Annotated in this window: 108 protein-coding genes and 1 tRNA gene (2 of these 109 running past the window's edge); 57 read left to right on the forward strand and 52 right to left on the reverse strand. The window is 68.7% G+C overall.

Translation table 11 applies throughout. The features are described 5' to 3' along the window. Positions 1-133, forward strand: the end of a protein-coding gene (locus PSS76_RS01845) for a gluconokinase (RefSeq protein ID WP_201791951.1). The gene continues 395 nt to the left of window position 1, outside the view; 133 of the gene's 528 nt are visible here — the last part of the coding sequence; the start codon falls outside the window, past its left edge; its stop codon occupies positions 131-133. Here PSS76_RS01845 and PSS76_RS01850 read toward each other — a convergent pair. Further along, a complete protein-coding gene (locus PSS76_RS01850; RefSeq protein ID WP_005516878.1) occupies positions 123-557 on the reverse strand; it encodes an Lrp/AsnC family transcriptional regulator in 435 nt (144 codons plus the stop codon). The genes PSS76_RS01845 and PSS76_RS01850 overlap by 11 nt on opposite strands. Before the next feature lie 79 nt (positions 558-636). Here PSS76_RS01850 and PSS76_RS01855 point away from each other — a divergent pair, with 79 nt between their 5' ends. From PSS76_RS01855 to scpC, 3 genes are all read left to right on the forward strand, one after another. Continuing rightward, a complete protein-coding gene (locus tag PSS76_RS01855) occupies positions 637-1,374 on the forward strand; it encodes an AzlC family ABC transporter permease (RefSeq protein ID WP_005516879.1) in 738 nt (245 codons plus the stop codon). After that, entirely contained in the window at positions 1,367-1,693 is a 327-nt protein-coding gene (locus tag PSS76_RS01860) for a branched-chain amino acid transport AzlD family protein (protein ID WP_005516881.1), read from the forward strand. Before PSS76_RS01855 ends, PSS76_RS01860 begins: the two co-directional genes overlap by 8 nt. 208 nt (positions 1,694-1,901) lie before the next feature. Further along, positions 1,902-3,422 carry a succinyl-CoA:acetate CoA-transferase ScpC gene (gene scpC, locus PSS76_RS01865; protein ID WP_236721726.1) on the forward strand — a complete coding sequence of 507 codons (1,521 nt, stop codon included), beginning with the start codon at positions 1,902-1,904 and terminating at the stop codon, positions 3,420-3,422. A 25-nt stretch (positions 3,423-3,447) separates the two neighbouring features. Here scpC and PSS76_RS01870 read toward each other — a convergent pair whose 3' ends face one another. Beyond that, complete coding sequence (locus PSS76_RS01870) at positions 3,448-4,017, reverse strand: TetR/AcrR family transcriptional regulator (RefSeq protein WP_005516884.1); 570 nt, start codon at positions 4,015-4,017, stop codon at positions 3,448-3,450. Positions 4,018-4,090: 73 nt separating this feature from the next. Between PSS76_RS01870 and PSS76_RS01875 the strand changes: the two genes are divergently transcribed. Then, the gene (locus PSS76_RS01875) at positions 4,091-4,657 is read left to right on the forward strand and encodes a dihydrofolate reductase family protein (protein ID WP_005516885.1); all 567 of its coding nucleotides are present in this window, start codon (positions 4,091-4,093) and stop codon (positions 4,655-4,657) included. Here the strand turns inward: PSS76_RS01875 and PSS76_RS01880 are convergent. The 5 genes from PSS76_RS01880 to PSS76_RS01900 are packed head-to-tail and all read right to left on the reverse strand — an operon-like array spanning position 4,632 to position 9,621. Beyond that, a complete protein-coding gene (locus tag PSS76_RS01880) occupies positions 4,632-5,300 on the reverse strand; it encodes an ABC transporter ATP-binding protein (RefSeq protein WP_064059435.1) in 669 nt (222 codons plus the stop codon). The genes PSS76_RS01875 and PSS76_RS01880 overlap by 26 nt on opposite strands. Beyond that, positions 5,297-6,223 carry an ABC transporter ATP-binding protein gene (locus PSS76_RS01885; RefSeq protein ID WP_064079306.1) on the reverse strand — a complete coding sequence of 309 codons (927 nt, stop codon included), beginning with the start codon at positions 6,221-6,223 and terminating at the stop codon, positions 5,297-5,299. The genes PSS76_RS01880 and PSS76_RS01885 overlap by 4 nt, the downstream gene beginning before the upstream one ends. Further along, positions 6,220-7,053: an ABC transporter permease gene (locus PSS76_RS01890; protein WP_013417560.1), complete on the reverse strand. Its 834-nt coding sequence runs from the start codon at positions 7,051-7,053 to the stop codon at positions 6,220-6,222. The genes PSS76_RS01885 and PSS76_RS01890 overlap by 4 nt, the downstream gene beginning before the upstream one ends. Next, positions 7,046-7,999, reverse strand: coding sequence for an ABC transporter permease (locus PSS76_RS01895; RefSeq protein ID WP_013417559.1), 954 nt, complete (start codon positions 7,997-7,999; stop codon positions 7,046-7,048). The genes PSS76_RS01890 and PSS76_RS01895 overlap by 8 nt, the downstream gene beginning before the upstream one ends. Before the next feature lie 17 nt (positions 8,000-8,016). Then, entirely contained in the window at positions 8,017-9,621 is a 1,605-nt protein-coding gene (locus PSS76_RS01900) for an ABC transporter substrate-binding protein (RefSeq protein WP_221278302.1), read from the reverse strand. Between the two features lie 343 nt (positions 9,622-9,964). Between PSS76_RS01900 and PSS76_RS01905 the strand changes: the two genes are divergently transcribed. The 6 genes from PSS76_RS01905 to PSS76_RS01930 all read left to right on the forward strand — a co-directional run bounded on the left by PSS76_RS01905 (position 9,965) and on the right by PSS76_RS01930 (position 15,556). Next, positions 9,965-10,270, forward strand: coding sequence for an urease subunit gamma (locus PSS76_RS01905; protein WP_022598468.1), 306 nt, complete (start codon positions 9,965-9,967; stop codon positions 10,268-10,270). Between the two features lie 4 nt (positions 10,271-10,274). Beyond that, complete coding sequence (locus PSS76_RS01910) at positions 10,275-11,021, forward strand: sirohydrochlorin chelatase (RefSeq protein WP_013417556.1); 747 nt, start codon at positions 10,275-10,277, stop codon at positions 11,019-11,021. A gap of 117 nt (positions 11,022-11,138) precedes the next feature. Continuing rightward, positions 11,139-13,310, forward strand: a complete 2,172-nt coding sequence (ureC, locus tag PSS76_RS01915; RefSeq protein WP_337455794.1) for an urease subunit alpha — start codon at positions 11,139-11,141, stop codon at positions 13,308-13,310. Between the two features lie 7 nt (positions 13,311-13,317). Beyond that, the gene (locus tag PSS76_RS01920) at positions 13,318-14,007 is read left to right on the forward strand and encodes an urease accessory protein UreF (protein ID WP_064059431.1); all 690 of its coding nucleotides are present in this window, start codon (positions 13,318-13,320) and stop codon (positions 14,005-14,007) included. 20 nt (positions 14,008-14,027) lie between these two features. Next, positions 14,028-14,642 carry an urease accessory protein UreG gene (ureG, locus tag PSS76_RS01925; RefSeq protein WP_005516895.1) on the forward strand — a complete coding sequence of 205 codons (615 nt, stop codon included), beginning with the start codon at positions 14,028-14,030 and terminating at the stop codon, positions 14,640-14,642. After that, entirely contained in the window at positions 14,639-15,556 is a 918-nt protein-coding gene (locus PSS76_RS01930; protein ID WP_084979765.1) for an urease accessory protein UreD, read from the forward strand. Before ureG ends, PSS76_RS01930 begins: the two co-directional genes overlap by 4 nt. Positions 15,557-15,591: 35 nt before the next feature. Here PSS76_RS01930 and PSS76_RS01935 read toward each other — a convergent pair whose 3' ends face one another. After that, on the reverse strand, positions 15,592-17,208 hold the full coding sequence (locus PSS76_RS01935; RefSeq protein WP_005516898.1) for an MFS transporter: 1,617 nt from the start codon (positions 17,206-17,208) through the stop codon (positions 15,592-15,594). A 45-nt stretch (positions 17,209-17,253) separates the two neighbouring features. Beyond that, positions 17,254-19,818 (reverse strand): LuxR C-terminal-related transcriptional regulator, encoded by a 2,565-nt coding sequence (locus tag PSS76_RS01940; protein WP_022598461.1) that lies wholly within the window; start codon positions 19,816-19,818, stop codon positions 17,254-17,256. Between the two features lie 223 nt (positions 19,819-20,041). Here PSS76_RS01940 and PSS76_RS01945 point away from each other — a divergent pair, with 223 nt between their 5' ends. Both PSS76_RS01945 and PSS76_RS01950 read left to right on the forward strand, forming a co-directional pair. After that, positions 20,042-21,019 carry a DUF2889 domain-containing protein gene (locus tag PSS76_RS01945; RefSeq protein WP_221296760.1) on the forward strand — a complete coding sequence of 326 codons (978 nt, stop codon included), beginning with the start codon at positions 20,042-20,044 and terminating at the stop codon, positions 21,017-21,019. A 132-nt stretch (positions 21,020-21,151) separates the two neighbouring features. Continuing rightward, complete coding sequence (locus tag PSS76_RS01950) at positions 21,152-21,463, forward strand: hypothetical protein (RefSeq protein ID WP_081206269.1); 312 nt, start codon at positions 21,152-21,154, stop codon at positions 21,461-21,463. A 56-nt stretch (positions 21,464-21,519) separates the two neighbouring features. On the opposite strand, the gene PSS76_RS01955 is transcribed toward PSS76_RS01950, so the two are convergent. Genes PSS76_RS01955 through PSS76_RS01965 form a run of 3 tightly spaced genes read right to left on the reverse strand, consistent with a single transcriptional unit; the run spans position 21,520 to position 26,152 of the window. Beyond that, entirely contained in the window at positions 21,520-23,106 is a 1,587-nt protein-coding gene (locus PSS76_RS01955) for an AMP-binding protein (protein ID WP_081183986.1), read from the reverse strand. Beyond that, complete coding sequence (locus PSS76_RS01960) at positions 23,103-24,275, reverse strand: CaiB/BaiF CoA transferase family protein (RefSeq protein ID WP_205317011.1); 1,173 nt, start codon at positions 24,273-24,275, stop codon at positions 23,103-23,105. Before PSS76_RS01960 ends, PSS76_RS01955 begins: the two co-directional genes overlap by 4 nt. Next, positions 24,272-26,152: a flavin-containing monooxygenase gene (locus PSS76_RS01965; protein ID WP_069855415.1), complete on the reverse strand. Its 1,881-nt coding sequence runs from the start codon at positions 26,150-26,152 to the stop codon at positions 24,272-24,274. Before PSS76_RS01965 ends, PSS76_RS01960 begins: the two co-directional genes overlap by 4 nt. Before the next feature lie 344 nt (positions 26,153-26,496). Between PSS76_RS01965 and PSS76_RS01970 the strand changes: the two genes are divergently transcribed. Together PSS76_RS01970 and PSS76_RS01975 are read left to right on the forward strand one after the other, a co-directional pair. Continuing rightward, a complete protein-coding gene (locus tag PSS76_RS01970) occupies positions 26,497-28,107 on the forward strand; it encodes a class I adenylate-forming enzyme family protein (RefSeq protein ID WP_084847079.1) in 1,611 nt (536 codons plus the stop codon). Next, the gene (locus PSS76_RS01975) at positions 28,094-28,747 is read left to right on the forward strand and encodes a TetR/AcrR family transcriptional regulator (RefSeq protein WP_005516912.1); all 654 of its coding nucleotides are present in this window, start codon (positions 28,094-28,096) and stop codon (positions 28,745-28,747) included. Before PSS76_RS01970 ends, PSS76_RS01975 begins: the two co-directional genes overlap by 14 nt. Positions 28,748-28,846: 99 nt before the next feature. Here the strand turns inward: PSS76_RS01975 and PSS76_RS01980 are convergent, their stop codons facing one another. From PSS76_RS01980 to PSS76_RS01990, 3 genes are all read right to left on the reverse strand, one after another. Further along, positions 28,847-30,016 carry an iron-containing alcohol dehydrogenase gene (locus PSS76_RS01980; protein ID WP_064059424.1) on the reverse strand — a complete coding sequence of 390 codons (1,170 nt, stop codon included), beginning with the start codon at positions 30,014-30,016 and terminating at the stop codon, positions 28,847-28,849. Between the two features lie 282 nt (positions 30,017-30,298). Continuing rightward, on the reverse strand, positions 30,299-31,741 hold the full coding sequence (locus PSS76_RS01985; RefSeq protein ID WP_306255702.1) for a sensor histidine kinase: 1,443 nt from the start codon (positions 31,739-31,741) through the stop codon (positions 30,299-30,301). Then, on the reverse strand, positions 31,738-32,430 hold the full coding sequence (locus tag PSS76_RS01990) for a response regulator (RefSeq protein ID WP_337455797.1): 693 nt from the start codon (positions 32,428-32,430) through the stop codon (positions 31,738-31,740). Before PSS76_RS01990 ends, PSS76_RS01985 begins: the two co-directional genes overlap by 4 nt. Positions 32,431-32,532: 102 nt before the next feature. Here PSS76_RS01990 and PSS76_RS01995 point away from each other — a divergent pair, with 102 nt between their 5' ends. Then, positions 32,533-33,432, forward strand: a complete 900-nt coding sequence (locus tag PSS76_RS01995; protein ID WP_069855608.1) for a D-alanyl-D-alanine carboxypeptidase family protein — start codon at positions 32,533-32,535, stop codon at positions 33,430-33,432. Between the two features lie 8 nt (positions 33,433-33,440). Here the strand turns inward: PSS76_RS01995 and PSS76_RS02000 are convergent, their stop codons facing one another. Next, positions 33,441-34,352: an alpha/beta fold hydrolase gene (locus tag PSS76_RS02000; RefSeq protein ID WP_013417542.1), complete on the reverse strand. Its 912-nt coding sequence runs from the start codon at positions 34,350-34,352 to the stop codon at positions 33,441-33,443. A gap of 199 nt (positions 34,353-34,551) precedes the next feature. Here PSS76_RS02000 and PSS76_RS02005 point away from each other — a divergent pair, with 199 nt between their 5' ends. Continuing rightward, complete coding sequence (locus PSS76_RS02005) at positions 34,552-35,706, forward strand: 3-ketosteroid-9-alpha-monooxygenase, oxygenase component (RefSeq protein ID WP_044991487.1); 1,155 nt, start codon at positions 34,552-34,554, stop codon at positions 35,704-35,706. Between the two features lie 62 nt (positions 35,707-35,768). After that, the gene (locus PSS76_RS02010) at positions 35,769-36,698 is read left to right on the forward strand and encodes an NADP-dependent oxidoreductase (protein ID WP_022598447.1); all 930 of its coding nucleotides are present in this window, start codon (positions 35,769-35,771) and stop codon (positions 36,696-36,698) included. A gap of 16 nt (positions 36,699-36,714) precedes the next feature. Here the strand turns inward: PSS76_RS02010 and PSS76_RS02015 are convergent, their stop codons facing one another. The 4 genes from PSS76_RS02015 to PSS76_RS02030 all read right to left on the reverse strand — a co-directional run bounded on the left by PSS76_RS02015 (position 36,715) and on the right by PSS76_RS02030 (position 40,970). Then, entirely contained in the window at positions 36,715-37,989 is a 1,275-nt protein-coding gene (locus PSS76_RS02015) for an LCP family glycopolymer transferase (RefSeq protein WP_216317373.1), read from the reverse strand. A gap of 64 nt (positions 37,990-38,053) precedes the next feature. Beyond that, entirely contained in the window at positions 38,054-38,746 is a 693-nt protein-coding gene (locus PSS76_RS02020) for a type 1 glutamine amidotransferase domain-containing protein (RefSeq protein WP_064076340.1), read from the reverse strand. Between the two features lie 42 nt (positions 38,747-38,788). Continuing rightward, positions 38,789-40,126 (reverse strand): MFS transporter, encoded by a 1,338-nt coding sequence (locus tag PSS76_RS02025; protein ID WP_221280530.1) that lies wholly within the window; start codon positions 40,124-40,126, stop codon positions 38,789-38,791. A gap of 52 nt (positions 40,127-40,178) precedes the next feature. Next, on the reverse strand, positions 40,179-40,970 hold the full coding sequence (locus PSS76_RS02030; RefSeq protein ID WP_013417536.1) for an SDR family NAD(P)-dependent oxidoreductase: 792 nt from the start codon (positions 40,968-40,970) through the stop codon (positions 40,179-40,181). Between the two features lie 720 nt (positions 40,971-41,690). On the opposite strand from PSS76_RS02030, the gene PSS76_RS02035 reads away from it, so the two are divergent. After that, positions 41,691-43,316: a ParB N-terminal domain-containing protein gene (locus PSS76_RS02035; protein ID WP_337455799.1), complete on the forward strand. Its 1,626-nt coding sequence runs from the start codon at positions 41,691-41,693 to the stop codon at positions 43,314-43,316. Here PSS76_RS02035 and PSS76_RS02040 read toward each other — a convergent pair. The 3 genes from PSS76_RS02040 to PSS76_RS02050 form a co-directional block, all read right to left on the reverse strand. Beyond that, positions 43,273-44,184 (reverse strand): DNA adenine methylase, encoded by a 912-nt coding sequence (locus PSS76_RS02040; RefSeq protein WP_337455800.1) that lies wholly within the window; start codon positions 44,182-44,184, stop codon positions 43,273-43,275. The genes PSS76_RS02035 and PSS76_RS02040 overlap by 44 nt on opposite strands. Before the next feature lie 359 nt (positions 44,185-44,543). Then, complete coding sequence (locus PSS76_RS02045) at positions 44,544-45,314, reverse strand: SDR family NAD(P)-dependent oxidoreductase (RefSeq protein ID WP_337456136.1); 771 nt, start codon at positions 45,312-45,314, stop codon at positions 44,544-44,546. A 32-nt stretch (positions 45,315-45,346) separates the two neighbouring features. Further along, positions 45,347-46,150, reverse strand: coding sequence for an enoyl-CoA hydratase/isomerase family protein (locus PSS76_RS02050; RefSeq protein WP_221278295.1), 804 nt, complete (start codon positions 46,148-46,150; stop codon positions 45,347-45,349). Positions 46,151-46,238: 88 nt separating this feature from the next. Between PSS76_RS02050 and PSS76_RS02055 the strand changes: the two genes are divergently transcribed. Both PSS76_RS02055 and PSS76_RS02060 read left to right on the forward strand, forming a co-directional pair. Further along, the gene (locus PSS76_RS02055; RefSeq protein WP_084924952.1) at positions 46,239-46,832 is read left to right on the forward strand and encodes a TetR/AcrR family transcriptional regulator; all 594 of its coding nucleotides are present in this window, start codon (positions 46,239-46,241) and stop codon (positions 46,830-46,832) included. A 90-nt stretch (positions 46,833-46,922) separates the two neighbouring features. Further along, positions 46,923-49,301 (forward strand): FdhF/YdeP family oxidoreductase, encoded by a 2,379-nt coding sequence (locus tag PSS76_RS02060; protein ID WP_013417532.1) that lies wholly within the window; start codon positions 46,923-46,925, stop codon positions 49,299-49,301. Here the strand turns inward: PSS76_RS02060 and PSS76_RS02065 are convergent. After that, positions 49,289-49,912 carry a TetR/AcrR family transcriptional regulator gene (locus PSS76_RS02065; RefSeq protein ID WP_236722586.1) on the reverse strand — a complete coding sequence of 208 codons (624 nt, stop codon included), beginning with the start codon at positions 49,910-49,912 and terminating at the stop codon, positions 49,289-49,291. The two genes, PSS76_RS02060 and PSS76_RS02065, sit on opposite strands and share 13 nt — an antisense overlap. Positions 49,913-49,973: 61 nt before the next feature. Here PSS76_RS02065 and PSS76_RS02070 point away from each other — a divergent pair, with 61 nt between their 5' ends. From PSS76_RS02070 to PSS76_RS02100, 7 genes are all read left to right on the forward strand, one after another. Then, a complete protein-coding gene (locus PSS76_RS02070; RefSeq protein ID WP_337455802.1) occupies positions 49,974-50,927 on the forward strand; it encodes an SDR family oxidoreductase in 954 nt (317 codons plus the stop codon). A gap of 245 nt (positions 50,928-51,172) precedes the next feature. Continuing rightward, positions 51,173-51,508, forward strand: coding sequence for an RNHCP domain-containing protein (locus PSS76_RS02075; RefSeq protein WP_242420802.1), 336 nt, complete (start codon positions 51,173-51,175; stop codon positions 51,506-51,508). Between the two features lie 20 nt (positions 51,509-51,528). Next, a complete protein-coding gene (locus PSS76_RS02080; RefSeq protein WP_175271663.1) occupies positions 51,529-51,921 on the forward strand; it encodes an RNHCP domain-containing protein in 393 nt (130 codons plus the stop codon). A 182-nt stretch (positions 51,922-52,103) separates the two neighbouring features. After that, complete coding sequence (locus tag PSS76_RS02085) at positions 52,104-52,760, forward strand: ABC transporter permease (protein WP_005516948.1); 657 nt, start codon at positions 52,104-52,106, stop codon at positions 52,758-52,760. Continuing rightward, positions 52,753-53,943 (forward strand): ABC transporter ATP-binding protein, encoded by a 1,191-nt coding sequence (locus PSS76_RS02090; RefSeq protein ID WP_242420801.1) that lies wholly within the window; start codon positions 52,753-52,755, stop codon positions 53,941-53,943. The genes PSS76_RS02085 and PSS76_RS02090 overlap by 8 nt, the downstream gene beginning before the upstream one ends. Beyond that, positions 53,940-54,701: an ABC transporter permease gene (locus PSS76_RS02095; RefSeq protein ID WP_005516951.1), complete on the forward strand. Its 762-nt coding sequence runs from the start codon at positions 53,940-53,942 to the stop codon at positions 54,699-54,701. Before PSS76_RS02090 ends, PSS76_RS02095 begins: the two co-directional genes overlap by 4 nt. A 1-nt stretch (position 54,702) precedes the next feature. After that, the gene (locus tag PSS76_RS02100; protein ID WP_216317370.1) at positions 54,703-55,689 is read left to right on the forward strand and encodes a glycine betaine ABC transporter substrate-binding protein; all 987 of its coding nucleotides are present in this window, start codon (positions 54,703-54,705) and stop codon (positions 55,687-55,689) included. 1 nt (position 55,690) lies between these two features. Here the strand turns inward: PSS76_RS02100 and PSS76_RS02105 are convergent, their stop codons facing one another. Further along, positions 55,691-56,449, reverse strand: coding sequence for an IclR family transcriptional regulator (locus PSS76_RS02105; protein ID WP_084979341.1), 759 nt, complete (start codon positions 56,447-56,449; stop codon positions 55,691-55,693). Then, a complete protein-coding gene (locus PSS76_RS02110) occupies positions 56,449-57,984 on the reverse strand; it encodes an APC family permease (protein WP_242420800.1) in 1,536 nt (511 codons plus the stop codon). The genes PSS76_RS02105 and PSS76_RS02110 overlap by 1 nt, the downstream gene beginning before the upstream one ends. Before the next feature lie 220 nt (positions 57,985-58,204). Here PSS76_RS02110 and PSS76_RS02115 point away from each other — a divergent pair, with 220 nt between their 5' ends. From PSS76_RS02115 to PSS76_RS02150, 8 genes are read left to right on the forward strand one after another with little or no spacing between them, the layout of a single operon-like run. Further along, complete coding sequence (locus tag PSS76_RS02115; RefSeq protein WP_005516957.1) at positions 58,205-58,789, forward strand: MauE/DoxX family redox-associated membrane protein; 585 nt, start codon at positions 58,205-58,207, stop codon at positions 58,787-58,789. A 29-nt stretch (positions 58,790-58,818) separates the two neighbouring features. Continuing rightward, complete coding sequence (locus PSS76_RS02120; RefSeq protein WP_013417526.1) at positions 58,819-59,433, forward strand: redoxin domain-containing protein; 615 nt, start codon at positions 58,819-58,821, stop codon at positions 59,431-59,433. Between the two features lie 27 nt (positions 59,434-59,460). Beyond that, positions 59,461-60,168, forward strand: a complete 708-nt coding sequence (locus PSS76_RS02125) for a methylamine dehydrogenase light chain (RefSeq protein WP_005516959.1) — start codon at positions 59,461-59,463, stop codon at positions 60,166-60,168. Beyond that, a complete protein-coding gene (locus PSS76_RS02130; RefSeq protein WP_242420799.1) occupies positions 60,165-61,496 on the forward strand; it encodes a hypothetical protein in 1,332 nt (443 codons plus the stop codon). Before PSS76_RS02125 ends, PSS76_RS02130 begins: the two co-directional genes overlap by 4 nt. Next, on the forward strand, positions 61,493-63,091 hold the full coding sequence (locus PSS76_RS02135; RefSeq protein WP_242420798.1) for a multicopper oxidase family protein: 1,599 nt from the start codon (positions 61,493-61,495) through the stop codon (positions 63,089-63,091). The genes PSS76_RS02130 and PSS76_RS02135 overlap by 4 nt, the downstream gene beginning before the upstream one ends. A gap of 11 nt (positions 63,092-63,102) precedes the next feature. Next, entirely contained in the window at positions 63,103-63,459 is a 357-nt protein-coding gene (locus tag PSS76_RS02140; RefSeq protein WP_216317366.1) for a cupredoxin domain-containing protein, read from the forward strand. Then, positions 63,456-63,782 carry a cupredoxin domain-containing protein gene (locus PSS76_RS02145; RefSeq protein WP_337455804.1) on the forward strand — a complete coding sequence of 109 codons (327 nt, stop codon included), beginning with the start codon at positions 63,456-63,458 and terminating at the stop codon, positions 63,780-63,782. Before PSS76_RS02140 ends, PSS76_RS02145 begins: the two co-directional genes overlap by 4 nt. Positions 63,783-63,820: 38 nt before the next feature. Next, positions 63,821-64,672, forward strand: coding sequence for a methylamine utilization protein (locus PSS76_RS02150; protein ID WP_084847759.1), 852 nt, complete (start codon positions 63,821-63,823; stop codon positions 64,670-64,672). Positions 64,673-64,718: 46 nt separating this feature from the next. On the opposite strand, the gene PSS76_RS02155 is transcribed toward PSS76_RS02150, so the two are convergent. Then, positions 64,719-65,573, reverse strand: a complete 855-nt coding sequence (locus PSS76_RS02155) for an LLM class flavin-dependent oxidoreductase (RefSeq protein WP_005516967.1) — start codon at positions 65,571-65,573, stop codon at positions 64,719-64,721. A gap of 122 nt (positions 65,574-65,695) precedes the next feature. On the opposite strand from PSS76_RS02155, the gene PSS76_RS02160 reads away from it, so the two are divergent. Then, positions 65,696-66,439 carry a Clp protease N-terminal domain-containing protein gene (locus PSS76_RS02160; RefSeq protein WP_037084821.1) on the forward strand — a complete coding sequence of 248 codons (744 nt, stop codon included), beginning with the start codon at positions 65,696-65,698 and terminating at the stop codon, positions 66,437-66,439. Between the two features lie 12 nt (positions 66,440-66,451). Here the strand turns inward: PSS76_RS02160 and PSS76_RS02165 are convergent, their stop codons facing one another. Further along, positions 66,452-67,570 (reverse strand): baeRF11 domain-containing protein, encoded by a 1,119-nt coding sequence (locus PSS76_RS02165; protein WP_005516969.1) that lies wholly within the window; start codon positions 67,568-67,570, stop codon positions 66,452-66,454. Positions 67,571-67,755: 185 nt separating this feature from the next. On the opposite strand from PSS76_RS02165, the gene PSS76_RS02170 reads away from it, so the two are divergent. Next, the gene (locus tag PSS76_RS02170) at positions 67,756-68,589 is read left to right on the forward strand and encodes a mycofactocin-coupled SDR family oxidoreductase (protein WP_005516971.1); all 834 of its coding nucleotides are present in this window, start codon (positions 67,756-67,758) and stop codon (positions 68,587-68,589) included. 21 nt (positions 68,590-68,610) lie between these two features. On the opposite strand, the gene PSS76_RS02175 is transcribed toward PSS76_RS02170, so the two are convergent. Then, positions 68,611-69,264, reverse strand: a complete 654-nt coding sequence (locus PSS76_RS02175; protein WP_064059405.1) for an alpha/beta hydrolase family protein — start codon at positions 69,262-69,264, stop codon at positions 68,611-68,613. Between the two features lie 24 nt (positions 69,265-69,288). Between PSS76_RS02175 and PSS76_RS02180 the strand changes: the two genes are divergently transcribed. After that, the gene (locus PSS76_RS02180; protein ID WP_022598419.1) at positions 69,289-70,770 is read left to right on the forward strand and encodes an SDR family oxidoreductase; all 1,482 of its coding nucleotides are present in this window, start codon (positions 69,289-69,291) and stop codon (positions 70,768-70,770) included. 109 nt (positions 70,771-70,879) lie between these two features. On the opposite strand, the gene PSS76_RS02185 is transcribed toward PSS76_RS02180, so the two are convergent. From PSS76_RS02185 to PSS76_RS02215, 7 genes are all read right to left on the reverse strand, one after another. Continuing rightward, on the reverse strand, positions 70,880-71,497 hold the full coding sequence (locus PSS76_RS02185) for a lipocalin family protein (RefSeq protein WP_337455805.1): 618 nt from the start codon (positions 71,495-71,497) through the stop codon (positions 70,880-70,882). 85 nt (positions 71,498-71,582) lie between these two features. Continuing rightward, positions 71,583-72,056, reverse strand: coding sequence for a 2-isopropylmalate synthase (locus PSS76_RS02190; protein WP_084979344.1), 474 nt, complete (start codon positions 72,054-72,056; stop codon positions 71,583-71,585). 176 nt (positions 72,057-72,232) lie between these two features. Then, entirely contained in the window at positions 72,233-73,519 is a 1,287-nt protein-coding gene (gene aztD, locus PSS76_RS02195; RefSeq protein WP_337455806.1) for a zinc metallochaperone AztD, read from the reverse strand. A 121-nt stretch (positions 73,520-73,640) separates the two neighbouring features. Further along, complete coding sequence (locus PSS76_RS02200) at positions 73,641-74,402, reverse strand: dienelactone hydrolase family protein (RefSeq protein WP_337455807.1); 762 nt, start codon at positions 74,400-74,402, stop codon at positions 73,641-73,643. Between the two features lie 148 nt (positions 74,403-74,550). Further along, positions 74,551-76,086, reverse strand: coding sequence for a flavin-containing monooxygenase (locus PSS76_RS02205; RefSeq protein WP_337455808.1), 1,536 nt, complete (start codon positions 76,084-76,086; stop codon positions 74,551-74,553). An 89-nt stretch (positions 76,087-76,175) separates the two neighbouring features. After that, entirely contained in the window at positions 76,176-77,183 is a 1,008-nt protein-coding gene (locus PSS76_RS02210; RefSeq protein ID WP_013417514.1) for an NAD(P)H-dependent glycerol-3-phosphate dehydrogenase, read from the reverse strand. A gap of 34 nt (positions 77,184-77,217) precedes the next feature. Beyond that, entirely contained in the window at positions 77,218-78,162 is a 945-nt protein-coding gene (locus PSS76_RS02215; protein ID WP_233285089.1) for an NAD-dependent epimerase/dehydratase family protein, read from the reverse strand. Between the two features lie 80 nt (positions 78,163-78,242). On the opposite strand from PSS76_RS02215, the gene PSS76_RS02220 reads away from it, so the two are divergent. Beyond that, a complete protein-coding gene (locus PSS76_RS02220) occupies positions 78,243-78,884 on the forward strand; it encodes a ScbR family autoregulator-binding transcription factor (RefSeq protein ID WP_013417512.1) in 642 nt (213 codons plus the stop codon). On the opposite strand, the gene PSS76_RS02225 is transcribed toward PSS76_RS02220, so the two are convergent. Continuing rightward, entirely contained in the window at positions 78,854-79,804 is a 951-nt protein-coding gene (locus tag PSS76_RS02225; RefSeq protein ID WP_044991483.1) for a ScbA/BarX family gamma-butyrolactone biosynthesis protein, read from the reverse strand. The two genes, PSS76_RS02220 and PSS76_RS02225, sit on opposite strands and share 31 nt — an antisense overlap. Before the next feature lie 131 nt (positions 79,805-79,935). Between PSS76_RS02225 and PSS76_RS02230 the strand changes: the two genes are divergently transcribed. Together PSS76_RS02230 and PSS76_RS02235 are read left to right on the forward strand one after the other, a co-directional pair. Next, positions 79,936-81,087 (forward strand): alkaline phosphatase family protein, encoded by a 1,152-nt coding sequence (locus PSS76_RS02230; protein ID WP_337455809.1) that lies wholly within the window; start codon positions 79,936-79,938, stop codon positions 81,085-81,087. An 84-nt stretch (positions 81,088-81,171) separates the two neighbouring features. Further along, positions 81,172-82,146 carry an alpha/beta hydrolase gene (locus tag PSS76_RS02235; RefSeq protein ID WP_081122294.1) on the forward strand — a complete coding sequence of 325 codons (975 nt, stop codon included), beginning with the start codon at positions 81,172-81,174 and terminating at the stop codon, positions 82,144-82,146. A 1-nt stretch (position 82,147) separates the two neighbouring features. Here PSS76_RS02235 and PSS76_RS02240 read toward each other — a convergent pair whose 3' ends face one another. From PSS76_RS02240 to PSS76_RS02255, 4 genes are all read right to left on the reverse strand, one after another. After that, on the reverse strand, positions 82,148-82,594 hold the full coding sequence (locus PSS76_RS02240; RefSeq protein ID WP_337455811.1) for an SRPBCC family protein: 447 nt from the start codon (positions 82,592-82,594) through the stop codon (positions 82,148-82,150). A 61-nt stretch (positions 82,595-82,655) separates the two neighbouring features. Then, positions 82,656-83,300 (reverse strand): LON peptidase substrate-binding domain-containing protein, encoded by a 645-nt coding sequence (locus PSS76_RS02245; protein ID WP_005517000.1) that lies wholly within the window; start codon positions 83,298-83,300, stop codon positions 82,656-82,658. A gap of 17 nt (positions 83,301-83,317) precedes the next feature. Then, positions 83,318-83,791 (reverse strand): DUF309 domain-containing protein, encoded by a 474-nt coding sequence (locus tag PSS76_RS02250; RefSeq protein ID WP_069855439.1) that lies wholly within the window; start codon positions 83,789-83,791, stop codon positions 83,318-83,320. A 248-nt stretch (positions 83,792-84,039) separates the two neighbouring features. Beyond that, a tRNA-Met gene (locus tag PSS76_RS02255) sits at positions 84,040-84,116 on the reverse strand. A gap of 164 nt (positions 84,117-84,280) precedes the next feature. Here PSS76_RS02255 and PSS76_RS02260 point away from each other — a divergent pair. After that, positions 84,281-85,093: a mycofactocin-coupled SDR family oxidoreductase gene (locus PSS76_RS02260; RefSeq protein WP_005517002.1), complete on the forward strand. Its 813-nt coding sequence runs from the start codon at positions 84,281-84,283 to the stop codon at positions 85,091-85,093. 68 nt (positions 85,094-85,161) lie between these two features. Here the strand turns inward: PSS76_RS02260 and hppD are convergent, their stop codons facing one another. Beyond that, entirely contained in the window at positions 85,162-86,337 is a 1,176-nt protein-coding gene (hppD, locus tag PSS76_RS02265) for a 4-hydroxyphenylpyruvate dioxygenase (protein ID WP_084969083.1), read from the reverse strand. Positions 86,338-86,637: 300 nt separating this feature from the next. Here hppD and PSS76_RS02270 point away from each other — a divergent pair, with 300 nt between their 5' ends. From PSS76_RS02270 to PSS76_RS02280, 3 genes are all read left to right on the forward strand, one after another. Beyond that, positions 86,638-88,098, forward strand: coding sequence for a wax ester/triacylglycerol synthase domain-containing protein (locus tag PSS76_RS02270; protein ID WP_084969069.1), 1,461 nt, complete (start codon positions 86,638-86,640; stop codon positions 88,096-88,098). 100 nt (positions 88,099-88,198) lie between these two features. Beyond that, on the forward strand, positions 88,199-89,050 hold the full coding sequence (locus PSS76_RS02275; protein ID WP_013417500.1) for a universal stress protein: 852 nt from the start codon (positions 88,199-88,201) through the stop codon (positions 89,048-89,050). Positions 89,051-89,057: 7 nt separating this feature from the next. Next, a complete protein-coding gene (locus PSS76_RS02280) occupies positions 89,058-89,540 on the forward strand; it encodes an Lrp/AsnC family transcriptional regulator (RefSeq protein ID WP_013417499.1) in 483 nt (160 codons plus the stop codon). Here PSS76_RS02280 and PSS76_RS02285 read toward each other — a convergent pair. Continuing rightward, positions 89,537-90,040: an SRPBCC family protein gene (locus tag PSS76_RS02285; RefSeq protein WP_084969068.1), complete on the reverse strand. Its 504-nt coding sequence runs from the start codon at positions 90,038-90,040 to the stop codon at positions 89,537-89,539. The genes PSS76_RS02280 and PSS76_RS02285 overlap by 4 nt on opposite strands. Before the next feature lie 34 nt (positions 90,041-90,074). Beyond that, positions 90,075-90,680: a hypothetical protein gene (locus PSS76_RS02290; RefSeq protein ID WP_064059394.1), complete on the reverse strand. Its 606-nt coding sequence runs from the start codon at positions 90,678-90,680 to the stop codon at positions 90,075-90,077. Positions 90,681-90,737: 57 nt separating this feature from the next. Between PSS76_RS02290 and PSS76_RS02295 the strand changes: the two genes are divergently transcribed. The 7 genes from PSS76_RS02295 to PSS76_RS02325 are packed head-to-tail and all read left to right on the forward strand — an operon-like array spanning position 90,738 to position 94,882. Then, positions 90,738-91,241 carry a methylated-DNA--[protein]-cysteine S-methyltransferase gene (locus PSS76_RS02295; RefSeq protein WP_013417496.1) on the forward strand — a complete coding sequence of 168 codons (504 nt, stop codon included), beginning with the start codon at positions 90,738-90,740 and terminating at the stop codon, positions 91,239-91,241. A gap of 46 nt (positions 91,242-91,287) precedes the next feature. Then, entirely contained in the window at positions 91,288-91,794 is a 507-nt protein-coding gene (locus tag PSS76_RS02300; protein ID WP_084969067.1) for an RNA polymerase sigma factor, read from the forward strand. Further along, the gene (locus PSS76_RS02305; RefSeq protein WP_064059391.1) at positions 91,791-92,378 is read left to right on the forward strand and encodes a methylated-DNA--[protein]-cysteine S-methyltransferase; all 588 of its coding nucleotides are present in this window, start codon (positions 91,791-91,793) and stop codon (positions 92,376-92,378) included. The genes PSS76_RS02300 and PSS76_RS02305 overlap by 4 nt, the downstream gene beginning before the upstream one ends. After that, a complete protein-coding gene (locus tag PSS76_RS02310) occupies positions 92,375-93,088 on the forward strand; it encodes a 2OG-Fe(II) oxygenase (protein ID WP_013417493.1) in 714 nt (237 codons plus the stop codon). Before PSS76_RS02305 ends, PSS76_RS02310 begins: the two co-directional genes overlap by 4 nt. A gap of 7 nt (positions 93,089-93,095) precedes the next feature. Beyond that, entirely contained in the window at positions 93,096-93,359 is a 264-nt protein-coding gene (locus PSS76_RS02315; RefSeq protein ID WP_013417492.1) for an Ada metal-binding domain-containing protein, read from the forward strand. After that, positions 93,360-94,025, forward strand: a complete 666-nt coding sequence (locus tag PSS76_RS02320) for an alpha-ketoglutarate-dependent dioxygenase AlkB family protein (protein WP_013417491.1) — start codon at positions 93,360-93,362, stop codon at positions 94,023-94,025. Continuing rightward, the gene (locus PSS76_RS02325) at positions 94,022-94,882 is read left to right on the forward strand and encodes a DNA-3-methyladenine glycosylase family protein (RefSeq protein ID WP_084969065.1); all 861 of its coding nucleotides are present in this window, start codon (positions 94,022-94,024) and stop codon (positions 94,880-94,882) included. The genes PSS76_RS02320 and PSS76_RS02325 overlap by 4 nt, the downstream gene beginning before the upstream one ends. Before the next feature lie 14 nt (positions 94,883-94,896). On the opposite strand, the gene PSS76_RS02330 is transcribed toward PSS76_RS02325, so the two are convergent. The 5 genes from PSS76_RS02330 to PSS76_RS02350 all read right to left on the reverse strand — a co-directional run bounded on the left by PSS76_RS02330 (position 94,897) and on the right by PSS76_RS02350 (position 102,538). After that, positions 94,897-96,294: an outer membrane protein assembly factor BamB family protein gene (locus PSS76_RS02330; RefSeq protein ID WP_337455812.1), complete on the reverse strand. Its 1,398-nt coding sequence runs from the start codon at positions 96,292-96,294 to the stop codon at positions 94,897-94,899. Then, positions 96,291-97,670 (reverse strand): hypothetical protein, encoded by a 1,380-nt coding sequence (locus PSS76_RS02335; RefSeq protein WP_084969063.1) that lies wholly within the window; start codon positions 97,668-97,670, stop codon positions 96,291-96,293. Before PSS76_RS02335 ends, PSS76_RS02330 begins: the two co-directional genes overlap by 4 nt. A 68-nt stretch (positions 97,671-97,738) precedes the next feature. Then, complete coding sequence (locus tag PSS76_RS02340; RefSeq protein ID WP_337455814.1) at positions 97,739-99,253, reverse strand: catalase; 1,515 nt, start codon at positions 99,251-99,253, stop codon at positions 97,739-97,741. Positions 99,254-99,448: 195 nt separating this feature from the next. Then, positions 99,449-101,674 carry an MMPL family transporter gene (locus PSS76_RS02345; protein ID WP_005517026.1) on the reverse strand — a complete coding sequence of 742 codons (2,226 nt, stop codon included), beginning with the start codon at positions 101,672-101,674 and terminating at the stop codon, positions 99,449-99,451. Positions 101,675-101,794: 120 nt separating this feature from the next. Next, positions 101,795-102,538 carry an SDR family NAD(P)-dependent oxidoreductase gene (locus PSS76_RS02350; RefSeq protein ID WP_013417485.1) on the reverse strand — a complete coding sequence of 248 codons (744 nt, stop codon included), beginning with the start codon at positions 102,536-102,538 and terminating at the stop codon, positions 101,795-101,797. A 137-nt stretch (positions 102,539-102,675) separates the two neighbouring features. On the opposite strand from PSS76_RS02350, the gene PSS76_RS02355 reads away from it, so the two are divergent. Next, positions 102,676-103,944 (forward strand): hemolysin family protein, encoded by a 1,269-nt coding sequence (locus PSS76_RS02355; RefSeq protein WP_013417484.1) that lies wholly within the window; start codon positions 102,676-102,678, stop codon positions 103,942-103,944. Positions 103,945-104,067: 123 nt separating this feature from the next. On the opposite strand, the gene PSS76_RS02360 is transcribed toward PSS76_RS02355, so the two are convergent. Continuing rightward, positions 104,068-105,603, reverse strand: coding sequence for a bifunctional 3'-5' exonuclease/DNA polymerase (locus PSS76_RS02360; protein WP_175271978.1), 1,536 nt, complete (start codon positions 105,601-105,603; stop codon positions 104,068-104,070). A 186-nt stretch (positions 105,604-105,789) separates the two neighbouring features. Here PSS76_RS02360 and PSS76_RS02365 point away from each other — a divergent pair, with 186 nt between their 5' ends. Then, a complete protein-coding gene (locus tag PSS76_RS02365) occupies positions 105,790-106,743 on the forward strand; it encodes a DUF808 domain-containing protein (RefSeq protein ID WP_081184074.1) in 954 nt (317 codons plus the stop codon). Positions 106,744-106,750: 7 nt separating this feature from the next. Here PSS76_RS02365 and PSS76_RS02370 read toward each other — a convergent pair whose 3' ends face one another. Together PSS76_RS02370 and PSS76_RS02375 are read right to left on the reverse strand one after the other, a co-directional pair. After that, positions 106,751-107,608 carry an alpha/beta fold hydrolase gene (locus tag PSS76_RS02370; RefSeq protein WP_238772178.1) on the reverse strand — a complete coding sequence of 286 codons (858 nt, stop codon included), beginning with the start codon at positions 107,606-107,608 and terminating at the stop codon, positions 106,751-106,753. Between the two features lie 102 nt (positions 107,609-107,710). After that, positions 107,711-109,681 (reverse strand): acyl-CoA dehydrogenase family protein, encoded by a 1,971-nt coding sequence (locus tag PSS76_RS02375; RefSeq protein WP_081206031.1) that lies wholly within the window; start codon positions 109,679-109,681, stop codon positions 107,711-107,713. A 117-nt stretch (positions 109,682-109,798) separates the two neighbouring features. Between PSS76_RS02375 and PSS76_RS02380 the strand changes: the two genes are divergently transcribed. Then, on the forward strand, positions 109,799-110,737 hold the full coding sequence (locus tag PSS76_RS02380; RefSeq protein WP_013417479.1) for a LysR substrate-binding domain-containing protein: 939 nt from the start codon (positions 109,799-109,801) through the stop codon (positions 110,735-110,737). 254 nt (positions 110,738-110,991) lie between these two features. Beyond that, on the forward strand, positions 110,992-112,240 hold the 5' portion of the coding sequence (locus PSS76_RS02385; RefSeq protein ID WP_005517038.1) for an MFS transporter. The gene runs 77 nt beyond the window's last position; the window shows 1,249 of its 1,326 coding nt (coding positions 1-1,249); it begins with the start codon at positions 110,992-110,994; the stop codon falls past the right edge of the window.

Below are 112,240 nucleotides of genomic sequence, written 5' to 3' on the forward strand. Positions count from 1 at the left end.
GCTGGCGTCCCAGTTGGCGGCGCTCGAACCGCTCGGTCCCGGTGAAGTCGGTGCTTCCGTCGATGCCGGGCTGGACCTCGACGAGGTCGTCGCCGCGGCAGTGGAGGTCGTGCAGCGGGCGGCTAGCCCTTGAGCTTCTTCATCGTCAGGTGCGACTCGATCTTCGAGATCGCGGGCTGCTCCATCAGCTTGGTTCGCAGGAATACCTCGAACGCGTTGAGGTCGGCGACGGCGACGCGGATGAAGTAGTCGGGGAGCCCGATCATGCGGCGGAACTCCACGACCTCGTCGAACGCGCCCACCTGGGACTCGAACGCCTCGACGGTCTTGCGGTCCTGCGAAACGATCTCGGCGTTGACGATCACCTCGCAGCCGCGTCCGACGGCGTCCGGGTCGACCACCGCCTGATAGCCGACGATGACGCCGTCGGCCTCGAGCCGCCGGACCCGGCGCAGGCACGGCGACGGCGTGAGGCCGACCCGCTCAGCTAGTTCGGCGTTCGTCAGGCGTCCGTTCGAGCGCAACTCGCGCAATATTGCGCGATCCAGATCATCCACAGCAGAATATTGCGCCGACGGATCCCCAGAGGCAATATCTCGCAATCAACTGCTTCGTCGAGGGCACTATTATTGCCCTGTGACCAGCGCGTTTACCGATCAGGGCCCAGGCGTCTCGTCCGGCGACTCGCGCCGGTCGGACCTGCGGGCAGCCGCCCGTGACACCGTGTCCGTGGGGTTCGGGCTGTTCCCCCTCGGTCTGGCGTTCGGCCTGCTCCTGGTGCAGTCGGGCTTCCACTGGTGGTGGGCGCCGATCTTCTCGTTGACCATCTATGCGGGTTCGCTCGAGTTCCTCGCGATCGGTCTCGTGCTCGCCGTGACACCGCTCGCGTCGATCGCGATGACGACGCTGCTCGTCAACTTCAGGCACGTCTTCTATGCGTTGTCCTTTCCCCTGCACCGCGTGCGGGGAAAGGCGGCGCGCCTGTACAGCATGTACGCGCTGACCGACGAGGCGTACGCCGTGGCCGCGACCAAGGATCCCCGCTCGTTGAGCAGCCGCCGGGTGATCCTCATCCAGGTGTTCTGTCAGCTCTACTGGGTGCTGGGCGGCGTGGCCGGCGCCCTCGTCGGCAGTGCCCTGCCGATGCAGCTCGACGGCCTGGACTTTGCGCTCACCGCGCTGTTCGTGGTGCTGGCGGTGGACGCGTTCCGGGCCCGCCGGGACGTGCCGGCCCCCGTCCTGGCGCTGCTCAGCGCACTCGTCGCGCTCGTCGTCGCGCGCGACCAGATGCTCGTGGTCGCGATGAGCCTGTTCGTCGTCGCGCTGCTCGCCCGGTTCCTGTGGCAGCGCCGCCGGGGGGCCGTCGATGCCTGACGTCTCCTACCTGCTCGCCGCCCTGGCCGTGATCATGGGCGTGACGTTCTTGTTGCGCGCGGTGCCGTTCGCGGTGATCGCCCCGCTGCGCTCGTCCGCGCTCGTCCACTATCTCGGCGCGCACATGCCGGTGGGCATCATGCTGATCCTCGCGATCTACACGCTTCGGGGCGTGTCCTTCGCGCCCGCGTCGCTCGTGCCGGCTGCGGCGGCGCTGGCGGTGACGATCGCTCTGCACCTGTGGCGATCGCACGCGTTGCTCAGCATCGTCGGCGGCACCGCGACTTACATGGTTCTTGCGAACTGGGTGTTCGGTTGAGCTGGTGAACGCTGTTCGTCGCGGCATTCTGCACGCTCGTCGCACGAAATGGCCGGATCGGCGACCCTCGACACGCGACCAGGGGCCGAAACCGCATGTCAGGAGCATTTCGGGAGTTCGTGGCCGGCATTTCACCGGCGTGTCGAGAGTTAGCCTTGTCACTGTGACGTCGCATGTGGATGAATCCGGATCGCAGCCGACCCCGGCCCTGGGCTCGACGCGAATCCGCAGCTCGGTGTTCCGGAACAAGGTGACTTCGGCCGCGCAGGCCGTCGAGTTCATCCACCCGCACGACACCGTCGCGATCAGTGGTTTCGCGAGCGCCGGCACGCCGAAGGCGATCATCCCGGCCCTGGCCGACCGCATCCACGCCGTCCGGGGCGCCGGATCGAACTTCACCATCAACCTCCTGACGGGGGCATCGGTGTCCGCGGGCACCGAACGTCTCCTCGCCGAGGTCGACGGGATCTCGTTGCGCATGCCGTACCAGTCCGAGCCCACCGCGCGCCGCAGCATCAACACGGGGCGGATGGACTACGTCGACATCCACCTGTCGCACGTCGCGCAGCAGGTGTGGGAGGGCTACTACGGCAATGTTGACGTGGCCGTCGTCGAGGTCGCCGGTGTCACCGAGAACGGTGAGCTGATCCCGTCCGCGTCGATCGGCAACAACAAGACGTGGCTCGACGTCGCCGACAAGGTCATCCTCGAGGTCAACTCGTGGGTCCCGGAGGCGATGTCCGGCATCCACGACGTCTACTACGGCACCGCACTGCCCCCGTACCGCAAGCCGATCCAGATCACTGCGGTCGAGGACCGCATCGGTCAGCCCACGCTGAGGGTGGATCCGAACAAGGTCGTCGCGGTCGTCGAGACCGACGCGCGCGACAGCGCCAGCCCGCTCACCCCGCCCGACGAGATCAGCCAGGCCATCGCCGCGCACGTGCTCGACTTCTTCGAGTACGAGGTGTCGAAGGGGCGCCTGCCCGCAGACGGTCTCCTGCCGCTGCAGTCGGGCATCGGCAACGTCGCGAACGCGGTGCTGCAAGGCCTCGACGCCGGTCCGCACAAGGGTCTCACCTGCTTCTCCGAGGTGATCCAGGACGGCATGCTGCACCTCATCAAGCACGGCACGGTGCGGTACGCGTCGGCCACGTCGCTGGCGCTGTCGGAGGCCGGCATCGACGAACTGGTCTCGAACATCGACTTCTACCGCAAGCACATCGTGTTGCGCCCCCAGGAGATCAGCAACCATCCCGAGATCGTCCGGCGCCTCGGGATCATCGCGATGAACGGCATGCTCGAGGCCGACATCTACGGCAACGTGAACTCGACGCACGTGATGGGCACCCGGATCATGAACGGGATCGGCGGCTCCGGCGACTTCGCCCGCAACGGCTACCTGTCGATGTTCCTGAGTCCGTCGACGGCCAAGGGCGGCGCGATCTCGTCGATCGTGCCGATGGTCCCGCACGTCGATCACACCGAGCACGACGTCCAGGTGCTCGTCACCGAGCAGGGGCTGGCGGATCTGCGGGGGCTCTCGCCCCGCAAGCGCTCCCGCGTGGTGATCGACAAGTGTGCCCACCCGGACTTCCGGGGGATGCTGCTGGATTACGTCGATCGCGCCGAGCACTCCCCGTCGTCCGGCCACACCCCGCACCTGCTCGGTGAGGCACTCTCGTTCCACCAGCGCTTCGAGGAGACCGGGACGATGCGTCGGAACTGACTGCGCTGCAGATGGTTCCGCGCGGCTACGACGGGAGCAGCCCGGCCACGAATGCGTCGACGATCTCGTCGGTGGAGGTGTCGGGCGCGAGCGGTGTCGTCAACCGGTCGAGGAGGAGTCCGTCGACGGCGTAGTGGAACAGCGCGACCTCGTGGGCGCCGCCGGGTAGCCCCGCAGCGGTGTTGAAGGCCACGTCCGCCTCGAAAGCCGTTCGGCTCCAGTCGGACATCATCGCGGCCACGTCGGGGTTGCGGGCGCTCTCGAGCCGGAGCTCGAACAGGGCGAGCGTCACCTCGCGATTCTCGGTGAGACGCCGGACGATGTCGCGCACGTAGTCGGCGAACAGTTCGCGACTCGGTTCCCGCGAGGACAGCGCGGCCAGCACCGTCTCGTCCGGCGTCAGTCGTTCGCCGATCCTCTCCACCAGGCCCGCGACCAGTGCGTCCCGGCTGCGGAAGTAGTTCGACGTCGTGCCCAGCGGGACTTCGGCTGCACGGTCGACTGCCCGGTGGGTGAGCCCCCGGGCGCCCTGGCCGGCCAGCACTGCCAGTCCTGCGTCGGCGAGGACCTGCCGCCGCTCATCGTTGCGAACCATACCGAGATGCTAGCCGAACCACTACATGTGTTGTACATTTCCATTCACAACAGATGTAGTGATTGGAGTGGGAATGCGTGAACTCGTGTACTACGTCGCCGTCAGTCTCGACGGCTACATCGCCGGCCCCGACGGGCAGTTCGATGCGTTCGACCTCGAGGGCGACCACATGGCCGACCTGACGCGCTTCGCCGACGCGCTGCCCACCGACGGCGCCGCCCACCTCGGCATCGAGCAACCACGCACCGGGTTCGACACCGTTCTGATGGGGTGGAACACCTACGCGGTGGGCCTGCCGGCGATGGTGAGCCCGTACCGGCATCTGCGCCAGATCGTGTTCTCGCGCAACAACTCTGCCGAGGCCGAGAGTCTCGTCGTGACGGACGCCGACCCGGTCGAACTCGTGCGGGAGCTCAAGGGGCAGCCCGGCGCCGACATCTGGCTGTGCGGCGGCGGCGTACTCGCCTCCCTGCTCGTGGACGAGATCGACCGTTTGGTCGTCAAGCGTCATCCGGTGCTGTTCGGCAACGGCATCCCGATGTTCGCGCCCGGAACGTACCGCCCCGGCCGGTTCGACGCGGTCGACACCCGCTCGTTCGAATCCGGGGTGGCGGTCACGGAGTACGCGCGGCGGCGGTGACGGGCAGCTCGACGACATCGTCGGCCCACGCGCCCAACAGTTCGTGGTCGTGGCTGACGGCGAGGACGCCCAGACCGGCGCGCGTCTCCTCCCGCAGCACGGCGACGACGGCCGCGGTGGTCGCCGGATCGAGCATCGCGGTCATCTCGTCGCAGATCAGGTAACGCGGACGCTGCACCAGAGCCCTTGCAAGGCAAGCGCGTTGCAGTTGACCGTCGCTCACCTGATGCGGACGGCGGGTCAGCAGGTCGGCCGTGAGCCCCACCCGTGCGGCCGCGGCGTGCACGACGTCCGAGCGTTCGCGCCGCGGCACCCGGGCGATCAGTAGCGGTTCGGTGACGATCCGTTCGAGCGTCAACCGCGGCGACGTCGACTGGCGCGGCGACTGGAACAGCATCGCGATCGCCCGCCGCGTGTCCGGCGGAGCCGCGGCGCCGCCGGACACGACGACGCCGTCCACGCTCACCCGGCCCGACCAGGGCCGATGCAGCAGTGCGCACACCCGGGCCAGAGTCGTCTTCCCTGCGCCCGAAGGCCCGGTGAGCCCGATGGTGCGGCCGCGCGGAATCTCGATCCCGACGTCGTCGAGGACGGGGATGTCCGGTCGGTGCCCGGCCCGCAGATGCTCGGCGATGAGGCTCACGATCCACCTCCGACGCGGGTGCGGACCACGCGTGCGCCGCTCCGGACGAGCTGGGTCCGGCCGCCCGAGAAGGCGGTGCCCGGGCGACGCAGATGGTAGACGCAGTCGTCGGGCAGGTCGGTCAGTTCGGGCGGCGTGCCCGGCATGGGGCGCAACCCGTTGCCGGGGAGGGCGGCCATCAGGTCCTTGGTGTAGTCGTGCCAGGGATCGTCGAGAACGTCGGCGGCTGGACCGGATTCGAGTATCCGTCCGGCATACATCACCGACACGGCGTCGGCGTGGCGCCGGGCGGCCGCGATGTCGTGCGTGATCAGCAGAACGGAGGCTCCGGCGTCGGCGCACCCGTCGAGCAGTGTGAGAATCCGCTCGGTGAGGTCGGGATCGAGGCTCGACGTCGGCTCGTCCGCGACGATCACCGCCGGCTCGCCGGCGAGTGCGAACGCGATCGCGGCCCGCTGGGCCATTCCGCCGGACAACTCGTGCGGGTACAGCGTTCGGCACTCGGGATCGAGCCCGGACCGGGCGAGGAGTTCGTCCACACCGTAACGACTTCCGAGATGGCGTAGCGTTTCGTCGAGCTGCGCTCCGACGGTGCGGACGGGCGTCAGGTACGCGGCCGCGGACTGCGGGACGAGGGCGATCCGGCGCCCACGCACGCTCTGCAGGAGCCGTTCCGGGGCACCCACGATCTCGATGTCGTCGCTTGCGGAGGCCAGCCGGACGGAACCGGACACACGGGCGTTCGACGGCAGTAGTCCGCACGCCGCGGACGCGACGATCGACTTGCCGCAACCGGATTCGCCGACGAGGGCGTGCACGCGCCCGGCCTCGAGTGTCAGGTCGACGTCGGTGGCGGCGTGCACCACACCCGATCCGACCGGGATCCGGACGGTGAGCGCGTCGATGGTGAGGGCGGCGGTCATCGGGGGGTCCTCTCCAGGGTCGGTGGGTTGATCCGGTCGCGCAGCGCGGCTCCGATGCCGGCGACGGCCAGGGTCGCGGCGACCAACAGCAGCGACGGGAACAGCAGGGTCCACCACCCGCCGAGCAGGAGCGTCGAACGTGCCTCCTGCAGCAGTGTTCCCAGCGAAGGCTGGTGTGGCGGCAGGCCGAGCCCGAGGAACGACAGCGTGGTCTCGTGCCAGATGGCATGGGGGAGGAGCAGCACGACGGCGATGAGGGCCTGGCCGGCGGCGGCCGGGGCGAGGTGGTGCCGCATCACGTGCCACCGTCCGGCGCCGGCGAGGTGTGCGGCGTCGATGTACTCGCGGCCGCGGACTCCGAGGACTTCGGAGCGGGCGATGCGGGCCACCTGCGTCCAGTGCGTCAGCGCGATGGACGCGATGATCGCCGGAAGGCTGCCCCGGAACAGCGCCACGATGACGATCCCCAGCAACAGGTGTGGGAGCGCGTTGACGCCGTCGACCGCCCGCATCACGATCCGATCGGTCCAGCCGCCGAAAGCTGCGGCAGCCACACCGATCCCGACGCCCAGTACGGTGGAGGCGGCCGCGCACACCGCGGCGATGAACAGTGACACCCGCAGGCCGGCCGCCACCCGGACGAACAGGTCGCGACCCGCGTTGTCGGTGCCGAACCAGTGGTCGGTAGTGGGCGCCAGTCGGGCATCGGCGAAGTTCGTGAGCCGGTCGTCCACACCTGCGAGCCACGGCACCAGCAGCGCGTACGCGACGATCGCGGCCAGCACGACGGCGGACACCAGCAGTCGGCGATCCGGGCGGGCCCTACCCATCGGCGGTCACCCGCGGATCGAGCAGTGCCAGCGTGACGTCGGCGAGCAGCGACCCGATCAGCACGATGAGCGTCGTGCCGACGGTGAGCGCCGCGAGAAGCGGGAAGTCGAGTTCACGCGCGGAGGTGACGACGGCGCCGGCGATCCCGGGCCACGAGAACACCTCCTCGACGATCGCGGCGCCGACGATGATCTCCGGCAGCCGCAGACCGATCACCGACACGAACGGGCCCAGCGACACCGGGACGACGTGCCGCAGCAGGATCGTCCGTTCGGGGATGCCGCGGGCCCGGGCGCCGCGGACGGCGTCCGACCCGATGGCGTCGCGCACCGACTGCCGCACCGACATCGCCAGCCACGGCACCTGCGAGACCGCCAGCACGGTCACCGGCAGCACGAGGTGCTCGGACACCTGGCCGAACGTCGGGTCCGTTCCGGCGTCGGTGAGACCGGCGACGGGCAGCCATCCCAGCGAGAGCGCGAACACCGCGACCGCGCCGAGGGAGAGCACGAACGGCGGGGTGGCCTGCACGACCGGGGCGAGCGGCGTCACCAGCCGGTCCACCGGGCCGCCCGGGCGCGCGCCGGACCACACGCCGAGCACGAACGACGCCACGATCGCCAGGCCGAGCCCGAGGCAGGTGAGCAGCAGGGTCCACGGCAGCCGCTCGCCGATCACCGTCGCAACCGGCTGCCCGAAGCTGCGGGAGACTCCGAGGTCGCCGGACAGCAGCCCGCGCACCCAGTGCCCGTACGTAGCCCACCACGGATCGTGCAGGCCGAGTTCGTCGGCGAGGCGGGCGCGGTCGGCGTCGCTGGTGGTCGTGTAGCGGTCGCCGAGATAGCCGGCCAGAGGGTCGAACGGCGAGCGGGACGCCAGCGCGAACAGCGCCGCCGACACCACGACGAGCAGTGGCACCGCGAAGGCGGCCCGGCGCAATGCCATCCGGGCGGGTGTCGGGGTCACGGGCGGGTCCACTCCCGCAGGTTCCACCACGGTCCCCAGCCGACGCCGTGGCTGTGCGGCTCGAGGATCGGCGCCGATCCGGTCCAGTCGCTGTCGCGCACCACGTAGGTGTGATCGAGGAACACCAGCATCACGTAACCGGGATCGGCGACGTACGCGGTCTGCACCGCGCGGTAGTCGACGGCGCGCGCGGCCGCGTCGACGCTGCGGCGGGCGTCGTCGAGGGCACGGTCGATCCGCGAATTCACGTAGTTCGAGGCGTTGTCGTAGCCGCTGCCGACACCGGGCCGCGCGTACGACGAGTGCAGCGTCGAGTACAGCTGGGTGTCCGGGTCGTACGGAAGGTCGCCCCCGCCGAGCAGCCCGGCCTTGGCGGTGAGCTGGTCGGGGAAGACGCTGCGGTCCACGGCCTCGACGTTCACCCGCACCCCGATCTTCGATGCGTCGGAGGCGAACGCCTGCGACAGGTCCCGGCGCAGCGTGTCCTGCGGGAAGTACATGACGGTGAACTCGGCGCGGGCCCCGTCCCTGACGCGCACCCCGTCGGGGCCCGGCACCCAGCCTGCGTCGGACAGGATCTGCTCCGCCCGGACGCGGTCGAACGGGAATACGGCACTCGGCTCGTAGGCGTCGCCGTACACCTCCGGCACCGGGGTGGACGCGGCCCGTCCGTGCCCGGCGAGGATGCTCTCGACCATCGCCTCCCGGTCCACCGCGAGGTTGAGTGCCGTGCGCATCGCCGGATCGGCGGTGACCGGGTTGTCGGCGGGCAGCGTCACGCCGCGCCAGTCCGCGGACGTGTTGGCGACCACCTCGTACCCGTCGCGGTCGGCGAACGTGTTCGCCAGGAGCGGCGGAAGGTTGGCGCCGTCGAGTTCGCCGGACGCCATCCGCTGGGCACGGGCATTGTCGTCCGGCACGTACACCACGGTGAGCCTCTTCACCTGCGGGGCACCGTCCCAGTAGTCCTCGTTGGCCGCGTACACGGCCTGGTCGGCCCGCAACGACACCAGTTGGTAGGGGCCCGTGCCCACCGGTGCGCTGTTGAGCGGCGACTGCTCGGCCAGGCCGCCGGTCAGCCGTTCGGACGGTGCGATCCCGAGCAGCAGCTTGGTGGGCCACGGCGAGTACGGATAGGCGAGCCGGAACTCCACGGTGTCGGGGCCGGTGGCCTGCACCGACTCGAGCATGTCGTACGACGTGGCCAGCGGCGACGCCGACGCGGGATCGAGAATCGCGCGGTAGGTGGCGACGACATCCTCGGGTCCGAACGTCGTGCCGTCCGTGAATCGGACGCCGTCGCGGATCCGGACGGTCCACACCTTCGCGTCGGCGTCGGGAACCGGCATCTCGGCTGCGAGCGCGGGCTCGAGCGCCGGGATACCGGAGTCCCGGCCCCCGGAAAGCCGGACCAAGCCGTCGTACACCTTGGCCTCGCCCGCCTCGCCGAAGCCGGCGACGGGGTTGTAGTTGCCCAGCTCGTAGCCGTCGGCGAGGACGAGTGCGGTGCCGCCGTCGGCCCGAGGCGAGGCCGGCGCGGTGCATCCGATTAGGGCAATCGGTACGAGTGAGAAAAGAGAAAGAGCTGGAACGAGTTTCATGATCCTCCCGAGGGTGGACGTGGAGAAGGGGGAACGAGACCGACATATGTGCGGCTGTTCAGATGAGAAGGTAGCAGTGCCGCGCAAGTCGGATCGTCGAATTCGACTCGGTACGGCCACATTCCGAACGCAGGGTGGTGACGGGTACCCCTCTCGGCAGGCTCTTCCCTCGGAACGGGCCGAGCTTGATAGCTCGGCGCGAGTCTGTAAGATGTTGGGCACCGCCAGATTCCAGGAATGAAGCTGCTGCACGCGCTCGCGACGGATCGTTCCGCTCGCTCCCCCTGGTTCGCGGCACCCACCAACGAGACATCCCTCGGGATGAGAACGGACAGTGCTCGCCATGAACCTCAGTCCGCGCGAAATGGACAAGCTGTACATCCACGTCGTTGCCGATCTCGCGCGTCGTCGTCGTGACCGGGGGCTGCAACTCAATCACGGCGAGGCTGTCGCGCTCATCAGCGAGGCGGTCGTGGAGGGTGCTCGTGACGGCAGGACCGTCGCGGAGTGCATGCAGCTGGGTCGACAGGTGCTGACCAGCAGCGATGTCATGCCCGGCGTGCGTGAGATGACCCAGCTCGTGCAGGTGGAGGCCACCTTCGTCGACGGCACCAAGTTGGTGTCGTGTCACGACCCGATCGGTGGATGAGCACGTGGCCGCCGTGAACGTGATCCTCGTGTGCGGACACGAGTGTCCCGACCCCGCCTACCTGCAAACCGTCTCGCCCGACTGGACTGTCGTCGCAGGTGGCCGCGCCCTCACCGCCGCGATCGACACCGCGCGGGCGGCGTCCACCGACCCGGTATGTGTCGTGCCGATGACCCTGGGACGGGACTCCGGTCTGGTGGCCGACGCAGCCCGAGCCTCGAGTTGGGCACGCAGGGAATCGAATTCGCCTCCCCTCGTGCTGTCGTCCCCGCTGGGGACGGCAGACCACCTGGTCGGCTGGTTGCGCGGCCGGGCCGCGGCCGCGTCGTCGGACGCGCTGTTGGTCGTCGCACCGACCGGCTCCCCGTTCGAGGACGCCGAGCTGTTCCGAATCGCCCGGCTGGTGCGGCAATTCGGTCCCTCGGCGCTGGTGGAGGTGGCTCTGTCGGGCGGGGACCCCGACCTCGACGACGGTATCGACCGATGTCGTCGACTGGGTGCCCGGCAGATCGCCGTCCTGCCGGCGTGGCTCGGCTCGGGGCCGGCGCTTCCGTCCGGGGTCGCCGACGGCGGCCCACTACTGACCGGCGCGGCGTTGCGCGAGCTTGTCGAGGCCCGGGTGGCCGATGCCCTGCATGATCTGGCGCACGGGCACGACGGAATCGCAGACGGACTGAGCGCAGAGCACGGGCACGGCTTCGCCCACAGCCACGGTCCCGGCGGAAGCCACGGCCACGGTCACGGCCACTAGACAGACAGACAGATACCACCGAACACCTCTGACCGACTCCCGGGTATCCGGGAGTCGGCTTCTTCGTTCGTTTTTCGCAGCGGCGGGTAGAACCCGCAGGAAAGGACACGACACCACATGACGGAGGGAGCGAAGTACCTGTACGCCGACGAACCGGTGCCCCTCAATGTCGGGCGCCGGCGAGTTGTGGTCACCGTGTCGAACATCGGCGACCGCGCGGTGCAGGTGGGCTCGCACTACCACTTCTTCGAGGTCAACCGCGCACTTCGGTTCGACCGGGCGGCGGCGTACGGGATGCACCTGGACATCGCGTCGGGTACGGCGGTCCGGTTCGAACCGGGAGACACCCGCACCGTCACGCTGTGCGAGTTCGGCGGCACCCGTGAGCTCGCTGGGTTCGCCGGGCTGGTCCACGACGGTGGTGACCACGTAGCGCCGCTCGACGACCCGGACATCCGTTCCGGAGCGTTCCGGCGTGCGGTCGAGCGTGGATTCCTCTCCGCCGCCGACGATTCGGACGGCGACTGCGCGGCGGACCGCCGCGAGCCCGAGCCGGCCGTTCTGCCGCGACGCACGTATGTCGACCTGTTCGGCCCGTCCGTCGGCGACCGGTTCACGCTCGCAGACACGAACCTCGTGGTCGAGGTCGAACGCGACTGCAACGCCGGTGCCTTCGGTGACGAGGCCGTGTACGGCGGTGGTAAAGCCGTCCGCGACGGCATGGCGCAGGACCCCGCCGCGACCGCCGCGTCCGGGGCTCTCGACCTGGTGATCACCAACGTGGTGGTGCTCGACGGGGTGCTCGGGGTCGTCAAGGGCGACCTCGGTGTGCGCGCCGGGCGCATCGTCGGTATCGGCAAGGCAGGCAACCCGCGTACGCAGGACGGGGTGAGCCCGGGACTGGTGATCGGTCCCGGCACCGAGGTGATCTCGGGCGAGCACCTGGTGGCGACCGCCGGCGCCGTCGACACCCACGTCCACTTCCTGGCGCCACAGCAGGTGGAGGAGGCGCTCACCAACGGCGTCACCACGATGATCGGCGGTGGCACCGGTCCTGCCGACGGCAGCAAGGGCACCACCTGCACACCGGGCCCGTGGCACATCGGCCGGATGTTGCAGGCCGTCGAGGAGCTGCCGGTGAACGTCGGATTGCTGGGGAAGGCGACGTCGTTGCCGGAGGCGATGGCCGAGCAGGTCGCAGCAGGACTGTGCGGGATCAAGATCCACGAGGACTGGGGCGCCACGCCCGCGACGATCGATGCCGCGCTGCGGATCGCCGACGACATGGACGTGCAGGTGGCGATCCACGCCGACACCCTCAACGAGTCGGGATTCTACGAGGACACGCTCGCTGCGATCGACGGCCGGACCATCCACACCTTCCACACCGAGGGCGCGGGCGGCGGCCACGCCCCGGACATCCTGCGCATCGCCGGTGAGCCGAACGTGCTTCCGGCGTCGACCAATCCGACACTGCCGTACACCGTGAACTCGGTCGACGAACTGTTGGACATGGTGATGGTGTGCCACCACCTGCGGCACGACATCCCCGAGGACGTCTCGTTCGCGGATTCGCGGGTGCGGGCGGAGACGATCGCAGCGGAGACGGTGCTCCACGACGACGGCGTCATCTCGATCTTCTCGTCCGATTCGCAGGCGATGGGCCGGGTGGGCGAGACGTGGACGCGCGCGATCCAGACCGCCCATCACTGCAAGGATCAGCGGGGTTCGCTGCCCGAGGACACCGCGCCGGACGGTTCGTCGCGCAACGACAACAACCGGATCCTGCGGTACGTCGCGAAGACCACGATCAATCCGGCGCTCGCGGCGGGTGTGGCCGACCACGTGGGTTCCCTCGAGCCCGGCAAGCTGGCCGACATCGTGCTGTGGCCGGTCCATTCGTTCGGCGCCAAGCCGAGTCTCGTGCTCAAGGGCGGCCTGATCTGCTGGTCGGTCATGGGCGACCCCAACGGCTCGATCTCGACGCCGCAGCCGGTGCGGTACCGCCCGATGTACGGTGCGCTGGGTGCGGCGATGCGCGCGACCCGGCTGACGTTCGTATCGCAGGCGGCGCTCGACGCCGGTGTGCCCGAGAGGTTGGGTCTGCAGAGCCCGGTGGTCGCGGTGCGCGGCTGCCGTTCGGTCGGCAAGAAGGACATGGTGCGCAACACGGGGACGCCGCACATCACCGTCGATCCGGACACCTACCACGTCCGCGCAGACGGTGAGACTGTCACGATCGCTCCGGCGCAACGCCTTCCGCTCACCCAACTGTTCTACATCGTGTGAGGCCGGCATGACCGACGTGGCGGCTCTGCTCGTGACACTGCAACTCACCGATTCGGCGTTCCCCGCCGGGTTCTACACGCTCTCGCACGGCCTCGAGGGCTACGCGCAGACGGGGTCGGTGACGCCGGCGACGCTTCCGGACCTGCTGGCGGATCTGTTGCGGCATTCGGTCGGTCCCGCCGACGCGACGGCACTGGCGCTCGCGCACAACGCTGTTCGGGACGGGGATCGTGAGGCGCTGCACCGAGTGGACCGACGCCTGCACGCCACCAAGCTCAACCGCGAGTTGCGGCGCGCCTGTACCCGGACCGGCCACCAGATGCTCGCGGTCGCGCGCGAGACGTTCGGCCGTCCCGAGATCGAGCGGTTCGGCGAGGACGTCGCCGCGAAGCGTTCCCCCGGCACACAGCCGGTGGTCACCGGGGTGGTCGCGGCGGCGTGCGGGGTGGATGTCGCGCAGGCGGTGGCCGGTGATCTGTTCGCGTTCTCCGCCAGCCTGGTGGGTGCCGCGCTGCGGCTGCGGCTAACCGATCACATTCGAGCGCAACGAATCCTCGCCGACGCCGCCCCGGTGATCGGGGAGGTCACCGCGGCCGCGCTGCGCCGCGACCTGAACGACCTCGGCGGGTGCACTCCCGTCGCCGACGTGATGTCGGCGGGACACGAGCGGGCCGACGCCCGCCTGTTCGTCAGCTGACACCAGAGGAAGGAGAAGACATGACCGACGTTCTGCGGGTCGGGATCGGTGGCCCGGTGGGCTCGGGCAAGACCGCACTGATCGAGGCGCTCGTCCCGGTGCTGACTGCACGGGGGCGCCGTCCGGCAGTGATCACCAACGACATCTACACACAGGAGGACGCCGAGCACGTCCGACGCACGCTCGACGGGATCCTCGATCCGGCACGCGTCGTGGGCGTGGAGACGGGAGCGTGTCCGCACACCGCCGTGCGGGACGACCCGACGATGAACCTCGCCGCGGGCGCCGAACTGCTGGAACAGTTTCCGGACGTCGACACACTCCTCTACGAGTCCGGCGGCGACAATCTGACACTGACGTTCAGTCCGGTGCTGGTCGATCTGTTCCTGTTCGTGCTCGACACCGCCGAGGGGGAGAAGATGCCACGCAAGCGGGGGCCGGGCATCACCGAGTCGGATCTGTTGGTGATCAACAAGATCGACATCGCGCAGTACGTCCGCACCGACGTGGACGTCATGGAGTCCGACGCGTACCGGGTCCGCGACGGTCGTCCGGTGCAGTTGACGAACTGCCTGACCGGACAGGGGCTCGATGCCATCGCGGACTTCCTCGACACGTTCAGGAAGCAACCGTGACCGGGGACGGGAACGGCGACGTCCCGGAGATCGTGGCCGGTTACGCGGGAACCCCCGAGACGCTGCCTGCCGGCAGCCCCGGCAAGGACGGCGTCCTCGAGCTCGGATTCGTCCGAATCGGTGGCCGGACCGAGCTGTCGCAGCACCGGCAGCAGCCGCCACTGCAGATCATGCGGCCCTTGTACGTCGACCCGAAACGTCCCGACCTGCCGGTGGTGTATTTGATGTCGACCGGCGGCGGGCTGGTCCAGGGCGATCGTATGAGGCTCGACATCGACTGCGGCCCGGACACGTCCGTGCATCTGACGACGCAGGCCTCGACGAAGGTGCAGCGGATGGACACCGACTACGCGACGCAGACGGTGACGTTGCGGGCGGGTGCCGGCGCCTTCGTCGAGTATCTTCCCGAACCGCTGATCCCGTTCGGTGGGGCGCGCCTGCACCAGCGCACCACGGTGACCGTCGATCCGTCCGCCACCGTGATCCTCGGGGAGACGGTGCTCGCCGGACGCCTGGCCCGGGACGAGAAGCACGAGTACGACGTGTTCGCGTCGGATCTCGAGGTCGTCCGACCCGACGGCGTGCTACTGGCGGTCGACACGATCCGGCTGCAGCCGTCGGACGGCGGCGTCACCGGGCCTGCGGTGTTCGGCGACCACGACGTGATGGGCACGCTGTACGTGGTCACTCCGCTCGCGCACGCCCGTGCCCTCGCCGACGTGTTGCACGATGCGATCGAGGGCCCGACGGACGGCATCGAGGCGGGCGTGAGCATCCTCCCGGAGGACTGCGGGGTGTGGCTCCGGGTGCTCGGCACCGAGACCGAGGCCGTGGCCGCAGTGGTCCGCCAGGCCTGGGACGCGGCCCGGCGCCTGCTGATCGGGGTTCCGGCGCCGCACATTCGCCGAACCTGACGGGCAGGACGGGCGACGGGACGGGACACGAGGGTTCAGGGCTGACCGCCGTCGTCGCCGACCGACGTCCGGGGGATGCGTCCGCTGGCGAAGAGCGCCGCTACCGTCAGCAGCGCCGCGACCCAGAGTGCGGCCTGCAATGCCTGCAGGCGGGCGTCGGTGTTGGCCGACACCACCGCGTCCGCGACCGTCCGATCCACTCCGGCGGCATCGAGAGCCCCGGACAGTTGGGTGTCGCTGAGGAACGGGACGCCGCTGGCGAGTTCCGTGGTGGCCTGTTCCTGGACGGTGTCGGGTACGCGGGGGTCGTCCTGGATTCCGGCGACGATCGAGGCGCTCAATGTCGCGATCAGCACGGAACCGATGAGCGCGGTGCCGAGCGAAGCGCCGAGGTTGGTCGCGGTGTTCTGCAGGCCGCCCACCTCGGCGCTGCGCGCGTCGGGCACCGCGGAGACGGTGACCGCGCCGAGTTGGGACGCGAGCGCGCCGAGCCCGAGACCCATCAGCAGCATCGGGACCGCGACGATCCCGGCGTTGGCGCCGGGGTCCATGCCCGCGGCCAGGATCCCGATGCCGACGGTCATCGACGCGAGCCCCGCCCGCACGACGCGGCGCGGATTCGCGCGCGGCCACACCCGCGGTATCCCGACCGCGGTCAGGAGCAGCGCGACCGACAGCGGGAGCAGGCGCACGCCCGTCTGTAGCGCGGTCAGTTCGAGGACGACCGACAGGAACAGTGGGACGGTGAAGAACACGCCGGCCTGAATCATGAACTGTGCGAAGAACATCGTCAGTCCGCCGGACAGTTGCCGGTTGGCGAGCAGCCGGGTGTCGAGCAACGGTTCGCCACCGCGGTGCGTCAGGCGCGCCTCCCAGCGGGTGAAGGCGTAGATCACCAGCAGGCCCGCCAGCACGAGCCAGCCGACCGGGGACAGGCCCAGCAGTTCGGGACCGCCGGGTCGGCTGCGCAGCCATCCCCATTCGCCGGCCCGCAGCACGCCGTACACGACCAGGCCCAGGCCCGCGACGGACAGCAGCGAGCCGACCAGGTCGAGCCGGGCTCGCGCCGGCGGGGCGTCCTCGATCCGGCGCAGCACCGGCAGGATCAGGATCACGAGGACGACTTCACCGGCGAACACGTACCGCCACGACGCGAACGTGGTGACCGCGCCGCCTATCAGCGGACCGGCGGCCACCGCGACGGCGCCCGAGGCGGCGATCAGTCCGTAGGCGCTCGAACGCTTCTCGGGCGGGAAGTTGGCCGCGACGAGGGCGACGATCGCGGGCATGATGAGGGCGGCACCGAGACCCTCGAGCACCGACCACCCCAGCAGGAGCACGCCCAGGTTCGGGGCCAGGGCGGTGGTCAGCGAGCCCGCACCGTAGACGACGAGACCGATGCCGAACGCCCGCCGACGACCGATGATGCTGCCGATCTTCCCGCCGGTGATCATCAGTGTCGCCATCACGAGCGTGTACAGCGTGATCGCCGTCTGGATCCCGGTGATCGTGGTGCCGAGGTCCGACGCGACCATCGCCATCGACACGTTCATCACCGAACTGTCGAGTGTCATCAGGAACTGTCCTGCCGACAGTGTCGCCAGGATCAGCGTCGCCCGGGATCCGGTCGGACGCCCGATGGTGTCAGGCATACCCGATTGAATCAGGGCCGGGGCACGCCGCGCGGCGGATCGGCCTCAGTCGATCAGGCCGGTCCGATACGCGATCTCGAGGGCCTCGTCGCGCGAGTGCGCGTCGATCTTCCGGTACAGCGTCCGCAACTGGCTCTTGACCGTGTTGGTCGACACGAAGAGCGTGCGGGCGATCTCGAGTGTCGACAGGCCGCGCGCGAGTTCGGCGAGGACCGCACGCTCACGTTCGGTGAGTTCCACGTGGTGGACGGCCGCGGGGTACACCTCGCGGGCGTCGGTCGCGAGCAGCGCGGCCACGGCCTTCGACGGGGTCCGTGCCGCCGCATCCAGGTCGGCGAGCAGCGCCCGGGGGACCGTCGCGAGCATTCCGAGCAGTCCGGTCCGGTCCGCGATCGCCGTCGCTTGCGCCCACGACCGGGCGGCCGCGGCGTGCTCGCCCAGCGCGTGGTGGGCAGCGGTCTCGATCAGCAGGGCGTCGAGCTGGCTGCGGGTGAACGGATAGCTGAACCAGTCGCATTTGCGGCACAGTGCGAGCGCGGTCGCCGGCTTGCCGGTGAGCAGGTGAGCGCGCGCGGCGGGGATCAGCAGGATCGGCTCGGTGAGTTCGCGTTCGGCGAGCATAGACAGGGCGCGGTTGCCCTCGCCGAGGGCCAGGCGGAGTTCGATCTCGAGCGCCGACGTCAGCGACGCGACCTTCGATCCCGGGCGGAGCCTCGCGGCGTGGGACGCGATCGCGCGCTGCAGGACGGCCATACCGGCGTACGCCTGTCCGGTCGCGAGGGCGTGCCGGCAGTGGGCCAAAGTGACGAAAGGCCACAGCTCCTCGCGTTCGGACGCCTCGCCCAGTTCGTCGAGCCAGTGATCGGCGGCCGCGATGTCGAGGCGGTCGAGTGCCACCAGGGTGCGGGCCACGAGTCCGCCCACCTTGACCATCGGCTCGAGCCAGCCGTCGGGATCGGGATGTGCGTTCTCGAGCTCGATCCATTCCTCGGCGCGCCGCGGTTCGCCGGTCACGGCCCAGTTCATCGCGGAGTTGCCCGCCGCGTTGCGGGCCACGAAGTCGACTCCCTGCGCCAACGCGCCACGGTGTGCGAGCCGCAGCTCCACCGCCGATTCCGCGAATGCCCCGGCGAGTTCGTACGTGATTCCCCACTGGAGGCGCATCACCGGCAACTGGTCGGCGATGTCGTCCGGGCGGGTGTCGAGCGCGCCGCGGACCAGATGGGTGAGCCGGCGGGTCATTTCCGCGGCGCGTTCGTGCTCACCGCCGAGGCGGAGCATCAGGGTCTGGACGCAGCCCACGCTGAGGGCGTCGCGCGCCTTCTCGGTGGTGCCGAGTTGCTCGAGCGCTGCGGGCCGGCTGGGCAGCGCGTCGGCGGGGATGGTCGGCTGGGCGCCCAGGAGGATGAACAGGTCGCGTCCGGCCTTGATGGCGGGGTGGGCGTCGAGGTGTTCTTCCGGCAGGCCGCTCAGCGTCGACCGCAGTAGTCCGAAGTGGCTGTCGATCAGTCTCACCCAGTGATCGGAGATCAGATCGAGCACGAAGTCCCAGTCCTTCGCCTCGACCGCGTACCCGAGTCCCGACGCGATGTTCCCGCGCTGCACCTCGTGGCGCGCCAGGACCGTGAGTCTCTCGTCGCGGTCGATGCCCACCTGCGCCTGTGCCGCGAGCAGGCAGTCGCGGACGGCCGGCGCGAACTCCCAGGCGTCCTCGACCGTTGTCTCGCAATGGTTGACGATTCCGGCGGATTCGAGAATCTCGAGCCGTCGCACGGTGTCGTCGGCGCCGGTCAGCAGCCGAGCGATCTCCTCCGTGATGACGCGCGCGGTGGCGACGGTGATGACGAAGTCGCGGCTTTCGTCAATCGAAGGATGTTCGAGCACAGTCGATTGCACGTATCGGGCGATCGTGCTGTCGAGGCGGTGCGCGAGGAGTTCCCGGCGTTCCGGGGAGTCGGGGAGATTCTTCGTGACGACGACCGCGATGCGCATCAGGGCCGGCAGTCCTCCGGTCCGAGTGCGGATGTAGTCCAGTTCGCCCGGCTCGAGCGATATTTCGGCGTGAGCGAACAGCTCCTCCGCGTCCTCGCGGGTGTAGAGCAGGTCGCGCGCCAGGATCAGCTCGTGCGTGGGCTCCATGACGACGGGGTCCCCGAACAGCGATCTGTCGCACGCGGTGGCGACGATGTTGACGTTGTGGCACCGGTCGAGAAGATGCAGGATCTCGTCCTCGATACGGACGTCGTGCACCAGATCGATACGAACGAGTACGAGCAGTACCGGCGCTCCGCAGTGGGCGAGATACTCCCGGACCTGCTCTGCTGCCGACGTGTTGTCCGGCGACGGATCGGTCTCTCCCGCAATGATGCCCGCCGCACGGATTCGCTCGATCGCGGACCGCCAGAACTCCTCCGACGTGGTGGTCTCCGCAGGGGCGGAAATCCACAGCACTGCACGATATTCCGATCTGGCGGACTCGAGCCACGACACGAGGAGGTTGATCTTGCCGAAGCCCCGCGGCGCGCGGATCACCGTGATCGGCGAGTTCCGGTCCAGGCGCGCGAGAAGTCGCTTCCGGGCCGGAGCCCATGCCGAACTGCGGCTCGGCATCGGACCTGTAATGCCGTTCTGCCGGCGCTCTCTCATTGGAAACCACCCCCCGGCTCCGGTTCGCACGATTCCCGCGACGCGGCGGGCTTCGAGACTTCTCTCCACAAACCTCTTCCGCACGATCATTGCAAATTGCGCCACACCGGACATTGGCTACCCTCTACTTCCACCCGATGAGACCTGCACTTGATCGCCGCGTACGTCATGGGGCACGGTCGATCCCATGACCGAGACCGCTCCGGATCCCGCACTGCACGGTGCCGTGCGGGCGCCCCGTGCCGATGTGCCGGTCGCTCGATCGAATTCGGTAAGGCTGGTCACTCGTCTCGACCTGTCGCGGCCGGACGGTGCCGGAGGCATGCTCCGATTGAGCGGGCGGGCGTGGGAGTTCGAGATCGACGCGCGCGCCGTGGAGTCGGTGCGGGACGCGGCCGACCTCGAGGCAGTCGTGGACTATCACGACGGTCGCACCCTCACCCGCATCCGCACGTCGCCCGCTGTGCCGGAACTCGCAACTCTCGTCGGGGCGTCGGCGATCGCAGGGTTCCGGGGGCGGGTCGACGCCGCGGTCGCGGATGGTGCCGCCGACGTGCGTGCACCGCTGGCCCAGTTGCTCGACGACGTGCCACTGGGCACGTTGATCTCGGGTCACGCCGTGTCGGCCGAACGCGCGCTGGATCCACACGCTGCCGTGGGTGGCACCGGCTACGTTCCGGTGGGCGACCAGTGCGCGGGCTACGTCGACGGCGGCGCGCTCATCACCACGATCGCCGTGCGCGGGCACAGTCCGGTCGCGGACGGACCCGTCGCACCGCCCCTCGACGACGCCTTCGGGCGCACACCGCCCGCCCTGGGGATCCACGCGATGCGACGTCGTCGCAGGATCGACCGGTGGACCGAGAACGGCGAGCTGCGTTTCGACGCGATGTTCCGAGACACCTACGTCCGCGCCGACGGGGTCGAGACGGTGATCCACGAGTACGAACTCACGGCGGCCGTCGACGCCGCGACGGGCGTCGTCCGGGAGGCGACGGCGACGCCTCGGGTGTTGCCGTGGCTCGATTGTCCGGGCGCCGTGGCCAGCGCCGGACGACTGGTCGGGACCGCGATCACGGACGTCGAGGCGGACGTGCGCCGCGGCTTCCGTGGACCGCACACGTGCACGCACCTCAACGACCTGCTGCGCAGCATCACGCGCTGATCCGGGGAATTCGCCCGATATCCGACATCGGCGCGGCGGACACGGGATGATGCCGGTGCCGGCGGGCGTGCGGCGGCGCAGTGCCCGCCGCGTCCCGCCGCATCACATCCGACCGTTGGACGAGGAGTGCCCGTGGGGATCGGTAGACGAGCTTCGGTCGTGGGACGGTTCGCGGCGCCTGCGTGCGCCCTCGCGGCGATGGCGGCCCTCGCGGCACCGGCATGGGGCGCGCCCGCCGACACACCGGCGACGCCACCGACGGATGTGTCGACGTCCGAGCCGCAGGACTGCACCGCGACCGGATCGGCGTCGTCGGCGTCGCTGGACACCGGACTCGGTTCGGAGTGGTCGGCGCCCGTCTCCTCCGCGACGTTCGGGCTGTCCTGCAGCGGATCGGCCGTGCTGCTCGACCTCGGGTCGCTCGCGGCGTTCGTGGGCAGCTGACGCCGCCAGGTCTGTCGAGACCGCACGCGCGGGCCCGAGTCACGTCCAGCGGTGGGTCAGGACGTGGTCGCACGCAGGTTTCGGCGCAGGATCTTGCCGGAGGCCGACTTCGGGACGATCTCGATGAACTCCACCTGCCGCACCTTCTTGTGCGGCGAGACACGTCGAGCGACGAAGTCGATCACCGCCTCCTCGGTGAGCGCGGCACCCGGCTGGCGAACGACGAACGCCTTGGGCACCTCCTCGCCGTCGGCGTCGAGGACCCCGACGACGGCCGCGTCGGCGATCTGCGGGTGGGTCAGCAGGAGTGCCTCGAGTTCGGCGGGTGGCACCTGGTAGCCCTTGTACTTGATCAGTTCCTTCAAGCGGTCGACGATCGTGACGTTGCCGGCTGCGTCGACGGTCGCGATGTCTCCGGTGTGCAGGTAGCCGTCCGCGTCGAGCGCGTCGGCGGTGGCCTGCGGGTTGCCGAGGTAGCCGAGCATGACGTTGGGTCCCTTGCACCACAGTTCGCCGGGTTCGGAGTTGCCCTCTCCGATGGGGTAGTCGACTTCCTCCCCGGTGTTCGGGTCGACGAGCTTGCACTCCATGCCGGCGAGTGTCGGTCCCACCGAGTCGAGCGGAACGTCGTCCCCGTCGAACGGGATCACGTGGCTGACCGGGCTCATCTCGGACATGCCGTAACCCTGGCGGACCTTGCAGTGGAGCCGGGCGCTCACCGCCTCGCCGAGCGCCCGGTCCAGCGGCGCCGCGCCGGAGAACACGGTGTGCACGCTGGAGAGGTCGAACTCTTCCACGAGCGGATGTTTCGCCAGTGCCACGGCGACCGGCGGGGCGACGAACACGTAGGTGCAGCGCTGCTCCGCGACGATTCGCAAGAACTCCGGTAGCTCGAACTTGGGCATCGTCACCAGTGACGCCCGGTTGTACAGGGCGGCGTTGAGCAGCACGGTCATTCCGTAGATGTGGAAGAACGGCAGAACCGCGAGAATCCGGTCGTTCGGGGTGATCTCGATCGGCGCCTCGATCTGGAGCACGTTGGCCACGAGGTTGCGGTGGGTGAGCATTACGCCCTTGGGTCGGCCGGTGGTCCCCGAGGAATACGGCAACACCGCCAGATGCGTGGCGGGGTCGAACGACACGTCGGGAGCGGGCACGTCCTCGGCGAGCAGGTCGCTCAGGGATGGGTGTCCCGGCGCACCGTCGATCACGACCAGACGATCGGCGGGAAGGCCGACGGCGGCGGCTGCCTCCGTTGCCTGAGGAAGCAGCGCCGAGACCGTGAACAGCCACTGCGCCTTCGAGTCCGCGAGCTGTCCGCGGATGTCCGCCGCGGTGTAGAGCGCGTTGACAGTCGTGGCGGTGGCACCGGCCCGGAGGATGCCGTGGAACACGGCCGCGAAGTCGGGCGAGTTCGGTGAGAGGAGGGCGACGACGTCACCGACCCCCACGCCACGGGCCGCGAGGGCGCCGGCCACGGCGTCGATCCGCCCGATCAAGGTCCGGTAGTCGGTGACGGTCCCGGACGCGCCGTCGATCAGAGCCGGACGATCGAGGTCGGTATCCGCGATGGAACCGAACAGGACGTCGTGGACGCTCCGGTTCGGGATCGGGACTGCGGGATAGGGGCTGCGAAAGCTCATGATGCTCCTGTCGATTCGTTGTCCGGTGAGTTCGAACGCATGCCGTGCCCATCCCATCGAGCCAGTGCCACATCCAGATCCTCGGTGCGCGGCGGCGGCGCCGCACCGCGCGTCGAGCCCAGCCGTGGGGCAGGCGCCGGCATCATGAAGCCGGCGGTGTCGGTGAATGCCGCGCGGTGGGTTGCGTGGCTGTGAAGGGTGGCCTCCTGCAGTGAAAGTACCGGTGTGACACAGGCGTTCGCTCCTTCGAAGGCCGCCGTCCAGTCGCTGCGCGCCCGAGAGGCGAAGATCCCGTCGAACCGTTCCGCCAGCTCGTTCCAGTTCGAGCGGTCCCACCGGTCGGGTAGTGCGGCCGGGTCGAGTCCGAGGCCGCGCACGAATCGGTCGTAGTACACATCCTCGAGGGCGCCCACGGCCATGAACCCGTGGTCGGCGCACTCGTAGGCGCGGTAGAAGGGCGCCGATCCGTCGAGGAGATTGGTGCCTCGGTCGGGCGACCAACGGCCGGCATGCTGCCACGATCGGACGAGCGCGGTCACCGAGCTGGCGCCGTCGATCATGGCCGCATCCACCACCTGGCCCCGGCCGGTCCGGGTTCTCTCCCACAGAGCGGCGAGGATGCCGACGAGCAGGAACATCGATCCCCCACCGAAGTTCGCGACGTAGTTCAGTGGCGGCGACGGTGGCCCGGTCGCGGGGCCGAGCGGTTCGAGCGCGCCCGACAGCGCAAGATAATTCACGTCGTGGCCGGCCTCCCGGGCCAGCGGGCCCTCCTGCCCCCAGCCCGTCATCCGGCCGTAGACCAGTCCCGGATTGTCCTGCAGGCAGACGTCCGGGCCGAGGCCCAGCTTCTCCATCGTGCCGGGCCGGGAACCCTCCATCAGGACGTCGGCGCTGCCGATCAGGCTGCGCACTCGGCGCCGGCCGCGGTCGCTGGTGAGGTCCGCGGTGACCACGGTCCGTCCCCGGAGCATCCCCGCATCGGCGTCGTCGATCCCGTCGTCGGAGGCTTTCGACGACGGCCGGACGACGCGCACGATGTCGGCGCCCAGGTCCGCCAACATCAGCCCCGCGTGCAGTAGCGGACCGATGGCCTCCATCTCGACCACCCGGACCCCCGCCAGCGGCCCGTCGTGGCCGTGCGCGGCCGTCCTCTGCGGCATCGTCATCCCTGCCCGGCCGGGGCCGGAACCGCTGCGGCACGGGCGGGTTCGGTTCGGAAGTCCGCAGGGTCGACCTTGTTGGTCATTGCCCAGTAGTCGTTGATACGCCAGGGCAGTACCGATACGACGCGGCCGTCCGGATTGCGGTACCAGTTCTCCATCGCGGGGTGTGTCCACACCATGCGTGCGTGCCGACGATCGACTGCCTCGTTGTAGCGATCGTTCACCTCGGTCCGGCACTCGAGTGCACCGAGCCCCTCCGACCGCATCAGCGCGAGAGCGTCCATGATGTAACGGATCTGGCATTCCAGGATCGTGATGAAGCTCCCTCCGTGGCCGAGGCCGGTGTTCGGCCCGGTCATGATGAAGAAGTTGGGGAAGTCCGGGACGGTGATGCCGAGATAGGCGCGGGCGTCGTGCTCACCCCAGATCTCCTTGGTGGACCGACCCGAGCGACCGACGATCTCCATCGGGTGGAGAACACGCACGCTGTGGAAGCCCGTCGCCATCACGATGACGTCCAGCTCGTGCTCGACGCCGTTCGAATCGATCAGGCCGGAGGGGGTCACGGCGTCGACACCGAACGGAACGAGGGTGACGTCGGGTTTGCGCAGCATCGCGAACCAGCCGTTGTCCAGCAGCATCCGCTTGCCGAAGGGGGGATAGTCCGGCAGGGAGGCCGCGATCAGATCGGTGCGGTCACCCAGCTGATCGCGTAGGTAGCGCTCGTAGAACTTGCGATGACCGTGGTTGGTCGCGTTGATCGAGGCGTTCGGCTCGGGCCAGTCCGGATCCACCTGGAGGGACGGGTACACCTTGTCGTTGAAGATCCACGACAGACGTGCCCGATACCACTCGCGATAGCCGGGCACGTGGTCCATGAGCCAGTGCACGTCCTCGGGGATGGTCGCGAAGTAGTCGTCGTTCGGCGCGATCCACTGCGGCGAACGCTGGAAGATCGTCAGCGATCCGACACGGTCCGCAATGGCCGGCCCGATCTGCATGGCACTGGCGCCCGACCCGACGATGCCCACCTTCTTACCCAGCAGCGCCTCCGGATCGTCGAGCTCGCTGGGCCACTCCGCGGAGTGGAAGAGACGCCCACCGAAACTCTCCATCCCCGGCAGGTTGGGGACCTTCGGACGGTTGAGCAGGCCGACAGCGCTGATCAGGATCGGCGCCTCCCAGAGCTCCGAGCTCTCGTCGGGCCGGCGCACCGTGACGCGCCAGCACTGTCGCGACTCGTCGAACTCGGCACGCGTCACCTCGTGCCGGAAACGGACATGCCGCCGGATGTCGTGCGCCGCGGCGAAGTCCTCGAGATAGTTCTGCACCTCGTCACGCTTGCCGAAGTGGGTCGACCAGTTGTGCGGGAACGACGAGATCGAGTAGAGGTGGCTCGGTGTGTCGACCCCGGCACCCGGGTAGCGGTTCTCCCACCACGAACCGCCCACCTCGTCGTTCTTCTCCACGATCACGTGGGGGATTCCGGCGCGGGTCAGCTCGACCGAGGCGAGCATCCCCGCGATGCCCGCTCCGATCACGATCGCGTGCAGGCGGTCGTCCGGCGTGCTCGTAACGGGTTCCGGCCGTGGACCGTTGACAATCTCCGCCATCATGGGCGCGAAATCCGACGGCACCGTCTCACCGCAGGTGAGGTCGAGAATCCGTTCGACCTCCGCGTCGTCCAACCGTCGCCGCGGGGGCCGGCCCAGCGCCCACCAATGTTCGACGGCGTCCACCAGTGCACTCCGGATCTCGGACTGGACGTCGTCGGGAAGCCCTCCCGTCGCGTTGTCGTCCATGCCTCGGCTGCGGGTGGGTCGGTAACGGGGGCCCGTCCAGCGCTCGTCGGCGGTCAACTCCAGCAACACCGCGAGCATGGTCGGAACGTTTCCCTGTCGCACCGCCGAACGGAGGCGGTCGGGGTCAGTGAAGTTAGCCATGCGACGGAGGCTAACACGAGTTAGTTTGTTCGCAAACCTTGAAGGTCGAACCGTTCACTACCTCCGCAATCAAGGCTTGACCACGGGCGACGCCGATGCGAGTATGAGCCACATCATACTAACGATGGTAAGTCTTGGAAGTGAGGAACCATGGACCTGTCGGTACGTGTCGAAGCGTGGGCGACCGATCTGCGGCGGTGGCCGAGACTGTGCCGTGAGGCCGGCGCGGGGCGGCCCCGGACTGTCCCTGCTGCTGCCGGTGTCGACGTCTGCGAGGCAGCATGAACACCGTGAGCGCAATGGCCGAAGGTCGAACCCTCACGCAGATCCAGGCATCACCTCTGGGTCGGGCGACCCTGGGCGACCAGCTCCGCCGCCACGCGCAGAGCCGGCCGTCCAAGACTGCGATCGTGTCGTACCGTTCCGACGGTCGACGCACGGTGACCACCTACGCGGCGCTCGACAGGGGGGCCAACCGAGCCGCCCACATGTTCCTCGGGCTGGGGGTCTCCCGCGGTGACCGCGTTGCGGTGATGGCCCGCAACCGGGTGGAGTCGGTGATCGCCTACTACGGTGCCCTCAAGATCGGGGCGGCGTACTCCGGGATCAATGTCCTCTTCGGGCCCGGCGAAGTGTCCCAGCAGCTCGCGCATCTCGAGCCCGCGGCCGTCGTCGTGGCCGCCGAGTTCCTGCCGGTCGTCGAAGAGGCGCTGGCGGGCCTGACGACTCGTCCCGAAGTCGTGGTCCTCGACGGCGGACGCGACACCGGTGGCCACCGTTTCGAGCACCTCCTCGAGTCCTCGCCGGCCACCGAGCCGGATTGCGACGTGGACGAGCACGACCTCGCCATGATCGTGTACACCAGCGGCACCGAGGCGGCGCCGAAGGGCGTCATGCTGCCCCACCGCAATTACCTGGTCTCGACTGCGCCCGCCTACACATGGGGGCTCAGGTGCCTGGACGACGACGTCTGGCTGTACGTTATGCCGTTCCACACGATCGCCGGGATCGGTTCCCTGACATCGCTTCTGCTCCTCGGTGCGACCCTGGTGCTTCCGGCGAGCCTCGCGCCGGCCGACGCGTTGCAGATGATCGAGACGGAGCAGATCACGGTGCTGGCACAGACGCCGACGTTCTTCATCTCGCTCGCGGAACACCCACGGTTCGGTCCCGAAACCGTGGGCACCATCCAACGCTGCCTGACCTACGGAGGCCAGGTGTCACCGCGGACGGTGGATGCCTGGCACGACGCGGCACCCGCGTCGGTGTGGGGCACCTACTGGGGTCAGTCCGAGCTGACGCAGCTGGGTTCCGTCGGCTGGTTCAAGCGGCTCGAGGACATTCCCGATCAGGATCCGACCTGGATCGGCAAGCCGGTCGGACACCTCGAGGTCAAGGTGGTCGATGCCGACGGGAACGAGGCCGAGAGCGGCGAACTACTCTGCCGCACACCGTCGGTGATGCTGGGCTACTACAAGGATCCCGAGAAGACGGCCGCGGTGCTCGACGGCGGGTGGGTCCGCACGGGCGACATCGTGCGCCGCGACGCCGACGGCAACATGTTCTTCCTCGATCGCAGCAAGGATATGATCAAGACGGGCGGCTACAACGTATCCTCCCAGGAGGTCGAGCGCGTACTGCAGACGCATCCCGGGGTGGCGCGGGCCGCCGTCGTGGGACTTCCGGATCCCTACTGGTCCGAGGCGGTCACGGGCTTCGTCGTCGCAGTCGACGGCAGCGACCTCTCCGTCCAGGAGCTCCGAGATCACTGCAAGACCGAGCTCGCCGGTTATAAGGTCCCCAAGGCGATCATGATCGTGGACGAGCTGCCCACGGACGCCCAAGGCAAGCTGCTCAAGAGAGAACTGCGCCGGATGTATGCAAAGGAATGAAACGCTGAACACCGAACCCGACGGCAGTGCGACGCCCGCATCCGGTCGATCCGGACTCGTGGGTCTTCCCAGTCGACGCGACGCCATCCTGGCCGCCGCGGCCGAGTACTTCGCCGAGCAGGGGTATCACTCCGCCGGGATGCGGGGCATCGCCGATTCGGTGGGGATCAAGGGTGCGAGCCTGTACAACCACTTCACCTCGAAAGAGGAGATCCTCTATGCGATCGCGCTCAAGATGACCCAGGTCCCTGTCGAGGAACATCTCCTGGTCCTCGAAGAGTCCGGAACGCCGGCCGAGCGGCTCACGGCGCTGATCGATGTCCATCTGCGGCACCTGGCGGTCAACCGGGTCGAGCACCTGGTGAGCCTGCGAGAGCTGTCTGCGCTCACCGAGGAGCACCGCGAACGGGTGCTCGAGTACCGCAAGTACTACCAGCGACGTGTGCGTGACGTGATCGCCGCCGGGGTTCGCGCCGGGGAGTTCGACAACGACGACCCGGCCCGCGCGGCCGTTGCCGTGCTGGACCTCATGAACGGGGTGAGCTGGTGGCTCCGGGACGATCACGACATCGACGCGCTGGTGACCACCTACGTGGATTACATCGTCGGCGGAATCCTGCGCCACCGCCCCGGACAGTAGAGAGGTCGGGCCGGTCGGCGGCCCCGGTCCATGTCCTCCGAAGCAGTCGGTCTCCCTTCGCATCGCGCGGAGGGAGACCGACTGCATTCACGTCTCGGATCAGAGTGCTCGCCGTAGAAGGGGGACCAGGGCGTCCGGATCCGCGATGGGGTTCGGGTTGGTCCCGCACCAGATGTCCTTGAACGTGTACGTCGCCAGACTGTGGAGATCGTTCTCGGTCAACCCCACCTCACCCAACGACCGCGGCATGCCGAGTTGCCGGATGAGCGTGTCCGCCAACTCGTGTGCGGGCGTCTGCGGCGCGCCCAGCGAGGCGCTGATCAGCGCTTGGCGATGCTCGTTGACCTCACGGTTGTACTCGAGCGCGAAAGGCGCCATGACGCACGAGGTGTAGCCGTGGGGCACGTCGAACGAACCACCGAGGGCGTGCCCGACGGCATGGCTCACACCCATGTCCAGTCCCGCGACGATCGCGACCATCGACGACCACGCACCGACCTGGCACATCTGGCGGGCCTCCACGTCGTCGGCGTCCTCCTTCACTCGGACGAGTCCTTCGGAGAGCAGCCGGATGGCATTCATCGCCATTCCGTCGTAGTACCCGTTCGACTCGAGGGAGCCGAGCGTCTCGAAGGCGTGATCGAGCGCGCGCACCCCGGTCGAGAGCCACAGCCATTCCGGCGTGTGCCGTGCGAGCGCCGGATCGAGGATCACGGCCTTCGGGGTCATCGCCGGATGCAGATACCCCTCCTTGACATTGCTCTTCTCGTCCGTCGACCCGGCCAGTGCGTTGAACTCGCCACCGGCGAGGGTCGTGGGTGCCACCACCACCGGAATCCTCGGCGCCGTGAAGCTGGGAGCCGTCACCGAGGTGTCCGGATTGACCTGCAGGTGATAGGCGTCCATCTGGGAGACCTCGCGAACGCCGTGTTCCAGAGTCACGGCCAGGATCTTCGCCAGGTCCGTCGCCGACCCGCCGCCCACGCACAACAGCATGTCGGGGTCGACCTCGGAGGCGGCCAGGGTCGCGGCGATGACGTCCTCGCGTGGCACGTGGGGCCGAACCGCGTCGAACAGTCCCACGAACCGAGCGCCCAGTGCCTCTCTCACGCGGGCGATCTCGTCGGTCTGCGAGTTGAGTGTGCCGCTGCACACGACGAACACACGCTTCGCGCCCAGCAGATCCGCTTCCTGGGCGGCGGCCTCGGCCACCGGGGTCCCGATGCGGACTCTCTCCATGGGCGTCAGGGAGACGAGCGATGACTGCACGGCAATACCATCCTTCTTCTTTTCGACCCGCCGACGACGCAGGCTAACGGCCGTTACCCTAACCCACATTTGTGGCGTGCACCACACCCTGTTTCTCCAACCGGGTGGAGAGCTGCGAGCGGTCCGGGATGCGGGTCTCCCCGTATCGAGTCTTCCTGCAGATTTACCCGGAATCGAGACCGGTGGGACGGTCCGACGACGAGTGGTTGGCCAAGCGGGACGCCTACGGCGAGGCGGCGGTGCGAACGTTTGCGGCGAGAAAACTAACCACGGTGTGTCTGCCTATTCGGTGTCCGTGCGCTCCCCGACCCGGCACGCAGGTCGTTCCAGCGCCTGCCGCCCGTTCCCCCGGGGCAGCCGCACCGTGAACGTGTTTCCCGTGGAACCCGATGTCACGGAGATGGTTCCGCCGTGCAGCGTCACGTTCTCCTCGGCGAGGGCGAGGCCGATCCCGCTGCCGTCGGTGCGGCCGCGGGATTCGTCGGCCTTGTAGAAGCGTTCGAACAGGTGCGCCCGAACCTCCGCGGGGATCGGAGCGCCGTGGTCGGTCACGGTGATCACCGCGTCGTCGCCGTCGGTGCGCACCGCCACCGTCACCGGCGGCCGACCGTGCGCGAAGGCGTTCGCCACGAGGTTCCCGACGACGATGTCGATGCGGCGCCGGTCCACTCGGCACGGGACGGCTCCGTCCGCCCCGAGCCGGGCGCGCGATCCGAAACCACGGGTGGCCAACGACTCCCGCACGACCTCGACGAGGTCGTGCGGTTCGAGGACGAGATCGGCCCGTCCGTTGTCGAACCGGGAGATCTCGATGACGTCCTCGGTGAGGCGGGACAGCCGCTCGGTGCCCCGACTGACGATGCGGGCCGCACGCGCGGTGTCCGGCGCCATCGAGTCGGCGTCCTCTTCGAGGACCTCGGCGACCGCGACCAGCGCAGCGAGCGGCGTGCGGAGCTCGTGGAAGACGTCGGCGACGAAACGTCGCGCGTCGGCCTCCTTCGCAGCGAGATCGGCAACGGTGCGGTCGAGTTCGGCCGCGGACCGGTTGAAAGTCGCGACCAGCTCGGACAGTTCGTGGCTGGCGCCGGCGGTGAGTTCCTGGCGGGGACGTCCCGGGACGAGCGCCGCAGCGGCGGCGTTGAGTCGACGCAGCGGCAGCACGAGTCGGCGCGCGGTCCACAGCCCGGTCAACGCGGCGAGCGCCGAGACGACGATCGCGACCGCCGCCGCACGGCGTTCGAGTGAATCGATCTGCGCCTGGGCCTCGCCCAGGCCGAACACGGCGGCGACGAACGTCGGCCGGCCCAGGGGCAACTCGGGATCCCCGACGCGGCCACCGACGTAGAACAGTGGTGCGCCGTCGTTGTCGACGCGCTGGAACACCGGTAGCTCCGACTGCTCGAGGCGGGCCAGTAGTTCCGCTGGTGGGGAAGGGACGCCGAGGGGCCACGTGTCGGTGCGGACGGTGCCGGACCAGGCCACGCTCCCGTCCCCGAGGCCGCTGAACTCGGACAGCTCTCGTCGGGTCGGACGCTCTCCGATCCAGGGCACCGCGGAGTCGAGGGTGTCGGCGAAGCTGTTCAGGATCTGGTCCTGCGCGGTCGAGAAGATGTTGGCACGCGCCTGCAGGTACACCGCGGCGGAGGTCGCTACCGCCGCGACCAGCGCGATCACCGCGACGAGCGCCGTGAGCCGGGCCTGAAGCCCTGGGCGCCGAATCCTCATGCGACGGGACCGAACCGGTAGCCGAATCCGCGCACCGTCTGCACGTAGCGGGGATTCGACGGTTCCTTCTCGATCTTCGCGCGCAGTCGCTGCACACAGGCGTCGACCAGACGCGAGCCGCCGAGGTGGTCGAAGCCCCACACCTTCTCGAGCAGTTGCTCGCGGGAGAGCACCTGGCCGGGGCGCTCCGACAGCGCCAGCAGCAGTTGCCATTCGGTGCGGGTGAGTTCGGGCCGCCGAGCGCCCTCGGTGAGGGTCAGGGCGTCGCGATCGATCACGAGGTCGTCGTGCACCTCGCGGCCGTCCACGGTGGGCGCGGTCGGGGTTCGGCGCAGCACCGCCTTGATACGAGCGTCGAGGATCCGCGGTTGCACCGGCTTGACGACGTAGTCGTCGGCGCCGGTCTCGAGTCCCGAGACGACGTCGACGTCCTCACCGCGTGCGGTGAGCATGATGACGGGGACACCGCTGCGGGCCCGGATCCGCCGGCACACCTCGAACCCGTCGACGCCCGGCAGCATCACGTCCAGCACGACGATGTCGGGCGCGCCGTCGGCGAGCGCCGCCAGTCCGGCCTCCCCGCTGGCCGCCACCGTCACCACGTGTCCGTAGCGGTGCAGCGCGAGGCTCAGCGCGTCGCGCAGGTTGTCGTCGTCCTCGATCAGCAACACCGCAGTCATGACGCCCATCCTCCCGACCCCGGGCCCCGGGACAATCGTCGCCACACCTTGTAGCAGAACGGTGACGAAACACCCGCAGGATCCGGAAACTCGGCGGCGACGGTGGACGCCATGCACATCCTTCGTAGAGGTATCGCCCTCCCGATCGCGGTCGTGATCCTGCTGGTGGGCGCCGCGCTGTGGTTCGTCGACGTGATGTCGCGACCGGGATCCGGCGGGCCTGTCGGCCTGGCGCGGCCCGGCGCCGCGACCGCGTACACCTTCGTGGACGACGCGGTCGCGGAGATGCGTGTCGGAGGGGCGCGGCAATCGCGGCCGCGGCCCACCGCGAGCACCGCGAAGGTCATCACGGCGCTGGCCGTGCTGGAGAGGAAGCCGCTCGCGCCGGGCGAGGACGGGCCGACGCTGACCATGACCGAGGCCGACGCCGATCTCTACCGCGACTACGCCGACCGGGGCGGCTCGGCGGTCGCGGTGGGAGCCGGACAGCAGTTGTCGGAGTACGAGATGCTCGTCGGCATGCTGTTGCCGTCGGCGAACAACCTGGCCGACACCCTCGCGGTGTGGGCATTCGGATCGCTCGCCGAATACCGGACGGCGGCAACGCAGCTGGTCCGTTCGCTCGGCATGACGTCGACGACGGTGGGTACCGACGCGAGCGGCTTCTCCTCGTCGACGACCAGCACCGTGCAGGACCTGACCCTGCTCGCGGCGGCGGCCGTGCGAAATCCGGTGATCGCCGAGATCGTCGCGCGCGACCACGCGACGCTGTCGGGGGTGGGGGTGGTCTTCAACACCAACTCGCTGCTCGGCCGTCCGGGAGTGGTGGGCCTCAAGACCGGTACGACCGACGAGGCGGGCGGGGTGTTCCTGTTCGCCGCGCGGGTCGGCGCCGCCGGCCGTCTCGTGGTGGGGGCGGTGCAGGGCGAGGGCCGGTCGGCCCACGACGCCGTCACCCGGGCGTCCCGCCTGCTCGACGAGATCGAGGAGGACACCGCCACCGAGGGCTGACCGGACCCTCAGTGGCTGACGGGTGCGCCGAATCCTCTCTGTGCGAGCCAGTCCAGGACGGTGTCGGCGACGTCCGGCCAACCGTGGTCGACGGTGAGGGAGTGACCGCGGTCCGCCAGCACGATGTAGTCGTTGTCGGTGGGGGCCTTGCGGTAGCGGTGGTGGGCGGACCGGCTGACCGATTCCGGGACGGCGTGGTCCTGACCACCACCGAGGATGAGCAGCGGTCCACGCCGTGCGGTCGTGTCGACGTGTGCGGGAGAACCGGGTAGCAGGTTCGCGAACGCCGCCTGGAACAGCGGCCGGCCGGGGGACGGGATGGTCCAGTGGTCGTAGATTTCGTCGGATTCGCTGCGGTCGATGGCATTTCCGAAGCTGTACGCGAAGGCGTCGGGCGTCAGTGTCACGGTGCGTTTGGCGTTCGCCGGGTTGCCCAGTACGGAGAACGTCGACCGTAGTTGCGCGAGCGGCAGTACCTTCACGCCCTGGATCTGGGCGGGGTCGATCGCCACGGCGGCCGCGGCGACGTCGGCGGCCAGCAGTTTCTGCGCGACGAGGCCGCCGAACGAGTGGCCGACGACGATGGGTTTGCGGCCCAACGGTGCGATGGCCTCGGCGAAATGTGCGGTGACCTCGTCGATCCCGTAGCCGGCCTGGTCGTCGGCGTGTTCGCGGGTGTCGGTGATGCTCGGCGCCTCCCCGGGCCACGTGGGTGCCAGGGTGCTGAATCCGGCGGCGCCGAATCTCGTTCGCCACGGGTCCCACGAGGAGGCGGCGAGCCAGAGTCCGTGGATGAACATGACCGGCGGGGCGTCGACGGCGAGGTGCGGTGTGTCCGGCGTGTCGGGCATGGTCTCGGGTCCTTCCAGATCGTGGAATGTGTCCCCAGTGCTGGCTATCACGATGCTCGGCCGCACCACTCGCGGAAGTCGTTATCGCCGTTTCGGTATGGACTTTGGTCACCAATCGAGGACAAACAGTTCGATTCGGTCCCGTTCAGTGAGATTCGTGCGACTCTCGACTGACACGTGTTTCAGTGTGAAGCAGGACACATCATCAAACAGATGATTGATACCGGTAGTCGAGCGTTTTTCACTGAAAGGGACTTGGGGAGCGGTCATGACGACGATGGATACGGAGAACGAAGAAGTCCGGATGATCGATGCCGGCGAGGCCCCGGAGCGTTTCGCGCGCGGGTGGCACTGCGTCGGTCTGACGCGCGACCTGCGTGACGGCAAGCCGCATCCGATCCACGCCTTCGGCACCAAGCTGGTGGTGTTCGCGGACAGCGAGGGCGATCTGAAGGTTCTCGACGCGTACTGCCGGCACATGGGTGGCGACCTGAGTCAGGGCGAGATCAAGGGCGACTCGGTGGCGTGTCCGTTCCACGACTGGCGCTGGAACGGCAAGGGCCGCTGCACCGACATCCCCTACGCCCGCCGCGTGCCGCCGCTCGCCAAGACCCGCGCGTGGACCACGATGGAGAAGGACGGACTGCTGTTCGTCTGGCACGACCCCGAGGGCAACCAGCCGCCGGCCGAGGTCACCATCCCGGAGATGACCGCCCCCGGTGAGGAGTGGACCGACTGGGTGTGGAAGCAGATCACCATCGACACCAACTGCCGCGAGATCATCGACAACGTCGTCGACATGGCGCACTTCTTCTACGTGCACTACGGCTTCCCGATCAAGTTCAAGAACATCTTCGAGGGCCACATCGCCACCCAGTACTACGAGGGCGTCGGACGCGAGGACATGGCCCGGCCCACCAAGGACGGACAGGCGGCCTCCACGGGCAACAGCTCGGTCGCGGCGTACTACGGCCCGTCCTTCATGATCGACGAGTTGACCTACCACTACCCGGATTTCGACATCGACTCGATCCTGATCAACTGCCACTACCCGATCTCGCCGAACAAGTTCGTCCTCATGTACGGCATCAAGGTCAAGCAGACCGACGACATCCGCGGGGAGAAGGCACAGGAGCTGGCGACGGCGATGGCGTCGTACATCACGATCGGGTTCGAGCAGGACGTCGCGATCTGGAAGAACAAGACCCGCATCGAGAACCCGCTGCTGTGCGAGGAAGACGGCCCCGTCTACCAGCTCCGCCGCTGGTACGAGCAGTTCTACGTCGACGTCGCCGACATCAGCCCGGACATGACCAACCGTTTCGAGTTCGAGATGGACACCACCAAGCCCGTCGCGGCGTGGCGGCGCGAGGTCGCCGAGAACATGGAGCGCCGGGCGGCCGAGCTCGCTGCTTCGAACTGACGCCGACGGACGACCCGCGGGGTTCGCCGGAATAAGCCGACGCGCCTCGCGGTTGCCCGGTCATGGCCAGAACGGTGGTCGCAACCGCGTACGGGGGCCCCGAGGTCCTCGAGGTGATCGACGCGGACATCCCGCCCCCGGGGCAGGGCCAGGTCGTCGTCGCGATGCGGGCTGTCGGGGTCAATCCGCTGGACTACAAGCTCTACAGCGGTGCCTTCGGTACCGATCCCGCCCGCTTGCCGATCCGCCCGGGCATGGAGGGGGCCGGCATCGTCGAACAGACCGGTGCCGGCGCCGACACCGTCCGGGTGGGCGACGAGGTGATCGTGCGCACCGATGAGGGCGCCTACGCCGATCGGGTACTGCTTCCGGTGGACGACGTCCTGCCGAAACCCGAATCGCTGACATGGGAGGGCGCAGCCTGCCTGCTGTCGTCGGGCGCGACGGCGTACGAGGCCCTCGCGGTCGCAGACGTGGGCGAGGGGGACACCGTCGTCATCCACGGCGCGGCCGGCGGTGTCGGTGAACTGGCCGTCCAACTGGCCGTGATGCGAGGCGCCGTGGCGATAGGCGTCGCCTGGCCCGTTCATCACGATTTCCTGCGCACTCTCGGCGCCGTCCCGGTCTCGCCGGGGCCCGGCCTGGTCGCGCGGATCCACGAGGTCGCACCGGACGGGGTCGACGCGGTCGTGGACACCGTCGGTACCGACGAGGTGGTCGACGATTCGCTTGCGCTGGGCGTGGAGAGGGATCGGTTCGTCAGTCTCGTCGCGTTCGGCCGGGCGGTCCGCGACGGCTTCCGCACGGTCGACGGGATCAGTGAGGAGAGTGCGCGGATCCGCCGCGAGGCGCGTCCGCTGCTCGTGGACATGGCCGGGCACGGCGGGCTGGACGTGGTCGTCGGCACCCGGTTCCCGTTGGCCGAGGCCGCGGCGGCGCACCGAGCGCTGCAGGAACCGCACGCCCGGGGCAAGTTCGTGCTGCTGCCGTAGCGGGGACGGCAGCAGATCAGTCGACGCACGGGATACCTCTGCTGTCGTCCGCCGCCACGGGCTCTTCAGGTGGTGGAGCTTCGAGCGGAGTGCTGGTGTCCTCGGTGGTCGTCGTGGTGCTGTGCGACCCGGACCGGGTGGTCCGGGAAGACGTGGGCGACGGACCGGTCGTGGTCGTGGGCGTGGTCGTGGTGGGGCTCTCGCCCGCGAACAAGCCGGCCACCTCGGAGCGCAGGCGGTTGGGGTCCACGATGTTCACGGCCTGACCGTCGACGGTCCGGTACCCCTCGATCGGCAGGGTGTGGAAGTCGAGTTCGCCCCGGGTGAGGTTGCGCGCACGCAGGGCGAACGACACCGGATCGAGGTCGTCGTCGACCACGACGTCGCTCTTGACCGTGTCGAACAGCCCGCGCATCTTGGGGACACTGCCGAACATGCCACCGACGTCGAGGTTGCGGAGGACGGCGGTGAGGAACGCCTGCTGCCGGCGGGTGCGGTCGAGGTCGCCGTTGGCGAGCCCGTGTCGTTGCCGCACGAACGACAGCGCCTGCGACGGATCGAGCATCTGCCTGCCGGCGGGGAAGTTCGCGCCCGAGTACGGGTCGTCGACCGGTGCGTTGAGGCACACCTCGAGCGGGCCGAGCGCCTCGGCGATGTCGTAGAAGCCCACGAGGTTGACCTCGGCGAAGTGGTCGATGGGGACGCGCAGCAACTTCTGCACGGTCTCGATCGTGGACCGTCGCCCGGCGTCGCGGGATCGCTGTTCGCGTTCGGCGGGGTCGGTCACGCCCTGCTCCTCAAGGTCGGCGTCGGCGTCCGCCTTCGCCATCCCGTACGCCTCCTTGATCTTGTGCTTGCCGTACCCGGGGACGTCCACGTAGTCGTCGCGAGGGATCGCGGCCGCGGTGGCTCGGCTGCCGTCTCCCGGGACATGCAGCAGGATGAGCGTGTTGGTGTTGTAGCCACCTGCGTCGCTGTCCCCGGCATGCAGTTCGTCGGTGACGAACTCGGCCGGTAGATCGTTGCCGTGCATGTCCTTTCGGCTGTCGAGGCCGATGAGCAGAATGTTCGAGTCGCCATGTCGGGAATTGCGGTCGCCGCCGGTCAGGACGTCGAGGGCGCCCGACCGGAGGATTCCGCTCGTCAACTCGTGGTGCGCCGCCCATCCGAGTCCGGTCACCACCAGGACGGCGGTCGCCGCGGTGGCCGCCGCGATGCGCAGGGCGGTGACCGTCCTGCGTCGGCGGCGTGGACCCGCGGCGTCGATCGTGTCGTCCTGATCGGAGCGCACTGCCCCAACATAGCCGGGCCCAGCGCACCGACACCCGGCGAATCGGGTCACATGTGGGTGACGCTCAGCCGAGTTGCTTCACAACCGCTTCGGCCACGGGCCGTGCGCTCGCCGGATTCTGCCCCGTCACCAGGCGCCCGTCCTCCACGACGTGCGGCGCGAAGGGCTCGGCCGCGAAGGAGTACACCGCGCCCCGCTCCTCCAACCTCGCCTGGAGACTGAACGGCACCGCATCGGCACGGTGCGCGAATTCTTCCTCCGGCCAAGAGAATCCGGTGACATTGCGGCCGGCGATCAGGTAGTCGCCGTTCGAGAGGGTCGCACCGAGGAGGCCGGCCGGGCCGTGGCACACGGCCGAGACGACCTTGCCCGTCTCGTGGAATTCCCGCAGCAGTCGCGAGAGGTGCGGGTCGTCCGGGAAGTCGAACATCACGCCGTGCCCGCCCGTGAGGTAGATGGCGTCGTAGTCGTCGGCGGCCACGTCTGCGATGGAGACGGTGGTGTCCAGTAGGTCCATGAATGCCCGGTCTGCATAACGTTTTCCGGTTCCCAGCTCCTCCAGGACCTCCTGGGTGAGGCTCTCCGGATCGAGTGGGACCGGGCCGCCGGCGATGCTCGCGATGGTCGCGGTGCCACCCGCTTCGTGCAGGTAGTCCCAGAAATGCGTCAACTCTCCCAACCACAGTCCGGTGCGGTAGCCGACGCTCTCGTACTCGCCGACGCTCGTGACGACGATCAGTACCCGCTTGCCGCTCATGTGAACTCCTCGGGTGTTCGGCGGTTTCGCTCCGCTCCCACGTTACGAGGCGACGGTGTTCCTCACCATCTCCCGCTCGTCACGGTCCGATGATGTCGTGATCGCGAGTGCCATCACGGCCGCGACCGCGCACAGGCCGCCCGCGACGAAGAACGCCGCGTCGTAGCCGCCGAGCCGGTCCCGGACGACGCCGGCCAGGAACGCGACGAGCCCGGCGCCGATCTGGTGCGACGCGAGCACCCACCCGAAGACGATGGGGCCGTCGGCGCCGAAGTGCTTGCGGCACAGTGCGACGGTCGGCGGCACGGTCGCCACCCAATCGAGCCCGTAGAAGATGATGAACGCGATCATCGGCGGGTGCACCGTCTCCGCGAAGAGGATGGGCAGCACCATGAGCGACAGGCCGCGCAGCAGGTAGTAGATCCCGAGGAGCTTGCGGGAGTCGAACCGATCGGTGAACCAGCCCGACGCGATGGTGCCCACCAGGTCGAAGATGCCGATCACGGCAAGCAGGCCGGCGGCTGCCGTGACGGGCATGCCGTGATCGTGGGCGGCGGGGACGAAGTGCGTGCCGACCAGTCCGTTGGTGCTGGCACCGCAGATGGCGAAGGTTCCCGCCAGGAGCCAGAACACCCGGGTCCGTGCCGCCGAGCGCAGGACGCCGAGCGCGCGCCCGACCGCACCTCCGGACGCCGACGGCGGCTGTGGCCGGACGTAGTCGGCCGGCGCTCCCAGCGGCGGCACACCGACCTCCTCCGGACGGTCCCGGAGGAACACCAGTACCAACGGCACCACCGCGAGTGCGGCGACGGCGACGGTGAGCGAGACCGTCCGCCAGTCGTAGCGTTCGGACAGGGCCGCCAGCGCCGGCAGGAACACGAGCTGGCCGGCGGCACCGCCCGCGGTGAGAATGCCGGTGACCAGGCCGCGGCGGGCGACGAACCAACGGTCGACCACCGTCGCGACGAAGGCGAGCGCCATCGACCCGGTCCCCAGACCCACCAGGACTCCCCACAGCAGGATCAACTGCCACGTCGTGGTCATGAAGACCGTCAGGCCGCTGCCCAGCGCGACCAGCGTCAGCGCTGCCGCCACGACTCGCCGCATGCCGAAGCGTTCCATCAGCGCTGCGGCGAACGGTGCGGTCAGTCCGTACAGCACGAGGTTCACCGAGACCGCCGCGGAGATGCTCGCGCGGGACCAGCCGAAGTCGTCGTGCAGCGGGTCGATCAGGATCGACGGCGCCGCCCGGAAGCTGGCGGCTCCGACGAGGGCGAGGAAGGCCACGACCGCGACGAACCAGGCCGGGTGGATGCGAGGTACACGCCCGCCGGGGATGGAAATCGTGGTGGAGCGGGGCGGGGCGATCTCGGAACTCACGGCGTACATTGTGGCCGCCGCGGCCCGGACCGCCCCGCTCGCCCCGGAGTGCTCAGTTCGGCATGAGCGCCGGCGGCGTACCCGGCAGGCCCGGGTAGTACGTGCCGGCCGACCAACCGCCGTCCACCGCGAGTTCGGCGCCCGAGATGTACGACGCCTCGTCGCTCGCGACGAAGAGGGTGGCCCGCGCGATGTCCTCGGACTCGCCGATTCGTTGCAGCGGCACACCCACGTACTTGCTCTGCAGATCGTCGCCGACCAGACCGCCCGGATTGCCGAGCGTGGTGTCCACGCCGCCGGGGTGCACCGAGCACACGCGGATGCCCGCCGGACCCAACTCGTAGGCCAGCGCCTTGGTGAGTCCGCGCACGGCCCACTTGCTCGCGGTGTACGCGGCCAGGCCGTTGACGCCGCGCAGCCCGTCCACCGAGGAGATGTTGACGATGACGCCGCGGCCCGCCTTCTTCATGGTCGGCACGACAGCCTTGGCGCCCAGCAGGTTTCCGAGGACGTTGATGTCGAGCAGGCGTTCGGTCCGCGCGACGTCGAGGTCCTCGATCGGCGCCCAGTGCATTACTCCGGCATTGTTCACCAGGATGTCGAGGCCGCCGAAACGGTCGACGGCCACTGCGACGGCCGACTCCCACGAGGATTCGTCGCTCACGTCCAGCGGCGTGAAGATCGCTGCGTCGCCGAGTTCGGCGGCGAGTGCACGCCCCTTCTCCTCGAGCACGTCACCGAGCACCACGCGCGCGCCCTCGTGGACGAACAAGCGCGCGGTGGCGGCGCCCATGCCCTGCGCCGCGCCGGTGACGATCGCGACCTTGCCTTCGAGCCGTGCCATGTGTCCTCCGAAATCCGTTGCGCGCCGGTCGGTCCGGCCTGCCACGGACCATGGCGTGATCGCCCGGTGAAGAAAAGGGTGTTTCTCACTCAGTGGTACGGGTCACATTCGAATGCTCGGGTGGGACAATGCTCGGGTGGGACTCAGTGCACGACGGATCCGCCGTCGGCGATGATCACCTGACCGCGGATGTAGCGATGGGTTCTTTCCCGTCGACATTTGGTCGGCTGACGACGTGCCTCATGACTGCTCCACGAAGCGTGCCCCAGGATCGCGCCAGCGTTCTTCGAGTGGATTTGCTTCGAAACGAACACGAGTCGCAAGAGTTTCCCTGCCTGACATGCAGCAGTGCTGGGTCCTGTGGCGCTCGTCTTTGGCTGGGGTCCTTTCGCCATCACCAAGCTTTTGATGGACGATGCTCGGCTCCCGCGAGATCACCAAAAGCCCATCAACTCTGCCTCACGGTCTGCCGAATGTTTGCTCGAACTGCGTCCTGGTGGGCGTGGCCCTGGACCTGCTCGCGGCAATCGAACGCCTTGATCCGCAGCCCTTGGCTGAGGCTCCGATCGAGTGCCTACCGGGATTAGATCCAGCGAATGATCGCGAGGGCAGAGGCAAGACGCCGGGGTCGGTTCTGGGCTCGGACGCACGGCGCTAAGCTCTCATTTCGGTTATGCAGAGGGGACTGGCCTCTGGCCGGTGCGAGGGGAGGGGTATCTGATGGCGTACAACCCGATGCCGATCAAGGAAGTCAAGGTAGCTGATCTGGTCCTCGACGTGGACAACTACCGATTCCCGATCAAACAACTCAGCGAGAGCGCGGCGATGAACTACTTGTTCGCTGAGCACGACGTACCGAAGGTCGCGAGCCTGATTCTGCGCGATGGGTACGTCGACAACGAGATCCCAATGGTTACGCCAGATAGTGAGCGTTACGTCATTCTTGAGGGCAACCGGCGTCTTTCGGCTCTACGAGCCCTGCTCGATCCGAGCCTCGTTCCCGCTCATCAGGCCGAAATTGAACGCCTGCTCAAGCGATTCTCCATCGAAGCTGCGGACCTTCCCGAAGTAATTCGAGTGATGGTCTTCCCTGACAGGGACTCTGCCGCACCCGTCCTCGCTCGACTGCACACTGGTGACGCAAAGAAGGGCTGGAGCCTCGATGAGCAGGCCAAGTTTGTCTTCGCGCAGCTAACCGACGGCATGACTGTCGGCGACCTGAAGAACCAGCTGCCTGGAATTAAAGAGCCAGTCCGGCTGATCCGGATGGGGCGGATGCGCGAACTGCTCATGACGACCAAGTTCGCTGAGCAAGCGATCGGCGAATACGCGAGCAGCCCCCGACTGAAGATGTCCTCATTCGAATACGCATACCGCAACTCCGACATCCAGTCGGCGATCGGGATTGCCTTCGATGATCAGGGTAACCTCGTGTCCCGGCCATCGACCCCATCTCACCTCGTCGCTCTTGAGCGCCTGCTGCAGGGCTTCAAAGCTGGCAAGTTGAATACTCGTCGCGGGCTCAAACCTGAGACCGAAGAATTTGAGAGTCTGTTGGCTGAACTACGCGCACCACTCGCGTCTGTGGTGTCAGGCGACCAGGACGACGCGTTCGTGGTCCCTGAAGGTCGTTCGGGGCGGAGTGAGGCTGAGGTCCCTGAAGGTCGTTCGGGGCGGAGTGAGGCTGAGGTCCCTGAAGGTCGTTCGGGGCGGAGTGAGGCTGAGGTCCCTGAAGGTCGTTCGGGGCGGAGTGAGGCTGAGGCAGCGAAGCAGCAGCCTGATCGTGATAATCGGCAGGAGACTGCGGATACCGAACAGCCAATAGTCGATCCTCGACACATCGATAGTGAATCGCGCAATCAACTTCCGGCGTTCCCCAGTCGCGGCCCGAATAACCCTGAAACTAAAGCTACCTTGGACTTCTCTGGCTTCGACGAAGAAAGCCTGCCTGTTCCGCTCAAGCATCGAGTACGAGAGTTGAGAAGGATCAGGGTCTACGACTTCCCCGCTGCGGCCGCGATGCTAATGCGGTCGGTGTTGGAGGCCGCGATCAAGGAGCATTATGGCATCAAATACGGGCCGGAGGTATCTGGCACATTGGGCAAGGTAATGGAGAAGGTCACCTCTGATTACGCGTCCAACGGCACTCTCTCACACGCCATTTCAACCATCAACCATACGAAGAAGGGTGCCAGCACGAAGCCTGGGACCGGTGAATGGTTCAATCTTGTCGCGCACAGCGTGAACATAGACGCGGATGGTACCCAGGTCCATCAGGCATGGCGCGTGGTCCTCCCTTTGGTCAGGTTCCTGCTGCAGCCGTCTGCGAAGGGCCCAACTTTGTAAGAGCATCGGCGACATGCCTTGATGCGATCATCAGCTCGGCTGCCCTACCGGGGTGCCGGGCCGAATAGTTGAGCTCATAGCGACACCGAAATTTTGTCGCATAGAGCCGCTCGATCAGCGGCGACGTGTCATACGTCATCAGCCAGTGCGCGCGCTTGACACCGTTGACGATCTTGGCGAGTGCCGTGTGATCGCGGTGGTCAAATGCGTTGAGGTACAGCTGTGAACCAGCTTGAACATACGGCGGATCGATGTACATGAATGCGTGGGGGTCATTTGCATGTCTGACGATCACCTCACGCCCGTCCAAATCGCTGACCGTGATTCTGTCGGCCAACTCGCCTATGGCGCGGAGGCGCAGAGCGAGCGTCTCGCGATTGAATCTTGCATCAATCTTGTAGTTCCCCCTCTGCGCGAGGCCACCAATGACGCCACCCCTGAGTACCCCCGATCGATTCGTGCGGTTGAGGTAGAAGAAGGCGAATCCGAGCGTGAGTGGATCAGATTCGTCCGCGGCGCGGTAGATATCGCGCTGTCGGAGCCACTCAGGGATCGACAGCGGGATAGATTCCACGAGGTCCACGAACGCGTCGTTATCGTTCACAACGCTGCTCCAGAAGGCGTGCACGGCAGCGTCGAAGTCATTAATAACGAGGCGGTCAATGATTCCTTGACGTAACAGTGCAATGCCGGCTCCAGCTCCACCAGCGTACGGTTCTACATACTTGGCGCCCTGTATACCCAGCTCCGCAATGACGTCCGCGAACAACCCAGCTAGCGCCGCTTTGCCACCTGGGTAACGGAGGGGAGAAAGGGTACCGTACCGCCGAGAAGCTACGATGTTTATCCCGTCCGTCAACTCGGGCACCCCCTGCTCCCAAGCGTTTTCGCTGCAACTCGGCGTCTGGATTTGGACACGTTCCGGATCCTACAGCCATGCCGGTCCGCGACGACTTGGGCACGCAGCTGTGATGATCACATAGCGTATCCCGACCTCGAACGCGCGGCGAAGGGTGGGTTGCTGCCATTTGCAATTTCGACCGGTGATGCTTCAGCCCTATCCGCACCTCCTTCGCGCGTGGTTGCGCAAGGTCCAGCACCGCAGAGAGGCTAGCTAGCGCGCCGTTTGAAGTCTCTAAATCATGAATGTCTCTTCAGGAGGACCCGAACCCACTTTTCGTCGCGAAACCCGGGGGCGCGTAGTCTCTCGGCGACTCATGTAGTCGGTCAGTGCACGACGGACCCGCCGTCGGCGATGATCACCTGGCCGGTGATGTAGCTGCCGGCGTCGGACGTCAGCAGTAGTGCGGGACCGACCATCTCGTCAGGTTCGGCGATGCGCTTCTGCAGGGACATCTCCCGCATCGCCTCGATCGCCTCGGGCGGGTTGTTGCGGACCATGTCGGTGTCGACCGAGCCCGGTGCGAGCGCGTTGACGCGGATGCCGCGCGGCGCGAATTCGGCGGCCATCGAGCGGGTGAACGACAGCAGTGCGCTCTTGCCCGCCGCGTACATCGCGACTCGGGGAGAGAACATGAATGCGCCGACGGAGACGACATTGAGCACGGCAGCGTGCGCGCTGGCCTCGAGATGCGGCAGGGCGGCCTGGGTGAGGAAGACCGGTCCGCGCAGGTTCACGTCGTACGACTTGGACCACGCGTCCGCGGTGAATCGGCCCAGCGGCTGTGTCAAGGGATTCGCGGCGGCGTTCACGAGGATGTCGATGCCGCCGAACTCTCCAACGGCCCGGTCGACGAGTGTCGTCAGATCGTCGAGCTCACCGAGATGGGTCGGCACACCGATCGCGTTGCCACCCAGATTTCGCAGGTGCTGCTCGATCTTGGCGCACGCCTCGGGTTTGCGGCTGGCCACGACGACGTTCGCGCCCGCGGACACGTACGCCTCTGCGAGTGCGAGGCCGATGCCGCGGGTGCCGCCGGTGACGACCGCGGTGCGGCCGGTGAGATCGAACAGGGTGCCGAGCTTCTCACGGTTCACGATCGAGGGTTCCTTTCCGAGGGACATGCGGGTCAGTGGACCCAGGACGGTGCCCGGCGCTCCGCGAACGCCGTGACGGCCTCGGCGAACTCGCCGCCGGTGCCGGCCAGGATCTGGGTGCGGTTCTCGAGCGCGATGGCCGCGTCCACGCTGGCGGCGGATGCGTTGGCGACGAGAACCTGCTTCGTCATCGCCAATGCGAACGGGCTGTGGGTGCACAGGGTGGCCGCGAGTTCGGTTGCGGTGTCCAGTAGTTCGCCGTCTCCGGCCACGCGGGTGACGAAGCCGATCCGCTCCGCCTCGGTGGCATCGAACTCGCGACCGGTGGTGATCAGTTCGGCGGCGCGGCCGCCGCCGACGATCCGGGGAAGTGTGTAGCTGATCCCGATGTCGCAGCCCGAGATCCCGATCTTGACGAACTGCACGCCGAATCGGGCCGATGTGGACGCGATCCGTATGTCGCACGCCGCCGCCAGCGCGAGTCCGCCACCGAACGCGGGTCCGTTTATCGCGGCGATCACGGTCTGCGGGAGTCGTTGGATCCGCGGGACCAGCGAGGCGATGTACTCCTGTGTGCGCATTCCGGCCGCCGGTCCGGTGAGGCCGGCGGCGGTCGGTGCCGTGCGGACCGGATCCTTGAGGTCGAGACCGGCACAGAAGCCGCGGCCGGCGCCGGTGAGGACCACGACGCGGCACGAGTTGTCTCGCTCGAACGCGGCCAGGGCGTCGTGGAGTTCCTCGACCAGGGCGAAGCTCAGCGCGTTGAGACGCTCCGGCCGGTCGAGCGTGAGGATCGCGACGTCCGGTGCGGGCCGTGCGATGTCGATCAAAGTCATTCGGGCTCCGCTTCGTTCGAATCGTCCGGCTATCAGGCTTACACCATGTAAGGTAAATACGCAGCACTTTCACGAGGAAGGGTGCGAAGTGACTCAGGACGGTCCCGGCAGGGGGCGGCGGCGCGACCCCGTGCGGCATCGCGCGGTGCTCGACGCCGCGGCGCAGGTGCTGGTCGAGGACGGCTACGAGGCGCTCACCCTTGCTGCGGTGGCGCGGCGGGCGGGTGTCGGACGTCCACTGCTCTACCAATGGTGGGGAACGAAGGGCGCGCTGGTGCAGGAGGTGCTGTTCCGGCGCGAACCGGTGTCGGCGCGGGCCGTCACTCCCGGCGCGTCCTTCGAGGAGACCTTCACGGCGATGGTTCACGACATGGTGTCGCTGCAACTGCTGCCCGAGTACCGGCGAGGGATGCCGGGACTGATCGCAGACATGGTGGCAGACCCCGCCCTCCAGGATCAGGCCGAACGCCGGTTCATCGGGCCCGTGCGGGCGCGCTACGTCGAGGTCTTCGACCGAGCGGCCCGATCCGGCGAGATCGGACCGAACGTGGACGGCGCCCTCGTGCTGGACACGCTGCGCGGTGCGCTCACCACGCTGACCTCGGCCCGGCCGGACTGGGAAGCGGACGATTTCGTCGACTATCTCGTGCGACTGGTGCTGGACGGGATCCGCACCGGCTGACGGCTTCACGAGGAGACCTTCGCGGTATCGCGCCCGGCGTGCCGAAGTGTCCTACGGTGGACCGGAGGCCGACAGCGAGCGGAGGTCGACATGCGCAGGCGCGACAAGGAAGAACGCCCGGACTACGACGAATCCCACCTGAGGGTCGGGAAGCCGAAGACGAAGGCCGCCGGTGTTCCCGCCGTTGCGGTCTCCATGAAGCGGTCGCTGGAGAACATGGGCATCGTCCGCACCGGTGAGACGCTGCTCGAGTTGAACAAGGTCGGCGGCTACGACTGCATGAGCTGCGCGTGGCCCGACCCCGAACCCGGACACCGGCACCCGGCGGAGTTCTGCGAGAACGGCGCCAAGGCCGTCGCGAACGAGGCGACCCTGCGCAGGGTGACGCCCGAGTTCTTCGCGCGTCACTCGATCGCCGAACTCGCCTCGCGCAGTGAGTACTGGCTCAACGAGCAGGGGCGGATCACGCACCCGATGATCAAGCGGCCAGGGGCGACGCACTACGAACCGATCGACTGGTCCGACGCGTATGCGCTGATCGGACGCGAGCTGCAGTCCCTCGACCCCGACGAGGCGATCTTCTACACATCCGGCCGTGCCTCGAACGAGGCTGCCTTCGCCTATCAACTGTTCGTCCGGGCGTACGGCACCAACAACCTGCCGGACTGCTCGAACATGTGCCACGAGTCGACGTCGATCGCGCTCGCCGAATCGATCGGAATAGGCAAGGCCAGCGTGGTCTTCGAGGACATCCACGAGGCCGATCTGATCGTGCTGCAGGGGCACAATCCCGGAACCAACCACCCGCGGATGCTCACGCACCTCGAGGAGGCGAAGAAGCGCGGCGCGAAGATCCTGTCGATCAACCCGCTCAAGGAGGCGGGCCTGCTGCACTTCCAGAACCCACAGACCCCGAGTGGGGTGATCGGCCGGGGGACGGATCTCTCCGACTACCACCTGCAGATCAAGCTCGGTGGCGATCTCGCCCTGATGCAGGCGATCGGTTCGCTACTCGTCGAGTGGGACGCGCTCGACCACGAGTTCATCGAGGCGTACACGCACGGCTTCGAGGCGTGGCGCGATCATGTCAGGGCGGTGGACTGGGACGCGGTCACGGCGTCCACCGGGCTGTCCCGGGCGGAGATCACGGGGGCGGCGCAGATGCTGCGCGAGTCGAAGGCCACGGTCTTCTGCTGGGCGATGGGGCTGACCCAGCACCGCAACGCGGTCGCGATCATCAAGGAGGTCTGCAACGTCGCGTTCGCGCAGGGCAACATCGGCAGGCCCGGAGCGGGGCTGCTGCCACTGCGCGGCCATTCCAACGTTCAGGGCGACCGGACCATGGGGATCTGGGAACGCCCGCCGCAGAGCTTCCTCGATGCGCTCCAGCTGGAGTTCGGTTTCGATCCGCCCCGCGAGTACGGCTACGACACCGTCGATTCGATCCGCGCGATGCGGGACGGCAAGGCCAAGTTCTTCATGGGGCTCGGTGGCAACTTCGTCGAAGCGGCCCCGGACACCCGCGTCACCGCGGGCGCGATGCGCAACACCCGGATGTCGGTGCAGATCTCGACCAAGCTCAACCGGTCACACCTCGTCACCGGCGAGACCGCACTCATACTCCCGACGCTGGGGCGCACCGAGAAGGACGTCCAGGCGAGCGGGGAACAGTTCATCTCGGTCGAGGACTCGGTGTGCGCCGTGCACGCGTCGCGTGGCCCGCTCGATCCGGCGAGTCCGCACCTGCAGTCGGAGACGGCCATCGTCACGCAGATCGCGCACGCGACTCTCGGTGACCGTTACGGCCTCGATTGGCTGGGCATGCGGGACGACTACGCGAAGATCCGGCTCCACATCTCGAAGGTGGTTCCGGGGTGCGAGGGCTACGAGGTGAACGTGCGTCGTCCGGGCGGATTCATCCTCCCGCATCCGCCGCGTGACTCGAGGACGTTCGAAACCCCTTCGGGGAAGGCCGAGTTCGACGTCGCTCCGATCGAGGTGATGCAGGTGCCGCCGCGGCACCTGATCCTGCAGACGCTGCGCAGCCACGACCAGTTCAACACCACCATCTACGGCCTGAGCGATCGCTATCGGGGTATCGAGGGCGGGCGCCGCGTGATCTTCATGCACCGCGACGACATCGCCGCTCTCGGCTACGACGACGGCGATCGGGTGGACCTGCTGACGGAATGGAAAGGCGACGACTGTGCTCGGTACGCGCCGAGTTTCCGGATCGTCGAGTACGACATTCCGCGAGGCACGGCGGCGGCCTACTATCCCGAGACCAATCCGCTCGTCCCGCTGGATTCGACTGCGCTGAAGAGTAATTGCCCCACGTCCAAATCGATCATCGTGCGACTGGAGCGGGCGGGCACCGTGCGGGAGGCGCACCTCGACGCGCGTACGCAACACGACATCGGCTGGGACTGGTCGCACAAGAGCGAGCCGCAGCCGCGTTACCTCTCCTGAGTGTGCGCGGGCGGTAGTCCGGCGGCGACCGCCACGGTGTCGAGTACCCACGCCTCGTATCGCTCCGGCGTCCAACCGCTCTCGCGCACGAGGTGCGTATAGGTCTCGGGACTCAGCAGCGCCAGTGCGACGTCCGTGGCGGCGTGGGGGTCCACGCCAGGCGACTTCGCGGCGAGGGCGTCCATCAGGTACCGCTGAACGGTGCGACGCTGCTCGAGATTCGTCTGCCACAACTCCGCGACCTCGGAGTCGGCCGACGCTCCGGCCCGCACCGCGAGCAGCACGTCGGCGGCGCGTTCCAGGATCAGGCGGGCGTGGTGGATCTGGATCCGCAGCTGATCGCGCGGATCAGGGGCCGCGACGGCGTCGGCGACCCAGCCCCGGTCGAGAGTCGCGACCGGCGCGTCGTCGCCGGCGATGGTGACGTCGAGCAGGGACGACAGCACGCTGCGCTTGTTGCCGAACACGAAGTACACGCTCTGCGACGACACGCATGCGCGGGCGGCGATCTGCTTGATCGTGGTGGCCGCGTACCCGGTGGTCGTGAACAGGGCGCACGCCGCGTCGAGGATCTTCGCGCGTGCCGGTCGCTGTCCGTTGGAGGTTGCCACGCCCAAACCCTAGCTCTAGAGTTGTGCTCTAGAGCAGAACTCTAGTGGTGGAGGTGGCGGGATGAGGGCACTGGTCCTGGGCGGTTACGGTGCGGTCGGCGCGCCGCTCGTACGGCACCTGCGGGCGGCGGGTATCGAGCCTTCGGTGGCCGGACGCGACGCGGCCCGCGCCGATGTCCTGCTGGACCTCGCCGACACCGGTGCGCTCGAGGCGGCGGCGCGAGCGGTGGACGTGGTGGTGAACGCATCCGGGCGCGAGAACGCCGACGTCGCGCGGGCCGCGGTGCGGGCGGGCGCGGTGTTCGTCGACATCACTGCCACCACGTCGTACTCGCGGGAACTGGAGCGGATCGAAGGTCCGGTCCTGCTCGGTGTCGGTCTGGCGCCGGGGCTCACCGGGTTGCTCGCCTCCGAGGTCGCCGCCACGGGAGCCGGTCCGGTCGAGATCCTCGTCGGGATCGGGGCGGGCGAGCGCCACGGCGCGGCGGCGGCTGAGTGGACGTACCGCCTGCTGGGGGAGCGGTTCGACGACCCGGACGGCTCACCGGTCCGCAACTTCACACGTCCGCAGTCGATTTCGTTGCCGCCCGCAGTCTCCTCGGAGTACCGCGCCTTCCCTGCCGTCCGCGCGGACTTCGCGGATCAGCACGTGCTCACCGCCGGTCTCGGGGTCCCGGTCCGTACCTATCTGCGGATGGACTCGCGGATCGCGACCCTGGGGCTGGCGACGCTGACGTGGGTTCCGGCACTACGGTCCTTGGCACCGACCCGGATGTGGGGTTCCGACCGGTGGATCGCCCTGGCGCGGAACGCGGACGGTGCTTCGCGGTGGGCGACCGGGCGCGGCCAGTCGGAGGGGACCGCCGCGATCACGGCGTGGGCGGTCGCGCGGCTGGCGGAGCGTCCGATCGCCCGGCCGACGTGGTTGCACGACAATGCGACCCTCGCCGAGCTCCGGTCGTCGTCCGCGGCGGATGCGATCGAGTTCGGTGCGGTCGACGGCGCCACTCGGTAATTCGATTGCGCGGTGCGTGCGCCCGTCCTAGGGTTTCGCGAATCCGGCACGTCGGCCGGTCCCTACCCGTATGGAAGTGGTGAATTATGCCCCGGACAGCCGCCGAGCTCCTTCGCGATCCCGCGAACCGCTCCGGCCGGTGATCCGAACCAGACATCGGATCCCCTGTCCGGTGTGATCCTTCCGCGGGGTCGACGACGCTCGGCAACCTTTGCCGCCCAGTCGATCTCACAGAGGAGTTTCCCGTGTCCCACAGCGGCACGCCGATTTCACGCCTGTCCACCTTCACGTGTGTCCGTTGCGGGCTCACCGTGTGCGTCACCACGCCGGACGCCGTCCCGCGTACGCACTGCCCGAACTGCCTCGCCGGCAGGCACGGAGGGTGCGACGCACGAACCCATCCGATCGCGGTCGCCGTGCAACGCGACGGCGACTGGATGCTGATCCATCGATGCACCGGTTGCGATCGTCTCGAGGCCGGTCCGGTGGCCTCGGACGACAACCAGCTGCTGTTGATCCGCATCTCGGTGAAACCGTTGGCGCAACCACCGTTTCCGCTCGAACACCTCGCGCACCTCTGACGCGGCGTGAGGTGATTCGCGTGTCACGCAGGAACGGCAGAACCGAACGTCCGCAGCGCGCCAAACCCGTCCACCGGGACGGCCCGGCACGCCGCGGGACATCCTTCCGCTGCCTGGGCTGCGGATTGGACGTCCCGATGTGGGCGCCCGGCACGGCGCACCGCAACCACTGTCCGACGTGTTTGTGCAGTAGGCACGTCGACCGCACCGTCCCCGGCGACCGTGCGTCGTCGTGTGGCGGCCGGATGGACCCGATCTCCATCTCGGTGCGCGGCGGCGGTGAATGGCTCATCGTCCACCGATGCGGTGCGTGCGGTGCGATGGGTGTGAACCGCACGGCCGGTGACGACAACCCGCTCGCCCTCGTGCGGATCGCGGTGCGTCCGCTCTCGCATCTCGATCGCGTCCGGTAGCCGGTTCTCGGCTCGGAACCGAAGGGTCGGCCCGGACCCGCTCGGGCGATTGCCGTGCGGAAACCGCAATTCCGGGGCAGGGTTGACAGCAAGCGCAGTGCCGCGCGGCCCGAGGAAGGCCCGTCTGCAGTGAGTGGACGGGCCTTTTTCGGGCTTTGTCGCGGCTGAAGGGAGGTTCTGGAGTGGATTTCCAGACCCTGTGGGATTTCGTGTCCGAGCGGCGTCAACAGCTGCTCACGGACTCGTATCTCCATGTCAGCGCGGTCGTCCAGTCGGTGGTGATCGCGGGTGTGATCGCCGTCCTCGTCGGGATCGCCGTCTACCGCAGTCCGATCGGGTCGGCGGTCGCGACGGGTCTGGCCAGCACCGTGCTGACCTTGCCGTCGTTCGCCCTGTTGGGCCTGCTCATCCCCATCCTGGGCCTGGGCGTAGCGCCGACCGTGACCGCCCTGGTCCTGTACGGCCTGCTGCCGATCATCCGGAACACGATCATCGGTCTGGCCTCGGTGGATCCGGCGATCACGGACGCGGCCCGCGGCGTAGGCATGAACCGGCTCCGGGTGCTCACCCGCATCGAGATGCCGTTGGCGTGGCCGTCGATCCTCGCCGGGATCCGGGTCAGTACGCAGATGCTCATGGGCATCCTCGCGATCGCGGCCTACGCGAAAGGCCCGGGCCTGGGCAATCTCATCTTCTCGGGCCTGTCCCGCGTCGGCAGTCCCACCGCCGTACCGCAGGCGCTCACCGGCACCGTTCTCATCGTCATCCTGGCGCTCGTCCTCGATGGACTGCTCGTCCTGCTCGGGCGCCTCACCACCTCGAGGGGGCTTCGTGACTGACCTTCTACCCGCCGAAGAACGAACCGGCAGTGGCGTCGAAATCGTGCTCGACGACGTCGTCAAGCAGTACGCGGGCCAGGACGACCCGGCCGTCGATCATGTGTCGATGACCATTCCCGCCGGTGAGACGGTCGTGTTCGTCGGACCGTCCGGATGCGGCAAGACCACCACCATGCGGATGATCAACCGGCTCATCGAGCCGACGTCGGGCACGATCACCATCGCCGGCCGCGACACCCACTCGATCGACCCCGACCGGCTGCGCCGGGGCATCGGCTACTCGATCCAACAGGCCGGTCTGTTCCCGCACCTCACGGTCGCGAAGAACGTCGCCACGGTGCCCGGGCTGGTCGGGTGGGACAAGAAGCGCACCGCCGAGCGTGTCGACGAGATGCTCGATCTGGTGGGACTGGACCCGGACACGTACCGCGAGCGCTACCCGCGGCAGTTGTCGGGCGGGCAGCAGCAGCGCGTCGGCGTGGCCCGCGCACTCGCCGCGGATCCGCCGGTGCTGCTGATGGACGAGCCGTTCGGTGCGGTCGACCCCATCACGCGCGGACTGCTGCAGGACGAGTTGATGCGACTGCAGTCCGATCTGGGCAAGACCATCGTCTTCGTCACCCACGACTTCAACGAGGCCGTCAAACTCGGCGACCGGATCGCCGTGCTGGGCAGCCAGTCGCACGTGATGCAGTACGACACCCCGGAGGCGATCCTCGCCAACCCGGCCAACGACATGGTCGCCGGGTTCATCGGCGCCGACGCGTCGCTCAAGCAGCTGACGCTCGCCCGGGTTCGCGACATCGAACTGAGCCAGTGCCCCACCGCGTACCGGAACGGATCGGTGGCCGAACTGCGCCGGGAGCTGGCCGAGCAGGACGCGCCGTGGGGCCTGATCCTCGACCCGCGCGATCGCCCGCTGCGGTGGGTCTCGCCCGAGCAACTCGCGACGGCGGGTTCGCTCGAGGACGTCGGCAACCCGGTGGGCGAGAACGTGTCGCTCACCTCCACGTTGCAGGACGCCCTGGAAGCACTGCTGGTGCAGGCGAGCGCGTCGGCCGCCGTCACCGGCCGGCGGGGCGAGTACGCGGGCATCGTGACGATCGACACGCTCGTCCACGCACTGCAGGAGGTACGCGAGGAACACGCCGACGACCACGTCACCGGGGAACTGTCCGAATGACCACCGCCACCGAACAGCAGGCGACCGCGCGCGCCGAACGCATGCGGCTGCTGGTGCAGCCGGTGCTGGTGCTGATCCTGGTAGGCGGCGTGCTGGGCTGGGCGTTCAGCCGGGACCTCAATGCCACGCAGAAGGCGAGCATCAACGTCGCCAACATCGCGACGCTCACGTGGCAGCACGTACTGATCACCGTGGTGGTGGTACTCATCGTGCTGGCGCTCGCGGTGCCGCTGGGTACGTTGCTCACCCGGCCGGGCTTCACGCGGCTGGCGCCGATCTTCGTGGGCATCGCGAACATCGGTGCGGCCGCGCCGGCGATCGGCCTGCTGGTGTTGTTCTACCTCGCGACCCGGACCACGGGATTCTGGATCGGGGTGCTGCCGATCGCGTTCTACTCGCTGCTCCCGGTGCTGCGGAACACGATCCTCGGCTACCAGTCGGTCGATCCGACGCTCGTCGACGCCGGACGAGGACAGGGCATGTCGGCGCTGACGGTGCTGCGCCGCGTCGAGTTTCCGCTCGCGGTGCCGTACATCCTGGCGGGCCTGCGCACGTCGCTCGTCCTCGCGGTCGGCACCGCGACGCTGTGCTTCCTGGTGAGCGCGGGCGGTCTCGGCATCCTCATCGACACCGGATACAAGTTGCGCGACAACGTGACCCTCGTGGTGGGCGCGGTGTTGGCGGTGGCGCTCGCGTTGCTGGTCGACTGGCTGGGCGCGCTCGCCGAGACGTACCTCGGCCCGAAGGGACTGCGCTGACATGAAGGTGATGCGACGAGTCCTGGTCGGCACCGCGGTGGTGCTGGCGACCACGCTGCTGGCGTCGTGCGGCCTCGAATCGGGTGGTGCCCTCCCACTGAAGGTCGGTCCCGGCAGCATCGCGCCCGTCCCCGAGCTCGACGGTGCGCGGATCACGGTCGGCTCCAAGGACTTCACCGAGCAGGTGATCCTCGGCTACATCATCGAGTTCGCACTGTCCGCGGCCGGTGCCGACGTCCGCGACCTGACGAACATCCAGGGCTCCAACAGCACTCGCGACGCGCAATTGGCGGGACAGATCGATGTCAGCTACGAGTACACCGGCACGGGCTGGATCAACTACCTCGGGCACGAAGAGCCGATTCCCGACTCACGAGCACAGTTCGAAGCCGTCCGGGACGAGGATCTCGAGCGCAACGGGATGGTGTGGACGGATCCGGCGCCGATGAACAACACGTACGCGCTCGCCACCAGTCGGGCCACCGCGGAGCGCACCGGGGTGCGGACGTTGTCCGACTACGCAGCCCTGGTGGAGCGGGATCCGGCCGCGGCGACGACGTGCGTCGAGACCGAGTTCAACGTCCGCCAGGACGGCTTTCCCGGCATGGCGGCCGCGTACGGATTCGACCCGGCGCGAGCCGATCGGCGGATCCTGCAGACCGGCATCATCTACCAGGCGACCGCGGACGGCAGCCAGTGCAAGTTCGGCGAGGTGTTCACCACCGACGGCCGGATCGCGGCCCTCGATCTCGTGGTGCTCGAGGACGACCGTCAGTTCTTCCCGAAGTACAACCCGGCGTTGACGATGCGCGAGGACTTCGCCGAGCGGTACCCGGAGGTCGCGGAGGTGATGGCACCCATCTCGGCGGTGCTCACGGACGACGTGATCAGCGAACTCAACAAGCAGGTGGACGTCGAAGGCGAGGACCCCGCGACGGTGGCCAGGCAGTGGCTCGTCGACCAGGGTTTCGTGACAGCGGAGGGCTGAATCACACCATCCCGGTGAGTCCTTCGGCGCCGTCGGCGAGGAACCGGATCAGCTCTCGGTCGGGCTGGACGCGTCCGTCGGCGCCGTGCAGATACAGCCCGCCGACGACGTGATCCGCCCGATCGCGCAGCGGAACCGCGAGTGCGGCCCGGCCGATCCGGGACTCCTGGCACTCGTGAGCGAACCCGTCCAGCACCACCGCCCGCAGGTGCCGGGTCAGCTCGTCGAGGTCGCAGATCGTGAATTCCGTCAGCCGGCGCAGGTCCGGCTCGGGGTGCACGTCCGGGAGATACGCGAGCATCAGCTTGCCGAGGGCGTTGGCGTGCAGGTGCCTCGACAGCATGCCGACGGCCGCGATCTCGTGGTCGGGGTCGCGGTCGACGATGCGCAGCCGGCCGCCCGCGAACGACGCGACGTGGATCGCGAACCGCGTGCGCGACCGTAGTTCCTCCACGGCCTCGTGCAGTGACGGCAGTGTGCCGGTGTCGGCGGCGGCCCGCGCGAGCTCCGCGGTGCGGCGTCCCAGCGCGAAGCCGGACAGGTCCGGCACCCGCACGAGGAAGCCCTCGGCGACGAGCAGATTCAGCATCCGGTAGGCGGTGGCCGGAGGTACACCCGCGAAGCGCGCGATCTCCTTGGCCGTCGTCCCCGGGCCCAGATGCGCCACCGCCTCGAGCATCCCGAGTGCCCGCTGCACGGCCTGCGGTTGTTGCCCGCTGAAGTGCGTGCCCTCGGTGCGGACCTGGGTGCGTGACGGCATCACCGTTCGCCGTCCCGGGCCTGTCGCACGCCGTGTCCGGCGGTCGCGACGATGCGCCGTCGGCCGTCCTCGTCCACGACGAGAACCCCTGCGCCCGGCAGGATGTCGGCTGTCTCGACCGAGTCGAACGCGCCCACCGTGGCGAGACTGTCGGGCCGGGACCGGCGCAACAACTCGTGCCACAACACCCCGGACGACCCGACCAGCGTGAGCGTTGCGGGCACCATCCACGCGTCGTGCACGGTGCCGTCGACGGCGAGGCACGCGAGCAGGCCGGCGCCGAGTACCGTGACGAACACGGCGGCCGCACGGGTCGTTGCGGTGTGCTCGCCGATGCGGCGCAGGAAGCGCAGCGACGCGAAGGCGACGAGCGTGTACGCCGTCACCAGGCCGACCTCGACGACGCCGTCGAACACCGCCGAATCGGCCCGCGCCCACAGCGCGTAGACCGCCGCGCCGGTCAGACTTGCGGAGGAGAAGAGCGCGACCGCGACGTGCGGCGTGCGGAACCGCCGATGTACGCGCGAGAGTGCCGGCGGGAGTACGCGTTCGACGCCCATCGAGTACAGCAGCCGCGATCCGGCCTGCGCGCAGCCGAGGGTGGACGCGAACCACGAGCACGTCATGCCCGCCTTCACCGCGAGCACGACCCCCCACGAGGCACCGGATGCGGTGCCGTCGAAGTAGGCGCCGACGATCACCGAGCCGTGCCCGAGGAGCGACGCGGTGGCGGCGAACACGAAGAGGATCCCGACGAGGACGGGGGAGACGAGGACGGTGCGGGTGACGGTGACGAGGGGGCGTTTGGCTTCCGGGCCGAAGAACGCGGCGCTCTCGAAGCCGGCCATGGACAGCACGGTGAGCATCGCGAGGAAGGGGAGCAGGCTCACGGGCGTCGGCGGCAGATGAGCGCCGGCCGGGGCCGTGCCGGTGGGCGTGCCGATCATGATCGCCACGATCAGGACCAGTGAGAGGCTCTCGACCACCAGGATCGCCCGGGTCGCGAACCGCACACCCCGCACCGCGATCGCGCCGACCACCGCCGCCAACACGGCGATGGTGAGCACCCACGGTGCGGGCCCGTCCAGCCGCAGCCCGAGCAGATCCGCGATGTCGAGCAGACTCCCGGCGGCCTGCGACATGACGGAGATCGAGATGCCGAGGTAGCCGACGACCAGAGCGGTGCCGGTAGCGAGCGCCGCCCGCGCGCCGAGGCCCTGGAACACGAAGCTGTACAGCGATCCGGCGGCCGCGAGGCGGCGGGTGAACTGGGTGATGCACACGGCGACCAGCGCGACCGCCGCCGTCGTCGCGCCGATCACGAGCACGCCCCCGACGCCGGGCCGGTACGCGGTGATCCACAACGCGATGAACACCATCCCGGTGGCGGGCGCGATGGTCGACAACGACTGGCCGATCAGGTCGACCAACGTGAGCCGTCGCCGGCCGAGGGCACGCAACGGTGAATACACCTGCTCCGGTGGGCTTTCCGCCTCCTGTGCACGGGCAATCGCTGCCCGGAGTGCAGCTGTCACGACTCTCGTCCCGTCTGTACGCCCGGTGGTACAGACGCAAGCTAACCCCGGTGTGTTTCGGCCCGGTTACCTTTGCGAACAATGTGCGATTCGCAAGTGGGAATCGCCTTCTCGCCGGCCCCACTCGTGATGCGACGGAACGTTTCGTCACCGTCGCAACGGCGACTTCCGGGACGGCAACGATGGGTCCACACCGTTGGAGAAGGAGGTGGATCCACGCATGCTGTGGACGATGATCGCGGCAGCCGTCGGGGGTGTGCTGCTGCTCGCCGGAGTGCCGAAGGTGCGAGATCGGGAGGGCCTGCTGCGGGTGGTCCGCGGCTACCGGATCCTGCCGGCGTCACTGGAGCGACTGGTCGCGGCGACGCTGCCGTCGGTGGAGATCGCGCTCGGCGTGGCCCTGATCGCGGGCTTCGCCCCGCGGATCGCGGCGGCGGTCGCTACGGTGCTGTTCACCGGCTTCTGTGTCGGGCTCACCGTCAACCTGCTGCGAGGACGCCGCGAACTCGATTGCGGCTGTTTCGCGTTCGGGAACGAGGGCGAGGCGCCGCGGATCGGCTGGTTCCACGCGGTGCGGGCGGCCACGCTGGCCGTCGTCGCCGGGGCGCTCGCGGCCACGACGTCGACGGCCCCGACACCGGCCGAGCACGTGCTGGCGGTCGCCGGCGTGCTCGTGGTGCTGGCCGCAATCGTCGCGGCCGTGCAACTGCGCTCGGTGGTCCACCTCGGACGCCGGCCCGTCGACGCGCACCTGAGCAAGGCATCCATCGAATTGCGTGTCGCATCGGCGATCTCGCGCTACTGACCGACGTTCCCTCACGACAAGGATCGACAATGAACACTTTCCTCCTCATCGCCGTCGTGGTCCTGGCGGTCGCCGTCGCGGTGCTGTTCCTCATGGTGCTGGCGCTCGCCCGCGAGATCGGCCGTGTGCAGGTCCGGCTCGGCCCACTGGGCGCCCGGATGATGGACACCGGCCCCAAGGTGGAACAGGTCGCGCCGTCGTTCCGCGGCCTCACCGACCACCTGGGACGCACCGTCGGCGTCGGCGGGCACCGGGACAAGCCGCAGCTGCTGCTGTTCACCGCGCCCACCTGTTCCACGTGCAAGAGCCTGCTGCCCGGGCTGCGGGCGATGGCGAAGGCCGAGAGGGACCTGGAGATCGTCATCGTCTCCGACGGGACCCCGGAGGAGCACGCGCAGTTCCTGGCCGGCTCTGGGATCGGCAGCGAACTCAGCTACGTCGACGGCCGTGACGTCGGTATCGCCTACCAGGTCGGGACCACGCCGTACGGCGTCATCCTCGACGAGCACGGCAAGATCCGGTCGAAGGGACTGTGCAACCACATGGCGCAGGTCGAAAGTCTGCTCAACGCACTCGAATCCGGTACCCCGTCACTCCAGCACCTGCACGAGCAGGCGAAGACCAACCTCGCCGCGCACGTCTGAAACCCCCATCGAGAACGGAGAGAACACATGTCCGACAAACCGATACACGACGGTCCGGAGATGTACGAGAACCGGTATCCCGTCGACGAGGACACCGTGAGGGAGCAGGCCGCGTGGATGGCCGGATCCGGCGGAACCCTCGCCAGCCGTGCCGGGCGCCGGATGTCCGAGCGTGTGTCGCGCCGGTCGATGATCAGCCGGATCGGCAAATGGACGATGGGCGTTTCCGGTGTGGCGCTGATCAGTTCGCTGCCGGTTACCAGGAGCGCGTTCGCGCAGGAGGCCGCACCGCCGCCCGCGCCGACGCCCGACAAGGACCCACTCGTACCGGTGTACGACGGCAAGGACCCTGCCGAGTGCGAGTACTGGCGCTGGTGCAACATGGACGGCACGTCGTGTGCCGCGTGCAACGGCGGCGGCGTCACGACGTGTGCGCCGGGCAGCAAGCCGGGCGCCGAGTTCTGGGTGGGGTGCTGCACCAACCCCGACACCGGCAAGACGTACCTCATCGCGTACTACGACTGCTGCGGTGCGCCTTCGTGTTCCAATGCCTTCTGCGGCGAGCCGGACATGCAGGCGATCATGTACAACCCGGTCTCCGGCAGCTACGACCAGGAGATCATCTGGTGCGTGTCGGACGAATCCCAATCGTACACGTGCACGATGGCGCCGATCATCGGCGAGGACTGCCAGACCCGTCCCGCCGCCCGTCCCAAGGTCGGAGCCGGCTCATGACCGATGCCTCACGCCGCCTCGTCCGTGGTGCCGCGGCTGCCGTCCCCGTCGCGCTCGTCCTCTCGCTCGCCGCGTGCTCGTCCGACGCGGCCGGTAACGAGTCGGAGTCCTCGCAGGCCACAGCAGGCGAGGTCACCTACCCGAGTGTCCCGTTCACCGCGCCCGGCGCGGGCATCTCGTTGGGACACGACGACCAGGCGATCGGTTCCACCATCCCCGAACCGCTGCACGTCGGCGAGGTCCAGCCGGCCAAGGCGAACGAACTCCTCGCCGTAGCCGGGGGATTCGGCAAACTCGAGCTGGGTGTCAACGTGATCGATCCCGCGACGGGCGTCGCCGCGAGCCGCATCGTGGTGGGTCCCGGAATCTGGGACCCGGTGATCCACGGCTTCGTCGGCGAGAAGACGAGCGACCCGGCAGTGCTCGCCGCCGAGGTGTGGCGTCCGCGGGGGTCCCGCGGGGCGGCCGACTTCACCGTGAGCACCTATTCCGGCAACCTGCTCGAGCCGTCGGAGGCGATGCTGCCCGACTACGCCCGCGTCCACTCGCGGCCCGGTTCGAGTGCGGTGACGTCGGACGGCAAGTACTTCGTCACGTGGGACGACGGGCTCTACGGTGTCCGCGTCGTCGACCTCGCCGCGAAGAAGGAGAGCGGCGCGTTGCAGATCATCGGGTGCGGGCCGTTCACGTGGCTCGACGGACACGAGCTCTACAGCGTGTGCGAGGAGAGCCGCGAGCTGATCCGGATCTCCATCGACGACGCGGGCGTCCCCACCGAGACCGCGCGCACCAAGGTGTTGCCCGACGACTTCGTCAGCGCCCGCGAGGTCACGTGGGCGGCGGACGCGAAGAAGGCGCTGCTCGTCGGCGGCAACGGTGACGTGTACGTGTTCGATTTCGCGAACGGTCTGCCGTCGTCGACGGTGGCTCCGATCGGCAATGCCGGTCAAGAGGGCGGCCGCTTCGCGGGGAACGCGATCGACAACACCGGCAGTCGCATCGCGATCGAGTACACCGACACCGAGATCCATCCGCACTCGGCGCGCGGCGGCGACGTCGTGAAGATCGAACTGCACGACGCCACCACGTTCGCGCCGGTCAAGACACTCGACCTGCCTGCGCTTGGGCTGACCGGGATCGACAGCATGGCGTACGTGGTGGACGGCCGCACGCTCTACGTGCTCGGGGACGGTCCCGAGGTGGACGGTGAGACCGAGAAGACGATCGTCGGCATCGAGTCCGCCACCGGCAACAAGGTCAGCACCGCGAAGGTGACCGGAACCGTCGAGGACATCGGTACGCTCCTCACTCCCCAGGTGCTCCGATGATTCGGCCCGACCGCGGCCCGGTGCTCGACCGCCGCCGATTCTTGCGGCTGAGTTCGCTCGGCGTCGGCGCGGTCGGGCTCGCGGCACTCGGATCGGCCACCGCGGGTTGTAGTTCCGGAACGTCGGATGCGCAGGCGTCGTCGGGCAACCTCGACTACATCCTGCCCACCGATCCGGAAGTCGCACAGGCCGAAGCGGCCCGCGCGGCGAGCGGGGCGACGGCGTCGTTCGCGCTCGCGGCCGCGGTCGGCGCGGTCGATCTCGGTGGCCGCGTGGTGGACACGTGGACGTACGGCGGCAACGCGGTGGCCCCCGAACTGCGGCTCGGCAAGGGCGACCGGGTTCGGGTGTCGGTCGCCAACGGCCTACCCGCGGATACCACGCTGCACTGGCACGGCATACGGATCCGCAACGACATGGACGGTGCGGCACCGGTGACCCAGCCGGCGATCGGAGCGAACGGAGGCACGTTCGAGTACGACTTCGTCGCGCCCGATCCCGGCACCTACTGGTACCACTCGCACAGCGGCCTGCAGGCCGACCGGGGCCTCTTCGGCGCGATGATCGTCGAGGATCCGGACGACAGTACCGGCGCCGATGCGGACGCCGTTCTGGTGCTGGACGACTGGATCGACGGCCTGGGAACCACGCCGGACGCGGTGCTGATGGCACTCAACCCGGCGATCGCCGGCGGGCACGCGGGGCACGGTGGCGGTGCGTCCGCGCCGACGGCTCACTCCGAGGGCGAGATGGGAGTGGCGCAGCAGTTGGTGGCGCAGGGCCACGGCGATTCGACGGCACTGGGCGGTATGACCCAGCACATCGCCTACCCGATGCACCTGATCAACGGGCGCCCGCCGAACGATCCGGCGGCGATCGAGGCGCCGGTGGGGCAGCGGCTGAGAATGCGCATCATCAACGCCGCGGCAGAGACTCCGTACCGATTCGCGGTGGCGGGTCACGAACTGACCGTCGTGGCCGTCGACGGCTTCGACGTCCGGCCGGCCGTCGCGGACACCGTGATCGTCGGCATGGCGCAGCGCATCGACGTGCTGGTCACCGTCCGGTCCGGGGTGTGGCCGGTGGTGGCGAAGGTCGAGGGGCGCGACGGCTACGCATCGACGGTGCTGCGCACACCCGACGCTGTTCCGCTGTCGAATCCCGATGTGGGCGGCGTGGTCCCGGAACTCTCGGGTCGGCTGGTGCTCGAGAGCGAGCTGCGTCCCGTCGACGCGGCGCGTCTGGAGGACCGCACCCCGGACCGGGACTACCGCGTCGAACTCATCCAGGCCGGCGACCGCTACGTGTGGGGCATGGCGGGCGCCGACGCGGGCAAGCTCGTCATGAAACAGGGTGAGCGGGTGCGCATCACGATGACGAACTCGTCGTCGATGTGGCATCCGATGCACACGCACGGGCACACCTTCGCCGTCCCCGCCTACGGGGGGCTGCGCCGGGACACCGTCAACGTGCTGCCCGGCACGGAGCTGGCGATCGAGTTCGACGCCGACAATCCGGGCGAGTGGATGTTCCACTGCCACAACGCCTACCACTTCGAGGCCGGAATGACCGCGAACCTGCGGTACATCCGGTGAGAGGACCGATCATGAAGAGAATCGTCGCACTCGCCGCGGGCCTGATCACGACGGCTGCGCTGGTCACCGGTTGCAGCACTGGGGAGGCCGACGCGGGCGGCAGTGCACCCGCCGCGGTGATCGAGGTGAAGAACATGGCCTACACACCGGCCCAGGTCACCATCGAGAAGGGACAGACCGTGCAGTGGAAGTTCGACGACGCGGGCCTGCCGCACGACGTCGCGGGTGAGGGGGCGCTGCAGGACAAGTTGAAGAGCGAACTGATGACCACCGGCACGTACGAGTACACCTTCGACGACGCGGGCACCTTCGACTATCACTGCACGCCGCACCCGATGATGGTCGGCACCGTCGTCGTGACGGAATGAACCGGCGGTGGTTCGCCGCGCCCGCCGTGCTGCTCTCGCTGGCCGCGGGATGCGCGGACGCGTCGGCCGCCGACCCGGACGCCGTCGTGGTGGTGCGCAATGTCCACTTCGGGCCGATGGACGTCACCGTGCCGGTCGGGGGCACGGTGCAGTGGCGGTTCGAGGACGGCGGCCTGCTCCACCACGTCGGCTCCGACGGAGTGTTCGACAGCGGCATCACGAGCGAAGGGAGCTACGAACACACCTTCGACGCCCCGGGCGTCTACGAGTACCACTGCTCGGTCCATCGCTACATGACCGGCACCGTCACCGTGACCGGCTGACGGACACAGCAATTCGTTCACATGGAAGAGGGATTTCGATGACGGAAACACTCACGCGCGAGTCGCTCGCGCACGCCCCCATCGCGACCGACGTCCCGGAGATCCGGCCCACGCTGCAGAAGGCGGTGTCGATGCCGGCCCGTGCCGCGCTCGTCGCCGGTGCCGCGGTGCTCGGCGCCGGTGTCGGTGCACTCGTCGCCCCGGCGGCGGGCTCGGCCCTGATCGCGTCGGTGGTGGGGGCGGGTGCGCTCACCGCGCTCGCCGCCAACTGGTCGACGTGCGGCATGTCGGTCGCGGGCGTCGTCGCGGCGCCGAAGCAGCCGGGACGCGAGGGCTCGTCGACGCCCGTGCGCCGGCTCGGCTGGCACGCGCTGGGCTCGATCGCCACGGGTGCACCCACCGGCGCCCTGCTCGGTGCGTTGGGCGCCGTCGTGGCGGGCGCGGTCCCGATCGCGTGGGCCGTAGGGGTCTGGGCGGTGCTGGCATTGGCGTACGGCCTGCACGAGATGGGCCTGGTGACACTGCCCGCGCCGATGCGGCGGCGACAGCTGCCCCGGCACCTGCGTCGGTCGATGGCGCCGTGGAAGGTTTCGCTGCTGTTCGGCGCGATGATCGGTCCCGGCTTCGTGATCTTCATCCGGTCCAGCGCCTACTACCTGCTGGCGCTCGGCGTGATCGCGGCCGGATCGCCGGCCCTGGGTGCCGCGCTGTTCACGCTCGTCAGTCTCGGGCGTTGCATGCCGAGCCTGCTCGCGATCGTGCACACCCGCCGCGGGGGATCCATGCCCGGATTCCTCTCCGCGATGTGTGTGGTCGACCGCCGGGTCCAGGTGGTCACGGGCGCGGCCCTCGTAGCGCTCGCGGCCTTCGCCGGGGTGGCGCTCATCTGACGCCTCGGCGCCTCGGGGCGCGGGTCCGGATCCGGGGCCCGCGTCCTCAGCGCCGGGCCGCGACGTCGTCGCGTACCCGCGGGAACACGTCCTGCGCGAGGTAGGTCAGCTGTTCTTCGCTCGCGGCGCCGCCGAGAACGAACGTGTCGATGCCGTGGTCGAGAGCGAGGGCCGTCAACCGCCGTGGCAGTTCGTCGCGGGGAATCTCCTCGCCGACGTTGAGAATCCGCCGGATCTGCGCGGGATCGCGGCCGGCGGCGGTGGCCGCAGCGTCGATCGCCGCACTGGCCGAGGCTATTCCGTCGTCGTCGATGTAACCGAGCGAAGGCAGCCAGCCGTCGCCGATCTCACCGATCAGACGCAGCATCCGCGGCTTGTAGCCGCCGATCCAGATCCCGATGGGGTGCAGGGGCACGGGCCCGGGATGGACTCCGTCCACGGAGTAGAAGTCGCCGTCGAAGCGGATCGCCCGCTCTCCGCTCCACATGAGCCGGATGATCGACACCGCTTCCTCCAGAGCGCGCACCGACTCGCCGGGCGTCCGCCGAGGCCCGCCCATCGCGGCGATCGCATCCCAGAACGCCCCGGCACCCAGGCCCAGTTCGACGCGGCCACCGGTGAGGAGGTCGAGGCTGGCGGCCGCCTGCGCCAGCACGGCGGGTGGGCGCAGCGGCAGACTCGCGACGTCCGGGAACACTGCGAGGTTCTCGGTGCGGGCCGCGATGACGGACAACAGCGTCCAGGCGTCGAGGAAGCGGCGCTGGTACGGGTGATCCTGGATGCCGACGAGATCGAATCCGGCTCGGTCGAGAACTACCGCAGTGTCGAGAAGGCCCTGCGCGGCATCCGCGTCGGGCACGAGGAAGTAACCGAATCGGATGTCGTTGCCGTAGTCGGGCATTGCGGGCTCCTTCGTCGACGACGATCGGTCTTCTCACGATAGGTGCCGGGCGGCGTCTCGGGTACCGAACTGATCGACAACCCAGGGTTGACGACATGGGTTCGTCAACCTACGGTTGTCGTATGACAGATCCCACGCGTATGTCGAATCCCGTGCGCCTCGACGACCTCATCGAGGCGATCAAGAAGGTGCACTCCGACGCCCTCGAACAGTTGACGGACGCGGTCCTCGCCGCGGAACACCTCGACGAAGTGGCCGATCACCTCATCGGCCACTTCGTGGACCAGGCCCGGCGCTCCGGCGCCTCCTGGACCGACATCGGTCGCAGCATGGGCGTCACCAAGCAGGCAGCCCAGAAACGTTTCGTGCCAAAAGGTCCCGAGGAGCCGTCCGATCTCGATGCGAGCCAGGGCTTCAGTCGATTCACCCCGCGCGCCCGCAACGTCGTGATGGCGGCACAGAACGAGGCGCGGGCGGCGGGCAACGACCAGATCACCCCCGAGCACGTGGTGCTCGGGCTCCTCTCGGAACCCGAATCGCTTGCGGTGAAGGCGCTCGCCGCGCAGGACATCGACGCGGAGGCGGTTCGCGCGGCCGCCACGGCGGTGCTGCCCGCACGCGCCGACGAGGTGCCCGACCTGATTCCCTTCGACGCCGGAGCACGCAAGGCGCTCGAGCTCACGTTCCGGGAGGCGCTCCGGCTGGGGCACAACTACATCGGCACCGAACACATCCTGCTCGCGCTGCTCGAGCTCGAGGACCGGGCGGGCGTGCTCGCGGAGCTGGGCGTCGAGAAGGCGGCCGTCGACAGCTACGTCGAGGCGGTGCTGGCCACGATCCTCGAGTCTCGACAGCAGGAGACGTAGTTCGCGCGGGGGTTATTCGGCGAACCGCAGGATCGCCGCGGCCGGAACCTCGTCGGGCACGTCGCCGGACCGCACCGCGAGCACCTTCGCGCCGGTGAGCAGGGCCCGGCGGGCGATCTCGTCGACCACGCCGTACTCGTGGTTGCCGTTGAGCTCGGCGAGGTCGACGGTGCCGGTGTCCGGATCCACCGTGCCGGGCACGACGCCCTCGATGTCGACGAACAGTGTCTCGACCCGCCCGAACGTCGCCGACCGCGCGACGTCGGAGATCTCCACCTGTGCCCGGCCCTTGGACCGCAGGTCGTCGAACTGCTTGCGGATGGTCGCCAGTTGCTGGGCGTAGTAGCCGTCGAGGACTGCCCGGGTGGCCTGCGATATCTGCTCGTCGCTCATTTCCTCCGGATTGCCGTGGATGCCGTCGTCGAGCAGCTTGTGATAGTTGTTCACGGACCGGTAGATCGACGCGGTCGGTTCGGCGGCGGCGAGCACCAGCGGGATGTCCCGCCCGGTCAGCACGCTGCGCAGTTCGTGATCGATGGCGCGGGCATACTCCCGAACCCGGAGTTTGCGGCCTTCGTCGCCCTGCACCCGGCCGTTCACCCGTCCCGGCGGGGTCCGTCCGAGTGACCGTACGCCCGCGTAGCTCGCAGCGTCCTTGGGGAGCCCGGGGACGTCGACCGTCGTCGGCGGCTGATCGGCCGTGACCTCGATCAACCGGACCGACCCCTCGGCGAGGGCCAGCACGTAGGCGGTCTGAGGGAACGTCACCGTCCGCAGCAGCGGCTTGATGTAGAAGCGGTCGCTGACGATGCAGCACGCACCGAGTCGGTTCGGCAACCGGTAGCGGCGGAGTCGGTCCGCCGTCGCGAGAACGACGAGCGTGCGCGCCTGGTAGCGCCAGAACGCCTCGTCCTCGATCAGGTCGTCGAACGCTTGCTCGAATGCCAGTCGCTCCTTGTGATCCTCGATCTGTTCGAGCGCGGACTTGACCTGATTGGTGAATTCGAGCCGGCTCTTGCCCGGATCGTGGATGTCGTCCTCGGTGGGCGTGTAGATCGAGATGCAGGTGCGACCCTCCACCTCGGCGAGCCGGCGAACCTCGGCGTGACTCGGAATATCGCTGTAGAGCATTCCTCGACCTCCCGATAGTTGGTCGCCTTCAGCGTACCCAGGACCGCGACGTCCCGGCAGGGGTTTGGCTCCGGTCTCGGCGCCGAGGGCCGGCGGCCGCGTTTTGCCCGTTGTGTGGAAGAAGGTCTGGACCGCACCGGCATCGGCCCGGTAATGATTTGGGGCAGTTGATGCTTGGAGGAGATATGGGACAGCTCGAAGGTCGGGTCGCGTTCGTCACCGGTGCCGCCCGCGGGCAGGGACGCGCACATGCCCTCGCGCTCGCCGACGAGGGCGCGGACGTGTTCGGCATCGACATCTGCGCCGATGTCACGACCGTGCCGTACCCGCTGGCGACGGTCGACGAACTCGACGAGACCCGTCGCCTGGTCGAGACCCACGGCGTCCGGTGTCGCACCGCCGTCGTGGACGTGCGCGACGGGGCGGCGGTGGATGCCGCGGTCGCGGCCGCCGCAGCCGAATTCGGCAGGATCGACATCTGCGTCGCGAACGCCGGGGTGTGCGCGTTCGCGAAGACGTGGGACCTCACCGACGAGATGTGGGACGCGGTGGTGGACACCAACCTGTCCGGGGTGTTCAAGACGCTGCGGGCCGTGACGCCGCACATGATCGAACAGGGGTACGGACGTATCGTCGCGACGTCGTCGATGGGCGGACACACCGGCATCCCGAACCTGTCGCACTACGTCGCGGCGAAGTGGGGTGTGATCGGCCTGGTGAAGACGTTGGCGCTCGAGCTCGCCCGCCACGGCATCACGGTCAACGCGGTGTGCCCGGGATCGGTGGACACCCCGATGGTGCACAACGAGGCGTTCTACGGGCTGTTCGCTCCGGACGTCGAGCACCCCACCCGGGAGACCGTGGAGTCGCGCTATGCCTCGATCACGCCGATGCGGGTGCCGTGGGTGGCACCGGAGGACATCGCGCACGCGGTGCTGTACCTGGTCTCGGAGCAGGCGCGGTACGTCACCGGGACCTCGCTCGACGTCAGCGCCGGCAGTTCGGCACTGATGCCCTGACGGCTTCCCCGACCCGGGCGGTCAGCCGATGTCGAACAGGTCCACGGCAGCGGCGACCGTCCGCGCGACGACGTCCGCGCGCTCGGGGTCGAGCCCGTGCCGCCCGCCCTCGACGAGCAGCAGGAGATGCGGGGCAGGAATGAGTTCGAGCGCCGCCTGCATCTCGTCGGGGGTGCCGAACGGGTCCCGGTCGCCGTGTACGAACAGCGACGGATTACGCAGATCCGGTAGGTGTTCGGTGCGCTGCTTCTCCGGTTTACCGGGCGAGTGCAGCGGATACGACAGCAGCACAAGCCCGTCCGCGACGTCGGGGCGCTCGGCGGCGAGCATCGTCGACTGGCGTCCGCCGTACGAGTGCCCGGACAGGATCAATGGACCGTCGGCGAGGTCGCGGATCGCGTCGGCCGCGGCGACGATGCCCTCGCGGTCCTCTCCGGCCCGGGACTGGTTCGGCGGGCCCGACGCCCGACGCCGGCGGAACGGCAGGTTGTAGCGCAGTACCAGGAAGCCCCGTTCGGCGAAGCCGATGGCCATGGCCTGCAAGAGTTTTGCGTCGAGGTCGCCGCCCGCGCCGTGCGCGAGGACGAGTTTGCCGACCGCGTCGCCGGCCGGACGGTGCAGGTATCCGTACACGTCGTCGGTGTCGAGGAGGACCGTTTCGTCGAGCGCACTCATGACTGTCGAGGCTACCGTGGAGTGATGTCGCGACTGCGCGTGCTCGTCACCGGGGCCACCGGCTACATCGGTGGGCGCCTGGCTCCCCGTCTGCTCGCCGCCGGACACGATGTTCGGGTGCTGGCGCGTTCTCCCGAGAAGTTGCGGGACATCCCGTGGGCGAAACAGGTGGAGATCGTGCGCGGCGATCTCGCGGACCCCGAGTCGCTGGCCGCCGCGACCGCCGACATGGACGTCGTGTACTTCCTGGTGCACGCCATGGGCGGCTCCGAGGAGTTCGTGGAAGCGGAGCGGCGCGGCGCGTCCAACATGGCGGCGGCCGCGAAGGCGAGCGGCGTCGGACGCATCGTCTACCTGGGTGGATTGCACCCGGAGGACACCGACCTCTCGCCGCACATGCGCTCCCGCGCGCAGGTGGGCCGGATACTCATGGAGTCGGGGGTTCCGACGATGGTGCTGCAGGCCGGCGTCGTCATCGGTTCCGGGTCGGCCTCGTTCGAGATGATCCGGCACCTGACGAACCGGCTACCGGTGATGACGACCCCGAAGTGGGTGAACAACCGGATCCAGCCGATCGCGGTGCGCGACGTCCTGTACTACCTGGTTGCTGCGGCCACGGCACCGCTGCCGCGCAGCCGGACGTTCGACATCGGTGGCCCCGACGTCCTCACGTACGGCGACATGATGAAGGTGTATGCGGAGGAGGCGGGTCTGCGGCGGCGTCGGGTGCTGGTGCTGCCGGTACTGACACCGCGCCTGGCGGGTCTGTGGATCGGACTGGTGACACCCATCCCCAGCTCGCTGGGCCGCGCGCTCATCGAATCGCTGCACAACGACGCCGTCGTCACCGACCGCGACATCGACGACGTCATCCCACCGCCCGAGGAGGGGCTGACGCCGTACCGCCGAGCGGTGCAACTGGCGCTGCGCCGTATCAAGAACGGCGAGGTGGAGACCAATTGGGCCAACGCGTCGCCGGTGGGGGCGCCGTCGGATCCGTTGCCGTCCGATCCCGACTGGGCGGGAGAGGTGGTCTTCACCGATGTCCGCAGCGCCGAGTGCGACGCGGATGCCGACACGTTGTGGCGGGTGCTCGAGAGCATCGGCGGTGAGAACGGTTGGTACTCCTTCCCTCTCGCGTGGGTGATCCGAGGTTGGCTCGACCGGCTGGTGGGCGGCGTCGGACTCACCCGTGGGCGGCGCGACGCGCGACATCTCAACACCGGTGACCCGCTGGACTTCTGGCGGGTGGAGGAGATCGACCGCGGCCACCTGCTGCGGCTGCGGGCCGAAATGCGTACCCCGGGTGGCGCTTGGCTCGAATGGCGGGTGGAGCCGGAGGGGCCGCACCGGTCCCGGCTCGAGCAGCGGGCGATCTTCTTTCCGAAAGGCATTGCGGGCAGGGCCTACTGGTACTCGATCCTGCCGTTCCACGGAATCATCTTCAAGGGCATGCTCGCGAACATCACCGGCGCCGCGGTACGTGAGGCCGCGGCGACCGAATAGGGACTGAGCCACTAAGCCGGAGCGCCCACTCTCAGCCCCGATCCGCGGAATCCCGCATGTAAGAGAAGAGAGTGGGCACTCAGGCCGATGGCGCGAGCCGGGCGAACTGTCAAACCGTGCAGAGCGGGGCGATGTCGGACCGCCCGCCCGTGGTGGGCGAGGTGAGCACCAGGCACGAGTTGTAGCCGCGCGACTCGACGACGCTGCGGATCTGCTGCCAGCCCTCGGCGCTCACCGCGGGCGTGCGCGAGAGCACGAAACCGGAGACGCGCAACGGGTCGCCGACGAATGCCCACGAGTAGTCGTCGGCCAGGTACGTGACGACGTAGTTGGTGGGTCCGTCGGGGGAGTTCTGGAACGGTACCGACGGGAAGCTCACGTGCAGTTGGGCATTGGTGACCGGGTCGTTGACGCGGGCGTTGCCGACGATGCCGTTGGTCCCGCCGTTCCACGTGGTGCACGTGTTGTTCACGCTGACGTTCGACGCGTCGAGCACGCCGTAGGTGGCGCGGGTGTCACGGGCGCAATCCAGGTTGAACGGCTGCGGGACAGCCGCCAGCTGGTACCACGTGCCGGCGTAGCGGGCGACGTCCAGCGACGGGATCGGGGCGAGCGGCTGCCACAGATCGGCGGAACCGGTGGGCTGGGCCGCGGCGGGCGCGGCGGTGGCGACTGCCGCGGCGGCGACAGCGAACAGTCCGGCGGTGAGCTTCCTGGTGGCAGACATGGTGGTCCTTCCGGTTGTGACAGGAGCGGTCACTCGGTATTCGGTGCCGCCCCTGTCGATGGATGGGTCCGGAAGATCAATTTTCTCAGCGATGCAGCAGATTGGCGGCCGCGATGATCGCCTCCCGCGCCGAGGCGTTGCAGTCCTCGGCGATGGCCATCGCCCAGCGGCGCTCGCCGTCGTGCTCGGCGAGGATGAACGTCGCCGTGCCCTCCGACGTGCGCTGCTGGTGGAACGACAGGATCTCGAGCTGGAAACCGGCGTCGAACAGCATCGACGTCAGTGCCGCGATGGGTCCGGTGGCGGTCGCCGAGGCGGACGAGATGCGGTCGCCCAGCCCGAGGGTGGCGGTGAACGTGTGCCGACCGGCGCCGAGGTGCTCCGACGTCCAGCTGCCCAGGCGGACCGGGCCGCCGGTGGGGCTGAAGCGCTGGGCGAACTCGGTCCAGCTCAGACCCTGGGCCTGGGCGCGCAGGTCACGCGGCAGGTGGGTGCCGAAACGCTGGAAGAACGGATCGTTCGAGAACGTGGTGGTGGCGAAAGCCTGTGAGGTGCGCATTTTCGGGGGTCTTCCTGAAGTGAAGGAAGGACCGACAGGTGGATAGCTCAACGACCCGCAGCGAGGGGTCGGTCCGAATCAGACCCCGCTACGGCGGTGAACTACTACCTGGATGCGCTGCATGACCGAGGAGTCTAAGCGCGACTCCCGGGAACACGCAACCCTCCGGGTGAACCTCAGCCGCGCACACCGGTGATCTCGTCGGGGGTGTGCGGAAGCTCGGCAGTAGTGGTGACCTGGCCCTTCTCGTAGTCGACAGCGAGGATCCGGTTGGTGGCCGGATCGGTCACGTACGCGGTGAAACCCTGCACGAACAGCGCAGGCCGGGCCGTCTGCCACTCCGTCGGCTCGGTCCACGGGTCGAGTACCGGGATCGTGCGGATCGTGGCACCGGAGTTCGGGTCCAGTACGTGCAGCGCGCCGTCGGTGCCCAGGACCAGGGCCTCACCGAACGCGCCGCGTCCGAGAGACCGGAACGTGTAGCTGGTGCCGAGGTCCACCAGGCGCAGCTCGCCGGTGACGGTGTTCGTCAGCGACACCCGTGTCGGACGCTCCGGGTCGGCGTCCGGGTCGGATTTGTAGTCGCCGAGCACCACGGCGGACTCCTCCGAGCCGGCCTGGTTGCCGATCCGCCCGTACGGGTCGGGACTGGTGACCTTGGTGATCGCGCCGTCACGGTAGATCAGCAGACCGTCCTGGCAGCCGAACACCACGGTCTCGTCGGCGGCGACGGCCTCGCCGTGCACGCCCGGGCACTCCTCGCTGCGGGCGATCTCGGTGCGGGCGGCGTCGTAGACGACGATGCCGGTGCGGGTCTTCGCGTCGCCGAGCGTGGTGACGAGTCCACCGTCGGCCAGTTCCACGGCGACGCCGTGGTGCGCGACCGGGGTGGTGAACGTCGTGGTCTGTGGCTTGCCGTCGGCGAGGGTGCTCGGGTCGAACGAGTCGACGCGTCCGGTGCCGTCGTCGAACAGGACGGTGCGGCCCGCGTGCCGCACGACGTGGCCGGGCTTGTCCGCGTCGAACGTGACGGCGGTGAGGGCGGGCGCGGCGGTGTAGTGGTGCGCGTGGTCGCCGTGCGCCTCCGACCAAGCTCCGGTGTCGAGCACACGGAAGCCGTCCTCGGTGGAGACGATCACGTGCCGCTCGTCGCCGGCCGGGTTGAGCCGGTTGAACCCCGCCAGCTCGGTTTCGCCCACCAGCGCGAGCGATTCGGCATCGAGTACGAGGATGCCGCCGTCGTAGGTGACGGCCAGTCGAGGTGTCGCGGAGCGAGCCTGCGCGGGTTTGGCGGTGGTGGACTCGGGGCCCACGGCCGCTGCGGCGGTCGCGGTGGTGGTGCCGTCGTCGGTCGCGGTGGTGGTGCCGTCGTCGGTACCCGAGCAGCCCGCCAGCAGGGCCGCGCACGTCGCGACGGACGCGGCGAGGGTGAGGCGTCGGGAGGTGGGGTCGGTGCGAATCATGCCGCAAGGTCTATCGCGTAATGAAAATCATTGTCAAAGGAGAAGATGTGCATTCGTGCATGCAACGGCGTGTGCGGTGGCGGTATCGGCGCCCGGTGGATGGACGCCGATACCGCCTCGGTCAGTCCGGAACCTCGCCGGTGGTTCGGCCGAGGTGGCGGCCGAAGAAGCGGGCCGAACTGTCGCGCTCGTGCTCGGGCACCTGGAAGTACCGGCCGGGGTGGGCGTGCAGGGTCTTCTCGGTGGAGGCGAACGCGTCGAACAGTGCGAGCCCGGACGCGCGGTCGATCTCGTCGTCGTCCCACGGAATCCGGTACTCGACCGGCGCGGTGATCCGTCGGGCCACCTCGACCAGGGCATCGTTCACGAACACCGCACCAATGCTGAGTGCGGCGATCCGGCGGTCGGCTGCCGCGAGCAACAGTCCTGTCGTGACGCCCAACGTCATTCCGCCGTAGCCGATCTGCGCGTCGGCACCGATCTCGGGCAGCGCCTGCAGCGCGTCCAACGTCGCCTGCCATTCGGGTACCGCGCGCTCCGCCACCGACATGTTGTGCTCGACGACGATCGGGGCGAGGGGTTCGCCCGCCGCCCGGGCCCGATGGATCGCGTCCACCCGCCGTTGATCCTCGGCGCTTCGCGGGCGGTCGCCGTGCCCGGGTGCGTCGATGGCGGCGACGGTGAACCCGTGGGCGGCGACGCTGTGCAGTGCGCCGGCCACCAGTCCCGGCGCCCGCTTGTGCATGCCGCCGGAATGACCCGACAGCAGCAGTGGCCCGCCGCCGGCCCCGGATCGGGGCGACCAGAGCACGCCGGTGATCTCGTCCAGTGTGAAAGTGCGTTCGACGACACCGTTCGACGATGTCTCGGAAGTGAAGTGCATGGTGTGGCCTTTCGGGAGTGCCTTGAATTTCGGCGCTCCCGGCGACACCTACGTCAATCGCCCGACCGTGCACACTAGTGGGAGCACCCACATGTTCGTTGCGTACATGGGTCTCACCTCCTGGTGTGAAGTCACGGTCGCGCACACGCTAGCAACGGGCGTCGGAGCGCGTCCAACCGTTTTTCGGCGTCGTCAGGCCGCGAGGCGATTCGGCACGGAGCAGCTGGTAGTCGGCGGGATCGACGACGCGGGTGCGCCGCCGGTAGTCCCAGGACGTCCCCGGCCACAGCGCGTGATTGGACCCGCGGGCGTCGAGGTACCAGCTGGCGCAGCCACCGGTGCTCCACACGCCGCGCGAGAGCCGTTCCCGCAGAGACGAATCGAACGCGTCCTGGGCGGCGGCGCGGACCTCGACGGTGCCCGCGCCACTCTCCTCGGCCAGGCGCATCGCGTCGAGTGCGTGCGCGATCTGCGCCTCGATCATCACGATCACCGAGTTGTGGCCCAGGCCGGTGTTGGGCCCGGACAGGAAGAACGCGTTGGGCATCCCGGACATCGTGACGCCCAGGTGGGTGCGGACGCCGTCCTGCTGCCAGCGTTCGAGCAGGCTGACGCCGCCGCGGCCGACCAGGTTCATGCGGTTCAGCGCGCCGGCGACGCGGAACCCGGTGGCGTACACGATGACGTCGACGTCGTGGCGGGTGCCGTCGGCGGTCTCGATGCCGCTCGGGTGGATCGCGGTGATCGGGTCGGTGACGAGGGTGGTGTTCGGGCGGGCCAGCGTGGGATAGAAGTCGTTGGAGCGCAGTATCCGCTTGCAGCCGATGCGGTAGTCGGGGGTGAGGGCGTCGCGCAGCACCGCGTTGTGCACCTGCTTGCGCAGGTGTGCGAGGGCGCGGTTCTGGGTGCGCTCGAGTAGTCGGGGACGGCCGAGGCCGACACCGAGCGCCTCGCCGCCCCAGTAGGTGGCCGCGCGAAACAGATTGCGCGCCAGCGTGCTCCGTCGGCTCGCCGCGACCGCCGTACGGAACCTCCGGCGCGGCAGGATCCAGGCCGGGGTGCGTTGGAAGACGGTGAGTTCGGCCGCCCGTTCGGCGAGGTGCGGCGCCAGCTGGATCCCGCTGGCGCCGGTGCCGATCAGCGCCACCCGCTTGCCGGTGAGGTCGACGTCGTCGCGCCACGCCGCCGAGTGCATGCTCGCGCCCGCGAACGTCTCGGCGCCGGGAATGCGTGGGATGCGCGGCACGTTGAGAGCGCCCGACGCGACCACCAGGTACTGTGCCACGAACTCACGTCCGCTCTTGTCGAAAACATGCCAGCGGCAGTCGGTCTCGTCCCACTGCGCCCCGGCGACCTCGGTACCGAACTGCAGACGGTCGCGCAGTCCGTGGCGCTCGGTCAGCTCAATGAGGTAGTCCAGGATCTCCGGTTGCCCGGCGTGCGACGACGTCCAATCCGTCTTGGGGGCAAACGAATACGAGTACAGCACCGACGGGATGTCGCACTCGCAGCCCGGGTAGGTGTTCTGCCGCCACGTGCCGCCCACGGCGTCGGCCTGCTCCAGGATCAGGAAGTCGCGTCGGCCGCGGCGCGTGAGTTGCAGGGCCATGCCGAGTCCGGCGAATCCCGCGCCCACGATCAGCACCCGGGTGTGACGAACCGACTCCGACACGCTGCTTCCCATCCGTGAGGTCTCCGCGCAGCGCCTCCCTCACCGCCTGACGTCAGCAGTGTGCAACTTGAACAGTGTTCAAGACAAATCGGTCGAGCGGGTCAGGCCACCTCGTCCTCGCCGCCCGGCTGGACTTTCCGCAGGCCACGGTAGGCGTCCTCGGGGGTCTTGCGTCCGGCGACGACGGCCTCCACCTCGGCGGCGATCGGCATCTCGACGTGGTAGTCGCGGGCCAGTTCCATCACCGTCGGCGCGGTCTTGACGCCCTCCGCCACCTGCCCCAGCTTCTCCACGGCCTCGTCGACGGTGAGCCCGCGGGCGATGGCTTCGCCGACACGCCGGTTGCGCGACGCCGGGCTCATGCACGTGGCGATGAGATCGCCGACGCCGGTGAGTCCGGCGAAGGTGCGCGGGTTGGCGCCCATCGCCTCCCCGAGTCGGGTCATCTCGGCGAGCCCGCGGGCCAGAACCATCGCGCGGGTGTTGTCGCCGACGCCCAGACCGTCGGCCATGCCCGACGCGATCGCCACGATGTTCTTCAGGACGCCGCCCAGCTCGCAGCCGAGGACGTCGGTGTTGCGGTAGACGCGAAACACCTTGGAGGCGAACAACGGTTGCAGCGCCGTGGCGACGTCCTCGTCCTGTGTGGCGACCACCGACGCGGCGGCCAGCCCGTCGGCGATCTCGCGGGCGATGTTGGGGCCGGCGAGGAGCCCGACGGGGTGACCGGGCAGGCACTCGGAGATCACCTCGGTGGGCCGCTGCCGGGTACCCGGTTCGAGGCCTTTCGCGAGCGAGAGCACCGGCACCCACGCGCGCACCTCGTTGGAGATCAGGTTCAGCGTGCTGCGGATCGCGTGCGACGGCACCCCCACCACCAGCACGTCGGCCTCGTTCGCGGCCTCGAGAATGTCGGACGTCGCCCGCAGGCTCTCCGGCAGCTCGTGCTCGCCGAGGTAACGCGAATTGCGGTGTTCGGTGTTGATCTCGTCGGCCGTCTCGGGGTTACGCGACCACAGCAACGTGGGCGTGTTGTGGGCCGCGAGTTTGGCGACCGTGGTGCCCCAGGATCCGGAGCCGAGAACGACGACGCGGACGGGTCGGGCCATCAGTGATCACCTCGTACTGGGACGTTCCGGGGACTCATGGCTTCAGGTTGGCACTGCGGGTGGTGTCGCGTGGGCGAATCGGCAACTCCGAGGTGGCCCGAAGGGTGGGTCGCTCGCAACGCCGCCGCAGTTTCGTCCCGTCGATCGTGTGGTCGCGCCCGACGAGGTCGACGTGCCGATCGGTGAGGCCTGCCGCACCGGCGCCGGCGAGCGCCGCCGGGAACGAACAATTGGTGGTGGGTAGGCCGTCGGTGGCCGTGCGAGTCGCAATGTCGAACACCGACATCGGTTCCGGTGACGCGGCATGGAACAGTGCGCCCCGGTCGGCGTCCGAACTGGTGAGAGCGAGACGGGCGATCAGTTCGCCGAGTTCGTCGACGGAGATGACCGAGAGGAGTGCGGCGCCGTCGTCGATCCAGGCCCCCATGCGGGCGAGAATGTGTCGAAGCCCCGGAAGGAACCAGCGATCACCCTCGCCGTGGACGAATCCGGGTCGGACGACGATGCCGCCCTGGGCGCGGACCATCCGGTCGGCTGCCGCTCGGGTGGCACTGAGCACGGTGACCGGATTCGGCTCGCGGGTGTCCTCGACGACGTCCCGAAACGGACCCGCTCCGTAGACGCCGATGGTGCTGAGGGTGACGACGACATCGATCGACCGGGCCTCGGCTGCCGCGAGCAGATTCCGGGTGCCCTCGTAGTTGATTCGCCGGCACAGGGTCTCGTCCGGACCGGTGTAGCTCGCGGCGTGGACGATGGCGTCGACACCGTCGAGCGCCGAGTGCAAAGTGGACGGAACGCCTATGTCGGACAGGACATATCGGACACCTGGGATCGGTGACTCCGGCATTCGCCGCACTGCTGCGGTGACTTCGCCGTCAGACGCGGCAAGTGCCCGTAGAGTGGCACCGCCGATGAAACCGGACGCACCGACCAGGGCGATGTGGGGACGGTGTCCGCCCGTTTCGTCGCGTGGCATCACCGGGCGGCGCCGGAGGGAGCGGCGAGCGCAGCAGTGGTGCGTCCGATGGGGAGGCGAAGCGAGAGGGGATCGGCACAGTGCTCAAGCAGGAGAGGGCTTTCGAGACGAGGAACGAGATCATCTGGGCCGCAGCCACTCGGTTCGACGAGACCGGTTACGAACGAGCCAGCCTCACCGAGATCGTCGAACTGACGGGCTTCACCAAGGGCGCGTTGTACTTCCACTTCAAATCGAAGGACGATCTGGCCGTCGCGATCATCGAGGAACAGCATGCGATCTCGATGAACGCGGTGGCCGCGATCCGCGCGACCGAGGCTCCGGCGCTCGAGCAGTTGGTGATGCTCGCGTACGAGATGGGGCGGCAGATCGTCGAGGACCCCGTGGTGCGGGCCGGTATCCGCCTGACGTTGGAGATGAGTGCGGCGGCCGGACCGACGGCGCCGTACCTGGACTGGATCGACGGTCTCCGTGAGGTGTTCCAGGCCGCGATCGAAGAGGGCGACATCGCCGACACCGTCGATTCCGCGGAGCTCGCGCGGTACTTCGTCTCGGCTTTCACCGGCGTCCAGATGGTGTCGAACGTGCTCACGGGCCGCGCGGATCTCGATGCGCGACTCGATCAGATGGTGTCGTTCGTGCTGGCCTCGGTGGTCGCACCCCGCCGGCGTCACAAGATCGACCGGTACGTTCATACCCGGTGGAGCCCGACGAACGCGTGAGCCGGTTCGACGGTCGGCAGAGGCACCGCCAGGCGGATGGTGCCCGACGCCTTGATCTCGCCCCACTGCGAGAACTCGACGTCGACACAGCCGTCCTCTCCGGGCCGGAGTTCGGTGGTCACCGTTGTCGGTTCGTCCAACTCCAGGAACCGACGGAACCGCAGTTCGAGCGATTCCACATCGGCGCACGACCATCCGAGCCGTAGGCGCGCGCTCTGGCGGGCCGCCTCCAGCACCACGACGCCCGGAACGTGGTCGGAGGGATGGTCGAACAGCACCGGATGCGTCGGATCCACCCGCAGCAGCCAGCGACCGATGTCGCCCGACGGATGGACACCGAGCACGACCGCGCGGTCGTCGGGAACACATACGGCGGACTGCAGCACCGGAAGCGGCTGCGGGATGCGCCCCACCGTCGGGGCCCGGTCACTGCTCCACCGGATGCGGGCGTAGTCGTCCGGGGTGAGGACACCGGCAACGGCCATGCCGTGTCCCGCCGGCGTGTCGTCGACGAGGAAGTCCACGTCGACACTGAACGCCGACAGGCGGCTGCCCCGCCGCGCGTGCTCGGTGACCTGGGCGTTCATGACGACCTCCGCCGCCGACGACCCGATGGTCAACCGGTCGAGGTGTGCCTCGATGCGCATCGTCTGCATCGTGAAGAGGTGCCCCAGGGGTACGGCGTAGTGCATGTGTCCGAGATAGATGGCGCACTGGCGAACGGTCTCGCCGAGCAGCATCGTGTCGTAGCGGTCGGTGCACGTTCGGTAGAAGGCGTGTTGTCGCGGCCATTGGGCGCCCAGCCGAAACCGGCCGGCCTCCCCGACGGGGATACCGTCCGTCAGGTAGACCTCGGACACGGATTGACGATGTACGAACCGTCGCGGCACCGTCGATTCAAAGCTCAACGCCTGCACCATCTCACGGACAGTAGCGGGGGAAATCGCCTGGCATGAGCGATTTGGGCCGAAATTTTCGTACCTCGATCCACGGATGATCCGCCTAGAGTCGGAGGGGTACGAAGCGAACCCGATCTTCGAGACGATAGCGAGTGCCGGTGGCGAACGACCTACCTCTGCGCGACGTGTACGCCGAGCCCACACTCGCCGACGTCCTACCGTCGGTGCTGTCCTCGCTGGGCGCGCCCGGCGAGGCGAACCAGCTGGACATACCCGAGTCCGATCGGACCGTGGTTCTGCTGATCGACGGTCTCGGCTGGAATCTACTGCGCCGCAACCTCGATGCCGCTCCGTTCCTCAACGGCATCGAGGGGCGACCGATCCGGGCCGGATTCCCCACCACCACCGCGACGAGCCTGGCGTCGTTCGGCACCGGACTGCCGTCGGGCCGGCACGGCATCACCGGTTACGTCTCGGACGTCGCGGAGGCGGGTGGACCGTTCAACTGGCTGCGCTGGCAGCGGGTCGGCGACCACCGCGACCTGCTCGCGCAGGTGATGCCGGAGCGGATCCAGCCGTCCCCCACAGTTTTCGAGCGCGCCACGGCAGCCGACGTGATCGCGACGACAGTTCTGCCCCGCGAGTTCGCCGGCAGCGGACTCACCCGTGCCGCCCTGCGCGGCGGCCGCTTCGTCGGCACCGTCGCGTACGGCGACCTGTTGCACTCGACGGTGCACGCCGCGACGGCGGGAGAGCGGACCCTGGTCTACTGCTACCTGAGTCAGATCGACACCCTCGGCCACGTGTACGGACCCGGCAGCGACCCGTGGGTGGCGCAGCTGACGATCGTCGACCGGTTCGTCGAGGACCTCGTCGCGCACCTGGGTCCCGACGTCAACCTGCTGGTGACCGCCGACCACGGCATGGTGTCGGTCGACCCGCCGCACCGCGTCGACTTCGACAAGGAACCCGCGCTGTCGAGCGGGGTGGTCGCCCTCACCGGCGAAGCCCGCTGCCGGTACGTGCACACCGAACCCGGGCGTGCCGCGGGCGTCCTGAGCCGGTGGCGGGAGCTGCTCGGCTCGCGGGCCTGGGTGGGTACCCGCGACGACGTCGCCGCCGCCGGGCTGCTGGGGCCGAACCCGACCCCGGCCGCGCTGCGCCGGGTGGGTGACGTCGTGATGATCGCCCACGGCGCCACTGCCGTGGTCCGCAGCGAGGCCGAGCCGCGGATGTCGATGCTGGCGGGCCAGCACGGTGCACTCACCGACGACGAACTCCTGATCCCGCTGCTGCAGGTCTGATGTCCGTGCGGGTTCCGGCGCCGGACTCTAGGGTGGCGGGCGGGGTGGACCTGACCACCCGCGGGGACGACGACTGGGGGCACGATGCGTACGCGCGAGACGACGATCATCCGGCACTGGAAGGTGAGCTGGCGGGCGTGGCTGGTGTTCTGGATCGCGCGCATCTTCGTCAAACCGCTCTTCGCGGCGTGGCCCACCACCGACCGGGGCATCGCGGCTCTCGGGCACCTGGAGAAGGTCGTCGACCGGTTACCCAAGCCCAAGGGCGTCACGATCGAGCCGATGACGCTCCGCGGGGTGCCGAGTGAACTGATCAGCCATCACCGGAAGGCTGCCGACTCGCTCGCGGGTGCGACCGTCCTGTACTTCCACGGCGGCGGATTCGTCTTCTGCGGCTTGGCAACTCATCGCAGCCTGTGTGCGGTACTCGCGGCCCGAGCAGGCGTCCCGGTGATCTCCGTCGAGTATCGGCAGTTGCCGTACGGCGGGATCGGCACGTCCATCCACGACGCGATGGCCGCGTACACCGATCTGCTCGGCAGAGCCGAGGATCCCACGAAGATCATCCTCGCGGGCGACTCGGCGGGTGGCTACCTGGCGATGAAGGTGGCCGAACTGGCCGCGACCCGCGGCATGGTGACCCCCGCCGCCGTGATCGGGTACTCGCCGCTGCTCAACCTGGCGCTCGAGAAGCACGACCCCGACTACATGCGCCGCGACGCCTACCTGCCGATGAGCCAGGTCGAGGCGCTCAAGGACCGGTGGGCCGGCGGTCCGGAACCGATCGCCGGGGCCGATTCGCCCATCGAGGCCGATCCGCGGGTGTACCCGCCGGTGTTCTTCAGCGTCGCCCAGTACGAGCTGATGCGCCCCGACGTGGAGGCGATGACGGGGATGCTCGAGGACGTCGGACAGGCCGTCGAGACGCACGTGTGGAGTGGCCAGATCCACGCCTACCCGGTGATGGGCACAGTGCTGAAGGAGGCCACCATGACGATCGCGTTCAGCCTCGACTTCGCCCGCCGCGCACTGGGTTACCGCGGCCGGCACTCCGCCTGATCTACAGGCCCAGCGACTCGATCTGCTTGCGCAGGTTCGTCTCGGTCTGCTTGATCGCGGTGGTGACGAACGGCTCGACCAGCCTGCCCAGGGCCTTGCCGGCCAGCCCGCCCGGCAGTTCGTAGCCGAAGTCGACGGACAACTCGGTGCGGTCGTCGCCGACCGGGGTGAACATCCAACTGGACCGGTTGCCGAATCCGGAGACCGAGGACAACGTGATGAGCCGATCCCGCTCCCACTCGGTGACCTCGACCGTCGACTTCAGCGCCTTGGGGCCGAGCTGCATCGTCGCGTCGTACGTGGCGCCCAGACCTTGGTCGAGGTCGCCGATCGGGACGAATCGGCTGATGCCGAACATCCAGTCGGGCACGTTCCGATAGTCGTCGATGTGCGCGAACGCCAGATCGACGGGAACGACGGCAACGGCCTTGTGTCGAACGTGGATCATGTGTTTCCTCCCCTGAATTCCCCGGAGGTCGGACGCTAGTGCATCCGACGGCCCACTCCGGTCACCGCCGCCCCGAGAGTCGGAACTCGGCGATCTCGCGGGCGTTGTCGATCGCGTCCGTCAGCGCCCGGTGCCGGTCGTCGGCGGTCTGGGCGGACAGCACCGCGTACTTGTCCGCTGCCCCCATCGGTACCCAGGAGGCGAGCGCGTACAGGTGGTCGCCGGGCCGCTCGAGCACGTCGAACAGGCGCGGAGGGGCTGGCGGCGGATCGTCGCGCAGCTCCCGGATCCGGGTCAGCAGGATGTACAGCTCGGTGATCTTGTCGGTGAGGTGCTGGAGCTGGTCGTCCGACACGCGACTCGACGCCTCCACCGGCCATGGCTCGATCTCGGCGCGCGGATACGGGTCGTCGCCGAGCCATCGCACGATCCGGATGCGCTCCTCGCCGACGCAGTCCAACGCGTACCTGCCGTCGCCGATGCCGACGTGGGAGACGATCCGCACCGCGGTGCCGACGTCGTTGCGGACGTCACCACCGCCCACCTCGTGGCCACGCGCGATGAGCACAGTGCCGAAGACGGGACCCTCGGTGGCAGTGAGACAGTCGCGGACGAGCGCCTGGAACCGGGGCTCGAACACGTGCAGCGGGAGCCGTTCCCCGGGCAGCAGTGCGGCGCCGAGGGGGAACATCGGCAGAACGGTCATTTGACCAGGATGAGTCATCAGGGCATCCGGAGTCGGGGAACCGGGATCGTGTCGGGTTGCGTGTCTCGATCGAGTTCGACGATGAGGTGATCGGCCCACGTGACCAGGCCGGTGATGTCGAGCGCGTGCGGCGGGTCGTCCTCGAACGGGACGATGCGGTGTCGGCCCTGCCTGAGCAGGGAGACGGCGCCGGCCGGGTTGCCGCGCATCTGATGGGTTACCGCCACCGCGAGCTGGGCCAGGCCCTGCCATAGTCCGCGCTCCTCGTGCGGCGCCTTCTTCCAGGCGGACTCGAGCACCTCGTGCGCATGGAACGGCAGGTCGTGATCGAGCAGGCGCTGCGCCTCGGTGATCGCCTCGCCGGGATCGAGGTCCAGGTCGTCGGGCATCGTCGGAAACCCTTCCTCGCCCCACTCGAGCGGGCGCCCCAGACGATCCCGGGGCCGGGCGTTGCGCGGCTTACCGAGGGTGTCCCGATCGCGGTCGGCCATAGAAGCAATCTAGCCGCCGACAGGGGTACCGGGGGAGGGGCAGCTTCGGGTTGCCCGGAATCGTCTCGGGTCGGGCGGTGGAGTGCCGGCGCGCCGAGGCCGCGGCGCCACACCCTTTCTGTCGGCAACACACACCGATTCGGCGTGCATTTCGTGTGTGTTGTTCCGAAAACCGGTGTGACGCCAGCGGCGGCGTCGTGGACAAAAGAAAAGACCCGGTATCGCTGGTGCGATACCGGGTCTTTCATTGGTAGCGGGGACAGGATTTGAACCTGCGACCTCTGGGTTATGAGCCCAGCGAGCTACCGAGCTGCTCCACCCCGCGTCGGTATGTTCAGCCTACACGACGTTTCGGGGTGCCTCGACCACCCGGCGGCTCGGGGGCCGAGTCGGCTGTGGTCCCGGTCACCGGAAAGCGCCCCGAACGGGGCTCAATCACTGCCTTAATCTGCGGAGATACTGCACGACGAGGGATCCGGAGGGATTCGCATGGCACTGCTCGAGAACAAGGTTGCCTTCATCACAGGCGCGGCACGCGGACAGGGGCGCAACCACGCGGTGCGCTTCGCGCGCGAAGGCGCGGACATCATCGCGCTCGACATCTGCGCGTCCGTGTCCGACGACGTCGGCTACCCGGCGGCCACGCCCGAGGATCTCGAGGAGACCGCCCGCCTGGTGCGCGCCGAGGGCCGCGAGATCGTCACCGCGATCGGCGACGTCCGCGACCAGTCCGACCTGCAGGCCGCCGTCGACGCCGGTGTGGAGCGATTCGGCCGTCTCGACATCGTGGTCGCGAACGCCGGCATCTCGACGTGGAACCGCTTCTGGGAGATGCCCGAGGAGCAGTGGACCACGATGATCGACATCAACCTCAACGGCGTGTGGCGCACCCTGAAGGCTGCGGTTCCCGCGATGATCGACGGCGGTCGCGGCGGCTCGATCATCGTCGTCAGCTCGGCGGCCGGCATCAAGGCCAGCCCCGGGACGTCGAACTACACGTCCGCCAAGCACGGCCTGGTGGGTCTGACGAAGACTGCGGCGATCGAGTTGGGCGAGTTCGGTATTCGCGTCAACTCCATCCACCCGGGAGCGGTGGACACCCCGATGGGCCAGGACGCCAACGTCGGCAAGATCCTGGCGCAGTACCCGCGCTACATCGACAACTACAAGTGGCCGCTCGCCGGGCTCAGCAAGTGCAGCGTCGACGACGTCTCCGAGGTCGTGCTGTACCTGGCCAGCGACCGCTCGCGCACCGTCACGGGTTCGCAGATGTCGCTGGACCTGGGCATTACGTCGATCTAGGCGGCTGCGCCACCCGTGCGCCTTTCTGGTGGGCCCAGCTACCAAAAAGGCGCACGGGCGCGAAGCGCCTACAGGTTGCCGCGCCGCTCCTGCTCACGTTCGATCGCGAGGAACAGGGCCTGGAAATTGCCCTTGCCGAACCCGAGCGAGCCGTGCCGCTCTATGAGTTCGAAGAACACCGTCGGACGGTCGCCGATGGGTTTGGTGAAGATCTGCAGCAGATACCCGTCCTCGTCGCGGTCGACGAGGATCCCGCGGCGCTGGAGTTCCCCGATCGGGACACGTACCTCGCCGATCCGTGCCCGCAGCGCCGGATCCTCGTAGTACGACGCCGGTGTCGGCAGGAACTCGACGCCCGCCGCCGACAGCCGGTCCACGGCGCCCAGGATGTCCGACGTCGCGAGCGCCAGGTGCTGCGATCCGGGGCCGCGATAGAACTCGAGGAACTCGTCGATCTGCGACCGCTTGCGTCCCACCGCGGGCTCGTTGAGCGGAATCTTGATGCGGTGGTTGCCGTTCGCGACGACCTTGCTCATCAGCGCCGAGTACTCGGTGGCGATGTCGTCGCCCACGAATTCGGCCAGATCGGTGAACCCCATGACGCGGTGGTAAAAGTCCACCCACTCGTTCATCCTGCCCAGTTCGACGTTGCCGACCACGTGGTCGAGCGCCTGGATCACCTGCGGCGCATCGCTCGGCGTGCCGGTGCGCGCGACGTATCCGGGCAGGTACGGGCCGGTGTAGCGGGAGCGGTCGACGAGCGTGTGCTGGGTCTCGCCGTATGCCGCGATGCTCGCGGTGCGGACGGTGCCGTGCTCGTCGGAGATGTCGTGCGGTTCGACGAGGATCCGCGCGCCCTGGCTGCGGGCGTGCGCGATGCAGCGGTCGACGTCGGTGACCTCGAGCGAGACGTCGTAGACGCCGTCGCCGTGCCGGAAGTGGTGGTCGTGCAGGGGGCTGGACGGGTCGACGCCGCCGGTGAGCACGAATCTGACTCCGCCGCTGCGTAATACGAAGGCGCGGTGATCGCGGTTGCCGCTCTCGGGACCCGAGTACGCCTCGAGCTCCATCCCGAACACCGCTCGGTAGTAGGCGGCAGCCTGCGTCGCGTTGCCCACCACCCACACGATGGCGTCCCAGCCGACCACGGGGAACGGATCGGCGGACGGGTCGTGTTCGACGAGTCCGAGCAGTTGGCGCAGAGCGGCGTCGTCGAGGTGGGCCAGTGACTGGTCGACGGTCATGAGCGGACCTCCCGTGGACGGGTACAGGTCGATCACACCGCGCCCACCCACGGGAGGCAACATCGACCGGTTCCGTTGGTCAGGGTGGACAATCTGTACCGGTCGAAGGCTGATCGGGTGTGCAGATTGCGCAGCGCCGTGCGCACCGGTCCGGGCGCAGGTGCGACCCGACACACGAGACGTCGACACGTATCGAAGGTGCCAAGGCCCATCCGTGCGACTGCCAGATATTCGCGAAAAGTCCCCCACCGAGGATATGTGCAAGTTAGCTTCCTTTGATACGGCCACGAAGGGGTGTTTATGGGGTTCGCCGACTGGCTCACGGCGGGGACGCGACGGATTTCGAGCAAGGATGCCGAATTCATCTACGGTGAGAACGACGGCCACCTCGGGCATTTCGTCGTCGTTTACGTCTTCGACACGACGCAGCATCCGGATGCCGAATTCACCCAGGAACGCGCGATCGAATGGGTCCGAGCACGACTGGGTCACCACCACATGTTCACGCACCACATCCGGCGGACGCCGCTGGGCCTGGATCATCCGAACTGGATTCCGGACCCCGACATCGACCTGAGTGCCCACGTGCATGTCACCGCGATCGACGAACCCGGCTGGGCGCCCCTCGAAGCGCACTTCTCCGAGTTATTGTGCACACGTATGGATCTCAGCCGTCCGCCGTGGGAACTGCACTTCTTCACCGGTGTCAGCGACATCGTCGACCAGCCCGGCCGGCTCGCGGCAGTGGCACTCAAGGCGCACCACAGCGTCGGCGACGGGTTGGGGGTACTGCAGACGGTGGAGAAGGTGTTCTCGAACGCGACGGCTCCGTCGATCGCCGTCCGCCCGGGGCGCTCCCTCCGGGCGCGACTGGTTGCCCGATCGGTGTCGGAATTCCCCGGTCAGGTGATCCGGTTCGCCAAGAGCATCCCCGGTAACCGTGCCGCCGATCGCGCCCTGAAGGAAGCAGAGGCGTCCGGTGCCTGGTCGGTGCAATCCGAGCAGCCGGGCATTCGCTTCAACGGCAAGGTGAGCGGATCGGGCGCCATGGTGCCCATCACGCTGTCCACGGAATCGCTTCGGCGGATCCGGGGAGCCGTCCCGGGTGCAACCGTGAACGATGCGCTGCTCGCCGTCGTCGGTAATGCTCTCGCGGGCTATCTCGCGGAGAAGGGGGAACCGCACCGGGGTTCGATCGTAGCGATGGTCCCGCGCTCGATGCGCAAACTGGAGGAGTGGGAGTCGGGGAACCAGCTGGCGATCATGAACGTCGACACTCATACCGACACGACAGATCTGCTCGAGCGGGTGGCGCGCGTCGCGGAGTCGTCGAAGTCCGAGAAGACCCGCACCTCCCACGTTGCCGTTCGTCGGTCGGCGGCGGTGATCGATTCCCTGCCCCCGCTCATGATGCGGATGTTCATGTACGTGCGCAGGAATGCCACGAACTTCGACCCCCAGCGCCCCCGCCACCGGCACACCATGATCAGCAACGTGGCCTTCGGCGTGGCGAGCCTGACGCTCGAGGGCGCGCCGTCCGTGGCGGTGTTCGGTGGACAGCCCCCAGTGGACGGGGACGGTCTGCGTCACTTCCTCGCCGCCGCTGCCGGTGGCGACGTGACGCTGACCGTGATGGCGGATCGGGCGATGATGCCCGACACGGACCGATACATCGAGCTGATCCGCGCGAGTCTTGCCGAGTTCGAGGAGGCGGCCGCAGCCCGGACGAATCAGGATCCCTCGGACGAAATGGCGTCCTGAACGTATCCACGATCACCGTTCCAAGCTCACGCCACCGGCCGGGTTTCGCCGTTAGTCTGATACCGAACGTGCACACCACACGAGCCGATCGGAGTGGACGATGTCACCAGCGAACGAGACCAGGCCGGTGATCGTGGGCGTCGACGGATCCGACGCCGCGATCCACGCCGTCCGGTGGGCGGCCGTCGAGGCCCACGCCCGCAAGGTGCCGCTGAAACTGGTGCACGTCATCGACACCGAGAACGACTTCCCGTTCGTCGCCGACGACCTCGAGGAAGAAGAGGCGGCCGGTCGGGAGGCTCTCAAGGCTGCGCGGGAGGCTGCCACGATCGAGGACTACACCATCGACATCGAGGTGGAACTGCTTCGCGGCCGGGTCAATCGGGCATTCGTCGACCTGTCGGAGAAGGCGAGCTTGCTGGTGGTCGGGTCGGTGGGCGCCGGTTTCTTCGAACGCATGGTCCTGGGGTCGACCGCCCTCTCGCTCGCACATCACGCCAAGTGCACGGTTGCGGTGGTGCGCGGCGCCGACGGCAGCCCCGTCCCGCCCACGTCCGGTCCCGTCGTCGCGGGCGTCGACCATTCCGACAGCGCCGACATCGTCGTCGGTACCGCGATGCAGGAGGCGTCGATCCGGCATGCCGAGATGACGGCCGTGCACGCGCGTCGTCGGCGCGGCACGCAGGAGGCCGACGAGGAGGCCCGCGGCCGCATCGATCGGCTGATCGCGACCCTGGGCGCCAAGTTCCCGTCGGTGCAGGTCGAAACCGTGATCGCGGAGGCGGGCCCCACCAAGCACCTGGTCGCCCTCAGTGCCACCGCCCGCTCGATCGTCGTCGGTAGCCGCGGCCGCGGCGGCTTCGAGAGCGCACTCCTGGGCTCCACGTGCCAGTCGCTGCTGTACCACGCGCAATGCCCGGTGATCGTCGCCCGCTCCCGCGTCACACCGTGACATCGCCATGGACCGGGGCGGGCATCGACTGGACGCGCTCGACGTCGACCTGATCGCCCGCCTGCGCGACGAGCCGCGGATCGGGATCCTGGAACTGTCCCGGCGGGCCGGGGTGGCCCGCGCCACCGTGCAGGCGCGGTTGCGTCGGCTCGAGGAGGCCGGGATCGTCACCGGCTACGGGCCCGAGATCGATTTGCACACAGCCGGTTACCCGGTGCAGGCGTTCGTGACCCTGGAGATCGCGCAGGGCTCGCTCGGACAGTTGACGAAGGAACTCGAGGAGTTTCCCGAGGTGGTCCAGGCGTGGGCCACCACGGGCGTCGGCGACGTCCTGTGCCGGGTTGCGACCGCGTCGCACGACGACCTGCAGACCCTGCTGATCGCACTGCACCACTCGTCGACCGTTGCGCGGTCGATGTCGGTGGTGGTGCTGTCGGAGATCGTGCCGTTCCGGACGCTGCCGTTGCTCGCGAAGTCGGTCGAGCGCTAACCGAGATTCGCGGCCAGGTCCCGGTAGTAGCCGGACTGGGAGGGGAAGTAGTTCGCGAAGTCCGGCAGGGGCGTCCTGTTACGCGCCGCGACGAGCATGTCCAGGTAGTACTCCCAGCCGGGCCCGATCTCGCTGACGGCCTCGTCGGGGACGCCGACGTGGGTGAGCGTCAACTCGGTGGTGCCGTCGGCCTCACGCAGGTCGACGGCCAGTCGCCACGCCCCGGCGTCGTCGCTGGTGGACAGCGCCAGGTGTCGCGGCGGCTCGCACGCGTCGATACGCATCTCGCTGGGCGGACCCTCCTCCTCGAACGCCATCTGCACGCGGATCGTGTTGCCGGCTCCGGGTTCTCCCTCCCACGGGCCGAACCATGCTGCGGTGCGGTCGGATTCGGTGATGCTCGCCCAGACGTCGGCGATCGGGGCGTCGAACGTGCGGGTGAGACGCAGGTCGACGCCGCCGGGCGTGCGGACGAGCGCGCCGTGCGGTTGCGGTTCCATCGGCTCTGCCTTTCGTTGTGGGGCAGGGTTCGGCCTACTCGCCTTCGCCCAGCTTGTCCTCCCCGCGACGGCGGAAGAAGCCGAACCCGGGAACCCCGATGATCGCCTGCCGCACGTCCTTGACCACCTCGAGCAGCTCGTGGATCTCCGGGGACACGGTGTCGAGCGTCGCGAGGATCGGCATGAGCGCCGCCATCCGGTCGGTCAGCTCGGGAAGCTGGTCGAGCAGCCGGACCGCGGCGTGCACCTCGTCCTCGCTGATCTCGTCGACGAACTGCGTCGCCAGCGGCGCGGCCGTCAGCGCCAGCGGTCGGTAGATCTCGAGTAGTTGGTCGGCGACGGCTGCGGACCGCGAGGCCGACGCCACCACCACTTCCGTCTCGCCCGCGACCACCGCAGTGCGATCGACCAGCGCGGCGCACGCGGCGATCACCGTGTCGGCCGCGGCGACCGCGCGGGCCGCGCCGTCGACCACGCCGGACACCTGCCGCACCAGGCCCTCGGCCTCGTCGAGCAGCGCCGACACCCGGGTGGGCAGGCCGGCGACGAAGACGGCCGTGTCCACGGACCATTGCAGGGACGACTGCGCCGCCTTCTGGACCGTCGAGACGAGTTGGAGCGGGTTGGGGAGAAGCGGCATTCTGCAATCCTGCCCGAACTTCCCGGACTGTCGGTGGTTGCTGGGAGGATCGGAGCTGTGGATGCCGAACACACCGTCGTCGATTCGCCCGTCGGGCCGCTGACGCTGGTCCGCAATCCCGAGGGTCTGTGCGGGCTGTACATGCACCTTCAGCGGCACTTGCCGGACGGTGCGCGGTTCGGTCCGCGCACCGACACCGGCTTCGACGACGTCACCTCGCAGCTCACCGAGTACTTCGCCGGGGAGCGCACCGAGTTCACGGTGCCGCTCGCACCGCGCGGTACCGAGTTCCAGCAGCGGGTGTGGGCCGCGCTGCGAACCATCCCGTACGGCGAGACCTGGTCGTATCTGCAGCTCGCGGAGCATCTGGGCAACGTCGCCGCGATCCGCGCCGTCGCCGCCGCCAACGGCCGGAACCCGATCGGCATCATCGTCCCGTGTCACCGCGTGGTCGGCAGCAACGGCGCGCTCACCGGCTACGCCGGCGGGCTGGGACGCAAGCAGTTCCTGCTGGATCTGGAGAGCCCGGCCGCCGTGGGAATCCAGGATGGACTGTTCTGACGCGGATCGAACCTCACGTTCCGGCGCACCGGAGCGTCTACCCGGTGTGGGACTTAAACCGTTCGAGAACATCGTCACCGAGCACGGGCCGGTGGTACTGCGGGTGTGCCGGGCACTGCTCGGGCCCGTCGACTCCGACGACGCGTGGTCCGAGACGTTCCTGGCGGCGCTGCGGGCGTACCCCGACCTGCCGCCCGGCGCGAACGTCGAGGCGTGGCTGGTGACCATCGCGCACCGCAAGGCCGTCGACGTGTACCGCGTCCGACAACGCACGCCGGTCCCCACCGACGACCTGCCCGACCGGGCGTCGGCGCGGGATCTGCCCGGCGCGTGGAACCACGAACTGTGGGACGCCCTGGCCGATCTGCCGTTCACGCAGCGCGCCGCCGTCGTCTACCACCACCTGGCCGGACTTCCGTATGCGGAGGTCGCGGCGATCCTCGGCAACAGCACCGATGCGGCCCGCCGCGCCGCCGCCGACGGCATCGCCCGGCTTCGCCGCACCTACCCGGCCGCCACCGAACCACTCGCTCAGGAAGGAGCCGTCCGATGAGCGTCATCCCCACCCCGAGCGTGGACCCCTCGGATCTGAGCCGCCTGCACGCCCGACTCGTTACCGCCGCGGACCGCGACGGGTTGCTCGACCTCGCCTACCGGTCCGTCGACACCCCCGTCGGACGGCTGCTGCTCGTCGCCACCGACGTCGGGCTGGTCCGGGTGGCCTACCCACGGGAGGACCACGACGTAGTGCTCGCGATGCTGGCTCGGCAGGTGAGCCCGCGCATCCTGGAGGCTCCGGGACGGCTCGACGCCGCGGCCCGGCAACTCGACGAGTACTTCGCGCACCGGCGCACCCGCTTCGACGTCCCGCTGGATCTGCGCCTGTCGAGCGGTTTCCGGCGCACCGTCCTCACCCGCCTGCCCGACATCGCGTACGGCCGCACCGCCAGCTACGCGCAGGTGGCCGAGGCCGCCGGCAGCCCGCGCGCGGTCCGGGCGGTCGGATCGGCCTGCGCCACCAACCCGCTGCCGCTGTTCGTGCCGTGCCACCGGGTGGTGCGCAGCGATGGCAGCATGGGCCAGTACGCGGGTGGCGTCGACACGAAGCGTGCGCTGCTGACGTTGGAGGCGGCGTGAGCGCGCTCGCGGACCGCGTCGACGCCCTCGACTGGACGCCGCTGCTCGACGAGCTCGACCGGTTCGGCGGCGCCCAGAGCGCCCGTCCGCTCCTCGATCCCGGCGAATGCCGGGAGTTGGCGGAGCTTTTCGACGACGACGCGCTGTTCCGGTCGACGGTCGACATGGCGCGGCACCGCTACGGCGCCGGCCGGTACCGGTACTTCGACTACCCGTTGCCGCCGACGATCGCCGAGATGCGGGCCCGGTTCTACGTGAAACTTCTGCCGGTCGCGCGGGAGTGGGCATGGCGGCTGGGCCGGCGGGCGCCGTGGCCCGACACCCTCGACGAGTGGCTCACCATGTGTCACGCGGCGGGGCAGCGCCGGCCCACCCCGCTGATCCTGCGCTACGGTCCGGACGACTGGAACGCGCTGCATCGGGACCTCTACGGCGAGCTGGTGTTTCCGCTGCAGGTGGTGATCGGACTCGACGCGCCCGGCGTGGACCACGAGGGCGGCGAGTTCCTGCTGGTCGAGCAGCGCGCCCGCGCCCAGTCCCGCGGCACCGCCACCGTGCTGCGGCAGGGGCACGCGTTCGTCTTCACCACCAACGACCGCCCGGTGCAGTCGGTGCGCGGCTGGTCCGCGGCCCCGATGCGGCACGGGGTCAGCACCGTCCGCGGCGGCGTCCGGCGCACGCTCGGACTGGTACTGCATGATGCGGAGTGAATCGGGCATGTACACGTTGATCGATCGGGACGGGAAGCCCTACGAGAGCGCCACTCCCGGCACTCTCGGCGGTCACCGCAAGGACCGCATCTACGGCACGCTCGACTGTCCGGGCGCGGCCCGCGCCATCGCCCGCGGCGGCTACGTGACACAGCGCGTGTTCTTTGCCGACGAGGACACCGCCGTCGCCGCCGGTTACCGGCCGTGCGCGGTGTGCCTACGAGACGAGTACGACGAATGGAAGAGATCGCACGGGAAGGGGGACCGGTAGATGTCGGCCCTGCTGCCTCGGCCCCGCCGCACCGTCGCGGACGGTGCGGTGCTGGTCCCCGACTGGCTCGACCTGGGCGAGCAACGCCGACTCGTGGAGGCGTGCCGCGACTGGGCGCGCGGGCCGGTGCCGATGCGGGCCGCGCGCCTGCCCACCGGGCACGCGATGTCGGTGCAGACCGTGTGCCTGGGCTGGCACTGGCAGCCGTACCGCTACAGCCGGATCGCCGGCGACGCGGGTGGCGGGCGGGTGCTGCCGGTGCCGGAGTGGCTGGTGCAGTTGGGGAGACGTGCCGTCACCGACGCCTACGACGATCCGGCTGCGGGTGCCGCCTACGAGCCGGACGCCGCGCTGATCAACTTCTACGACGACGCCGCCCGCATGGGCATGCACCGCGACCAGGAGGAGCGGGCGGACGCCCCGGTGGTGTCGCTGAGCATCGGCGACACCTGCACCTTCCGTTTCGGCAACCCCGATACCCGCACCAAGCCGTACACCGACGTCGAACTGCAGTCGGGTGACCTGTTCGTGTTCGGCGGCCCGTCACGGTTCGCGTACCACGGTGTACCCAAAGTATTTCCGGGCACTGCCGACCCCGACTGCGGCCTCACTGCCGGTCGGCTCAACATCACGCTGCGGGTCACCGGGCTGGAGGACGAACGTTGACCGCCACGAACTTGCCGTTCCGCCCACCCTTCACCACGGCGCCCATGCTCGGCGCCTTGGCGGCGCACGCGGTGGACGGCCTCGAACGCCACGACGTCGAGAGCGGGACGCACACCCGGGTGGTGCCCGCGCCGCACGGGCCCGCGGTGGTGAGCGTCCGCTTCGCCGGGACCGACCACGTCGAGGCGGACATCCGGGCGGCACACTCCGCCGATGTCTCGCATGTCGCAGCACTGGTTCGCCGCTGGCTCGACCTCGACTCCGACCCGGACGTCGTCGACGCCGCACTCGCGCGGCACACCCTGCTCGCGCCGCACGTCGCGGCGCGGCCCGGCCTGCGGGTACTCGGCTCCGTCGACGGCTTCGAGACGGCGGTGCTGACGGTTCTCGGTCAGCAGGTGTCGCTCTCGGCGGCAAGGACATTCGGATCCCGGTTCGTGGCGGCGTTCGGCATCCCGACCGCATTCGACGGGTTCGTCAGCTTCCCTGAACCCGAGTCCTTGGCCGCACTCGATCCGGCGATCATCCGGAAGGCCGTCGGACTCACCGGTGCCCGCGCCCGCACCGTGCAGGCGCTCGCCGCGGCGGCGTCGGACGGGCTGCACCTGGGGCCCGGCGCCGATCCGGTCGAGTTCCGGACCCGGCTGCTCGCGCTGCCCGGCATCGGACCGTGGACCGTGGACTACCTGTCGGTGCGGGTGCTCGGTGACCGTGACGCCTACCCGTCAGGGGATCTGGTGCTGCGCCGGGCATTGGGTGTGAAGACGCCGCGTGAGGCTGCTGCGGCGTCGGAGCCGTGGCGGCCGTGGCGGGCCTACGCGCTGTTCCACCTGTGGACGAGCCAGGCCTTCCTGTGACGCCGCCCAGGCGGCTACCGCGGCAGCGGGCGTAACCCGATCATCGTCCGGGACGAGGCGTACACGTAGTGGCCGGGATGCGGGGCGGCGAGCATTCCGTCCGAGGCGAGCGCGTCGGGGTCGTCGTCGATCTTGCGGAACGGGGTGTCCCAGAGCGATTCCCCGGTCCCGGTGTCGACGGCGCGGATCCCGTCACCGTCGATCGTCAACAGCGACGGCCCGTCGAGTGCCGCAACGGTTCCGAACCGTTTGTCGTCATGGGTCCACAACCGTTCACCGGTACGCAGGTCGAGTCCCGACATCGTCTGCGCCCCAGGGCGCAGGATCGCGACGTCCCCCGCCACAGCGACAGCCGTACCGCGGACGGTGTCGGAGTTGTACTCGTCGGGTTCGCGCGCGGCGACGAGATCAGGACTGGTCCAGACCCGCTCGCCGGTCCGGCGGTCGTACGCGCCGTCGCCGACCAGCAGTGGAAGGCTCTCGTCGGCGGGGTGATCGAACGAGAGGTTCTGGGCCCCCGCGCCTTCGGTCGACACGATGGTGCGTCCGTCACTGCCGATGGCATCGGACCCGGTGATCCGGTAGCCGTCGCACTCGGTGCGGAACCGGACCACGACACCACCGTCGCCGGGGACGGCCCGCGAACAGCCCTCGAGTCGCGTGGTCCACGTCGGCCGGCCACTGTCGAGATCGAAGCCGGCGACATCCGCACCGAGGGTGAGCAGGCCCTGACCATGCGCGACGTCCAGGGCCTGGGGCAGGTCGTCCTCCCAGATCGAGCCCATCGCGAACGGCTGCGACCACTGCGCGTCCGGGTCGGCGAGGGTGCCGGCGTGCAGGCGGACGTCGTCGTCCTCGATGTTGCCCTCCGCGACATACAAGCGGTCGTCGTGGGCGGCGATAGCGAAAACCATCCAGTCCGTGGGTGTTCGGGTGATCTCGCCGGTGCGCAGATCGAATCCGACGAGGGCCGGGTCCTCCGCAAGCGGCGCCGTGAAACACACGAGGCGGCCGTCTACGGGAGCCTCCGCGCAGCCCCCGAGGTCGTCGGCCGCGCTCTGCCAGCGCACCGCACCGTTGCCGGCGTCGATCCCGAACATCTGGGGATCGGTCAGGGTCATGCCGCCGTGCGAGACGCCCACGATACTGACGACGACGTCATCAGCGGCAATGAAACCGGTATTTCCCCAGTCGAATTCGCTGCCGGTGCGGGGATCGCGGAACTCCGCGAACGCCTGTCCGTGCATCGCAGCGGCGTCCACCGACCAGCCCAGCCCCGGTGCGGCATCGTTGGTTCCGGTGATCTTGCGGGTGCCGTCGTCTCCTGCCTGCGCGACGGTGACGACGGCGCCGGTCACGGTCACGACGGCCACCGCCGCGGCCGCGAGCAGGTTACGGATCTCGCGCTTCACCTGGGCACCTCGATCCCGGGTACGAGCGCGATCGCGTCGAGCTGCTCGAACGACACCGGCACGGACGGTGAGTCCGCCTCGGACGACGCTCGGACGAGGGTCCCGGACGGGCGGGTGACGGTCACGACCCGCTGCGTCGTCGCTCTCGTCTCGGAACCGGGGTGCAGACCCATCGATGTGTAGTCGTGCTCGCTCTGTTCGACGACAGACCCGTCGGGGAGTTGTCGCACCGTGGTGCGACTGCGCTCACTCGAGGCCTCGGGTGGGGCGTCGGTCGACGGCAGTTCCTGCCCGCCGGCGATCGCGACGTCGAGCGTCGACTCCCGACCCGGTGTGGTCACCCGCACCGATTGGCACACGGCGTCGCCGCCCAGACGGGCTGGTTGCAGCGCGCCGAGCGGACGATCGAGTGTCAGGCCGTCGAGGGGCACCGCCGCCAGCATCGTGCCGAACCGTTCGGCGGTGGCGCGGTCGATGTCCGGACCCGACCGCTGCTCGACCGGGGAAGAACACGAGGCGGGCGGGGTGGCGCTGCCGGGCGGGACCGGGGCCGTCACGCGCAGGCCGGGCGCGGTGACGAGCACGACGAGTTCGTCGACGGTGAGCGGTACGGTCCCGCTGTTCGCCTGCCCGGAGTCCGCGACCGCGGCATCGGTGGCATAGGCCGAGACGCGGGTCCCGTCCGGCGCGTACGCACTGGCACTGCGCGACAGGGTGCGCACCCCGTTGGTCTCCGACCACGTGTCCAGGACGTCGACGACGGTGCCGTCGGCGAGCGTCCGGCGCGCGTCGAGGTATCCGGCTACGCATGCCGGGATGGCGTCGGTGCTGAGCCGAACCGCGACGGACAGGGAGCCGTTCTTCCCATCCCGCGACAGTGTCGCGTCGGCATTGGTGTTGCCGTCGTAATCCGGAGCGCCGTCCTCCGGCGCGTCCTCGCTCATGATCGGTTGGAAGATCAGCGACCGTTCGGGCGAAGCGAACTCCACCTCCACGCCGCCGGGCAGCGCGTCCCGTAGCGCCCGCGACATGGCACCGGCCTTGGGTCCGGAGAACCACGGGTAGTCGGGGTTGTCGTAACCCGAGTCGCGGTCGACCACGAACGCAGTCCACTCGCTCTCGCCCGGCCGTTCGACGACATCGCATCCGGGGATCTGCGTCGGATACGTCACCGACGGCGTGATGTACGAGTACTCGGGCCGCTCGGGTTCGGTGGTCGGTGGCGTGGTGGTCGGCAGTGCGGTCGTCAGTTCGGGCTCGGGGCTGTGCAGAAACCCCGCGACGACGACGCCGACGGCCACGACGGACACCAGTGACAGCCCGAACGTCCACGCCGCGACCGCGCGGGACGTCCCCGCCTCGTTGTCGTCGCCCAATGTCCCTCCCCGTAACAGACAGCTCCCCTGGGAAGCTGTCTATCACGGATTCGGGATCAATCAGACATTCACGCCTTCGCCTGAGCCGAGGACCGCGCCGGATTGGACTGGCCCGCGGCTTTGGGATCCTTCTCCCCCTGCTTCGCGCGGACGCCGTCCTCGACCCGATCGCCGAGGGTCTTGTCGACGTTGCGCCAATAGTCGAAGGCGCGCACGAGAACCGGCTCGGTGACTCCGTTGAGCAGGTGCCCCACGATGTTCGACACCAGCCGTTCGCGGGCCGCGTCGTCGAGGACGTCGCGCACCATCGTGCCGGCCTGACCCCAGTCGTCGTCGTCCTTGCGGAGCGTGTACGCCTGGTGGACCATCTCGCCGTCGGTGTACCAGCCGGGGGACTCGCCGGACACCGAGATGTCGGCGTGCGGGCCGCCCTTCGAGTTCGGTACGTACACCGGATCGCCCGGATTGTGGTGCCGAAGTTGCCCGTCCTTGGTGTACGAGTTCCGCGGCCCGGCATGCGGCGAATTGACCGGCAACTCCTTGTAATTGGATCCGATCCGGTAGCGGTGCGCGTCCGGGTAGGAGAACCACCGACCGAGCAGCATCTTGTCGGGGCTCGGCCCGGTGCCCGGCACCGAACTGCTCGGCTCGAAGGCGGCCTGCTCGATCTCGCAGTGGTAGTCGGCCGGGTTGCGGTCCAGCTTCATGGTGCCGACGTCGATGAGCGGGTAGTCGGCGTGCGGCCACACCTTGGTGAGATCGAACGGATTGAACCGGTAGGTCTTGGCCTCCTCGTACGGCATGATCTGCATCTTCAGCGTCCAGGTGGGGTAGTCGCCGCCGTCGATGTGCTCCCACAGGTCCCGCTGGTGGTAGTCGGTGTCCATGGCGGCCATCTGGTCGCCCTCGTCCTGCGTGAAGAACTCGATGCCCTGGTCGGTCTTGAAGTGGTATTTCACCCAGAACCGCTCGCCCTGCGCGTTCACCCATATGTACGTGTGGCTCGAATACCCGTTCATGTGTCGCCACGTGCGGGGGATACCGCGGTCACCCATCAGCCATGTCACCTGGTGTGCCGACTCGGGAGACAGCGTCCAGAAGTCCCACTGCATGTCGTGATCGCGCAGATTGTTGTCGGCCCGCCGCTTCTGGGACCGGATGAAGTCCTGGAACTTCATGGGATCGCGGACGAAGAACACGGGGGTGTTGTTGCCCACCATGTCGAAATTGCCCTGCTCGGTGTAGAACTTCAGGGCGAAGCCGCGAGGGTCGCGCCACGTGTCCGGGCTGCCCCGCTCACCGGCGACGGTGGAGAATCTCGCGAGCATCTCCGTCTTCTTGCCGGGCTGGAACAGGTCCGCCTTGGTGTAGGCACTCACGTCGTTGGTGACCTCGAAAGTGCCGAACGCACCGGCGCCCTTGGCATGTGGCTGGCGTTCCGGCACGCGCTCACGGTTGAACTGGGCCATCTTCTCGATCAGGTAGTAGTCCTGGAGGAGGATCGGCCCGTCGGGTCCGACGGTCAGTGAGTGTTCGTCGCTGGGTACCGGGATACCGGAGTCGTCGGTGGTGTAGTTCGACATCTCATTCCTTCCCTACGGATCACGTTTCCGTGCGGTAGAGACGACACCCCGAAAGTATTTGGGCTGCAGGGCATCATCGGTGGAGAGCGCGTACCTGGCCGCGGCGCGGGCGAGGCGCGCCATCCATCACCTACCAGCCGACCACTTCCGGACCGATCCGTCAACCGATGCGCCGTCCCGCCGACCGTCGACGGCTCAGTTCTTCGCCTGCGCCAACTTCGACGGCCACCAGATCTTCCGGCCGATGTCGTGCGAGAGTGCCGGCACCAGCACGCTGCGTACGACGATCGTGTCGAGCAGGACGCCGAACGCGACCGCGAAGCCCACCTCGGCGAGGAACACCAGCGGCAGCACCCCGAGGACCGCGAACGTGCCCGCCAGCACGATGCCCGCCGACGTGATGACGCCGCCGGTCACGGCGAGGCCGCGCAGCACGCCCGACCGGGTGCCGTGCGTGAGCGTCTCCTCCCGGACACGAGTCATGAGGAAGATGTTGTAGTCGATGCCGAGCGCGACCAGGAACACGAACGCGAACAGCGGGAACGACTGGTCTGCACCCGCGAAATGGAACACGTGCGTGAAGAAGAATCCGCACACGCCCAGGGTCGCGGCGAAGCTCAGCACGACTGTCGCGATCAGGATCAGCGGCGTCAGCAGCGCCCGCAGCAGCACCGCGAGCACGATGAAGATCACGACGAGTACGATCGGGATGATCAGGTTCCGGTCGTGCACCGACGCGGTCTGTACGTCGAGCGTCGCGGCCGAGCTACCGCCGACGAGTGCATCCGCGCCCGGCACCGCGTGCAGGGTGTCGCGCAGGCGCTCCACGGTCTCGAGGGCTTCCGGCGAATCGTACGAATCGGCCAGTGCCACATTGACGATGGTCCGACCGTCGATCGGCGCGACGTTCAGCAGCGACGGCGGGCAGCCGGGCGGGAGCTGCTGCGCATTGCCACCGGAGTTCTGCAGCAGCGCCTTGACCTTCTCGATGTCGACCTGCACGCACACCGAGCCGGGGCCCTGCCGCACACCCTCGACTCCACTCGCGGCAGCGATGACGGCGTCGACGGTGGACGCGTTCGTGGCGACGACGGCGGGCGCCCCGGCACCCTGGTCGAAGTTCGCGTCGTAGAGTGCCTGCCCGCGGACGGCGTCGGGCTCGTTGGTGAAGTTCTCGGTGGCGGTGAGGCCGGAGGTCTGCAGGCTGCCGATGCCGACCGCGAACAGCACCGCCAGCAGGACGGTGGCGCCGATCCACGCGGGCCGGTCCCGGCGCCCCACCACGTCCGCGATCCGCCCCCACAGCCCGTGTGTCGCAAGGTCTGTCGCACCGTCGGTCCGGGGCTTGCGCGGCCAGAACACCCACCGGCCGACTGCGGACAACACCACGGGCAGGAAGGTCATCATCACCACGTACGTGCACGCGATGCCGATCGCGGCGACCGGGCCGAGGCTCTTGTTCGAGTTCAGTTGCGAGAAGCCCAGGCACAGCAGGCCGAGGATCACGGTCACCGCGGAGGCGGTGATCGCCGGCGCGGACTCCCGCCATGCCTTGATCATCGCGTCGAAGCGATTGTCGTGAAAGTGCAGTTCCTCCCGATATCGCGCTATCAGCAGCAGCGCGTAGTCGGTGCCGGCACCGATCACCAGCACGAACAGGATGCCCTGGCTCTGTCCGGTGAGGGTGAGAATCTCGTGGTCGGCGAGGACGTAGATCACCATCGACGACAACCCCAGCGCGAGCAGGGCCGAGAACAGCGGGAAGAACCACAGGATCGGCGACCGGTACACCACCAAGAGGATCAGGATCACCACCAGCAGCGCGACACCGAGCAGCGTGCTGTCGAGGCCTTCGAACGCGTCGATGAACGCCACCAGCAGGCCGCCGGGGCCCGCGGGCAACACCTCGAGATCCGACGGCACCGCGTTCTGCGCCGCGTCGATGACGTCCTGTTCCGCGGCCGCGAGGTCGTTGCCCTGGACGGTCGCTCCGTCCTGCTTCGCGATCAACGGCACGAACACCGACGCGGTGGTGCCGTCCGTCGAGATCTGCGTGGGCGTCACGCCGTCGGCGTCCACGCCCTCCACCGACGCCATCGAGATCCGCGCCTGGTCGATCGCGGCCTTGTCGGCGTCCGTCAACCCGCTGTCGCGGTGGAACACCACGGCACCCGGAATGGTCTCCACCTTCAGGAATTTCGCGCTCTCGTTCGCGACGATCGTCGACTCCGCCGATCCGGGTAGATAGGACGCGTTGTCGTTCTTCTGCACCTCGGCGAGCTTGCCCTGGAACGAACCGCCCAGTCCGCCCAGGAAGAAGGCGACGATCGCGATCGCGACGACCGTGAACACCGGCCAACCGCGGCGCACGCGCGTCACCGTGCCGGGCGGCGTGTCACCGGAGGACTCCACTCGTGTCATCGGTGCTCCTCGTGCGAGATCGCGGCCGGACAACCAATGCAGACCAGTACAACACGCCATCTCGCCGGCGGTGGCCGATCACCACATCGAAGGCGGGACGCGTGTGCGGATGCCGGACACTCAGCGCAGTTTGATGCTGCCGCCGTCGACCATGAGTGTCTGTCCGGTGATGTACGACGCGTCGGCGCTGGCGAGGAACACCGCGACCCGTCCGATGTCGGATTCGGGATCACCGAAGCGGTGCAGCGGGGTTCGGGACAGCAGCGCTTCCTCGATGCCGGGATTGGCCGCGATGTAGGCCTCGACGCCCTCGGTGAGAGCCAACGGCGAAATCAGGTTGACGTTGATGTTGTCGGCCGCCCACTCGTTGGCCGCGACGCGGGAGATGGCGCGGATGGCTTCCTTGGCCGCCGCGTACGACGCCTGGTTCACCTGGCCGTCGATTCCGGCGCCCGACGCGAAGTTGATCACCGAGCCCTCGTGGGCCTTCAACTGCTCGTAGCACGCCTTCATCAGCCAGAAGGTGGGATAGAAGCCGGTGCCGAAGGACAGGTCCATCATCTCCTGGGTGGTCTGCAGCAGGGGTGCCTGCCGGGACGCGTGGGCGTTGTTGACGAGCACGTCCACCGAGCCGAACGCGTCCACGGCGGCCGCGCAGATCTGGGCGGCACTCGCCTCCTTCGAGATGTCGGCGGCGAGATAGCGGACCGAATCGCCGAGTTCCGACGCGAGCGCGTTGCCCGCCTCGTCGTTGATGTCGACGACCAGAACCTTGGCGCCTTCCTTCGTGAACGCCCGCGTGATCCCTCGTCCGATACCCCCGGCGCCTCCGGTGACGATCGCGACCTTTCCGTCAAGTCTCATGATTTACTCCGATGCGATTGTGATCGTTGAAGTTTCGTCGTACCGACCTGCGGCCTCGACGATACGGATGTGCGTCCTCTCGAGGTAGCCGGGTGGAGGTGGAGGACGGCAGCGCGCCGCGGCGCTAGTCTCGGGGTGTGAACGGCGGCACGATCCTGAACTTTGTTCTGGTGGTTGTGTTCATCCTGATCGGCGGCGTGTTCGCGGCCACCGAGATCGCACTCGTGTCGCTGCGGGAAGGGCAGCTCCGCGCGCTGGAACAGCACGGGCGGCGGGGTGAGCGTGCGGCCGCGCTCGCGCGGAATCCGAACCGCTTCCTGTCGTCCGTGCAGATCGGAGTCACCGTCGCCGGGTTCTTCTCGGCCGCCTACGGGGCTTCCACACTCGCCCCGAACTTCTCGCCGACGCTGCGGCACTGGGGTCTGTCGGCTGGGACGGCGGACGTGGTGGCGCTCGTCGCGACCACCCTGGTGATCTCGTACCTGTCGCTGGTGCTGGGTGAGCTCGTCCCCAAACGTATTGCGCTGCAGAGCGCAACCGGTGTCGCGCTGGTGACCGCGCCGCCGCTCGACCGGTTCGCCCGACTCGTCCGACCCGTCATCTGGCTGCTCTCGCTGTCCACGAACGCTCTGGTGCGGATCCTCGGCGGCGATCCCGGACGTAAGGGGGAGGAGATCACCCACGAGGAACTGCGCGAGCTGGTGACCGGGCACAGCGCGGTCGCCGAGGAGGAGCGCCGGGTGCTCACGGAGGTGTTCGACGCGGCCCGGCGATCGCTCGTCGAGGTGATGCGCCCGCGCACCGACGTGGACTTCCTCGGCGCAGACACCCCGGTGCGGCGGGCTCGCGGCGACGCGTTGGCACTCGGCCACAGCCGCTACCCGGTGTGCGCGGAGACCCTCGACGACGTCGCCGGTTTCGTGCACCTACGGGACCTGTTGCTCGCGCGCGGCGGCGAGGCGCAGACTGTGGGCGACCTGGCCCGGCCGCTGCTGCGTCTGCCCGGGTCGAAACCGGCGCTCGCCGCCCTCGCCGTGATGCGCCAGGACAATTCGCAGATAGCGCTCGTCGTCGACGAGTACGGCGGCACCGCCGGCATCGTGACGGTCGAGGACATCGTCGAAGAGGTCGTCGGAGAGATCGGTGACGAGTTCGACCCCGAGCCGCGAGTCGCCGACACCGAGCGGTCCCGGGTCGACGGCCGGTTGCTCGTCGACGACTTCGAGCGGGACACGGGTACGGCGCTTCCCCAGGGTCCGTACGAGACGATCGCGGGCTTCGTGCAGCATCGACTGCAACGACTGCCCCGACTCGGCGACCGCGTCGACGTCGACGGGTTCCACCTCACCGTCGAGGCGCTCGACGGCCGCCGGATATCCACCGTGACGGTGACGCCGATCAGGTGACGGGCGCGCCCAACCCGTGGGAGAGGTGGCGTTCGTGATCGCCGCGTGGCTGTTCCTGCTCCCGAAGAAGCGACTCGTCCCGGTACAGCACGACACCATCCGGGGCGGTGCGGCGGAGCCGCGTCAGTCCTCCGGCTCGGCGTAACACTCTCGCACCTCGACCTCCATCGGGAACCGAACTGCTGTGTCGCCGAACAGCAGTCGCGTCGCCGACGCCGCCGAAGCGAGAACGTGCGCGGCCGCCGCGTCGGGACGGCGGGTGTGCACCATCACCTCGTCGTGCTGGAAGAACACCAACTCGCCGTCACCCGGAGCGGCGGACAGGCGCCGGCGCAGATCTGCCAGCAGACACAGCGCCCACTCGGCGGCGGTGGCCTGCACGACGAAGTTGCGGGTGAACCGGCCACGCGCGTGGGTGTCGCCGTTGGACCACCACGAGTCCGACGGCGGCGGGCAGGCGCGGCCGAGCCACGAGTGCACCACCTCGCCGCGCTCACCTGCCCGGGCCGCGTCCTCGACGAGTTGCACCGCGACGGGAAAGCGCTTGCGCAGCAGTGTCAGGAGCGCGCGGGCCTCGCCGGCCGTGGCGCCGTAGAGGACACCGAGGATCGCGATCTTGGCCTTGGCGCGGTCTCCGGCGAAGACCTCGGCCGCGACGAGGGCGTACAGGTCGTCGGTGCCGGCCGCCGCGGTCATCCGCGGGTCGCCGGACATCGCCGCGAGGATGCGCGGCTCGAGCTGGCCGGCGTCGGCGATCACGAAGGTGTGTCCGGGATCGGCGATGACGCTCGTGCGCAACGCCTTCGGGATCTGCAGCGCGCCGCCGCCGCGGCTGGCCCAGCGGCCGGACACCACCCCGCCCGGCACGTACACGGGCCGGAACCTGTTGCCGCGCACCCACGCATCCAGCCACGTCCAGCCGTTGGCGGCGTGCAGCTTCGCCAGGTCGCGATAGCGCAGCAGCGGTTCGACGGCCGGGTGGTCGATCTCCCGCAGCAGATACTTGCGCGTGGACGCCAGTTCGATGCCCTCGCGTGCGAACGCCGCGACCACCTCGGGTTGCGACGCCGGGTTGACCTGACGCCCGAACGCCGCCGACACCTCGTCGGTCACCTGGTGCAGGCGGACGGGCAGCATGTCGTCCCGAGTGCGCGGGCCGAGCGCGTCGGCGAGCAGCGCCAGATGGGCGTCGGTGGAGAACGGCAGCCCGTCGTGGCTCATCTCGGCGGCCGCGAGCCCACCGGCCGACTCCGCGGCCACCAGCAGGCGCAAGCGTGGATCGTCCGCGATGGCCGCGAGCTGGCGGCGGTGCCGCTCGATCACCACGTCGGGCGCGGTGGACGCGACCGCGTCGAACAGTCCGGGACGGTCGTCGACGGGCATCTCGGGTGCGGGTGCGAGCCGCCCGGCGCGCATGTCGAGCAGCGCGCCGGTCAGCCGCAGGTCGTGGCTGCGCTGTACGCGCACACCCTCCGCGAGCAGCGGCGGGCACGCACGTGCGGAGTCCTCGAACACCCAGCGCGGATGCTCGGCCGCCTCGATCTCCCGGACCGTCGCCGCGACGTCTGCCGTGCGGCGCGGCGCCTCCACCGGAGCGCCGGACTCGTCGGTCCGGACCAGCGTGGCACCGTCGCTGTCGGATACCAGCACCGTTCTCACGGCGTCCAGTGTGCGCGACGGCACCGACACGAGCGTGTCGGGCCGGCGGGCGGCGGTGGAGCGGATCCCGGCCGAGCCGGTGTGGCTGCCGCTCCCCGCGCGGCGATAGGCTGACTAGCCCCGAGCACGTGTCGCTCGACCGGCTCAGCGCATCCGGCTGGACACATTCGAAAGTGGGAGGTTCCCGTGGCTGGTGGTCTCGTCGCCCTGCTGGACGACGTCGCAGCGATCGCGAAAGCGGCCGCGGCATCCATCGACGACGTCGGCGCCGCGGCCGGCAAGGCGAGCATCAAGGCGGCCGGGGTGGTCGTGGACGACACCGCTGTCACGCCCCGCTACGTCCACGGCTTCTCGCCGAAGCGGGAACTGCCGATCATCCGGAAGATCGCGATCGGATCGATCCGGAACAAGCTTCTGATCATCCTCCCGGTGGCGATGATTCTCAGCCAGTTCCTGCCGGCGGCGCTGCCCTATCTGTTGATCGCCGGTGGTCTCTTCCTCTGCTACGAGGGCGCCGAGAAGGTCTACGAGGCACTCACCGGCGGCCACCACGAGGACGAGGACGCGCCGGCGCTGCAGGACGGGCCCGAACGTGAGAAGGCGATGGTCAGCAGTGCCATCCGCACCGACCTGATCCTGTCCGCCGAGATCATGGTGATCTCCCTGTCGTCGGTAGAGGACGAACCGTTCCTCACCCGGCTGATGGTTCTGATCGTCGTCGCGATCCTGATCACCATCCTCGTGTACGGCGTCGTCGCCGTCATCGTGAAGATGGACGACGTGGGTCTCGCGCTCGCCCAGCGCAAGTCGACGCTCAGTCAGCGGATCGGCCGCGGCCTCGTCGCCGCGATGCCGAAGGTGATGGCGGTGCTCACCGTGGTCGGCATCGCGGCGATGCTGTGGGTGGGCGGCCACATCCTGCTGGTCAACGTCGGCGAGGCCGGATTCCACTGGCCGGCCGACCGTCTGCACGACCTCGAGCACTGGTTCGGCGAACTCGTGCACGGCGGCTTCGGCGGCGTCCTGTCGTGGACCGCGGGAACGGTGGCGTCCGCCGTCGTCGGACTGATCCTGGGCGCGATCGTCGTGCTGATCGCGCACCTGCTTCCGAAGCGGAAGAAGGACACGACGGCGCACTGAGGCGGTATCACCGCCCCAGGGAGAGCATCGCGGCCGCCACCCCGTCGGCGGCCGTACCGGGGATCGCGGTCGCCGCATCTTCCATCACGAGTAGCCGCGCGCCGGGGATCTCTCGTGCGCACGCCTCACCGTTGCCGAGGGGAAAGAACGGGTCGTGCCTGCCGTGCACCACGAGTGTCGGGATCGTGAGTTCGGGCAGGCGTTCGCGCCAGCGCGGCTTGCAGTCGAGCTCGGAGAACACCATTCCCAGCTGGTTGGCCATCTGGATCGCCGGTTCGGTGCTCTGCGTGCGGTCCCAGATGCGTTCGGCGCTCACGCGAGCGGCGGCGGGGTCGTCGCCGAGGATCTCGGCGCCGGCGGCGGCGAATTCCGCCACGGCGGCGCGGTCGGACCAGTCCGGCATCGGATGTGAGAACAGCCGGCCCATGGTTGCGTCGTCATGGTCGGGCAGATCGTCGTCGACCGGCCCCGGAGCGACAGGCCGCGTTCCGACGAGCGTGAGTGCGCCGAAAGCGTCCGCATGATCGAGCGCGGCTACCTGGGCCACCATTCCGCCGACACCGATGCCCGCCAGATGCGCCGGCCTCGAGTCGAGTTCGTGGGCGAGCGCCGCGGCGTCCGCGGCCAGGTCGCGCAGGGTGTAGGCCGGCTTCTCGGGATCGACGGTGGTCGACGCACCGGAATCGCGCAGGTCGTACCGCACGACGTGGTGCCCGCCGCGAGCGAGTGCGGTGCACAGCGCGTCGGGCCACGAGAACATGGTGGTTCCGCCCGTGAGCAGAATCAGCGGTGCTGTCGGATCCCCGAAGTGCTCCACCCCGAGTGAGACGCCGTTGGCGCCGATCGCTTCCCATCCCTTTGCCACAGGGATTCTCCCCTCGTCAGATACTGCGCTTGCACAGATAGACCCGACTCGGAGGGGAAAACCATCGGGCTCCACAGGGAATTGGAGCCAGTTGAACGCAGGCTATGTGGTGGCCCCCTCGACTGTGGTGGTCGAGAATCTGCGCGCGACGTTCTCCTCCGTCGACGGTCCGGGCGCCCAGGACGCGATCCACGGCCCGGTGCCCTCCGACTGGTCGAGGACTCCGGCCTCGAGCCACGTGTACTCGCCGCCGAGCACGCCGCGCGAGATCCGATGGTCGGTGTCGTCGGTGTTCTCCCACAGCGCCGCGAAAAGACCATCGATCCGCAGCCGCGCCTGCCGGCAGAACGCGTCGGCGAGGTCGATGGCGGCTGTGCCGCGCTCCGGGTCATCGGCGCGCTCCATGTCCGCGCGCACACAGGCCGCAGACATCGCGAACAGCTCGGCACCGATATCGACGACGCGCCCGAGGAACGACTGGTGCTTCTCCATGCCGGCCTGCCAGCGCGCCATGCCGTAGAACGTGGAGCGGGCGAGCTTGCGCGCGTTCCTTTCCACGAAGCGTAGATGCGTTGCCAGCGAACCGAACTCGCTGTACGACGTGGGCAGCTGGCCCTTGCCGGACACCAGGTGCGGCAGCCACCGCGCGTAGAAGCCGCTCGCCCCGAGCGCTGCCTTCGCCTTGTGCTGCAGGTTCGCCTTCGGATCGGCCAGATCGCCCGCGGCGGCGAGGTGCGCATCGACGGCTTCGCGAGCTATGAGCAGGCGCATGATCTCGCTCGAGCCCTCGAAGATGCGATTGATCCGCAGATCGCGCAGCAACTGCTCCACCGGCACTGCTCGTTCGCCGCGGGCCGCCAGTGACGCCGCGGTCTCGTAGCCGCGTCCGCCGCGGATCTGGACCAGGTCGTCGGCGATCCGGCAGGCCATCTCGCTGGACCACAGTTTGGCCAGTGCGGCCTCGATGCGGATGTCGTTGCGCCCCTCGTCGGACATCCTGCCGGCCAGATCGAGGACGGCCTCGAGCGCGTACGCGGTGGCCGCGATGAACGAGATCTTGGCCGCCACCGCACCGTGCTCGCCGACCGGCCGGCCCCACTGCACCCGTTCGGCGGACCATTCGCGCGCGATCTTGAGCGACCACTTGGCGGCCCCCGCGCACATCGCAGGAATCGCCAACCTGCCCGCGTTGAGAGTGGTCAACGCGATCTTGAGTCCGTCCCCCTCGCGACCGACGAGGTTCTCGGCCGGGACCCGTACCTGATTCAGCCGGGTCACGCCGTTCTCGATCCCGCGCAGGCCCATGAACGCATTGCGGTGTTCGACGGTGATGCCGGGGGAGTCCGCCTCCACCACGAACGCGCTGATCCCGCCGCGATGTCCACTGCCCGGCTCGCCGGGGCGCCCCTCGCTGCGCGGCACCCGCGCCATCACCACCAGCAGCTCGGCCACCACACCGTTGGTGGTCCACAGCTTGACGCCGTCGAGTAGATACGCGGAACCGTCATCGGTCGGGGTCGCCGTCGACGCCATCCGCGCAGGGTCGGAGCCGACGTCGGGCTCGGTGAGGAGGAACGCCGAGATCGCGCCCTTCGCGCAGCGCGGCAGGAACTTCTTCTTCTGCTCTTCGGTGCCGGCCAGCTTCAGCGGTTCCGGCACACCGATCGACTGGTGCGCCGACAGCAACGCGCCGAGGCTCCCGTGTACCGACGACACCACCATCAGCGCGCGGTTGTAGGCGACCTGGGACAGTCCGAGCCCGCCGTACTCGACCGGCACCTTGAGCCCGAAGCAACCGAGTTCGGCCAACCCGGCGACGTACTCGTCGGGGATGCGGGCGTCCCGCTCGATCACCGACCCGTCGATCCCCCGGCAGTACCGCTCGAGGTCGGCGAGGAAGACGTCGGTTCGTGCGGCCTCGTCGGGGGCGGGCCGGGGGAAGGGATGGACGAGGTCGAGCGGGAATCGCCCGAGGAACAGTTCCTTGGCGAAGGACGGTTTCTCCCAGCCGCTCTCGCGGGCCTCCTCGGCGACCGCGCGGGCCTGTTCCTCCGTCACCTGGGTCGGTGTCACCGTGATCCGCCTCCTCGAAGAGAGCGATCGAAGAACCTAGCGAACAAGCTACTGGCGAGTATTCCCCTCGATCGTGGTTTGCGGAACCCGTGCGAGAATCGATGCCCGGAGGTAACCATGGTCAGCTCGGCAAGGCCGCCGGCGTACACGATGCGTCAGCTGTTCGTGTTCGTCGCCGTCGCCGAGACCGGCACCATCCGGGCCGCCGCGGATCGGCTGCACGTCTCGCAGTCCGCGGTCTCGCTCGCGATCACCGAACTCGAGCGCGGACTCAAGTCGCAGCTGTGCGTGCGCCGGCGGGCGCACGGCGTCCAACTCACCCCGACGGGCGAACGGGTGCTGATCCGCGCGAAGGCGCTGCTCGAGCAGGCGGGCGACCTCGCCGCCGAGGCGTCCGGGGCGGAGGGCGTGCTCACCGGTCCGCTCGCGATCGGTTGCTACTCGTCGCTCGGCCCGACACTGCTGCCGCGGCTGCTGTACGAGTTCAACCAGCTGCACCCTCAGGTCACCGTCGACTTCGTCGAGGACACCCAGGACCGCCTCGAAGGGCGGCTGATGTCGGGCGAGCTGGACCTCGCGATCGTCTACGACCTCGACCTGTCGCCGGAACTGCGGCGGGCCCGGATGGACACCCGGCAGCCCGCGATCCTGCTGCCCGCCGACCATCGTCTGGCCGACGCGCCGGTCGTCGAGCTCGCCGAGCTCGCCGACGAGCCGATGGTGCTGCTCGACGCCCCACCGAGTTCGTTCCATGCGCTGCAGATGTGCAGCCGCGCCGGCTTCACTCCGCAGGTGCGGTTTCGTCCCAAGAACTTCGAGACAGCCCGCGCGCTCGTCGGCCGCGGCTTCGGCTGGACGCTGCTGATCCAGCGGCCGCAGCTCGACGTCACGTACGAGGGGCTCGGCGTCGTCGTCCGCCCGGAGGTGGAGCCTCCGGTACCGGAGGTCGACATCCTCCTGGCGTGGTCGCAGGACGCGCTGCTGAGCCGAACCGCGCGCGCCTTCGTCGACTTCGCGGTGGACGGCGATGTCGCAGGAGATGTCGCAGCCCACTGAGACGGCGTCGGTGTAGGCACTCTCACACGGGACAATCGGTCCGGAACAAGGCAGGATCCGAAGCGGCGAGTCCGCTACCCGGGCGTGCGCCGCACCTGAGTGACAAACCTCAGGATTTCTGCGCATTCACCCCGCTTTCTTGCGCTTTTCACGCGATGTGATCCAGGTCAAGATGTCCTGCAGGCCGCTTAGTCGGCATGTGTGCAGGTGGGTTTCGTCCCTGCATGCCTCCAGAGTTGAAAGGCACCCGAACCATGACGGCAACCATGGCTGCGGCTCCGCCGCAGGAGTTGCACCGCAAGGCCCGCAAGGCCGCGCTCGGCAGCTTCGTCGGCACCGCGATCGAGTGGTACGACTTCTTCATCTACGGCACGGCCGCGGCGCTGGTACTCGGGCACCAGTTCTTCCCGAACTCCTCGGACCTCGCGGGCACGTTGGCGTCGTTCGCGACGCTCGCCGTCGGCTTCATCGCGCGTCCCATCGGTGGCGTCGTCATGGGCCACTTCGGCGACCGCGTCGGCCGGAAGTCGATGCTCGTCATCTCGCTGCTGCTCATGGGCTTCGCGACCGTCGGCATCGGTGTGCTCCCCAACTACGACGCGATCGGCGTGTTCGCCCCGATCCTGCTCGTGACGCTGCGCTTCGTCCAGGGCCTCGGCGTCGGCGGCGAATGGGGCGGCGCGGTGCTCGTCGCCACCGAGAACGCCCCCGAGGGGCGCAAGGGCCTCTACGGTGCGGCCCCGCAGATCGGCGTCCCGGCGGGTGTCCTCGTCGCGAACCTCGTCTACCTGCCGCTGACCGCCTTCATGAGCGACGAGACCTTCAAGGCGTGGGGCTGGCGAATCCCGTTCCTGCTCAGCGCCGTCCTCGTGCTGGTCGCGATGTGGATCCGGCTCGGCCTCGAGGAGAGCAACGAGTTCAAGGAGACCAAGGATCAGGAGCAGCCGAACAAGCTGCCGATCATGGAGGTCCTCACCAAGCACTGGAAGACGGTGCTGCTGGCCGGGGGCACGTTCATCGCCACCAACGGCATCGCGTACGCGTACATGGTCTACGTCCTCAAGTACGGGGAGACCGAACTCGGCTTCAGCAAGACCACGATGCTGTTCCTGCTGATCGGCTCGTGCCCGTTCTGGATGGCCGGTATGGCATTCAGCGCGTGGAAGTCCGACACCATGGGACGTCGTCCCGTCTACGTGCGCAGCTCGATCGCGCTCGTGATCGCCGCCGCCGTGTTCTTCCCCCTCATGGACACCGCGGTCCTGCCCGTCATGATCGTCGCGATGATCGGCCTCGGCTTCACCCTCGGCTGCTGCGCCGGACCCCAGTCCGCGCTGTTCGCGGAGCTGTTCCCGCCGGCGATCCGCTACTCGGGTGCCTCCCTCGGCTACCAGATCGGCGCCATCCTCGGCGGCGGTCTCGCCCCGATCATCGCCACCGCGCTGTACGCGAGCTTCGACACGTCGCTCGCGATCACCGGGTACTTCGTGCTGATCGCCCTGA

Origin of the sequence: Prescottella sp. D32 (genome assembly GCF_037287305.1) — a bacterium.
Lineage (GTDB): Bacteria > Actinomycetota > Actinomycetes > Mycobacteriales > Mycobacteriaceae > Prescottella > Prescottella equi.

What these genes read in the sequence shown, in the direction of transcription:
- PSS76_RS01860 (WP_005516881.1), top strand. Translation starts at nt 1,367, where the DNA reads ATGCCTGACGTCTCCTACCTGCTCGCCGCCCTGGCCGTGATCATGGGC.
- PSS76_RS01870 (WP_005516884.1), bottom strand. Translation starts at nt 4,017, where the DNA reads ATGGTTCGCAACGATGAGCGGCGGCAGGTCCTCGCCGACGCAGGACTG.
- PSS76_RS01875 (WP_005516885.1), top strand. Translation starts at nt 4,091, where the DNA reads ATGCGTGAACTCGTGTACTACGTCGCCGTCAGTCTCGACGGCTACATC.
- PSS76_RS01885 (WP_064079306.1), bottom strand. Translation starts at nt 6,223, where the DNA reads ATGACCGCCGCCCTCACCATCGACGCGCTCACCGTCCGGATCCCGGTC.
- PSS76_RS01890 (WP_013417560.1), bottom strand. Translation starts at nt 7,053, where the DNA reads ATGGGTAGGGCCCGCCCGGATCGCCGACTGCTGGTGTCCGCCGTCGTG.
- PSS76_RS01895 (WP_013417559.1), bottom strand. Translation starts at nt 7,999, where the DNA reads ATGGCATTGCGCCGGGCCGCCTTCGCGGTGCCACTGCTCGTCGTGGTG.
- PSS76_RS01900 (WP_221278302.1), bottom strand. Translation starts at nt 9,621, where the DNA reads ATGAAACTCGTTCCAGCTCTTTCTCTTTTCTCACTCGTACCGATTGCC.
- PSS76_RS01905 (WP_022598468.1), top strand. Translation starts at nt 9,965, where the DNA reads ATGAACCTCAGTCCGCGCGAAATGGACAAGCTGTACATCCACGTCGTT.
- ureC (WP_337455794.1), top strand. Translation starts at nt 11,139, where the DNA reads ATGACGGAGGGAGCGAAGTACCTGTACGCCGACGAACCGGTGCCCCTC.
- PSS76_RS01920 (WP_064059431.1), top strand. Translation starts at nt 13,318, where the DNA reads ATGACCGACGTGGCGGCTCTGCTCGTGACACTGCAACTCACCGATTCG.
- ureG (WP_005516895.1), top strand. Translation starts at nt 14,028, where the DNA reads ATGACCGACGTTCTGCGGGTCGGGATCGGTGGCCCGGTGGGCTCGGGC.
- PSS76_RS01935 (WP_005516898.1), bottom strand. Translation starts at nt 17,208, where the DNA reads ATGCCTGACACCATCGGGCGTCCGACCGGATCCCGGGCGACGCTGATC.
- PSS76_RS01940 (WP_022598461.1), bottom strand. Translation starts at nt 19,818, where the DNA reads ATGCCGAGCCGCAGTTCGGCATGGGCTCCGGCCCGGAAGCGACTTCTC.
- PSS76_RS01945 (WP_221296760.1), top strand. Translation starts at nt 20,042, where the DNA reads ATGACCGAGACCGCTCCGGATCCCGCACTGCACGGTGCCGTGCGGGCG.
- PSS76_RS01955 (WP_081183986.1), bottom strand. Translation starts at nt 23,106, where the DNA reads ATGAGCTTTCGCAGCCCCTATCCCGCAGTCCCGATCCCGAACCGGAGC.
- PSS76_RS01960 (WP_205317011.1), bottom strand. Translation starts at nt 24,275, where the DNA reads ATGACGATGCCGCAGAGGACGGCCGCGCACGGCCACGACGGGCCGCTG.
- PSS76_RS01965 (WP_069855415.1), bottom strand. Translation starts at nt 26,152, where the DNA reads ATGCTCGCGGTGTTGCTGGAGTTGACCGCCGACGAGCGCTGGACGGGC.
- PSS76_RS01970 (WP_084847079.1), top strand. Translation starts at nt 26,497, where the DNA reads ATGAACACCGTGAGCGCAATGGCCGAAGGTCGAACCCTCACGCAGATC.
- PSS76_RS01975 (WP_005516912.1), top strand. Translation starts at nt 28,094, where the DNA reads ATGCAAAGGAATGAAACGCTGAACACCGAACCCGACGGCAGTGCGACG.
- PSS76_RS01985 (WP_306255702.1), bottom strand. Translation starts at nt 31,741, where the DNA reads ATGAGGATTCGGCGCCCAGGGCTTCAGGCCCGGCTCACGGCGCTCGTC.
- PSS76_RS01990 (WP_337455797.1), bottom strand. Translation starts at nt 32,430, where the DNA reads ATGGGCGTCATGACTGCGGTGTTGCTGATCGAGGACGACGACAACCTG.
- PSS76_RS01995 (WP_069855608.1), top strand. Translation starts at nt 32,533, where the DNA reads ATGCACATCCTTCGTAGAGGTATCGCCCTCCCGATCGCGGTCGTGATC.
- PSS76_RS02005 (WP_044991487.1), top strand. Translation starts at nt 34,552, where the DNA reads ATGACGACGATGGATACGGAGAACGAAGAAGTCCGGATGATCGATGCC.
- PSS76_RS02010 (WP_022598447.1), top strand. Translation starts at nt 35,769, where the DNA reads ATGGCCAGAACGGTGGTCGCAACCGCGTACGGGGGCCCCGAGGTCCTC.
- PSS76_RS02020 (WP_064076340.1), bottom strand. Translation starts at nt 38,746, where the DNA reads ATGAGCGGCAAGCGGGTACTGATCGTCGTCACGAGCGTCGGCGAGTAC.
- PSS76_RS02030 (WP_013417536.1), bottom strand. Translation starts at nt 40,970, where the DNA reads ATGGCACGGCTCGAAGGCAAGGTCGCGATCGTCACCGGCGCGGCGCAG.
- PSS76_RS02035 (WP_337455799.1), top strand. Translation starts at nt 41,691, where the DNA reads ATGGCGTACAACCCGATGCCGATCAAGGAAGTCAAGGTAGCTGATCTG.
- PSS76_RS02050 (WP_221278295.1), bottom strand. Translation starts at nt 46,150, where the DNA reads ATGACTTTGATCGACATCGCACGGCCCGCACCGGACGTCGCGATCCTC.
- PSS76_RS02060 (WP_013417532.1), top strand. Translation starts at nt 46,923, where the DNA reads ATGCGCAGGCGCGACAAGGAAGAACGCCCGGACTACGACGAATCCCAC.
- PSS76_RS02070 (WP_337455802.1), top strand. Translation starts at nt 49,974, where the DNA reads ATGAGGGCACTGGTCCTGGGCGGTTACGGTGCGGTCGGCGCGCCGCTC.
- PSS76_RS02095 (WP_005516951.1), top strand. Translation starts at nt 53,940, where the DNA reads ATGACCACCGCCACCGAACAGCAGGCGACCGCGCGCGCCGAACGCATG.
- PSS76_RS02100 (WP_216317370.1), top strand. Translation starts at nt 54,703, where the DNA reads ATGAAGGTGATGCGACGAGTCCTGGTCGGCACCGCGGTGGTGCTGGCG.
- PSS76_RS02105 (WP_084979341.1), bottom strand. Translation starts at nt 56,449, where the DNA reads ATGCCGTCACGCACCCAGGTCCGCACCGAGGGCACGCACTTCAGCGGG.
- PSS76_RS02115 (WP_005516957.1), top strand. Translation starts at nt 58,205, where the DNA reads ATGCTGTGGACGATGATCGCGGCAGCCGTCGGGGGTGTGCTGCTGCTC.
- PSS76_RS02120 (WP_013417526.1), top strand. Translation starts at nt 58,819, where the DNA reads ATGAACACTTTCCTCCTCATCGCCGTCGTGGTCCTGGCGGTCGCCGTC.
- PSS76_RS02125 (WP_005516959.1), top strand. Translation starts at nt 59,461, where the DNA reads ATGTCCGACAAACCGATACACGACGGTCCGGAGATGTACGAGAACCGG.
- PSS76_RS02130 (WP_242420799.1), top strand. Translation starts at nt 60,165, where the DNA reads ATGACCGATGCCTCACGCCGCCTCGTCCGTGGTGCCGCGGCTGCCGTC.
- PSS76_RS02135 (WP_242420798.1), top strand. Translation starts at nt 61,493, where the DNA reads ATGATTCGGCCCGACCGCGGCCCGGTGCTCGACCGCCGCCGATTCTTG.
- PSS76_RS02140 (WP_216317366.1), top strand. Translation starts at nt 63,103, where the DNA reads ATGAAGAGAATCGTCGCACTCGCCGCGGGCCTGATCACGACGGCTGCG.
- PSS76_RS02145 (WP_337455804.1), top strand. Translation starts at nt 63,456, where the DNA reads ATGAACCGGCGGTGGTTCGCCGCGCCCGCCGTGCTGCTCTCGCTGGCC.
- PSS76_RS02150 (WP_084847759.1), top strand. Translation starts at nt 63,821, where the DNA reads ATGACGGAAACACTCACGCGCGAGTCGCTCGCGCACGCCCCCATCGCG.
- PSS76_RS02155 (WP_005516967.1), bottom strand. Translation starts at nt 65,573, where the DNA reads ATGCCCGACTACGGCAACGACATCCGATTCGGTTACTTCCTCGTGCCC.
- PSS76_RS02160 (WP_037084821.1), top strand. Translation starts at nt 65,696, where the DNA reads ATGACAGATCCCACGCGTATGTCGAATCCCGTGCGCCTCGACGACCTC.
- PSS76_RS02165 (WP_005516969.1), bottom strand. Translation starts at nt 67,570, where the DNA reads ATGCTCTACAGCGATATTCCGAGTCACGCCGAGGTTCGCCGGCTCGCC.
- PSS76_RS02170 (WP_005516971.1), top strand. Translation starts at nt 67,756, where the DNA reads ATGGGACAGCTCGAAGGTCGGGTCGCGTTCGTCACCGGTGCCGCCCGC.
- PSS76_RS02175 (WP_064059405.1), bottom strand. Translation starts at nt 69,264, where the DNA reads ATGAGTGCGCTCGACGAAACGGTCCTCCTCGACACCGACGACGTGTAC.
- PSS76_RS02180 (WP_022598419.1), top strand. Translation starts at nt 69,289, where the DNA reads ATGTCGCGACTGCGCGTGCTCGTCACCGGGGCCACCGGCTACATCGGT.
- PSS76_RS02185 (WP_337455805.1), bottom strand. Translation starts at nt 71,497, where the DNA reads ATGTCTGCCACCAGGAAGCTCACCGCCGGACTGTTCGCTGTCGCCGCC.
- PSS76_RS02190 (WP_084979344.1), bottom strand. Translation starts at nt 72,056, where the DNA reads ATGCGCACCTCACAGGCTTTCGCCACCACCACGTTCTCGAACGATCCG.
- aztD (WP_337455806.1), bottom strand. Translation starts at nt 73,519, where the DNA reads ATGATTCGCACCGACCCCACCTCCCGACGCCTCACCCTCGCCGCGTCC.
- PSS76_RS02200 (WP_337455807.1), bottom strand. Translation starts at nt 74,402, where the DNA reads ATGCACTTCACTTCCGAGACATCGTCGAACGGTGTCGTCGAACGCACT.
- PSS76_RS02205 (WP_337455808.1), bottom strand. Translation starts at nt 76,086, where the DNA reads ATGGGAAGCAGCGTGTCGGAGTCGGTTCGTCACACCCGGGTGCTGATC.
- PSS76_RS02210 (WP_013417514.1), bottom strand. Translation starts at nt 77,183, where the DNA reads ATGGCCCGACCCGTCCGCGTCGTCGTTCTCGGCTCCGGATCCTGGGGC.
- PSS76_RS02215 (WP_233285089.1), bottom strand. Translation starts at nt 78,162, where the DNA reads ATGCCACGCGACGAAACGGGCGGACACCGTCCCCACATCGCCCTGGTC.
- PSS76_RS02225 (WP_044991483.1), bottom strand. Translation starts at nt 79,804, where the DNA reads ATGGTGCAGGCGTTGAGCTTTGAATCGACGGTGCCGCGACGGTTCGTA.
- PSS76_RS02235 (WP_081122294.1), top strand. Translation starts at nt 81,172, where the DNA reads ATGCGTACGCGCGAGACGACGATCATCCGGCACTGGAAGGTGAGCTGG.
- PSS76_RS02240 (WP_337455811.1), bottom strand. Translation starts at nt 82,594, where the DNA reads ATGATCCACGTTCGACACAAGGCCGTTGCCGTCGTTCCCGTCGATCTG.
- PSS76_RS02245 (WP_005517000.1), bottom strand. Translation starts at nt 83,300, where the DNA reads ATGACCGTTCTGCCGATGTTCCCCCTCGGCGCCGCACTGCTGCCCGGG.
- PSS76_RS02250 (WP_069855439.1), bottom strand. Translation starts at nt 83,791, where the DNA reads ATGGCCGACCGCGATCGGGACACCCTCGGTAAGCCGCGCAACGCCCGG.
- PSS76_RS02260 (WP_005517002.1), top strand. Translation starts at nt 84,281, where the DNA reads ATGGCACTGCTCGAGAACAAGGTTGCCTTCATCACAGGCGCGGCACGC.
- hppD (WP_084969083.1), bottom strand. Translation starts at nt 86,337, where the DNA reads ATGACCGTCGACCAGTCACTGGCCCACCTCGACGACGCCGCTCTGCGC.
- PSS76_RS02270 (WP_084969069.1), top strand. Translation starts at nt 86,638, where the DNA reads ATGGGGTTCGCCGACTGGCTCACGGCGGGGACGCGACGGATTTCGAGC.
- PSS76_RS02275 (WP_013417500.1), top strand. Translation starts at nt 88,199, where the DNA reads ATGTCACCAGCGAACGAGACCAGGCCGGTGATCGTGGGCGTCGACGGA.
- PSS76_RS02280 (WP_013417499.1), top strand. Translation starts at nt 89,058, where the DNA reads ATGGACCGGGGCGGGCATCGACTGGACGCGCTCGACGTCGACCTGATC.
- PSS76_RS02285 (WP_084969068.1), bottom strand. Translation starts at nt 90,040, where the DNA reads ATGGAACCGCAACCGCACGGCGCGCTCGTCCGCACGCCCGGCGGCGTC.
- PSS76_RS02290 (WP_064059394.1), bottom strand. Translation starts at nt 90,680, where the DNA reads ATGCCGCTTCTCCCCAACCCGCTCCAACTCGTCTCGACGGTCCAGAAG.
- PSS76_RS02305 (WP_064059391.1), top strand. Translation starts at nt 91,791, where the DNA reads ATGAGCGTCATCCCCACCCCGAGCGTGGACCCCTCGGATCTGAGCCGC.
- PSS76_RS02315 (WP_013417492.1), top strand. Translation starts at nt 93,096, where the DNA reads ATGTACACGTTGATCGATCGGGACGGGAAGCCCTACGAGAGCGCCACT.
- PSS76_RS02320 (WP_013417491.1), top strand. Translation starts at nt 93,360, where the DNA reads ATGTCGGCCCTGCTGCCTCGGCCCCGCCGCACCGTCGCGGACGGTGCG.
- PSS76_RS02340 (WP_337455814.1), bottom strand. Translation starts at nt 99,253, where the DNA reads ATGTCGAACTACACCACCGACGACTCCGGTATCCCGGTACCCAGCGAC.
- PSS76_RS02345 (WP_005517026.1), bottom strand. Translation starts at nt 101,674, where the DNA reads ATGACACGAGTGGAGTCCTCCGGTGACACGCCGCCCGGCACGGTGACG.
- PSS76_RS02350 (WP_013417485.1), bottom strand. Translation starts at nt 102,538, where the DNA reads ATGAGACTTGACGGAAAGGTCGCGATCGTCACCGGAGGCGCCGGGGGT.
- PSS76_RS02380 (WP_013417479.1), top strand. Translation starts at nt 109,799, where the DNA reads ATGGTCAGCTCGGCAAGGCCGCCGGCGTACACGATGCGTCAGCTGTTC.